Raw genomic sequence first — 113408 nt, forward strand, 5'->3', positions numbered from 1 at the left:
CGGCGCATCATTGGCCGCATCCACGTTGACGGTCAGGGTGTAGCTGCTATCGCTGTACACCGTGCCGTCACTGACCTTGAAGCCAATCTCGCTGTAGTCGTTGCCGCTCTCGTTCTCACCCGGCACGAAGCGCAGGTAACCGGCATCCAGGTCGGCCTTGCTGATCGCCTGGTTCAGCGTCACCGCCACCCAGTCACTGCCGTCGAAGTACTCCAGGCTGCCGGCGGTTTCCAGACTGGTGATCTGCACACCGGCCAGGCTGTCGCCATCCACATCGGCGAAGCTGCCGAAATCATCGGCGCCCAGCACCTTGGTGGTGTCTTCGACGGTGGTCACGCTGTCGTTGGTACTGCTCGGCACACTGTTCACCGAATCATTATCGGTAATGGTGGCGGTGCCGGTAACGCCGGCTTCGTTGGTGACGGTGCCGAGGCCGGCAATGGCGCCGGAAATGGTGCCGGTGACCAGGGTAAAGGTTTCGGCGGGTTCGGCATCGCTGTCATCTGTGGTGGCGACACGCAATTTGACCGAGGTCTCGCCGGCGGCGATGGTGACGTAGCCGGATACCGTACTCCAGCTGCTGCCGCCATCGGTCGAGATCTCCAGTGAACTGGCCGCTGCCGTGTCGCCATCGGTGCCGGTACCGATGGTGGCGGTGCCGCTATTCAGGGTCGGCGTGAAGCTGATGTCCGAAGGGCTGGCCTTGTTCAGGCTGACGGTAAACTCGGCGTAGCCTCCTTCGGTGACCGTGGGGCTGGAAATGCTCAGCGTCGGGCGATCATCATCCAACGTCGGATAGTCACCGTCCGTCGGATCTTTAGCGGTGCCGGTGGTATTGCTCTCCAGGTATACATCGCCATCGCCTTCATCGTTGATGGTACCGATTCCGGTGCTGACACTGCCGTCTGTCGTGGCGACCAGGGTGAAGGATTCGTTACCCTCGTGCACCGCATCCTGGTTGACCGCTACCCGCACCAAAAATGCACCACTAGCCGACATCGTGACGGCACCGCCGTAAGGCTGCCAGCTGCTGCCGTCGAAATATTCGAGGGTACTGCCGATATCGGCACTCAGGCCGGTAAGGTCGGCCTTGGTGTCTCCCGCAGACAGGCCGGTGGTGTCGCTGAGCGTCAGTGACACCGATACCCCTTCAACACCGCTAACTGTAAACACCGCATAGGGGGAGGCTTCGTTGACGAAGACATTGCTCACCGCCACCACATCTCTGGCGCCCTGCACGGTAATGGTGAGCACGGCGGTATCGGACAGACCGGCTCCAGCCTGATCGGTGACGGTAAAGTTAAAGCTTTCGGTCAGGGTCTGGCCCGGCGCCAGGGCATTAACGGCGGCATTGTCCTGGTCGACCTCGTAGCTCCAGCTGCCGTCGGCATTGAGCGTCAAGGAGCCATAACTGCCGGCCAGCGCCGAGCCCAAAGAGCCGGCGGTGCCTTCGCCTTCGGTATTACCTATTCGAACCGCAGTCACCCTCAGATCCGCCGCCGCATCGTCGACATCAGTGTCGTTGGCCAGTACGTTGCCGCTGGGGTTGTAGCCGGGCGCGGTGTTGTTATTGCCACCGGCCTCGATGGCGGTTGCGCTGTCATCATTGGCCACCGGCGCGTCGTTGGCGCCATTGATGGTGATGGTCAGGGTGGCGCTGTCGGTGCCGGGACTAGAGCCGTTGGCAATGGTGTAGATAAAGGTTTCGGTCAGAGAATCGCCGCTGTTCAGCGCCTGAACGGCAGCAAGACTATTGTTCAGTACATAGCTGTAGCTGCCGTCGTCACTCAGGGTCAGAGTGCCGTACTGGCCGGTAATGACAGTATCGGTGGCCACAGCGGTTTCGCCAGCATCACCGGCAGAGCGGGCGAAGGTGACCGTATTACTGCCAACCGGTGTGGTATCGCCCGTTACCGAATCGGTCAGCACATTACCGGTGGGGTTGATGCCATCAGTGGCATTGGCCACTCCTCCGGCCTCGGTGGCGGTGGCGATATCGGCTACGGCGTTGGGGTCATTGCTGCCGGAACCGTAGACGATGATATTGAGAGTCGCGGAGCTGGTAGCACCGGCGGCGTCGCGCGCCGTGTAGGCGAAGGACTCGGTGGCGGACTGTCCCTCGCTTAACGCCGAGTTATCTGCGAAGGGCGTATATACATAGCTGCCATCGGCATTGAGTACCAGGGTACCGTATTGGCCGGTAAGGGTGTCACCCAGAGCGGCGGAAAAGCTCAGGCTGTCGCCGTTGCTGCCAGTGATCACCTGGCTCAGTTCAATGGCGGTGATATTGCCGCTGTTGTCATAGCTCACGCTACTGACGGTGGTGCCGTCCGGTACACCACAGCCTGTTACCGACATACCTGCGGCAACCAAACCTGTGGTGATGGTCGGAGTCACGGTCGAGGTACCCGTGGCTTGGGAGCTGGTCACGGTGGCAGTTTTCATACTGCCCGTGACTTTACTAATCGCCTCATCATTGCCGGACGCAAAACCAACCATCTCGGCATCCAGCGAATCAATACTTACCTTTGAATTGGGATCGGATGGATTGGAAAGATAGTAGGCCGCAGTAGAAGACAAAGACACATAATAAGTGCCGGAAACACTGGGATCCTCGCTCGGATTTTCTGTCACCGTGATTAACGAGCCATCCGCTGCATGCAACGCACGGTAAGTACCGCCCACATTCAGATACAGGCTATGTCCAGACTTAACCGCATTAAACCCGTTCTCTCCGGCAAACGTCAACTGCGACGCTGCCACATTATCGGTGACCGAACCGACGACCACATTGCCAGCCGGGGCATCGATGGTCAGGTTGTCGCCGTTGGCATCGGTATCGTTATCCAGCACGTTGCCGATGGCCTTTGAGCCGAGCGGATCGTCACTGGCATAGGCGTTAGTGGTGCGCAGTGATTCCTTGGCGCTGTTGTAGTCATCGGCGGCCACCGGCGCATCGTTGGCGCCGTTGATGGTAATGGTCAGGGTAGTGGTGGCGGCCAGACCTTCCTTGTCGTTAATGGTATAGATAAAGGTATCGGTCAGGCTGTCGCCGCTGCCCAGAGCCTGCACCTCGGCGCTGTTGCCGACTGTGTAGCTGTAGCTGCCGTCGGCTCCTATCACCAGGCTGCCATACTGGCCGAGTACACTGGTGCCATTGGCAGATGTGGTGCCCGAGGTCACCGTCTGGTTGGCGGCTGAGGTGCCCACCTGCACCAGTGTGATATCGTCGCCGCTGTCGGTATCAATGTCGTTGCCCAGCACATTGCCTGTAATGGCCGAGCCGCCCTCGGTGACGGTATCGCTGTCTACTACCGCCACCGGAGCGCTGTTGCTACCTACCAGCGCATTCAGCGCCGAATCGACCCGGTCTGATGAAGAGCCGATATTGATCAGAGCACCGTCACTGGCACCGCTGGTCAAGGTATTGAAATAGGCCTGATCCACCACCAGCACAAAGGCGCGGTTGTCGGTCACATCCCGATCGTTGTCCCGGTTGCCATCGGCCTGGGCCTTGGCCAGATCGGTAAAGTCGGCATCGGTCCAGAAATAGAACCCCTTGACCTCTCCCTGCACCTTGATCGGCCGGCTGACCCAGCCGTAATAATCGGTACCGTTGATGTTGATCGCCGTGGCCGACACATCGTTGCCGCTGAACAGCCGGCTGTCGAAGTTGTTGTCGTCAATAGTAACGGAGACCTGACCAGACTTGTAAATAAAGTCATGGGTGTTCGACTCCTTGCCCGCTGGGGTGGTTGCGGTGTTGACCTCATAAGCATTAACGAAGCTGTAGGTTGCGAACTCCACTTCTACACTGACGCCGTCAATATCCAGCACCCCCCGACCATCGGAGGTGGTATCCGTCACAGCAGACCCGGTCACCGCCGCCGCAAAGCGTTCGCCCTCGTCGCCGGCGGTGTCGGCACCGTCATTGACCCGGGCGTCGATGCTGTGGCCGAACTCCTCGGCCAGTACCCGTGCCACCTCTGCGGTGTCTGCCCCCGCCTCAATCCAGTCCCGGTTCAGGTAGATCACCGCCGTGCCGTCCGGGCCCGCCGCGGCAAAGGCACCCAGCGCCCCCTGCATGGCGGCGTTGTCGAGCAGCTCTACCGTCACCTGCACCTGGCCGGACAGAATGGCCTGCCGCTCAGCTTCCATTGCCTGCAGCCAGGCCATGTCGATGTCGGTCTTGCCGCCATTGAACAGCGCAAACAGCTGCTCGGCGCTGGCCTCGGACAGATAATCCTTAATTTGCTGCTGGGCCTGCTCTGCCGCCGGCTGGCTCTGGCCATGAGCCACGGCCAGTGCAAAGAGCCCGTCTGCCGCTTCCGTTACCGCCAGATCCGCGCCGCTGTCCACCAGCGCATCGACCGTGGTATCCACCGCCGCACCGTCGAACATCAGCCGGGGTTCGAGTTGCCATAACTGGGGGCCACTCGCCTGCAATTGGTTGTTTTTATCGGTAGACATCTATCTGCTCCTTGATCTGTTTACCGGATGACGGCACGACGCGTGATTCACTGTGTCGGTACTTCCGATGCGGATTCGGGTGTAAGTTCGGGTGGCGCAATTTGAATCTGACCGCTCATGCCGGCCAGCAATTCCTCGAATTGTCCGTCAATCACCGCCACGGCCTTGACCGACTGGCTCAGGGGATCGACCCGGGCGGCAGTATATCTGAGCTTGACCGGATAGGTTTTGCCGGTGTCCTCTATCTGTACCGCGAAGTTATGGCCGGGTTTGAACCAGCCAAGCCAGCGCGAGGGCACGATAAACTCCAGCTCCAGTGCGCTGTCATCGAGAATGTCCAGCAACGGTTGCCCGGCCTGCACAAACTCCTGCTCCCGCGCCCGCTGCTCGCCGATGGAACCGGCATAGGGGGCATCGATGGTGCAGCTCTTGATGGTGGCATCGAGATAGGCAATATCGGCCTGCGCCTTGGCCACCTCTATCAAGCTGTTGTTGAGCTCGACGCTGCCGATGGCGTTAAGGTCTGCCATGCGCTGGTTGCCGGTATGGGTATTCTTGGCGCCGGCAAGCTGGGCCCGGGCTTTCTGCAACTGGGCCGCCTGCAGCGCACAGTCGAATTCCACCAGCCGCTGGCCCTTTTCTACCCGCTGACCTTCACGCACCGAAATGCGCTTGATCTTGCCCCCCTGCTCGGCAGCCAGGGTGGCATAACGAACAGGACTCAACTGGGCGCGCAACTCGTTGTGCTCGAGCGAGAACTCACTCTGCGCCTGCACCGGCAGCACCAGAGAAGAGGCCAGCAACATCGAGGCCAGCCCGGCGTATCGCCGCTGAATCGTGATATTGACGAACATCAATCGGTCTTACTCCTTGCCGGGCCGGACAACCCGCACCGGTCCAATCGGTTTCAGACCGGTATCGAGCCAGCCCTGCACCCGGGTCCGCAGCTCGGCCAGGCTGAGGCCGTCGACACTGGCGTTCAGCTCCGGCTCCATTCCCAGGCTGGACTGCAGCCGGCCGATGGACTCCTGCACCTTGGCCATGGACTGGTAACGCCTTAACTCGCTCAGAATGGAGGTGACGTTGGCCGCAATCAGGGTCTGTTCCCCGATCAGGTTGCTCTGCGCCTTGCTGCTGGTAATGGCCTCGAGCTGCGCATCCACCTGATAGAGCTGATCGGCGCGGGTAAACTGGCGCAGAGAGTCGTTGTATTGATGCCGCGCCAGATGCACCTGGGTCAGCACCGACATCTGCAGCGCCATGCGCCGGGCTTCGGCCAGGGCTTCGTTTTTCTCTGCGGCCCGCATCCGGCTGGGGGCCGAGATCAGGTTGAAGAGGTTGGCGCTGACCCGCATGCCGGCGGTGCGCCACTGCTCGTCGAGCAGGAAGCGGTCGTCGTCATAATTCAGGCCGTACTCGAAGCTGATCCCCGGCAGCAAACTCAGCAACGCCTTGCGGGTGTCCTGGGCGGCGATGCGCACGTTGTAGAACTGCTCGCGCAAATCGGCATTCTGCACCAGGGCCTGGGCTTCCAGTACCGCCATGTCGACCTCGAGCGGCTGTACCTCGACCTCGGGTTCCTGCAGTTTGAAGCGGGTACCGGGCAACAGCCCGATCAGGCTGCTCAGCTCGATACGGGCGCTGGCCATCTCGCGCTCCACGCTTTCAAGCAGGCGAAGGCTTTCCAGCAGGTTGCGCTGAAATCGCAGAGATTCATCGGGGGTGCTCACCCGTTCCTTGCTCAGTCGGTAAGAGTCCTGCAAGGCCTGCTCGGCGGTGCCGATGGTGTGTCGGACCCGCTCATTCAACTTTTCTGCCGCCACCGCCCGCCAGTAGGCGGTGCGTACGTTCTGGATCAGGGTGTGCATCGCCTTGCGGCGACGTTCGTTGGCGATCAGCAGCTTGTCACCGTTCTGCTTGGCGGTGTAGTAACTGGCACCGAAGTCGAGCAGGTTCCACGACAGGGTCAGGTCGGCCGTGGTATGGGACTTTTCGGAAGACACATCCAGCTCGGAGCTGTTGCTTTCCTGGAACTCGGAAGGATTATCGAGCAGGGCGGAATAGCGCGCGCTGTAGTCATCCCGCGAGCTGTAACCGGCATTGGCCAGCAACTTGGGCAGCATGTCGTAGTTGCCCGCCTCCAGCTGCTTCGATGCCAGCGATTGCTCCATCAGCCGGACCCGCTGATCCAGGTTGTATTTCAGGGCCCGGGCAATGGCTTCATCCAGGGTGATAATGTCGCCGTGCGGCTCCATATCTGCAAAGGCGGCGCTGCGATCGGCCTCGTTGATGCGGGAAATGTCGGCCTGGCTGAAGTCCTGGGGTGCAACGGTACAACCGGTCAGGGTAGCGACGATGATCAGAGTAAGCGGCTTGATACGGGAAACGGTTTTAGGCATAGAGATGGTTTCTTCCTGAATTGTGATAATCCTGACGCGGGTATGGTGTTGATACGCGGTCACATACCACACCCGGTTCTGTCGCCGATACCGCCATCAGGACCAACCCGATAGGATACCTTCTTTAGTGACGGCCGCCGTCGTATAACGAAGACCAATATGAGTACAAAGCATTATACAGCAAGAACAGAAATGTCCCATTATTGAGACAGCATTAATCCTTGTGGTTATTAATGACTTTGTAAATAGACCATTTCGAATTATGGGATCGCCGGCGGCAAATTCATTCAGCGCGAAAACTGCGCGTAGATGGGATTGTGGTCCGACACCGTGGGGGTATTGATGGCGGTGGCGGAGTGCAGGGTCAGATCCCGGTAGAAGATAAAGTCCAGCGGCTGACGCAGGTAGCTCTTGATGTGATGGGCGTCTTCCATCACCGCCTGCTGCAACCCCATGGCCCGGCAGAAGTCGGCTAGATAACGGCGCCGTGACCGGCTCCAGACGTTGAAGTCGCCGGCCACAATCAGCGGCCCCCGGTGTTGCAGCAGGGCCTGCCGGAGCGCGGCAATTTCGTGGTAAAAATGGCCGTGGCGCACGAAGTTGATGGCGTGAATATTGGCCACCAGCAGGGTCTCGCCGCCACTCAGTGGGTGATGGGTAAGGATCTGGCTTTTGTGGGTGGCGAACCGCAGCTCCCGGCGGTAACTGAGCAAGGCCGTAATGTCGTTGAAGGCGCACTGGCCGGCGGTGAGCACCCCGAACAGATGCGACGGCGTCTGGATATTGGGCGAGACCGCATAAGACCAGCCGTCCAGCTGCAGCCGATGGCTCAGGGCCAGCTTGGCCTCCTGCAACAGCAGCAGCCGGGTAGGAAATTTCGCCAGCAGCTGGGTCAGGCACAGCTGAAATTCGGAACTCAGGGTCAGTTTCTGGGTATTCCAGCACATCACGCCCAGCCGGTCGCCATCCAGCGGCTGATGCTGATGAACAAGCTGATGCGGCATGACGCGGGGGCGAAGCATAATCGAACATCCTGCCTTGTCGGGAATCTCGTTCCATCTTAGCAGAAGGGCCCGCAAATCTTCCCTCTGCTTTATTCCAGATCTACGCCATTTATTGCCAAATTTCGGCCAAACTTCACTTTTTAGTGCTGTTTATGTATCATTGGCGCGTTCATACATTGAACAAAGTGAATTGATGAAACCTCCCGAATCTCGTGTTTCCGAACGACGCCTCGTCGCCAGCCTCAGCGGCGGCTTCCTGCTCCTCTTCGTCGCGCTCGCCCTTTTCGACCTGCAACAAATGACTCACTGGATCAACCTCAGCTTCGCCTGGGTCGTCGATCTGTTTGGTCCTCTGTGGCAGGTCTGGATGCTGGCCAACCTGCTGGTGGCCCTGGTGCTGGGCTTTACCCGCTATGGCGATGTCCGCCTGGGGGGCAATGTGCGCCCCGACAGCTCGACCTTTCGCTGGCTGGCGGTGATCATGTGCACCCTGCTGGCCGGTGGCGGCGTGTTCTGGTCGGCAGCCGAGCCCATGTACCATTACATGACCACGCCGCCGAACTTCGCGGATGCCGAGTCCGGCGTCTCGCCGGTGTCGGCGGCGCTGGCCCAGACCTTTCTGCACTGGGGCTTTCTGGCATGGGCTTCGCTCGGCACCTTGTCGGCGGTGGTGGTGGTCTATGCCCACTATCACAAGGGCCTGGCCATGCGGCCGCGTACCCTGCTCTACCCGCTGATGGGTGAACGTATCGAAACCCACTGGCTGGGCACCCTGGCCGATGTGGTGTCCATTATCGCGGTGGCCGCGGGCACCATAGGCCCCATCGGTTTCCTCGCCACCCAGCTGGGCTTCAGCTTCGAGTCGCTGCTGGGCTGGGACAACGACTACGGCCTGCAGCTGGCGGTACTCGGCGGCCTGGTGGCCATTTACACCCTGTCGGCTTCAACGGGGATTGAAAAGGGCATCCAGTGGCTGTCCAGCGCCAATGTGGTGCTGGCGGTAATCTTGCTGGCCACCATCCTGCTGGCAGGGCCCGGCAACTTCATTGTCGACTCCTTCCTCAACGGCATGGGTGTTTATCTGCAGGACTTCATGCCGATGGCGCTCAACCGGCAGGACGATGCCTGGCTGGGCTGGTGGACGGTGTTCTTCTGGGGCTGGTTTATCGGTTATGGCCCCATGATGGCGCTCTTTATCGCCCGTATCTCCCGCGGCCGCACCCTGCGCGAGCTGGTGATGGCGGTGGCGGTCATGGCCCCGCTGGTGACCAACTTCTGGTTTGCCAGCCTCGGTGGGGCCGGCATCTTCTACGAGCAGGCCGTACCGGGTGTGGTGTCCCAGCCGCTGCAGGATGGCGGCTTGCCGGCGGCCCTGCTGGCGGTAACCCAGCAGCTGCCGCTGGCGGAGCTGATGGTGCCGGCTTTCCTGCTGCTGACGGTGATCTTCGTCGCCACCACCGGTGACTCCATGGCCTATTCCATCGCCATGGCCATCAGCGGCAGTCATACGCCTCGCACCCGGGATCGTATTTTCTGGGCGCTGACCATGGGCCTGGTGGCGGCGGTCTTGCTGAGAATGGGCGAAGGCGGCATCAACGCCCTGCAGTCCTTCATCGTGATCACGGCGGCACCGGTATCGCTGCTGCTGTTGCCGGTGATCTGGACCGGCCCCAAGGTGGCCCACGCCATGGCCTATGAGCAGGGCATCGTCACCCACCGGGTGCGCAGCGAAGAGCTGACCAACCCCGCGTCCTGACCACGACGCTGCTCCAAAAGGTAACGACAACAAGGGCCTCCATGGCCCTTGTTTTCATTCCCCGCCCGGCGTTTCAGTCGACGATGGTCGCCGCTATCCGAGTGCCGTCGGCCAGCTCGGGCCCGGGATACAGCACCAGCTGCTGTCCTTCGCTCAGCCCCGCCAGTATCTGCGCCTGCAGGCCGTTGTCGTGGCCGATCCTGACCGGAGTCCATCGGGCCCGGTTGCCCTCCGCCACCAGCACCGCCCATTGTTCCCCTTCCCGGAACAGCGCACTCGATGGCGCCATCAGCACATTCTCGTCTTCCCACACCACAATGCGCACCTCCACCCGATAGCCGTGGCCCAGGCCACGCCGCGCGTCGGGCTCGCCGTCGAAACGGATCAGCACATTGACCCGCTGCTCTTCCACCCCCAGGGCGGAAAACTTGGTAAAGCCGCGCGGTTCAATTCGTTCCACCACCCCGGCCAGCGGTTGCGGTCCGCCCCAGTGCTCAATCAGCACCCGATTGCCGGGGGTCACCCGCACCGCCTCGGCGGAGGGCAGCTCGACCAGCACCTCCAGATCCCGTTCGGGATCGCCGACTTCCATGATGGGAGTACCGGCGGCCACCACGGTTTCGCTCTGTTGCAACCGCTGCAGCACCCGCCCGGACACCGGCGCCAGCAGCGGAATACCTTCCCCCTCGCTGCCGGGCGCTCCCTGCCCCAGTTGCGCCCGGGCGGCGGCCAGTTCGGCCTGTCGCTGCACCACGGCGGCGTGGGCCGCATTCAGCGTGGCAGTGGCCGCCTGCGCCGATTGCCGCGCCTGATCCCGGGCCGAGGCAGACAGATGCCCTTGCCGATACAGCCGGTTGTTGCGCGCCCATTCGGCGTCGGCCAGTTGGCTGGCGGCCTCCGCCCGGCTCACTTCCGACCGGGTGGCCTTGAGTGCTGCCTCGGCCGCCTGCACCGCCGCCTGGGCCCTTTCACGGGCGCGGGCATCCAGCAACGAGACCGGTACCGGCACCAACCGGGCCAGTTCGGTTTTGCCCACCAACACCGGATCCCCGGCCTCCAGCCTCACCCGCAACAGCCGCCCGGCCACCGGGGCACTCACCACATAGCGCTGGCGCACCCGGGTCCGCGCCTCTTCATCGATGGTGACCATCATGGCGCCCCGGCGCACCGTGCCCGTCTCCACCGGTATCGCCCGGGGCCAGAAGGCATAAGCGAGCAGCCCCGCCAGCAACAGCGCGGCGGCGAGCAATATTCCCTTGCGTGACTGTCTCGATGCCATCTCGCTACTCTCGAATGTTGAGGGCGGCCACCAGATCCAGCCGGTGGATGTCGCGCTGTACCCCGATGCCGGAAAGCAGCGCCGCCGCCAGCACCGCCAGTGCCGCCTGACCATGACTGGCGGGCACCAGCTCCACCGGCACCTGATACAGCTCGGTGCTGAAGCCGGCCGCCACCGCCAGCGACAGGCCGTATCCCAGCAGGGAGCCCAGCGGTAACGCCAGCAGGGTGAGCAGCCCCAGTTCGCCCAGCAGCACAAAACCCACCTCGGCCCGGGTCAGCCCCAGGATCCGCAGGCCGGCCAGTTCCCACGCCCGCTCGGCAAAGGCGATGCGCGCCCCGTTATAGACGATGCCGAAAGTAATGACCCCGGCAATGGCGGCCATCAGGTAACGGGTGGCCCCGGCGCCGCTGTCCATCACCTTGCGAAAGGCCTCCCGACGCTCCTGCCGCAGGCTGACCCCGGCCACCACCGGCATCTCTTTCATCTCCCGGTACAGCGCGGCACTGCGGGCGGCGTCGATACGCAGATAGGCGCCGGATACCCATCCCGGCTCCCCCATCACGCGGTTCAGGGCGCCCAGTTGCATGAAGGCGGGCGCGCCCAGCAGGGTATCGGCCAGCCCCACCACCGGGATCTCCAGCACCGGCCGGCGCCCTTCGCGTACCTCGACGCTCAGCAGTTCGCCCGGCACTATCGACAGCTTCTTCGCCAGCGCCCGCGCCAGAATGACCCCCTCGGCGCGCAGGGCCAGGGGCTGGCGATCTTTATCCAGGGCCCGGTACAACCTGGGCTCGTCCATCAGGGCGGTAATGGCGCCACGATAGTGATACCGACCATGGCGCAGTATCACCGGCACCGAACGAAACGGCTCCAGCGCCAGTACGCCGTCCAGCTGCGCGAGGGCAAAGAGGCTGTTGCTTCCCCGGGGCTCGATGAAACTGACCGTGACGTCGCTGCGGTCGATGTGGTTGAAATTCAGCGCCAGGGCGCGGTCGAAACCACTCATCACGCTCAGCATGGCCACCGGCAGCGCCATGCCCAGGGCGATGCCCAGCACCGTCAGCAGCGCCCGCCCGGGTCGTCGCCACAGGTTGCGCAGTACCATGCGGCTGGGCTGATCCAGCCAGCGGCCGAGCCGGGGCCCGAGGCGCAGGCCATGGCTGAAATCCGGTGGCGAAGGGGGCCGCATGGCGGTGGCGGGCGCCAGCGCCAGCACCCGCCGCAGCACCAGCAGGGCACCGGCGGAGGCGGCCAGCACGCTGACCGACACCCCGATCACCAGGGCGGCAGGATCCAGCCGGAACAGCAGAAACGGAAACTTGTAATACAGCTGGTAGACGCCGCTCAGGGCTCGTCCGGCAAGCACACCCAGCACCGATCCCGCCAGGGCGCCGCCCAGGGCGATCACCAGCACAAACTTCAGGTAGTGAATCGCCACTTCGGAGCCGGTATGACCGAAGGCCTTGAGCAGGCCTATCTGCTCGCGCTCCGCCTGCACCATGCGCGACAGCACCATGTTCAGCAGAAAGGCGGCCACCCCCAGAAATACCGGCGGTACGGTGCGGCTGGATACCCGGAGCCCGGCAATCTCCTCCTCGACAAAGCGATTGGACAGCTGATCCGCCAGCCCAAAGGCCCCCAGGGCACCATAGGGCGCCAGCAGCCGGTCCAGCGCGGCGATCAGCTCCGCCTCGCGCGCGCCCCGGGTCAGGGCTATCAGCACCTCGTTGACGGCGCCGTCCAGATCGAAGGCCGCCGCCAGCACCGATTCCTGCATCCAGATCACCGCAAAGCGGCCGTCGTCGGGCACCAGCTCGCCCGGGGCCGTGGTGTACACAAACTCCGGCGCCTGCGCCAGCCCCGTTACGGTCAGGCGCTGCGCCCGCCGTTGAGCGTCGCCAGCAGGGTATCGCCCGGGGCCAGCCCCCGGGCCCGGGCAAAGCCGTCCAGCAGCAGCACCTCATGCCGCCGGCCCGGTTCGGGCTGCCGCCCCGCCGACAGCACCAGCTGGTTCAGCCGTGTCGGCAACGACAGCATCCGGGCCCGTATCGGCGCTGCCACGCCCGGCAGGTTGAGCAGGCCGCCGCCGTTGATGCGCCCCTCGGCCACCGCCACCCCGGGCAGGGCGGCCACCTCGGTCAGCAGTCGGCGCGGCGCGCGCTTGACCGGCGCGAAGATCTCCGCCAGCCGGTAACGCTGGTAATAGCTGTGCCGGGTTTCACTCAGGGAATTGACCAGGCCGTCCATCATCACCAGCAGCATGACCCCCAGGGAAATCACCAGCATGATGGCCAGCGCCTGGCCCCGCACCCGCCACAGGTCCCGTCCCAGCTTGCGATCCAGCATGCTCATGGCGTCGCCCCTACCATTCGATGGCCTCGGCGTCGAGCCGGTGGTCGTGGATCTCCACCTCGCGGATGCGACCATCGGCAAAGTGGATAACCCGGTGGGCCATGGCGGCGGTGGCCGCCGCATGGGTGACGATCAGCACAGTGGTGTCCAGCTGCCGGTTGACGTCCTGCAAGGCCCGCAGCACCACCCGGCCGGTGTGGCTGTCCAGCGCGCCGGTCGGCTCGTCGCAGAACAGCACCGTAGGCCGCTTGGCGATGGCACGGGCGATGGCCACCCGCTGCTGTTCACCACCGGACAGCTGGGCAGGAAAATGATGGCCGCGTTCGGCCAGCCCCACCAGGGCCAGCGCCGCTTCCGCCGCCATCGGCTCGGCAGCCAGCTCGGTCACCAGCTCCACGTTCTCGCGGGCGGTCAGGCTGGGCATCAGGTTGTAGGACTGAAAGACAAAGCCGACATGATGGCGCCGATAACGGGTCAATTGCGCCTCGTTCATGGCGCTCAGTTCCCGGTCGAAAAACCACAGCTGCCCGCTGCTGGCCCGATCCAGGCCGCCGAGCAGGTTCAGCAGGGTCGACTTGCCGCTGCCGGAGGGGCCCAGCAACACCACCAGTTCGCCGGCCGGGATCTCGAGGTTCACCCCGCGCAGCGCCTGCACGGCGGCCGCACCTTCGCCATAGACCCTGGTGAGATCCCGGGTACGAAAGGCGGGCAGTCGATAATCCAGTGGTTTGCTCATGGGGACACTCGTGCGTGACAGCGGCGGCGGTTTAACAAAAGCCGTGTAACACAAAGCCTAAGTGCTATCGCCCGGCGCCGCCATCACGCGCGACATCGGGTACAAGCCGCCGGGTCGGACTAAGCTTGAACTGTTCCCCGCCAACAGGTGGCCCTATCAACTAAAGGAAGCCAGTGCCATGTCCGCCTCTCATTCGCTGATTGCCATGGAAATGGGCATAGATACCCACCAGGAGCCGGTGGTGTTCATGCGCGCCGACTGCGAGGTGTGCCGGGCCGAGGGCTTCAACGCCAATACCCGGATTCAGGTCGGCCTGGAAAACCGCACCATCATCGCCACCCTCAACGTGGTCACCGAAAAGGTGCTGCCGCCCGATCATATCGGCTTCTCTCGCATCGCCTGGCAACGGATGGCGCTCGAGGGGGGTGAACGGGTGCAGATCAGTCATGCGCCCCTGCTCCATTCCATGAGCGCAGTCCGCAAGAAAATCTACGGCCATACCCTGTCGTCCCGGGAAATTCACGACATCGTGGCCGACATCGCCGCCCATCGCTATTCGGACATGCAGATTGCCAGCTTCATTACCGCCGGGGTCGACTGCCTCAACACCCAGGAAATCATCGCCCTCACCCAGGCCATGGTGGCCAGCGGCAAACGGCTGACCTGGCCCGACACCCTGCAGCTGGTCGACAAGCACTGCATCGGCGGCGTGCCCGGCAACAGAACCACCCCCATAGTGGTGGCCATCGCCAGCGCCGCCGGCCTGGTCATGCCCAAAACCTCATCCCGGGCCATCACCTCCCCCTCGGGTACCGCCGATACCATGGAGGTACTGACCACGGTGCGCCTCAGCCTGGAACAGATTCAACAGACGGTACGCAAGGTCAATGCCTGCCTGGCCTGGGGTGGCGCCGTCAACCTCAGCCCGGCCGACGACATGCTGATCCGCATCGAACATGCCCTGGACATCGACGGCGTCGGCCAGCTGGTGGCCTCGGTGCTGTCCAAGAAACTGGCCGCCGGCTCCACCCATGCGTTGATCGACATTCCCGTGGGGCCGACCGCCAAGGTACGCAGCCAGCACGAGGCCAGACACCTGGCCGGTCTGTTCGATACCGTCGGCCAGGCTCTGGGGCTCAAGATGCGTTGCCTGATCACCAATGGCGACGAGGCCATCGGCTATGGCATAGGGCCGGCTCAGGAAGCGCAGGACATCCTCGCCGTGCTCAACAACGAGCCCGGAGCTCCCGCCGACTTGCGCGAGCGGGCACTGTTTCTGGCCGCCAATCTGCTGAATCTGGCAGGCGGTGCCTCCCTGGAGGTCGCTCAGGCCCGGGCGCAGGAGCTGCTGGCGTCGGGTCAGGCCTGGGAGCAGTTCAAGCGGATTTGCGACGCCCAGGGCGGACTGAAAACAATCCCGCAGGCCGCCCACCAGCTCGAGCTGGGGGCCAGGCACAGCGGCACCCTGCTGGCCATGGACAACCGGCGCCTGTCCCGGCTGGCCAAGCTGGCCGGTGCCCCCATTTCCCCCGCCGCCGGCCTGCGCCTGCATATCAAGCTGGGTCAGGCCCTGGCGCAGGATCAACCCTTGCTGACCCTCTACGCCGACAGCCGGGGCGAGCTGGACTATGCGGCGGCCTATTACGCCAACAATCACGATATGTTCATGGTTGGAGAAGCCTCATGATGCCCCTGCTGTTTTCCCTGGATGACGCGCATTCGCTGCGCACCCCCCTGTGCCGAGGCCTGAACGCCGACGCCGGCCGGCTGGAACGGCGCCGCTTTCCGGATGGCGAAAGCTACCTGCGCATCCACAACGAGGTAACGGGCCGCCCGGTGCTGGTGCTGGCGGATCTGTCCCGTCCCGACGACAAGTTTCTGCCCCTGAGCTTCCTGTGTGACACCCTGAGGGAGCTGGGCGCCAGCCAGGTAGGCCTGATTGCCCCCTATCTGTGCTATATGCGCCAGGACGACCGTTTTCACGCCGGCGAGGCGGTGACGTCACGCACCTTCGCCCGGCTGCTGTCTACGCAAATCGACTGGCTGGTCACGGTCGACCCGCACCTGCATCGTTATCACCGCCTGGATGAAATCTATCGGGTGCCAAGCACTGTGGTGCAGGCCGCGCCCTTGCTGGCGGACTGGCTGGGTGAGCGGCAGGATCCACTGCTGCTGGTGGGACCCGATGCCGAGAGTGAACAATGGGTGGCGAAGATCGCCGCCCGGAGCGGCCATGATTATGTGGTCGGCAGCAAGGTACGCAGCGGCGATCGGCAGGTCGCGGTCCAGCTGCCGGACCTGTCCGCCTGGCACCAACACACGGCGGTGATCATCGACGACGTGATCTCCAGCGGTCAGACGGTGCTGCGCTGCCTGCAGGCATTGCGCGCCCAGGGTCTGAACAGGGTGGACTGCGCCGTCATTCACGGCCTTTTTGCCGACGACATCGAGCAGCAACTGACCGACAACGGGCTGCGCCGGCTGATCACCACCAATGCCATTGCCCATCCCTCCAACGCCATCGATCTGAGCCCCCTGCTGCTGGCGCCCATTCGGAAACATCTGGCCGCCTCATAGCCGCTCATCAAGCTCCCCATCGACTGTAACCGGGCCTCACCGACACATTCGATGGGCGAATGAGGGTAGCTTTCGGAACCAACTCTGTTCTATCTTGTCTTGAGTTATTGCCAATTCACCCTCTTCCCCATCCAACTGGAGTACCTGCATGTCCTGGACCCTGGAACAACTGCACGGCCTGCTTGCCAACCACGAAGGCTGGCAGAGCAAGCTCGAAAACGACTCTCTGTTGATCACCAATGCCGAGGGGCTGGAAGCCTATCTCGCCGTGGCCGGCGAGCAGATCATCGTCGAAACCCTGCTGTTTCCCGCCACCCAGGTGACCGACAGCGCCGTGCTGAACGACACCATATTGCGTACCCATCAGCTGTTTCCGCTGACCACGGTCGGCATCAGCAACATCAGCGGTGACGACTATTACATCGCCTTCGGCTCCCTCTCTGCCGGTTCGAAGGAAGAGAGCGTGATGATCGAAGTGGAAACCCTGTTCCGCAACACCGAGGCCTTTCTCGATCTGTATCAGGACCAGCTGCAAGGAGTAACCGCATGAGCGTATGGAAAAAACTGGTGACCGCCATCAAGGGGGGCGCCAACGAAGCCGCCGAGGCCGTGGCCGACAGCCAGGCCCTGCGCATTCTGGAGCAGGAAATTCGCGAAGCCAAACAGGAGCTGCGCCGCTCCGACGAGGCCCTGACCGGCATCATGGCCAAGCGCAAGCTGGCCAAACAGAAGGTGGACGCCATCGGCGCCAGCATCGCGGAATATGAAGCCCACGCCCGCGCCGCCATGACCAAAGACAACAAGGAGCTGGCGCTGGAATGTGCCCAGCGGGTGGCCGAGCTGAAAAACGAGCAGGACGGCGAGCAGAGCTACGTCGACCAATATGCCACCTCCGAGCAGAGCCTGAAACACAACATCACCACCGCCAAGAGCCGCCTGCGCCAGCTGGAACAGCAACTGGATATGGTCAAGGCCACCGAAAGCGTGCAAAAGGCCCAGGCCGCGGTGTCGTCCCGCCACAGCGGTGCCAACACCAAGATGACAACGGCGGTGGAATCGCTGGACCGCATCAAGCAGAAGCAGACCCAGCGTCAGGCCGAGCTGGACGTGGCCGCCGAGCGCGCCGCCAGCGAGAGTGGCGACGCCCTGGAACAGAAGCTGAAGTCCGCCGGCATTACCGGCAGCCAGTCTGCCGGCGCCGAGGACGAGCTGGCCCGCATTCTGGGCAAATAAGCAGTATCCGTAACTGATGTGGATTCTGGAGCCAGTGCGCCTTTATCGTCACCCTCGCGAACGCGGGGGTCCAGTGCCTTTGCAGACAACCGGCACTCTGACCGTTCTGCGCCACAAGTCCTGGATTCCCGCCTTCGCGGGAATGACAAAAGAGGACCCACGGGAATGATAAGAGAAGCCCCGCGGGATGACGACAGAACCACATCTATTAGGCTGCATTACTTAATAGGTAAATAACATGTTCGACTGGCTGAAGAAGAAAATGCAGCCGCCGTCCGTTCAGGCCGAGCCGGCCCCGGAAGTGCTGGGGCTGCGGCTGGGCGGCGGCTTCGAGCTGGATGCGCTCAAGCTGTCGTTGCTCAACGACAAGGTGACCTTCGAGGGCGCGGCCAGCACCCAGATCATCCAGGCGGTGGGCCGGGTCATGCTCGACGAAAGCCACCAGCTGCTGCGCTTCTACACCGACGACGACGGCTTTATTCAGGTATTGCTGGACGGCGGCACCGGCGACGACTGCGTGGCCGAGGTCAAGCTCTGGTATTTCTACCAGACCCGGCCGATAGACGGCGATGCGGCCTGGAACCGGCTGCTCGACAGTGAGCTGGTGCAACCGGAGTGGAACCTGGATGGCCAGGTCTTTACCAAGGCCTGGGACAACACCCGGCCGGTGGCCATGACCGAAACCACCTGGCTCAACGACGGCAGCCGCAGCGAGACCGATCAGTTCGTGATGATCTACGAGCGACCGCTCGTAGACACGGAGGATGACGTGGAGGTGCTGATGGTGGCTGGCGAGGAAAAAATTCTGCACCAGCGCGCCGAACACAGCCTGATACTCGCTACCGGCATTGACCTCAGCCCGACCGATTTCAGGTTTGTGAGCTGATGCCGGCGCCACTTTGTCCGGCACGAAACCATCGACAACGCTGTTGTCACCGGCTTGCTGCGCAAGCCCTGCCGGCTAAAGCGGCAGCTACAGGTACCGGCATTAATCAGGCCATGCCGATGCAACCTGAAGCAGCAACAGGGATTGCCGTATTCGACCGTCAAATGCCAGGGATGGCATTTGACGAGCGCCCCATGGATGGGCTTGAAGCGTGTCGAAGGAGGCAACCCTGTTGATGCTTCGCCCGGCAGGTTCTGCCAACAATTTGCGGCTTTTCATTTTAAGAACGGAATAAAAGGATACTCATGGACGCTTTACTCACTTCACTCTCGGGCCTCGGGCCCTTCCTGTTATATTTCTCCCTGTCCATTCTGATGCTGCTGCTGTTCAAGTGGCTCTATGTACTGGTGACCCCCTGGGACGAATGGAAACTGATCAAGGAAAACCAGAACCTGGCCGCGGCCATTGCCCTGGTCGGCGCCTTCGTCGGCTTCTCGCTGGCGGTGGCCAGCGCCGCCGCCAACTCGGTATCGCTGCTGGACTTCGCGGTCTGGGGCCTCATCGCTCTGGTCGCCCAGCTGCTGGCCTTCGCCTGGTGCGGCTGGTATTTCTGCCCAGGATTGCCGAACGCATCAACGAAGGCCAGGTCTCGGCCGGCGCCGTGGTCGGCGGTCTGTCGGTCGCCGTGGGGCTGCTCAACGCCGCCTGCATCACCTACTGAGGAGGCCTTATGAAACGTTCCAAGCGTCAGCTGCTTGCTCGCATGGCGGATCGCATCGGCAAACCGGTGGGCGCGGCCATCGCCGGTTCGGTGCTGCTCAGCGCCTGCGGACAGAATGAGGCCGAGATGCAGGTCTATCAGTCACCGGATGATTGCCGCAACGACAATCCCGAACTGGCCCAGCAGTGCCAGGCTGCCTATCAACAGGCGTTGGCCGAGTCGGCGGATACCGCCCCCAAGTATGACAGCCGCCACGACTGCGAGGCCGACTTCGGCGGCAACAACTGCGTGCCCTATCAGTATCAGGGCAACAGCTGGTTCATGCCCGCCATGGCCGGCTTCATGTTCGGCCGCATGCTGGACGGCAACCGCTACGCGCACAGTCCCGTTTACACTTCCTACAACCCCTACTCGCCCTACTACGGCCAGTGGAGTACCGCCAACGGCTACCGGCTGGGCAAGGCCAGTTACGGCAAACGCATCTCGGTCGGCAAGGAGGCGCTGGCACCCAAACCCAAGGTCACCCGCACCATTTCGCGCGGCGGCTTCGGCTCGACCGCCCAGGCCAAGAGCAGCTGGAAAAGCACCAAGAGCAGCAGTTCCCGCAGCTGGGGCGGCTGATGCTGCGGGTCAGCCATAAAGAACGCCCGGACTGGCGCGCTCAGGCCGAACAACTGGGGTTTGGCTTTCATACCATGTATGGCGAGCCCTACTGGGACGAAACCGCCTACTACCAGTTCACCCTGGCGCAGATAGAGCGGGACATCGAAGACCCCACCGCCGAGCTGCACCAGATGTGCCTGGAGGTGGTGGACATGGTGGTACGTGACGAACGGTGGTTGCGACGTTTCTGCATTCCCGAGGCTCGCTGGCAAGGCATTGCCGACTCCTGGCAACGACGGGATCCCAGCCTCTATTCCCGGCTGGATCTGGCCTACGATGGCCGGGGTCCGGCCAAGCTGTATGAAAACAACGCCGACACCCCCACCAGCCTGTTCGAAACCGCCTTCTGGCAATGGCTATGGCTGGAAGACAACGTCGATGCCGGCCGCTGCGCCGGGATGCAGATCAGTTCAACCTGTTGCAGGAACGGCTGGTCACCCGCTTTGCTGAACTGGCCGCCCGATATCCCGGCCAGCGGCTGCATTTTTCCTGCTGCAAGGACACGATCGAGGACAGGGGCACGGTGCAGTATCTGGAAGACTGTGCCCGGGAGGCCGGGCTGGACACCGCCTTCGTCCATATCGAAGACATCGGTCTGGGCGAAGGCGGCTGGCTGACCGACACCGACAACCACACCATCGACTGGATGTTCAAGCTCTACCCCTGGGAATTCATGTTCCGGGAGCAATATGCCGAACATCTGGCGTCGAGCCGGGTCAACTGGCTGGAGCCGTTGTGGAAGTCGGTGCTGTCCAACAAGGCACTGTTGCCCCTGCTCTGGCAGCGTTTTCCCGACCATCCCAACCTGTTACCCGCCTATTTCGGCGACGACCCCAGGCGCGGTGCGTTGCAGGAATATGTGCAGAAGCCACTGTTCTCGCGCGAGGGCGCCAACATCAGCGTGATGCGCCACGGCGAGCTGGTGGCCGAGGTAGATGGTCCCTATGGTGAGGAAGGCCATATAGTGCAGGCCTGGCATCCGCTGCCGAAATTCGGCGCCAACCACGCCCTGATCGGCAGCTGGCTGGTGGACGATAAACCCGCCGGCATCGCGGTGCGGGAAGATACCGGCCTCATCACCCAGGATCTGTCCCGCTACCTACCCCATATCATACTGGGTTAATACCGCTCACAGGGTCGACCAGCGGAAATAGCCGCCTACAGCGTCAAAATGCGCTGATATTCGCCGATTTCTACCTGATAGGGGGTGGTGCGGCGCAGGTGATCACGCATCGCCTCCAGTGCTTCCGGCTCGCCGTGGATCAGCTGAATTTGAGTGTCGGCGGTCAGGGCCGAGGCCGCCAGCCATTGCTGCAGCTCCACATAATCGCCGTGCCCCGACAAGCCGTGCAGCGTCTCGATACGGGCACGGTTCGGCACCCAGTCGCCGTGGATTTTCACGCTCTCCACCCCCTGAGACAACTTTGCCCCCCGGGTACCGCCCGCCTGATAGCCGGTCAGCAACAGGGTGGTTCTGTGATCGGACAGCAGCCGCTTCATGTGGTGAAGAATACGCCCTCCCGTGACCATGCCGCTGCCGGCGATGATGATGTGAGGGAACACCTCGTCCGACAGCGCCTGGGACTGATCCACGGTGCGGGTAAAGGTAATGGCCTGATTCATCTGCTGAAAATCGCCGTGACTCAGCTTGTGCTGGTCGGCAAAGCGCGCATAGATACCGCTGACATCGATGGCCATGGGGCTGTCGAGAAACACCTTCATCCGGGGGATGCGCTCCTCAAGCATCAGCCTGGTCAGCAGATACTGCATGGTCTGCGCCCGGCCCACGGCGAAGCTGGGGATCAGCATGACGCCGCCTCCGGCCACAGTGTCATTGACCAGCTCTTCGAGTTGCTGGAAAGGGTCTGTGTCTTCATGACGGCGGTCGCCGTAAGTGGACTCAAGCAACAGCAAATCCAGCTCGGGCAGCGGCTGAGGCGGCCGCATGAAGAGGTCGTTCGGCCGACCCACATCGCCGGAAAACCCGATCCGCTTGCCTTCGGCTTCCAGGATCAGGCTGCCGGCCCCCAGAATATGACCGGCGGACTGCAGATGCAGTCGCATGGGGCCAATATCCAGCTTTCGGCCAAACTCGAGGGGCTTGAGCAACGCCAGGCTCTTCTCTGCCGTTTTCCGGTCATACAGGGGTTCGGGCTTGTCATGCTTGCCCAGCTTGTGGCGGCCGTAGAACTTGGCGTCTTCTTCCTGCAAATGGCCGCTGTCCGGCCACAGAATGCCGCACAGAGCCTGGGTGGCAGGATGGCAATAAACGGGCCCGCGATAACCCTGCCGGTACAGCACCGGTATATAGCCGGAGTGATCCAGATGGGCGTGGGTCAGTACGATGGCGTCGAGCTTGCGCAGATCCAGCGGCAGCTCTTGCCGGTTACGCTCCCGCAACCATTTGTAGCCCTGATACAGGCCGCAATCCACCAGAATTTGAGTATCGCCGCTGCTGACCAGAAATTTGGAGCCGGTGACCGTCTGGGTCGCGCCGAGAAAGGTAATCTTCATCCGGGTTCCCTCATATTGCTGCTGCCGATGCGGGCTGGGTCATCACGCTGTCGCCGCCGGTAAAAACCCACCCGTCACTATCTCGTTCTATCAGTATCCGTCAGTTTGACCGGCTTTGCCGTCCGGCTGGCCAGCCCGACTACCGAAACGCCACGAATGACCGAGGGATACTAAACTTGACGGGTGTCCCATCGATGAAGGAGCAGGACGATGAAAGGCAATGCCGTGGTCTGGTTTGAACTCTATGTGGCGGATATGGCACGGGCGCGTAAATTCTACGAGGCGGTGCTGGACGTGAAGCTGGAACAGCCGGAAAAGATGGAAGGAGACTGGCCGGAAATGTGGATGTTTCCGGGAGAAGACGAGGGTAACGGCGCCTGTGGCGCCTGGTGCAGATGAATGGCATGTCACCCGGCGGTGGCGGCACCCTGGTGTATTTTCGTTGTGACGACTGTGCCGAACAGGCCCACAAAGTGGTGGCCAGCGGCGGACAACTGGCCCGCGACAAGTTTGCCATCGGCCCCTACGGCTTTATCGCCCTGGCCGTCGATACCGAAGGCAACATGATCGGCCTGCACTCCATGCGTTGACAGGAATGGGAGCCGAAAGTGAAGGAGAGTGGGCAAGAAGGACCGAAGCCACGTTCGCGGCTGCGGCCAAAAGGGAGAAAAATGGTTTAACTATTCAGCACCAGCAAGGCATCCGGCACCGCCCGAAAGTCCAGCGCCATGGTGACGCTGATGGCGGTGATGGTGATAATCGACAGCACGAAGACCCGACGGGCCCAGCCCTGTTCCTCAACACCCCGGCGATAGCCGTTGAAGGCCATCACCAGCCACCACAGGCTGGTGGCACAGGACACTGCCATGAAGGTCAGCCCGGTGTAACCACCGAGCGGCAACAGGGCGGTCACCAGACAGAACACCGCGATGTAGAGCACTATCTGCCGTTTGGCCTTGGCGATACCCTCGGCCACTGGCAGTACCGGTATCTTCGCCGCCGCATAATCGTCGTAACGAAAAATGGCGATGGCGTAAGAATGGGGCATCTGCCACAGGCTGAACATCAGCAGCAAAATGGCGGCCCCGGCGTCGAACTGGCCGGATACGGCGCAATAACCCACCACCGGCGGCACGGCACCGGACAGGCTGCCGACCAGAGTGCCGTACACGGACTTGCGCTTCATCCACAGGCTGTACAGCCCCACGTAAACCGCATAACCGAAAACGGCAAAGCCGACCGCCACGCCGTTGGTGCGTACCGCCAACAGGCCGAAGCCCAGCACACCCAGCAGTAAGCCGTAGATCAGCGCCGCCCGCCCGGACAGCTCGCCGGTGACCGTTACCCGGTTGCAGGTACGGCGCATATGCACGTCGATATCACGGTCGATGCAATTGTTGATGGCGCAGCCGGAGGCGACCACCAGCGACAGAGCGAGCACGGTGGCCCACATCAGCGACCAGTCGATGTCGCCGCGAGCGGCCAGAAAAAAGCCCCCCGCCACCGAAATCAGGTTGCCCATGATAATGCCCGGCTTGGTGACCTTGAGGTAAGGCCGAATCATAAAAGCCCCTTGGGATGTCGAGATCCCGTTACATAATTCACTAATTACCTCAGTGCCTCGAACAGACAACACCAGGATCAGCAAGGAAGCCAAAGGGATCTGCTCCGTCGACCCTCCGCGCTAGGGACGGCGCGGCGGAGCCCCCATGGGGCGAGCTTGCTCGCCGTGACGAGTCGTTTCTGCCTGACCGAACATCCAGTGAATGTTCGCAGTAGGTAGAAACGACGAGTGTCATGCCCCACGGCGTGTCGGCGGAGCGGACCTTTGGCTGACGTCACTCACCTTGTCTGGTTACATCATCATCTCGTTGGCGCTGAGGATGATCCACACCGACAGGCCCACTACCATCACGATGATCAGCGCAGAGAACATGAAGGCGACCGTGTTCTCGCGGCTGCTCGGGCTGAAGTTCAGGTGCAGGAAGTACTTGAGATGCACCACTATCTGTACGATTGCCAGGCCAACCACGGTCGCCAGCGTCATACCCGGGCTCAGTTGTTCTGTCATCACCGCCCAGAACGGAATGGCGGTGAGGATCACCGACAACACAAAGCCCTGCAGATACGATGTTACGCTGCCGTGATCCTGCGCGGCACCGTCATGATTGTGACTCATGCCATTGCTCATGCCATTACTCCCATCAAATACACCACGGTAAACACACAAATCCACACCACATCCAGGAAGTGCCAGAACATGCTCAGGCAGCCCAGACGGGTCAATGTGCGGGGACCGGTACCCCGCTTCATCAGCTCGACCATCAACACCAGCATCCACACCAGGCCGGCAGTCACGTGCAAACCGTGCATACCCACCAGGGCGAAGAAGGCACTCAAGAAGGCGCTGCGGCTCGGCCCGGCACCTTCGGCGATCAGGTGCTGAAATTCGTAGACCTCCATCGCGATAAAGGTCGAGCCCAGCGCGAAGGTGACCAGCAGCCACAGCAGGGTCTGGCCCCGCTGGTGCCGGTGGCCGGCGAGCATGGCAAAGCCGTAGGTGATGCTGCTGACCAGCAGCACCGCGGTTTCGCCGAGCACGAAGTTCAGGTCGAACAGTTCGCGGCCGTTGGGGCCGCCGGCGGTGTTCATGTAAAGCACCGCATAGGTGGCAAACACCGAGGCGAACAGCAGACAGTCGGTCATCAGGTACAGCCAGAAACCGAACAGGGTATTACCCCCGATGTCGTGGTGTTCCTCATCATGGATCTGGTGCTGTTGCGCCAGTTTGAGATCTACGGATACGGCTTCCATCACGCCTCCTTCATCATGACGTTGCGCAGGTGGGCCTGCTCGATGCGCTCGACTTCGTCGGGCTGCACGTAATAGTCGGTGTCGTTGTCATAGGCACGGCACAGGAAGATCACGAAGCTGGCCACCAGACCGGCAATCACCATCCACCAGATATGCCAGATGGCACCAAAGCCCGCGGCCGTGGTGGCGGCGGCAATCAGCACACCGCAGGCGGTGTTCTTCGGCATGTGAATGGGCTGGTACTCCCCCTGCACCTTGTACGCCTTGCCCTGTTCCTTCATGTCGGTGAAGGCGTCGATGTCGTTTACCTGCGGCAGCTTGGCGAAGTTGTAGAACTGGGGCGGTGACGAGGTGGACCATTCCAGGGTATGGCCGTTCCAGGGATCGCCGGTCAGGTCGCGGTTTTGCTCACGCTCGCAGAAGGCCTTATAGAGCTGAACAAACTGCAGCACTATGCCCGCCAGAATGAATACCGCTCCCACGGCAGCCAGATAGAGCCAGAAGTTCCAGGCCGGATTGTCGGTCTGATTCAGACGACGAGTCATGCCCAGGAAGCCCAGTACGTACAACGGCATGAAGGCCACGTAGAAGCCAATCTGCCAGCACCAGAACGAGGCCTTGCCCAGTTTTTCGTCCAGATGGAAACCCATGGCTTTCGGGAACCAGAAGGCGAAGCCGGCCAGGTAGCCGAACACGGCACCACCGATGATGGTGTTGTGGAAGTGGGCGATCAGGAACAGGCTGTTGTGCAGCACAAAGTCGGCACCCGGCAGGGCCAGCAGTACCCCGGTCATGCCGCCGATGGTGAAGGTCACCATAAAGCCCAGCGTCCACAGCACCGGTACCGTCAGCCGCAGACGACCGCGATAGATGGTGAACAGCCAGTTGAACAGCTTCACTCCCGTCGGCACCGCGATGACCATGGTCATCACCCCGAAGAAGGCGTTGACGTTGGCACTGGATCCCATGGTGAAGAAATGATGCAGCCAGACGATGAATCCCAGCACCGAAATGGCGCCGCTGGCATACACCATGGAGTTGTAGCCGAACAACCGCTTGGAGGTGAAGGTGGAAATCACCTCGGAGAAAATGCCGAACGCCGGCAAAATCAGTATGTATACCTCGGGGTGACCCCAGGCCCAGAACAGGTTGATGTACATCATGGCGTTACCACCCGCTTCATTGGTGAAGAAGTGGAAGTCCAGGTAACGGTCCAGGGTCAGCAGGGCCAGCACGGCGGTCAGAATGGGGAACGACGCCACGATCAGGATATTGGCCCAGGTACAGGTCCAGGTGAAGATCGGCATCTGCATCAGCTTCATGCCGGGAGTACGCATCTTGAACACGGTCACCAGGAAATTGACGCCGGTGAGCAGGGTGCCGATACCGGAAATCTGCAAGGCCCAAATGTAGTAATCCACCCCCACACCCGGGCTGAAATCCAGCTCCGACAAGGTGGATAGGCCACCCAGCCGGTCTTGGCGAATTCACCCAGCCCCAATGAAATGTTGACCAGTACCGCCCCCGACACCGCCAGCCAGAAGCTGAGATTGTTGAGGAAGGGGAAGGCGACATCACGGGCACCAATCTGCAGCGGCAGCACTATGTTCATCAGGCCGATCATGAAGGGCATGGCCATGAAGATGATCATGATGACACCGTGGGCGGTGAAGATCTGGTCGTAGTGTTCCGGCGGCAGGTAGCCATCGGCCCCGTTGGTCGACAGCGCCAGCTGGGCTCGCATCATGATAGCGTCGGCAAAGCCGCGGATCAGCATCACGAAGGCCAGGATGATATACATGATGCCGAGGCGCTTGTGGTCCACCGAGGTGATCCAGTCGCGCCAGAGCACGCCCCACTTGTTGTAACGGGTAACGAGAATGGCAATGGCCACGGCGGCTGCCGCCACCACGGCCAGCGTGATCATGATAATAGGCTCATGATACGGCACGGCATCCAGTGTGAGTTTTCCTAGAAACGACATTTTATTTCTCAGCCTCCATATTCATCTTGGCTGCCAGTTTGTGTTCGGTGCCGTGGTGGGACTCATGCATGAACTGCATCAGAATGTGCTGGAACATGCCCGGTTCAACCTGACCGTAATATGCCACCGGGTTGTTTTCACTCGGCTCGGCCAGGGCCTGATAGCTTGCCGGATTCAGGGTCCGGGGCTGCTGCTTGAGCTTGTTCACCCAGGCGTCGAAGTCCGCTTCGTCTTCGGTGGCAATGGCCTTGAACTGCATGCCGGTAAAGCCTTCACCGCTGTAATTGGCAGAGAAGCCGTCGTAGGTACCCGGCTTGTTGGCAATCAGGTGCAGCTTGGTTTCCATGCCGGCCATGGAGTAGATCTGGCCGCCCAGCTGCGGAATGAAGAACGAGTTCATGGTGGTATCGGAGGTGATCTTGAATTCAACCGGCACATCGGTCGGGAACGCCAGCTCGTTAACCGAGGCCACGCCCTGTTCCGGGTAGATGAACAGCCATTTCCAGTTGAGCGACACCACTTCAACGGTGATGTGATCTTTCTCGTGAACCAGCGGTTTGTACGGGTCCAGATCGTGAGTTGAGCGCCAGGTAATGACCCCCAGAATGACGATGATGATGATCGGCACCAGCCAGACGGTCAGCTCGATTTTGGTGGAGTGCGACCACTTGGGTGCGTAGATCTCGTGATCCCGTCCTTCCCGGTATTTCCAGGCAAAGAACAGCGTCATCACGATCACCGGCACCACCACCAGCAGCATCAGGCAGGTGGCGACGATGATCAGATATTTTTCATCGGCGCCGACCTGCCCCTTGGGATCAAGCACGCCACCCTCGCAGCCGGCCAGCATGACTGACGCCACCCCGGCCAGAAGTGCGTTAATTAGCTTTCGAATAAACAAAAGGAACCCTTCCCCTATCCCTTAAGGAATTACCTTGCCGCCCGAGCGACAAGACCATCATGGGTATCCGCTATCGAGGTGATATCACAGATACCCGGGAACGGGATCAGACTGCGTACAGAGGCCAGGAGCGACAGCGCCTGAATGGCGAGCCGACAACACAAACACTGTATGCGTAATTCAGATCCCGGAAAGGGAAACAGGCGGGGCGCGACAGCCGTGGGCGGTGCGCAGCACACAGTAGTTGTGTGCAGGGGCGGAAAAAACCGGCTTGGGTTGATGCAGGCGAGGCCAGCTCAACGACTGCAGCAACAGGTGCAGCAGCAGCAACAACCATTGCAGCAACAGGGGGACAAACACCAGCAGGCTGGTAAGCACCAGCGACTTGATAAACTCCAGCGGCAACAGATCGGCCAGCTGGGCCTGGTATTCCATGACGTCGCCGGACAGTCCGGTCCAGGACAGCAGCCATTCGCTGACCAGCTCCAGCATCATGATGGCACCGAGAACCCCAAACCCACTCATGCCGGATTTTGACAGCGACGCAAGGTCGTGCCATCTATCGGTAAAGGCAAGATGTAAGATAGGATTCACCAGCTGGGTCCCGCCGTGACAATAACCATGAAATGAGTCGACTCTGAACGGGCCGATTTTTAGCCGCAAAAGGCTACCAAACTTTGATCCAGCACACAACCTCGATCGCGCGCCCGGGTTATGCCGGCCTGGAGTAAAGACCGGCTAACGCAACATCGGCTCAAAGTACCACCTTCACCGCCAGTGCCAGCAGCACCAGACCGCTCAGCTTGTCGATCAGCCCCGCCCTGGTCTTGAGCCAGGCCAGTACCGGCCCACGCGATAGTGCCAGGGCCACCAGCACATACCAGAGCGCATCGATACCGCCGGCGGTAAGCATCATGATCCCACCCTGCTGCCAGCCGGTATCGGCGCGCACAAACTGGCTGAACAGGGCCACGAAGAAGATCGCCAGCTGAGGGTTGAGAAAGGCTACCATAAAGCCCTCGAAGGCGCCCTGGCGACCACGTACCGAATGCTCTGCTGTGACTTCGGCACCCGTTGGCCTGGCCAGCAACGCCTTGATGCCCAGCCAGGCCAGGAAGGCGGCACCGCCGTAGCGGATAACATCGAACAGCATGGGGGTGCTGGTGATCAGCAGCGCCAGTCCCAGGGCGGTGATCAGCGCATACAACCCCACTCCCAGGCCATGGCCCAGGGCGGTGAGCACCCCATGCCCCTGCCCCCCTCTGACCGTATTACGCATCACCACCGCCAGGCTGGGCCCGGGGCTGATGGCGCCCATCACGCAAATGGCGGCCAATGCCAGCCAGCTGGACAATTCCATCGCTTACTTATTCCTCGTTATGCCACTTATTCGATGATGAGCAGCTTAAGCTGGCCATCACCGTGCATAAAGTGAAAGTTGTGAATACAAGACATGCATGCACAAACAAGGGCGGCCCGGAGGCCGCCCTTGTTATGGCTGTTGCCTTGCTTAGCGTCGGTTGCCGCGATAGGCAGGTGACGCATTCAGCACCATGTGACGGTTGACGTCTTTGTATAGCAGGTAGCGGAAACGGGTCGGGCCACCGGCATAGCAGGCCTGCGGACAGAAGGCGCGCAACCACATGTAGTCGCCGGCTTCCACTTCTACCCAGTCCTGATTCAGGTGGTAAACCGCCTTGCCTTCCAGTACGTACAGGCCGTGTTCCATGACGTGAGTTTCGTCGAACGGGATCACGCCGCCAGACTGGAAGGTCACGATGTTCACGTGCATGTCGTGACGAATGTCGGTCGGATCGGTGAAGCGAGTGGTGGCCCAGGCATCGTTGGTGTCCGGCATGGCGGTCGGTGCGATGTCGTTTTCGTTGGTGACGAAGGCTTCCGGCACTTCGATGCCGTCAACAAATTCGTAGGCCTTGCGCAGCCAGTGGAAGCGTACCGGCGCATCGCTGTCGTTCCTGACGGTCCAGTTGGCACCGGGCGGCAGGTAGGCGTATCCACCCAGTTCCATGTGGTGCTCTTTGCCTTCCAGCGTCAGGGTCATTTCACCTTCTACGATGAAAATAACGCCTTCGGCACCGGCGTCCAGCTCGGGCTTGTTACTGCCCCCCTGCGGAGACACTTCCATGATGTAATGAGAGAAGGTCTCGGAGAAACCACTCATCGGCCGGGCGATAACCCACAGGCGGGTTAGATCCCAGAACGGCAGGAAGCTGGTCACGATGTCGCTCATGACCCCCTTGGGAATAATGGCATAGGCTTCGGTGAACACGGCACGATCGTGGATCAGCTGAGTCTGCGGCGGCAGGCCGCCCTTGGGGGCATAATAGGTATTACGGGCCATGGTATCTGTCCTTTAATACGAGAGTGTCGGCGGCACGCCGACAAAAGCCACGCCATCTGGCATGACTGTATAAATGGTGAACACTCGCCATTGTAGGACAATGCCAATTGATTTATAAATTAAATAACTGAATGGCAACCAGTGGAATTTCCACTGATGGAAGTCTAATGAATCTGAATGTCACCCTGGATCCGGTGTTGCTACGCAGCTTTATTGCCGTGGCCGACACCGGCAGTTTTACCCGCGCCGCCGACAGCACTCACCTCACCCAGTCGACGGTCAGCCAGCAGATCCGCAAGCTGGAGGCCCAGCTCGGGTGCGAACTGCTGCATCGCAAGGGCCGCTACATTACCGCCACTCTGGAAGGGGAGCGGGTACTGAGCTACGCCCGCCGCATTCTGCTGTTGATGAACGAGGCGGTAGCCCAGACCAGCCTCAGTGCCGAACAGCAGAAAATTCGTTTGGGCGTGCCCGAAGACTTTGCCACTCACGCCATCATGCCGACTCTCTCTGCGTTTTCCAGCGAGTATCCGGGTATCCGGCTGGAGGTAAAAAGCGGTCTGTGCAGCGATATCTGGCGCGAGTTTCAACGAGGGGATATGGATCTGGCGCTGGTCAAACAACGCCAGGGCAGCGCGCCCGGTCTGGCCAGCTGGCCCGAGCCGCTGTGCTGGATTGACAGCCTGCACGGCAATAATCTGGAGAGCCATCCCGTTCCGCTAGTCACCTTTCCCATCGGTGGCCTCTATCGCAGCGAGATGGCCCACACCTTCGACCGACTGGGCCGCAGCTGGCGCCTGTCTTATGTCAGTACCAGCCTGTCGGGAGTATGCTGCGCGGTAGAAGCAGGCCTGGGCATCTCTCTGCTGCCCCGGAGACTGGTCACCCCCCGGCACCGCATTCTCGACCAACGAAACGGCCTGCCACCGGTACCGGATCTGGAGCTGACCCTGCACGCCCAGGACAAACTGTCGACCCACTGCAAAATACTGGCCGACCGGCTGATCGGCGCCTGTGACGACACCTGCCGGCAATAGCGGAGGTCACCGTCCATCAACCTGAAAAAACCTCACGGGGAGGTTTTTCATTCACCGGTATACGCAAGCCTCGGCCATGTGCCAGCTCAGAGTTCGGCAAAAATGTGCTTCAGGTTGACGTCTTCCTCGGCCGCAGGCTCCAGCTGTAGCTGGGCTTCGATTTCATTGAGGTGGTCAATCATCAGCTGCACCGCCTGATCTACATGATGGCCGGCAATGGCGTCCAGCAGCGCGTTATGCTCGCTGCATGACAGGCCGGAATGATTTGCCCTTCCCTTGCGTGATCCCGAGCCCTGATAGAGGGCCACGATCAGCGAAGAGCGGGGGATAATCTCGTGCAGAAAGGAGGTCAGCACCGGCTTGTCGGCCAGTTTGCCAATCAACAGATGAAATTCGCCGGACAAGCGAATACGCAGGCTCTGATCGCCCTGCTCAATGGCCTGATGTTCCCGCTCCAGATGTTCCAGCAGCAGCTTCTTTTCGCGTACCGTGCATTTGCTGGCCAGCTCCCGCACCAGTTCCGCCTCGATCAGGCGACGAGCCTGAAAAATGTCCCGCGCCTCTTCCGGCGAGGGTTCGGCCACGAAGGCGCCGCTGTTGGGCACCAGGTTGACCAGCTTGTGGTAAGACAATTGCAACAACAGCTTGCGCACGAAGCCCCGGCTCAGGCCAAAGGTTTCGCTCAGGTCTTCTTCTTTCAAACGGGTGCCGGGCAGCAACTTGTGCGCCACTATCGCTTCCCAGATGCGCTGATAGACGGTATCCAGATTGTTGGTTTTATTATTCATGCTCTTGGCCCTGTTTCGTCCGGCAAGGCGGCGCGCTGATCGCCCTACCGGTATCCCGCTACCGGATACACAATGCACCGGCACATGACGCACAGAGTAACACAGGGCAATATCGTCAACAATAAAGCAACATGTCGTTAAAGAGAGGGCGAAGCCATCTCGAACCAGGGCTGCAATTTCAGCGCTGCGGCCGATAGCGGGCCGACCACCGCGAGCCGCCTCATGAACCACAGCCTCGCCGATGCCGAATACCGGAATCGATACCCGGGCACGCAATGCCTCAAGCCTCGAGTCGCTAAACGTCGGCCACAGCAGGACCGGACTGGCTTGACACCCATACGACACTGGCTGACGTGAAGCATGTGCAAGGCTTGCCATCATGACGGGGCCGGCCACAGGATCAATGTCGCCGGCTGTCATGGGAACACGCCGCCAGACAGCGGCCGGCAAGGCTGCGACCGACCCGAGTGAAACTGGCAGGGGCAGGTCCACCCCGCTAGTATTCTACAAAAGTCAGCCCCAACATGGCCCATACGGCGCCACCCTGCGGGTTCGACGGCTGCGGCCTGCCAGCCACAGCCAGAAAATGCCAATTTGTTCATGCCGTTTGTGGATTCGTTTTTAACGGTCGCTCCATGATTTAACGATGTTGTCGTTATTCGACAACCGGGAAGAACATGAAGCCGGATTGCATGATAACAGCGCTCTCGCCACTCGATGGTCGGGCGAATAAGGAAACCTCAGGATGAACTTCAAACCGAACACACCCCTTGCCGGGTGTCTGATGTCACTGCTGGTGATATTTGCCGCCCAGGCCGCGCCCAGATTTGACGGCAACCCCGACAATCTGCCCCCCGGCCGGTTGAAAACCCAGATCGAAAAATTACCCTACCCCGCCCAGAAGCGGGCCCTGGAGTGGCTTGAACGATTCGATATTCCGGCCCAGGACTTCGAGTTTCTGCGGGCCGATCAGGACGGTGCCATCTTTTATGAAGATACCGTACTGCCGGAACAAACCGACGACGACACCACAGACGAGGTGGGTGAGCCGCTGGCGGTCGCGCCGGAAGACACCTTCTTTCTGCACAGCCGTCCCGGCGCCGGCAAGGTCGTGTTCCTCGACTTCGACGGCCATGTGATCAGCGGAACGGCCTGGAGTAATGGTGCCACTCTCCATGCCCGACCTTACGATACCGATGGCAGCCCGGACAATTTCAGCGACACCGAACGCGGCCGCATCGCCGAGATCTGGCACCGTATCGCCGAGGATATGGCGCCGTTTGATATCGATGTCACCACCGAAGATCCCGGTGCGTTCGGACCAAACGTCGGTCATGTACTGATCACCGAAGATACCGACGAGTTCGGCACGGCCATGCCGGCACAGGGTGCCGGCGGGGTCGCCTATGTGGGCGTCTGGGGTATCAGCAACTACGAGTACTACTCACCGGCGCTGGTTTACGCCAACAATCTAGGGCCCTACGTGGCTCCCTGGGTAGCCGAGGCGGCAACACACGAGTTCGGGCACAACCTCGGGCTCAGCCATGACGGCACCTCCACTCAGGGTTACTACGGTGGCCACGGCTCCGGCTTTGTTTCCTGGGGCCCGATCATGGGCCTGGGCTACTACAGCCAGGTCACCCAGTGGAGCAAGGGCGAATACGCCGACGCCAACAACAGTCAGGACGATGTTCAGATCATTGGCAATAAGCTGGGCATTCGCGCCGATGACCACGGCAACGATATGGCCGGTGCCACCCCGCTGGTGGCCGATGCCACCGGCAACATCCATTCAACCTCACCGGAAATCGACCCCGGTAATCTGGTACCGGCCAACAAGGGGGTGATCGAAACCCGCAACGATCGCGATCTGTTCTGGTTCGACACCGCCGCAGGCAATGTGTCCCTGACCATCAACCCGGCCTGGGAAAGCTTTTATAACGACAACCGGCGCGGCGCCAACCTCGACATTCAAGCCAGCCTGTACGATGCCCAGGGTAATCTGGTGATCAGCGTCGATCCGCTGAATGAGACCATGGCGCAAATCGATCAATCCCTGGCGGCCGGTCGTTATTACCTCGAAGTCACCGGTGCCGGTAACAGCATGACGCCTTACAGCGACTACGGCAGCCTGGGCATGTATTTCATCTCCGGTACCATACTGCCGACACAGGGAGATACCACGGCGCCGACCCCGAACCCGGCCGGCTGGTGGGCCACCCCGCCCACGGCGCAAGGTACTGACCAAATCGACATGGCGGTGAATCCGGCCAGCGACGACTCCGGTACTGTGCAATACAACTTCCTGTGTGCAGCTGGCGGCACGGGCTGTAGCAACAGCGGCTGGCAGGATGACACCGGCTACAGCGCTACCGGGCTGCAAGCCGGCACCAGCTACAGCTTTCAGGTGAAAGCGAGAGACTCGGCCGGCAACGAAACAGCCCTGTCGGCGATTCGCTCGGCCACCACCCTGAACAACCAGTCGCCGGTCGCGGTAAATGATAGCGCCGTGACTAACCAGGGCCAGTCCGTTGCCATCGACGTGCTGGCCAACGACACCGACCCCGAGAACGATACTCTGTCAATCAACGGCTTCCAGCAAGCAGGCAACGGCAGCGTCGGCCAGAGCGGCAACAGCCTGGTATATACGCCGGCCAACGGCTTCGTGGGCAGCGACAGCTTCACCTACACCGTGACCGACGGTACCAGCACCTCGGCCCCGGCGACGGTAACCGTCACCGTGAATGAGGCAAACCAGCCGCCGGTGGCCGTAGACGACAGCGCCAGCGTCAAGCTGAGCAGCTCACTGACGATTGACGTGCTCGGCAACGACAGCGATCCCGACAACGATGCGCTGACCATCAGCAGTTTCAGTCAGGGCAGCAAGGGTACGGTCACGCTGTCGGCGGCCGGTGATCAACTCGTGTATAACAGTGGCAACAAGCGTGGGGGCGATACCGTGAACTACACCATCAGTGATGGTCATGGCCATACTGCGACCGCCACGCTCAGCATCAACATCAGCCCCAAGGGCCAGAGTGACGGCGGCGACAGTGGCGATGGTGGCGACACTAGTGGCGGCAGCGGAAAATGCCACCCGAAACGGGGCTGCTGACAAGTAGCACACAGCCCCGATACGACCGCTCCCCGCCCCCCTGACGGACGGCATCGAGCACTGGCGGAGCAGGTCATGCCTGTTCCGCCTTTTTTATGCTTGACGCAAAAAGCCCTGCCTGTAGCAGGGCTTGCCGGTTCAAGCTCCCGCCCCGCACCAAGGGTGCGGGGCGGCGTGATTACTGACGGAAGCGTTGGCAGGGCTGCCAGTGCTGCATCAGCAGATAGTAGATGATGCCGGCAGGCAACAGGCTGGCGTACCAGGACACCGAGGAGAAGGTCAGGGCCACTATGGCTCCGGACAGAGCCGCTATGATGGCACCGTAATTGACGCCTTTGTAGGGACCCTGCTCATCGTAGAGCTTGTCCAGATCCAGCTTGCGGCGACGCAGAATGAAGTAGTCCACCACCATGACCGCGAAGATGGGGCCGAGGAAGGCCGAATAGGTCTGCACGAATAGCTGCAGGCCGGCGGAAGATTCTTCCTTGACCAGCTCCCAGGGGAAGGTACAGAAGGCCAGCAGACCCACCAGTATGGTGGAGGTACGGAACTTCAGCTTGAACACGTCCATCAGGATATAGGTCGGCGGCACCACGTTGTTGAGCACGTTGGTGGTGACCTGAGCGAAGGCAATGAACAGCAGGGTAATGACCAGCAGCGGTGTATTGTCGACGGCACTGGAGAAGACCTGAATCGGGTCGGACACCCCGGTGGCACCGGACACCATCAGGCCAATCAGTCCCATGAACAGGGTGCAGGGCAGGATGGACATGGCGTAAATCACCGTCAGCAGACCCGGCCTGGTGCCTTCTTTCAGCTCGCGGGAATAATCGCTGACATTCAGCATCATGGTGCTGTAGATTCCGAGGAACAACATGGTGGCGCCCCAGAACGGTAAGCCCCAGGTGCCTTCGACGTTCACCAGATTGGTGGTGATCTCTTCACCGTAGCGGTTGATAACGCTCCAGAACATGTAGACCAGCGCCAGCAGAATAAAGCCGCTGCCCACGTTTTCCAGCCACTTGATGCCCTGGAAACCGAAGATGGACAGGCCAATCTGCAAAAACTGGAACAGCACGAAGTACAGCACCAGGTTGTCGTAACCGAACAGGGTGGCAGACACCGCATTGATGGCGCCGGCGCCGATCCAGCTCTGAAAGCCGTACCAGACGATGGCCGGTATCGCCCGCACCAGCCCCGGGAAACGGGTACCGGCAAAGCCGAAGGCGCTCCGCGCCTGTACCATGAAGGGAATGCCGTATTTGTAACCGGCGGCGCCGTTCAACGCCAGGGCGATGCCGATCACGAAACAGCCAATGGCAATCGCCACGCAGGTTTGCAGCAGGTTGAGGGTGCCGACGATACTGGAACCCATGGTAAAGGTACCGATGGATACGCAGCCACCGAACCAGGCCAGCAGGTAGGAAAATCGCCCCATGATCCTGTGCTTTTGCGGTGCCAGTGATTCTTCGCCGGCTTTCTTGTCGTTCGGGTTGGCCGCTACGGCAGGCCGGGAGGTGCCATTGTTCGTGGAGATGGCGCTTTCGCTGTTTACATGTTGCATTGCCATTGGTGTGTCCTCGGTATTCCATCACTATAGTGGCAGCTTGTCACCGCTACCGCCTTCCTCTGCCGGCTGCCCTGAGCCGTGCATATGTTGTAACAGGCAGGCGCCCTGCCTGTTACGGTATCGGTCTCGCTCCTCAGGCGATATTGCGTCGTTGCCCCGGGTGAGCCATTTCCGGACGGGGCCAGTTGAAGGTCAGTACCTTGCTGGTACCCAGTTTCATGTCCACCATGGCCTCACAGAGCTTGACCGCGGCCACGGTTCCATCGATCACCGGAATGCCGATTTCCTGCTCGATATATTCCCGATACTGGGACATCCCGGCGCAGCCAGTACGATGGCTTCTGCATAATCGTCTTCCCGCGCCCGCAGGCATTCGGCAACCACCTTGGCGATGGCGGCATCCGGCGAATTGGCCAGATCCAGCACCTTCATCGGTGTGGTGCGAATCTTCTTGCACTGCTCACGGAAGCCGTAGCGGCTGACCAGATGCTCGGTCATGAAACGTACCCGGGGCGCCGTGGTCACCACGCTGAAACAGGCACCGCTCATCACCGCCATGTGAAAGGCCGCCTCGGCAATGCCCAGCACCGGCTTGTCGGTCAGTTCCCGGGCAGCATAGAGGCCGGGGTCGCCGAAGCAGGCCAGCACATAGGCGTCGATACCTTCTTCCCGATCGCCTTTTGCTATTTCCTCCAGCACGCCGGGTACCGACAGCGATTCGTCGTAGAAGCTTTCGATGGAAGCCGGACCACTGGCCGGACTGACCGCCAGAATCTCGGTATCGGGACGGGCCACCTTGTCGGCCAGCCGCTGTAACGCATCGGTAAAGGACTGAGTGGTATTGGGGTTGATGATCTTGATTCTCACGGCGACCTCCTTGTTTACGAAACATCGATATTATCGTTAACAATAGATCGATCGTTAACGGTCTGTAAACATATTTACGAGATCCGTTTTTTGTAAATCAGGAACACCATGGTCGTCATCTGGGGAGCGAACAAAAAAGGAGAGAAACAAAGCACTGATTAAAAAGGAAAATAAATTAATCGATGTATTCAGTCACCCCGAGTGGAGCCAAGAAGACCGAATTTTGGTGCATCATACTTATCTAGATTGTTATCAATTATGTGATTCAGCGCATAAAAATGACGTATAAAAAAACCCTCCGGGGTGGAGGGTTCTCTCGATTATTGTTTGCGCTGATGTGGATTCGGCCGGCTCAGTACTCGGCGTTATGGTAGACGTTCTGTACGTCGTCCACATCGTCCAGCATATCGAGGAAACGCTCCAGCTGGGCCACATCGTCGCCGGTCACTTCAACCGTGGTCTGGGGTACGAACTGGATGGCATCCACGTCGAAGTCGATGCCTTCAAAGGCTTCCATCAGTGCCTGCTTGGCCTTGAAGTACTCGGTATGAGGGGCAAAAACGGTGATCTTGCCGTCTTCGAGCTCGATGTCGGTCACGTCCACATCGGCCATCATCAGCGCTTCAAGCACGGCGTCTTCATCGTCGCCGTCAAAGACCAGAATGGCACAGTGATCGAACATGTGGCCGACGCTGCCGGAGGTGCCGAGCTTGGCCTTGACCTTGTTGAAGCACTGGCGCACATCGCCGATGGTGCGGTTGGGGTTGTCGGTCAGACAGTCGACAATCACCAGGCAGTTGCCGGGGCCGAAGCCTTCGTAGCGGGCCGGCGAAAAGTCTTCACCGGCACCACTGGTGGCTTTTTGCAGTGCTTTTTCGATGACATGGGCAGGTACCTGATCTTTCTTGGCGCGTTCTATCAGGCCACGCAAGCTCAGGTTGCCGTCCGGGTCGGCGCCACCGGATTTGGCTACAACGTAGATTTCACGGCCGTACTTGCTGTAGACCTTGCTCTTGGCATTCGCCGTCTTGGCGATGGATTCTTTGCGGTTTTGATAGGCTCTGCCCATGGGATGGTCTCGTTGTTCATCGGAAGAGGCCGAATTTTACACACAGAAAAGCGGCAGATCTATTTTCCTGTCTCCTGCCGCCTCGTTTTCCTGCCCCTCATCGTCAATAACCGGCGAATTCTTCGGTACGCAGCTGCGCTTCGGCGACCCCGGCATCAACCAGCATGGTTTTCATCGCCGCCACCAGGCCGGGAGGCCCGTCCAGATAATAAAGGGGCCTGGCCAGGTCCGTCAGATGCCGGTTCAGCATGGCCTTATCCACATGGCCGCGCTCGCCTTGCCAGTGCTGTGCCGACTGCCCGGCCTGGGTCATGGTGGCCACCAGCATGCAATGAGAGCTGATGGCACAAGCCTGGGTCAGTTCATCGAGAAAAGCCGCATCTTCCGGCCGGCGGTTGGCGTAAAACAGCGTCATCTGCCGGCCCTGGCTCTCCGCCATGGCCTGCAACAGCATGCTTCTCACCGGCGTGATGCCGATACCGCCGGTAATGAACACCAGCTCCCGGGCCGGGTCGGCGGGAAGGGTAAAATCACCATAGGGGCCCTTGAGGGTGAACTCGGCCCCCGGCGTCAGGGCGCTCAGCACCCGCTTGAAGGCGCTGTCTCTGATGCGGGTCGCGAACATCAGTTCGGACTCGGCAGGGGCGGAAGCCAGGGACAGGATACGACCGTTACCCTCGTCGTCGGTTTCGGGCGGATCGACCAGCACCAGACGAGCGCACTGGCCGGCCTGGAAGCTGAAATCATCGGGCTTGTCGAAATACAGTGCCAGGGTGCCTTCGGCAACCTGCTGCTTGCGTTTGAGTTTGAGCTGATAACCGGCCATGGCCGACACTCCTTCTGCCCGGCTCAGGCCTCGATATCCAGCTCGATGCCGGCGCTGTCCTCCGGGCTACGGTAACGCCGGTTGATAACATCGAGCCGCCGGCTCATGGCAGGGTTGGCACCAATCGGACAGAATCCCCCCCGATGCAGCCCCAGCCAGGCTTCGAAGGCGGCCTGTCGCCGATCCCGCTCGCGATCCTGATGACGTGACCGAATGGCCGCATAGGGCTGTACCGCCGTGATCACCGGTATTACCGGACGGCGCGCCTGGTCGGCCTTGGCCGCTTCGGTACCGGGCTGGACCAGGTTGGGTAACATCGTGGGCAAGATTACCGGTATTGCCATTGCAGCCAGCCTCCCTGTATGAGTCACCTGAGTATGGCCAAGATCGGTGGGTTTGGCCTGTTTGTCGCCGCCCCTGCGTCCGCGGGTTGATCAAGCCCGATGATTCAACAGGAAAGCCCTGATCCTTTCGGCGGTCGCATCCGGGTGCGAGATAAAAGCCGCATGCGATGCCTTGGGCTCGACGTGGCTCTGACTGTGCGGCGCCAGCTCATCCACCAGGGTGATGGTTTTTTTCGGCACCAGACCATCGAGCCGACCATAGAGGCGCAGCATGGGTAACTGCAACGATGCCAGCCGGGCCCTCAGGTCCACTTCGCCCAGCAGGGTCAGGCCGGCAGCCAGCGCTGCCGGGTCCGGCGCCGGCTTCTCGGACAGGCTGTCGCGCAGCTGACGGATATCCTCCCGGGCGTGCTCGCTGCCCATGGCCTGCAAGGCCAGAAAGCGATTGACCACCTGCCGGTGATCCTCTGCCAGTTGCTGCTCAAAGGTCGCCAGCACCTGTGGTTTGATGCCGGGCCAGCCGTCCTCGGCCACAAACCGGGGTGAGCTGGCCAGGGTAATCAGGCTGCTCACCCGCTCCGGCGCCTGCAACGCGGCATGGGTGGCGACCAGCCCGCCCAGCGACCAGCCCAGCCAGGCCGCCTGAGCGGGCACCGCCTCCAGCACGGCACTGCCCCAGTCATCGAGGCCGGCATGCTTCGGCAATGCCGGGCTGTGGCCGAACCCCGGCAGGTCGACCAGGTGCAGCCGAAAGTCGGCCTCCAGTCGCTGCGCCAGTCCCTGCCAGACGGCGCCATTCATGCCCCAGCCGTGCAACAACACCAGATCCGGCCCCCGGCCACGCCGCTCTACATATACACTCATTTTCAAACCCCGTTATCTTGATACCGCCATGATAAGACGGCTGACCGCTCGCTTACAATCCGGCACCCTCAGGTGGGGTCAGTGCCTGCTGTGCCGGCACGACTGCGAACAGCAGCCACTGATCTGCCGCCAGTGTCGGGACGAACTGCCGCAACTGGAACGGCCCTGCCCGCTATGCGCCTTTCCACTGGCGGTGGCAGATGCTCATTGCGGCCATTGTCAGCGCCGGCCGCCACCCTGGCAGCGGATGCAGGTGCTGGCCGACTTCGAGCCGCCTTATCCTCGCCTGATCCACGCCCTCAAATATCACCGGCAAGCGCTGAACGGCCGTCTGCTCGGTCAACTGCTGGCCCGGCGACTGGAGCCCCCCTACCCGGAGGTCATTCTGCCGGTGCCCCTGCACTGGTGGCGGCAACTGCGCCGGGGCTATAACCAGGCCACCGAAATGGCCCGGGGTCTGCAGGAGGTACTGGATATTCCGGTGAATCACCGGTGCTTGCGTCGCCATCGAATGACCGCTTCCCAGACTCACCTCAACCGCCGCCAACGGCGACAGAATCTGCGCGGCGCCTTCAGCGCCCGCCCCATGGCGTACCGTCATGTGGCGCTACTTGACGATGTGATCACCACCGGCACCACCATGGCCGAGCTGACCCGGCTATTGCACCGTCAGGGCGTCACCCGGGTGGAAGTGTGGGCTGCCTGCCGGACTCTTGAACACTGACGGCTATTCAAGCGCCAGCAACAAGAGTATGATAAAAGTTGAGTTGTTTAGTCAGGTTTACGAGGATAGCGATGATTACGATTTCCGAAACCGCCCAGGCACACTTCCGCAAGCTGTTGTCGCAACAGCCGGAAGGCACCAATATCCGGGTGTTTGTGGTTAACCCGGGCACTCCCAACGCCGAATGCGGCGTTTCCTACTGCCCGCCCGATGCCGTCGATCATGACGATATGCATCTGCCGTTCGAGGGCTTTGAGGCGGTCGTGGATCAGCAGAGCGTCTCTTTTCTGGACGCCGCCGAAATCGATTTTGTCAGTGACCAGATGGGCTCTCAGCTCACGCTGAAAGCACCCAACGCCAAGATGGCCAAGGTGCCGGATAACGCGCCGCTGGCGGATCGGGTCGAGTATGTGCTGCAGTCCCAGATCAACCCGGGGCTGGCCAGTCACGGCGGCAAGGTGGTACTGACCGAAATCACGCCGGATGGCCTGGCCATTCTGCAGTTCGGCGGTGGCTGTAACGGCTGCTCCATGGTCGATGTCACCCTGAAGGAAGGTATCGAGAAGCAGATGCTCGAACTGTTCCCGGGTGAACTGACCGGCGTACGTGATGCCACCGAGCATGAGCGCGGCGAGCATTCCTACTACTGAGTTCACCACTCGGAGAGTAAAAAGGGAGCCAACATGGCTCCCTTTTTTGTGTGCCGCCTCTGCGGCTGCCCGCTGTCAGCGAGTTACTCCGCCTTGCGATCCCGGCTCAGCAGGGCCATGGCCGCTTCTTTGGCGTTCTTGCCCTGATACAGCACCTGATAGACCTGCTCGCAGATGGGCATTTCCACGCCGTGGCGCGCCGCCAGTTGGTGCACTTCGGCGGCATTGCGGTAGCCTTCCACCACCTGGCCGATTTCGGTCATCGCAGCCTGCACGTCCTGTCCCCGGCCCAGAGCCAGACCAAAACGGCGGTTACGCGACTGATTGTCGGTGCAGGTCAGCACCAGGTCACCCAGTCCGGCCATACCCATGAAGGTTTCCTGTCTGGCACCCAGCGCCACACCCAGGCGCTGCAGCTCCACCAGGCCACGGGTGATGAGCGCCGTGCGGGCATTGGCGCCGAAGCCCAGGCCATCGGCCAGGCCGGCGCCGATGGCAATGACGTTTTTCACCGCTCCGCCCAACTGCAATCCCACCATGTCGTCATTGAGATAAACCCGGAACGAACGGTCACAATGCACCAGGTCAGCCAGATCTCTGGCAAAGTCACTGTCGGTGGAAGCCAGTGAAATGGCGGTTGGCAGCCCCATGGCCAGCTCTTTGGCGAAGGTCGGCCCCGACAGCGCCGCCAGCGGGATCTCGGGCCCGAGAATCTCCCGGGCCACATCCTGAAGCAGGCTGCCGGTCGCCGGATCCAGCCCCTTGGTGGCCCAGGCAATACGACTGTCGGTACGCAGGAACGGCTTTATCTGTTTCAGCACATCGGCAAATACATGGCTCGGCACCACAATCAGCAAATCACGACTGGCCTGCACCACCTGCTGCAGGCTGGCCCGGGGGCTCAGGCTGTCGGGAAAGGCGGCGTCGGGCAGAAACACCTTGTTGCAGCGCTCGGCGGCCAGGGTCGCCACCTGCTCGGGCCTGTGACTCCACAGCAGGGTTGGGTGACCATTGCGCGAGATGGCAATGGCCAGTGCCGTACCATAGGAGCCGGCACCCAGAACCGAGATGGCGGCATCCTTGTTCATCAGGCATCCGCCTGCTGTTGCTGGGCACGCTGTACGTGGGCGGCAAACAGGGCATCGAAGTTCACCGGCGCCAGGTTCAGCTGCGGGAAGGAGCCCTTGCCCACCAGGCTACTCACGGTTTCGCGGGCGTAGGGGAACAGGATATTGGGACAGAAGGAGCCCAGGCAGTGAGCCAGTTGCGGCTCGGCCATGTTGCCGATGGTAAAGATACCGGCCTGCTGAATTTCGCACAGATAGACGGTTTCACCTTCGCCCATCTGGCAGGTAACGGTCAGGGTCAGCACCACTTCGAATACGTTGTCATTCAGACGGGCACTCTTGGTGTCCAGATCCAGCTTGACCTCGGGCTTCCATTCTTTCTGGAATACCAGCGGGGTGGAGGGCGCCTCGAAAGATACGTCCTTCAGGTAGACACGCTGGATCTGAAATTCAACCTGTTGCTGGGCGTCGGTGTTAGCGCCGTTTGCTGCTTCAGCCATGATGATATCCTTATAGTATGAATTGAGAGATTAACGTTTGGTCACCGGCAGGTTCTGGCTGCGCCAGTCTGCCATGCCGCCACGCAGGGCGTGAACCTGTTTGAAGCCAGCCTTGGTCAATACACGACCCACACCACCGGTGGTCATGCCGGCTTCGCATACCAGCACCAACGGCTTGTCCTGATATTTTTCGATCAGGTTCAGGTTGTTGGCCTTGAGCTGAGCGGCGGGTACATTGATGGCGCCGGCGATATGGCCCTTGCGAAATTCCTCGGCAGACCGCACATCCACTACCACTGCATCCTGCTTGTTGATGAGCAGAACCGCTTGCTGGGAGGCGACTATCTGCACCTTGGTCAGTTTGGACATCAGGGTCATGTAAATGACCGCAGCAACCAGGCCCAGCCAGACCGCACTCAACATGGGATGACTGGCGGCAAAATCGAGATACTCTTGCATGATGTTACTTCTTTAGAGTCAAAATACGGAAAAGCCCGAGTATACATGGGGTATCGGCAAATAACAGCCGCCCGATCCCGATCGCCACCCTCCGCCAGCGGCTGCGGGAATGGCCGCCAGTCTGCGGCTGGAGACAAAATCGACAACTGTAGTAATATAACGAGAGTTTCAGTCTCTTCGACCTCAACTTTCACATCACAACATATAGGGTTACATGATATGAACGCGACCAAAAAGCCCCTGGTGCTCATCATTATGGATGGCTGGGGATATAGTGAAAAAACGGAACACAACGCCATTCACACCGCGCGTACCCCGGTACTCGACGGCCTGATGAAGCATCGCCCCTCGATGCTGATTTCCACCTCCGGCCACGATGTGGGTCTGCCCGACGGTCAGATGGGTAACTCCGAAGTCGGCCACGTCAACATCGGTGCCGGTCGTATCGTCTATCAGGAACTGACCCGCATCGACAAAGCCATTGCAGACGGAGACTTCTTCACCAATCCGGTGCTGACGGCCACCGTCGACGGCGCTGTCACCAAGGGCAAGGCGGTACATATCATGGGCCTGCTGTCCCCGGGTGGCGTGCACAGCCATGAAGACCAGATCGCCGCCATGGTCCAGTTGGCCGCCGACCGCGGTGCCGAACACATTTACCTGCACGGTTTTCTCGATGGCCGGGATGTGGCCCCCCGCTCCGCCCAGGCGTCCATCGAACGGTTCGATACCCTGTTTGCCAAACTGGGCAAGGGCCGGCTGGCCTCCATCGTCGGTCGCTACTTCGCCATGGACAGGGATAATCGCTGGGATCGGGTGCAAAGCGCCTATGATCTGCTGACCCAGGGTCAGGCCGAGTATCACTTTGCCAGCGGTGTCGACGCGCTGCAGGCCGCCTATGCCCGGGAAGAAAACGACGAATTCGTCAAAGCCACCACGGTCGGTGAGCCGGTAGCGATGCAGGACGGCGATGCGGTCATCTTCATGAACTTCCGCGCCGACCGGGCCCGGGAACTGACTCGCGCCTTCGTGCAGGACGACTTTACCGGCTTTCAACGCAGCAAGCGTCCGGCCCTGAGCGACTTCGTGATGCTCACCGAATATGCCGACGATATTCACACCACCTGCGCCTATCCGCCTGAGTCGCTGCCCAATACCCTCGGCGAATGGCTGGCGGCGCATGGCAAGACTCAGCTGCGTATTTCCGAGACCGAAAAATACGCTCACGTCACCTTCTTCTTCAACGGCGGCCGGGAAGCATGCTTCGACGGCGAGCAGCGCGAGCTGATCCCCAGCCCCCAGGTGGCCACCTACGATCTGCAGCCGGAAATGAATGCCGAACTGCTCACCGACAAGCTGGTTGCCGCCATCAAGAGCCAGGAATTCGACGTCATCATCTGTAACTACCCCAACGGCGACATGGTTGGCCACACCGGGGTGTTCGAGGCGGCGGTCAGAGCCTGTGAAGCCGTGGATACCTCCATCGGACGAGTGGTGAGCGCGCTGGAAGAAGTCGGCGGCGAAGCACTGATCACCGCCGATCACGGCAATGCCGAACAGATGATCAACCCGGAAACGGGCGAGGTGCAGACCTCTCATACCAACCTGCCGGTGCCGCTGATCTACGTGGGTCGCGAGGCCACTCCGGCGGCCAAGGGACGACTGTCGGATCTGGCGCCGACCATGCTGAGTCTGCTGGGTATGGAAATCCCCGAGCAAATGACTGGCCAGCCTCTGATGGTTCTGAAATAATCAGGCCCATATGGGCAAACAACGACTGATCGTTTCATTATTGCTGCTAAGCACCGGCCTGATGGCCGGTGCTTTCGCTTGGGCGAATGACAGCAAGGACCTCAAGAACGTTCAGGGCCAGATCGCCAGCCAGAAGCAGGAACTGCAACAGCAGAAAAAGCAGCTGAGCGAGTTACAGCAACAACTCGCCAAAGATGAACAAGCCATTTCCAACCTGGCCCGGGAGCTGAACCAGACCCAGAAAAAGCTGACAGAAAACGAAACCGCCCTCGCCCGTCTGGACAAAGAGCACCAGGCCCTGAACCAACAGGCCGAACAACAGCAGCAGTTGCTCGCAGAACAGCTCAGAGCCGCCTATCAGAATGGCCGCCACGACTACGTGAAATTACTGCTCAACGGCCAGGACAGCACCGAAATAGACCGGCTGCTGCATTACTATGCCCATATCAACCAGGCCCGGGCCGACGCGCTGCAACAGCTGACTCGCACCCGTGAGCAGTTGGCAGACAACCGCCGCCAGGCCGAACAAAGCCGCAACCAGCTCAACCAGCTGCTGACCCGGCAACAGACCGAGCGGCAAAAATTGAGTGAGCAACAGGCCAAACGCAGCCAGACCGCCAAGCAATTCAATGCCGCGCTCGACCAGAGCAATCAGCGCCTGAACAACCTGCAACAGGCCGCCAACCATCTGGAACAACAGATCAAGGCCGCCCAGCAAAGAGCCGCCAGGGAACAGGCGGCGCGAGAGCGTGCCGCCCGGGAACAGGCCGAGCGGGAACGACTGGCCCAACCGCAAGGTGGCACCGGCAGAACACCGGTGGTGGCCAAAACCAGTGGCAACCTCGCCGGTCTGGCCAAGGGCACCCTGCCCTGGCCGCTCAAGGGATCACTGATCCATCGCTTCGGCGCCGCCCGCACCAGCCAGCTGAACTGGAAAGGCCTGTTGATCGGTGCCCCTGTCGGCAAGGAAGTCAGCGCCATCGCCAACGGCCAGGTCGTCTACGCCGACTGGCTCAGTGGTTTCGGCATGGTGATGGTGATCGATCACGGCAAGGGCTACATGAGCCTCTATGGCCATAATCAGTCCCTGCTGCGCAACCCCGGTGACAGGGTCAAGGCCGGTCAGGCCATCGCCCTGAGTGGTGAAAGCGGAGGCCAGGACAAATCCGGCCTTTACTTCGAAATCCGCTATCAGGGCCAGGCCATCGATCCCTTGCCCTGGCTGACACGAGGCTGACGTCAGCGCGTCGCCGACTCCAGCTCCTCTATCAGCCACAGCGCCTCGGCCTGACTGTCGCCGCACACATCCGGCATGGCCTTGAAGGCGGCGCACACCGCCGGTCGTTCCGGCTTGCCGAACAGCGCACAGCGCATATCCTCCAATAAATGAAGGCAGGACTCACCGGCGGCCTTGCCATTCGGCATGCCCGGCAGCGGGCCACTGATACTGGGGGCGATACAGCAGGCACCACAACGACTACGACATTCCATCAAATCACCTCTCGACTGAGCGGCCAGTATACACCCTGTGATACCGTCAGGATCAGTCCGGCTGCGTCAGCAGTGCCGCCAATGCCGATACATGGCCATCTTTCACACCCTGCCGGGCCAGCGCCTCGGCCAGATTGAGCAGGTACTCTCTATTACTGCCGCTGGGGCCATGAGCGCCGGCAATTTGCGCCGCCATGTCCAGCAGCGGAGCCTCGCCCAGAAAGGCGGCATTTTCCTCTGTGGCCAGATAAATCAATCCTTCCACCGTTGGCTGTGCATCGAAATGTACCGGCACCCGTTCGCGCAGATAGCCGTTTTTCTCCCGTATATCCAGCTGGGATAATACCTCGGGCCGAATGCGATAGGCCATGCCGTCACAGCAGGCACCGGGAGCGCGGACAAGGGTCACCACCCGCCCGGGAGCATCCGGGGTACCGCGATGGTCATGCGAGCCCTGCCAGAAGCGACGGCACCAGTCGTGGATCCGGGCCGGCCGGCGCTCCAGAAAGGGAAAGTCCGCCTTCCAGATCAGGGACCCGTAGCCGAACAGCCAGAAGGAGTCGTGATCGTCGAAGTGGGTCATGCGGCGATTGTGCAGGGTGGTGTCGAATGTCATGGTCAGCTTCTGTGCTCCTTTCCTGATACCGGACCCTCATGATGCTACGCCCGGCGTACGGTGTCGAATCCCGATCAAGCCGGGTCCGGCTTCATGATAAACTGGCGTTTTTTACGATACGGGATCGTTATCATGCGTCTGACCATACACTGCCTGGACCAGGTGCCGGCACTTCATCGTCACCACGCCGACATCATTTTGCAGGGCCGCCCCCTGCCCGAACAGGCGATATTTTATCTCGCCACCTTCAACGACAAGGCCGTGGCCCTGGCCTGGCGCCAGCAAGAACGCCTCGAGTTTATCGCGGTACGCGACATTACCCGCCGCCGTGGCATAGGCCGGGAGCTGCTGCGCCAGATCATGCTGGAAGCCAGCGCCGCCGGCCTGAGTCGCCTCGACTGCAACCCCGCTCAGGCACCGGCAGAACAACGCGCCGGGCTTGCCGACTTTTTGACCAGTCAGGGCTTCAACACCCGGGCAGGACTGCTAAGCTGTTGCCTAGACAAATAAAGGCCGGTGACCTTGTCCAACGCCTTCCGGTAAGGCGTAATCTGTTGATGGTGTAGCTTGCCAGCCGTCGACCTCGGTCACATGGCGACAACAGAGGAAACGGCGATGAAGACGAGAACCGAACGGGACTCCATGGGCGAAGTACAGGTACCTGCCAACGCCCTCTATGGTGCCCAGACCCAGCGAGCCATCAACAACTTTCCTATCTCCGGCCAGCCTCTGCCCCCGGCCTTCATCGCCGCCCTCGCCCAGCTAAAGGCGGCCTGTGCCCATGCCAACGGCCAGCTCAAGCGGCTGGAGCAGGACAAGGCCGACGCCATCATCCAGGCCGCCGGCGAGATCATCGAGGGTCGGTACCCGAATGCCTTTCCCATCGATGTGTATCAGACCGGCTCCGGCACCAGCACCAATATGAACGTCAACGAAGTACTGGCGCATCTGGCAACCCAACGCCTGGGCAAGGCAGTAGGCGCCAATGACGACGTCAACATGGGCCAGAGTTCCAATGATGTCATCCCTTCCGCCATTCACGTCAGCGCTGCTCTCGCCCTGAACCGTGAGCTGCTACCGGCTCTGCATCGGCTGGAACAGGCCATTCTCACCAAGGCTGAACAGCTGCAGAACCAGGTGAAAACCGGCCGTACCCACCTGATGGATGCCATGCCGCTGCGCTTCGATCAGGAACTGGGCGGCTGGGCCACCCAGGTACGCTATGGCCGCGAACGACTGGAAGGGCTGCAAAGCCGGCTGCAACAGCTGGCCCTGGGCGGTACCGCCATCGGCACCGGCATCAATGCCGATCCGCGCCAGTCCCAGCTGGCCTGCGACTATCTCAATCGCCACACCGGACTCGACTTTTGTCCGGCCGAAGACCATTTCTACAGCCTGAGCAGCCAGGACACGGCCGTAGAGCTGTCGGGTCAGCTCAAGACCCTGGCGGTGGCACTGATGAAAATCGCCAACGATCTGCGCTGGATGAACTCGGGCCCGCTCACCGGCCTGGCCGAAATTCAGCTGACCGCCCTGCAGCCCGGCTCGTCCATCATGCCCGGCAAGGTCAACCCGGTGATCCCGGAGGCGGTGGCCATGGTGGCAGCCCAGATCATCGGTCTGGACGGCGCCATCACCGTGGCCGGCCAGTCCGGCAACTTCCAGCTCAACGTCATGCTGCCGCTGGTGGCCAACAACCTGCTGACCATGACCCAACTGCTGACCAACAGCGCCCCGCTGCTGGCCGACGCCATCACCGGTTTTACCGTCAATCAGGCGCACATCGACCAGAGCCTGGCCAGGAACCCCATACTGGTCACCGCCCTCAATCCGGTGATCGGCTACGACCGGGCGGCCAGGATCGCCAAGCAGGCCTATGCGGAAAACAGGCCGATACTGGAGGTGGCGCAGGAAGAAACCGAGTTATCGGAACAGGAATTACGCCGTCTGCTGGATCCGGCGGCACTGACCAGAGGCAGCCAGCAGGAGTAACCCGGTAGATGACTCAATAACTTCGTGAAACGTTCGCACATCGGCCAAAGGGCCCGCTCCGCCGACACGCTATGAATACCTCCATGTACGCTCTCTGTTTCATCCCTGAAACAGAAGGTCGGCGGAGCAGATCCCTTTGTCCTCCCTGATGCCCGGGAGTCGCCTGTTGGCAAACAAAAAGGGATGCCTGAGCATCCCTTGTTTCGATCATCGATCCGCAGTACCCGGCAGGTTACAGAATGATATCCAGCAGTGCCTTGTCTTTGCGTGACAGGATATGGGTCGAGCGGATACGGCGCACGGTACGGGACTTACCGCGGATCACCAGGGTTTCGGTGTGGGCATAGTGGCCGTCGCTGCTGATGCCTTCCAGCAGATCGCCCTTGGTGATGCCGGTGGCGGAGAACATCACATTGTCAGTACGAGCCATATCTTCGAGTTTCAGCACCTTGCCGACTTCGATGCCCATCTGCTTGCAGCGTGCGATTTCCTCCTGGCCCAGCGCCAGATTCTCCTCGCTCGGCCCCTTGACCTCGTAGCGCGGTACCAGCCGGGCCTGCATGTCGCCGTCCAGCGAGCGTACCACGGCGGCGGAAATCACCCCTTCGGGCGCGCCACCGATGCCGTAGAGCATGTCTACTTCACTCTCGGGAATACAGGCCTGAATGGAGGCAGCGACGTCGCCATCGGGAATCGCGAACACCCGCACGCCCAGGGCCTGCATGGTCTTGATCGCCTTGTCGTGACGCGGCTTGGCCAGGGTAATCACGGTAAAACGGGACAGCGGCTTGTTCAGAGCCCGGGCCACCGACTTGATATTCTGCTCCAGAGACTTGTCCAGATCGATGGCGCCTTTGGCACCGGCACCGACAATCAGCTTTTCCATGTACATGTCGGGAGCGCGCAGAAAAGCGCCTTTCTCGCCCACCGCCATGACTGCCAGGGCGTTGGACTGGCCCATGGCGGTCATGCGGGTGCCTTCGATGGGATCCACGGCGATATCCACCTCGTCACCGCCCAGACCGACCTTCTCGCCGATATAAAGCATGGGGGCATCGTCGATTTCACCTTCGCCGATCACGACTTCACCGCTGATCTCGATTTCATTCAGCACATGACGCATGGCCGCCACGGCTGCGCCGTCGGCGATATTCTTGTCGCCTCGTCCCAGCCACTTGTAGCCGGCCAGGGCGGCGGCTTCGGTCACTCGGGAAAATTCAATGGCCAATTCACGTCTCATGGAGATTTCCTATCCGTTCAAATTATCGCTATTTACCTAGCTGTTTTTGCCCAATATACGCTTCTGGAAGATACGGTATACATCGGGGATCTGTTCGACATCACTCACGCACACATCCAGGTCGTGCAACTTGCCGTCCTTGATGCCGTATACCCAGCCGTGTACCGACAGCGGCTGGCCCTGTTTCCAGGCATTCTGCACTATGGTGGTGTGACACAGATTCGCTACCTGCTCCACTACGTTCAGCTCGCACATGGCATCGCCTCGCTCGTGCTCATCCTCGATGGCCTGCAGGGCTTCCTGATGCTTGTAGTAGAGATCCTTGATATTGCGCAGCCAGTTGTCGATAAGGCCCAGTTCCTGGTTCTTCATCGCCGCCAGCACCCCGCCGCAGCCGTAGTGGCCGCAGATGATGATATGTTTCACCTTGAGCACTTCAACGGCGTATTGTACCACCGACAGACAATTGAAGTCCGTATGCACCACCAGATTGGCCACATTCCGATGCACAAACACATCGCCGGGCAGCAGACCGGTCAGCTGGTTGGCGGGAACCCGGCTATCGGAGCAACCAATCCACAGATATTCCGGCGCCTGCTGCAACGCCAGCTTCTCGAAAAAAGCCGGATCTTCGGCCTTGATTTGTTCGGACCATTCCTGGTTGTTGTGAAACAGATGCTCCAGTATTTTCATGGGTTCTTCCTGCGTATTTCTGTTTAAAAATAAATTTTCGACGGAAAAAAGGCCCCTGCGGGGCCTTTCACCATGAAGGTACTATTATTCAGGCATCCATCGCCGACTTCAGCTTTTTCAGCGCACTTTTTTCAAGCTGACGAATCCGCTCGGCAGACACGCCGTATTCGTCGGCCAGTGTCTGCAGCGTGGTCTTGTCGTCTTCATCCAGCCATCGGGCCTGAATGATATGCTGGCTGCGCTCGTCCAGGGTTGACAGCGCGGCACGCAAACGGCGGTTGGCGGTTTGTTCCCAGTTGGCTTCTTCCACCTGGTAAGCCACATCCGAACTCTTGTCTTCCAGGTAATGTACCGGCGAGAAACTGGTGTCCTTGTCATCGTCATCGGATGCCAGATCGAAAGCCTGATCCTGGCCGCTCATGCGCGACTCCATTTCCAGCACCTCGGCTGTCGAGACTCCCAAATCCTGGGCCACCGTCTCCACTTCCTGCTGGTTGAACCAGCCCAGACGCTTCTTGGACTTGCGCAGGTTGAAGAACAGCTTGCGCTGGGCCTTGGTGGTGGCCACCTTGACCACGCGCCAGTTGCGCAGCACGTATTCGTGAATTTCGGCCTTGATCCAGTGCACCGCAAAAGAGACCAGGCGTACACCCACGGTCGGATCGAAACGTTTTACCGCCTTCATCAGACCGATGTTGCCTTCCTGAATCAGGTCGGCCTGCGGCAGGCCGTAACCGGAATAGCTTTTGGCGATGTGCACCACGAAACGCAGGTGCGACATGATCAGCTGCCGGGCAGACGCCAGCTCGCCATCATTCTGCAGCCGCTCGGCCAATGATTTCTCTTCTTCCGCACTGAGCACGGGAATCGTGTTCACCGCCTGGATATAGGCCTCCAGGCTACCCTGAGGAACCAGGGCAAAATGGCGCTGAAAATCTGTCGTCATTAAACTCGCATTCATTACATGACTCCGTATCAAAACAGCCGCAATCTGCACCCTGCTATGACGCTGGTGGTCTGGCTGCGCCCACATCGCATGGATGTGGGCGCAGCGGAAAATGTATTTATCTGAGGCTAAATGTCAAGTGGTTCGCCTTTCGCTGCCCCATGAGACCACAGTCCGGGGCCTAAGTTCAACTAGGCTCTATCGCCCTGATATGGCGCCGCACCGAAAATCCCGAGGCCAGCAGGCTGAGCAGGGTACCGGTCAGGATAAGCATCAGGCTTTCCTGAGCCCCGAGCCCGAGCAGATCAAAGTCGCTTTGATACAGTGCCGCCAGTGCATTTACCTTGTGACTGAGCCAGAACACCATCACCAGTGTCAGCCACCAGGCCAGCAAGCCACCGATGATGCCGTACCACAGGCCCACATACAAAAAGGGTCGCTGAATGAAGCTATCGGTCGCCCCCACCAGCTTCATCACCTCGATTTCATAACGACAGTTGAGGATATTGAGTCGCAGGGTGTTGCTGACCACCAGCAAGACACCGGCCAGCAACAGGGTAGCCATCCCCACCACCGCCTGCCGCAGCAAATCGACAATGCCCGACAGCCGGGCCAGCCAGGCCATGTCCAGCCGGGCCGTGGCCACAATCGACTCGGCACTCATGTCCGCCAGCAGCAACTCGGCCGCGTCCGGCGCCCGGCCGCTCTCGGACAGATTCAGGATCAGCACCGCCGGCAGCGGGTTGTCTTCCAGCAGTTCCAGCGCCTCGGCAAAACCGGCGGCGCCCTTGAAATCGGCCAGGCCCTGGGCGGCGCTGATATAGGTGATCTTTTCTATTTCGGGCAGGGTTGCCAGCCGCTGCTGTAACTCGGTGACCTGAGCCTCGGTCGCATTTTGTTGCAGGTAGAGGCTGATCTGCGCCTTGCTCTGCCAGAATGCGCTGACCGACTCGGCGTTTTTCAGCAACACGTAAAAACTCGCCGGCAACGCCAGGCTGACGCCCAGCACGGCGATGGTCATCAGCGAACTCAGCGGTGTGCGCCACAACTCACCCAGACTGGCAAACAACTGCCGCAGGTGATCCACGCCATACATCGCCAGCCGCTGCGGCCAGGAAAGCTTGTGCCCACTCATGCAACGTCCTCCGTCTGCATACGGCCGCTGTTCAGGGCCAGGGTGCGATAACGCTGCGAGTTGATAAGACCGGTATCGTGGGTGGCAATCAGCACGCTGACGCCGACCCGGTTGAAGGCTTCAAACAAGCGCAGTATTTCCATCGACAGTTCGGGGTCCAGGTTGCCGGTCGGCTCATCTGCCAGCAGCAGCGATGGCTTGTTGACGATGGCCCGGGCGATGCCCACCCGCTGTTGCTCGCCGCCGGACAGCATGGGGGGAAAATAACGGTCCTTGCCGAGCAGGCCCACCTTGTCGAGCGCCGCCGATACCCGGCGGCGAATGTCCTGATGACTGTAACCTTCGATCACCAGCGGCAACGCCACGTTATCAAACACGGTACGGGCATTGATCAGGTGATGATCCTGAAAAATCATGCCGATACGGCGCCGCACGTAGGGAATATGGCCCCGACCGATCCGGCTCACATCCTGGCCATTGAAGAACACCTGGCCGTCGGTGGGCCTTTCCATCACGCTGATCAGCTTGAGCAGGGTGCTCTTGCCGGCCCCGGAATGGCCGGTAAGATACGCCATCTCCGCCTTTTCCAGGTGGAAGCTGACCTTTTGCAGGGCCTGAAAGCCCCCGCTGTATACCTTGCTAACCTGCTCGAAGCGGATCATTTATTCTTCCTGAGTAAAGAGAGCGTCGATAAATTCCCGGGAATTGAAGGGCCGCAGATCGTCGATTTTCTCCCCCACCCCGATATAGCGGATGGGAATGCCGAACTTGTCGGCTACCGCGAAAATCACCCCGCCCTTGGCGGTGCCGTCCAGCTTGCTCAGGGTAATGCCGGTAATCGGCACGGCCTCGTTGAACACCTTGGCCTGGCTCAGTGCATTCTGACCGGTACCCGCATCCAGCGTCAGCATGATTTCGTGCGGTGCCGCTCCATCTGCCTTCTGCATCACCCGCACGATTTTTTTCAGCTCATCCATCAGATGCGCCTTGTTCTGCAGACGACCGGCGGTATCGGCAATCAACACATCGACCTTGCGCGCCCTGGCGGCCTCGACCGCATCGAAGATAACCGAAGCCGCATCGGCGCCGGTATGCTGGGCGATCACCGGAATATCGTTCCGCTCACCCCACACCTGCAACTGCTCGACCGCCGCTGCGCGGAAGGTATCGCCCGCTGCCAGCATCACCGACTTGCCCTCGGCCTGGAACTGGCGCGCCAGCTTGCCGATGGTGGTGGTCTTGCCCACACCGTTCACGCCCACCATCAGGATCACATAAGGCTTGTGCTCGCTGTCGATCACCAGCGGCTTGTCTACCTTGTCCAGAATCTGTCCCATTTCTTCTTTCAGCAGCTCGTAGAGCGCTTCGCCGTCTTTCAGCTGACGACGACTGGCCTGACGGGTCAGGTTGTCGATGATGGACAGGGTGGTTTCCACTCCCAGATCCGCGGTCAGCAACTGGGTTTCCAGCTCCTCGAACAATTCATCGTCGATCTTCTTGCCGCTGAACAGCCCGAAGAAGCCGGAGCCCAGGTTTTGCCGGGTTTTCAGCAGGCCCTGTTTGAGCCGGGCAAACAAGCCCTTCTTGGGCGCTTTTTCGGCCTTTCTGTCGGCTTCTTCTTTGGTAGCTTCTTCCGCCAGCCGGGCCTGCTCCGCCGCTTCCTCTTCGGCCGCGAGACGTGCTTCTTCTTCCGCTCGGGCCAGCGCCTCGGCTTCCGCCGCCAGTCGGGCCTGCTCCGCCGCTTCGGCTTCTGCCGCCAGTCGAGCCTGTTCCACCGCTTCGGCTTCTGCCGCCAACCGGGCCTGTTCCGCCGCTTCGGCTTCTGCCGCCAGTCGGGCCTGCTCCGCCGCCTCGGCTTCTGCCGCCAGTCGGGCCTGTTCCGCCGCTTCCCGGGCTTGCTGCTCCTGCAGAGCCTCTTCTATTTCTGCGGCACCGGCTTCCACTTCCGATTCAATCGCCGGCTGTTCGGCCTGTTTCTGCTCTTCTGCTACATCCTGCTGATCTTTGTTCTTGCCAAAGCCCAGCCAGGAGAAAAAACCTTTTTTCGCCATCCTGCTATTACTCGCTTGTGTCGGGGGAGATTAAGGCTGGCCGTGACTCGACCCCTTCATTAGAATACCCACCCCTTATGGGTGCAAAACCGCCTTATACTAGCACTTTATTGAAAGACGGCGAAACGAGATGGCAAAAGCAAAACCGGCAAAAAAAACCTCGGCAGGCAGCGGGCAAATCCGCCTTATCGGTGGCCAGTGGCGTGGGCGAAAATTGCCGGTGCTCGACAGCGAAGGACTCAGACCGACCACCGATAGAGTAAAAGAAACCCTGTTTAACTGGCTGATGTTCGACGTGAGAGGCGGCCGTTGTCTGGATCTGTTTGCCGGCAGCGGTAGTCTGGGGTTCGAAGCCCTGTCGCGCGGCGCCGCCGAAGTGGTACTGGTAGAAAAAGATGCCCGGGTGGCGCAGCAACTGCAGCGCAATCTGGCCAGCCTGCCCGCGGCATCGGGTCGGGTGGTTAATACCGATGCCCTCGGTTTTCTGCAAGGCACGGCGACGCCCTTCGATCTGGTGTTTCTGGATCCGCCGTTTCACCGGGAATTGCTGCCTGCCGCCTGCCAGCAACTGGAGCAGGGCGGCTGGTTGAGCGAAGACGCCAAAATCTATATCGAACGGGAACAGAATGCAGAGACCTTGCCGCTACCGCCGACCTGGCGGCTGTTGAAAGACAAACAGGCGGGTCAGGTCAGTTATCAACTTTATACGAGGACACAAGTGGAATGAAGGTGTTGAATCTGGTGATGCGGCTGGTCATGCTGGTGTTCTGGGCCGGTATTATTTATGCGCTGGTAGGTCCGGAAATAGCAGAAGTCGGCTCCATGCCGCTTATCCTGGGTGCCGTGGTGTTGTTCATGCATCTGCTGCAGATGCTGATGCTCAAGCAGGTCGCCAGCGTGCTGCATCCAACCCCGAAGGATTACCTGGCGGTGCTGGTGTTCGGCTCCTTTGCCATGCACCATCACCGGGCCCGTCTGAAAGAGATGATGGAACAGAAGCGTTAAGCTCAAGACCTACAACTCGGTCATGTCAGACTCATGGCCGCACTGCCAGCAGGTTTCAAAGCTGCCGGCATTGTGTTCGCCACAGTGCCGGCAATACCAGGCCGGGCCGGCACCACGCCGATAAGACTCCAGTATCTTTCGCGCCTGCTCCAGATCCTGCGCACGTACCAGCAGGGTCACTTCCACGGCGTTGGCGGGTAACTCACCCAAAGCGCCGGACAGCGCTTCGCCCTGCAACTGCACGGTGACTCCCGACACCTCCAGAGAGCCTTTCAGGGTATGTGCCTCCAGGCTGTTGGTCGCCTGATAAACCGGGATCCACTCGTTCATGCTGCCCCTGTGCCGGAATGGCAGATAGAAAAAGGGGGTGACGTCATGTCACCCCCTTTTGGGTTGTCGTATGGTTAATCCTTAAACCAAGTTGCTCCCTGCATTCCCTGACAAATTACCTTATCCTTAAGGTGTTCCTCTTCCCGATCCATCGGTGCGTCCTGGTCATCCTGACCGCGATTCATCCTGATTCGCTCGACTATCTCCGTCCTGGGAGGTGTCCTTGACCGCATCCTGCGGGGTTCCTTTCGCCGTTCCTGGCAGCCTGTCTTCCTGACCGACTTCCTTGCTCCTTGCCCTTCTAACTATAGATAACTTTGCCAAAGCCTCAAGACAAAAAAACAGAAAAAGGGTTCACTCCCGATCACACAAATAATTTATAACTTTGTTTTAAAAGGATAAAACATTTTATTCGTCTTAAAATCCGCATATTAAAACGTCTTATCCGCCCGCTTATTGAGAGATCTCTTACAAGATAAAAGGGCAAAGTCTCAACCAGAATCCATGGTATAAAACGGTGGCCGGGAACATGAACGGCGCTTAGGATAAAGCCGTCTGACATTAAAGGAGTGATTTTAATGAGCTCGTTGCATTTACCATCGGCACTGGTGGACTCAAACTGGCTGGCCACCCATTTACAACATCCGGATCTGATGGTGCTGGATGCCAGCTGGTACATGCCGGCCGCCCAGCGCTCCGGAGAACAGGAATGGCGCCAACAGCGCATTCCCGGTGCTCGCTTCTTCGATTTCGACAGTAAAATCAAGGATCATGGCAGCTCACTGCCCCATATGCTGCCATCGGAAACCCAGTTTGCACGGCAGGTATCCGAGCTGGGCCTGAGCAACCATCATCGCATCGTGATTTACGACAGCAGCGGTATCTTTGCCGCACCGCGGGCCTGGTGGATGTTCAGAGCCATGGGACACCAGCAGGTTGCGGTACTGGATGGTGGCCTGCCGGACTGGATACAACAAGGGCACCCCCTGGAGCAGGGAGAACCCGCCAGCGTCGCCCCCGGCCACTTTGTTGCCCACCGCCAGGCCGACTGGATAGCCGATGCGGCCCAGGTGCAAGCAGCCCTGCCACAGCCAGATACCCGGGTACTGGATGCGAGAAGCCTCGAACGGTTCAGTGGTCAGGCGGCGGACCCTCGCCCCGGCGTTCGTCCCGGCCACATGCCCGGCGCCTATTGTCTGCCCTTTGGCGAGCTACTGGTACAAGGCCGTTTCCTGCCTCGGGAACAGCTGGCGCTGAAGCTGGCATCGCTGCTGGCGCCCGAACAACGCCTGATCTGCAGCTGCGGCTCCGGCGTGACCGCCGCCATTCTGGCGCTGGCCGCCACACTCACCGGGCATGAAAAAGTAGCCGTTTACGACGGTTCCTGGACGGAATGGGGAAGCTCGGAGCAACTGCCGGTGGTGACTGACCACTAAACTAAAAATGCCCGCCATAAGGCGGGCATTCGCATTGTTGTTGCCGACTGCTTTATTCGGCGGCAGGTCGGGCCGCAACACCCATCTTCAGCGCCAGCCAGATCACCAGCACCAGGCTGATCATCACCGACAGGTAGTTGGTACCCATTTCCGGGAACTGGGTACGTAAAAACGCCGAGTAGCCGAATACCCCTATCAAGAAACCGAGCAGGGTACAGAGGGGGGTGTCACCTTCCATCGGTACGCTCAGATATTCCTGATAAAGCATGTGCGCAGCCAACGCCAGTGCAACGATGGGGAAAATGGAAAATGCCAGCTGACTGACGCTCAGGGTCGCCAGAGTGGCATTCCCGCAGAGACCAACCAACAGCGCCAACAAAATAGGTTTGCGACGAATTTGCTTACTTCCAGACATGGTCATCCTTCCTAATGTAGGGCCTAAAGCCTCTTTGCCTTGTGATATGCATCTGCGCCTTTGGCAATGATGCGCAGTTGCAGAATCATGCGTTCGGCCAATACCGTCCGCTCTTTTTCATTCATATCCAGCGCCTCGGCCCCGGCACTGAAAACGATGGTGACCATCGCCTGAGCCTGGGTTTCGGCATAGCTTCGGCTGGTTTCCTGTTTTTCTTCCAGATAATCGGTGAGTTCGGCGGTAAAGTGCTGAATCTCCCGTGCGACCGCCTGGCGAAACGCAGCCGAGGTCCCGGAACGCTCTCGCAGTAACAACCGAAAAACATCCGGACTTCGCTCGATAAACTCCATGAAGGTTTCTACCGAAATCTGGATAACACTACCACCATCGGCAATGCGCTGACGAGCCTGACGCATCAATTGTCTGAGGGTGAGACCACCTTCATCCACCAGCGTCAGCCCCAGCTCTTCCATATCCTTGAAGTGACGGTAGAAAGAAGTCGGAGCCAACCCCGCCTCCCGAGCCACTTCGCGCAGACTCAAACTGGAAAAGCTACGTTCGGCACTCAATTGGCGAAAAGCCGCATCAATCAGAGAACGTCGGGTCTTTTCTTTTTGTTCTGCGCGAATGCCCACGGCACACCAGAGTCTAATTTGTTAATATACGGATCATACCTTTTTGTCAGAACGCGGTCAGCCCCGGTTGGTCAATTTCTGATTGACGATAACTGTTATTAAATACGAGAATGGTGTACAGCTGTTCGCTCAATGGATATAGACATGCGTAAACCCCCTCTGCTCTGGACCAACCTTCTGCTGTTTTCAGGCTCCGGCCTGGCGGCCATGGTGCTGGTCCCCTGGTATGGCCTGACTCAGGGCTATGATGGCTGGCAATGGCTCGCCATGCTGACGCTGTTCAGTTACAGCTGCCTGTCGATCACCGCCGGTTATCACCGCCTCTGGGCACACAAGGCCTACGATGCTCACCCGTTGCTGCAGTGGCTGTTCGCCCTGGGCGGCGCCCTGTCGTTGCAGAACTCGGCATATCACTGGTGTGCCGATCATCGCCGCCATCATCGCCATGTGGATGATCTGGACAAGGATCCCTATTCCGCCAGCCGCGGACTCTGGTTCTCGCACATGGGCTGGATGCTGCGCCATTACCACACCCCCGATGACAGCAATATCCCGGATCTCAAACGCAACCCCATTCTGCAGTTCCAACATAAACACTATCTGCCGCTGACCCTGGTGATGAATATCGCTCTGCCGCTGCTGCTGGGATTCTGGCACGGCGATATCTGGGGCATGCTGCTGATGGCGGGTGTATTGCGCCTGTTCCTCGGCCACCATGTGACCTTCTTCATCAACTCCCTGGCCCATTACTGGGGCCGTCAGCCGTACACCAGCAAGAACTCGGCGCGTGACAACGATCTGCTGGCGGTACTGACCTTCGGTGAGGGCTACCATAACTTTCACCATCTGTTCGAATTCGATTATCGCAACGGTATCCGCTGGTGGCATTACGACCCCACCAAGTGGCTAATCCGTTCCATGAGCTGGCTGGGTCTGGCTTCGCGGCTGCGGACCTGCCCGCAGGAGCGTATCGAGCAGGCCCAGCTGGAACGCCGGCTGGAAATCGCTCGCCAGAAAATACTGCGTCAGCAGCAGAATGCCGATACCGAGCAGTGGCTGGCCCTGCTGCATAGCGAATACGAACGCTTGCTGGAGCAGCTCAAGAGCTACTATCAGGTACGCAAGAGCCTGCTGGAACTGAAGAAAAAGGCGGCTCGCTGCAAATACGAAGAGCTGCGGCTCAAGCTGAATTGCGATGAACTGAAGGCCTCCTTTACCACCCAGCGGCGCAACTGGCTCAAGCTCACCACCCAGTTTGCATAACGGCACTGATCGCACAACCACACCGGTTGCATCATCAAACAGGCGGGACTTCCCGCCTTATTTTTTGCTGGAAATACGAGCAAGCTCACCCTTATCCTCTACCCTGAATACTTCTCTTTGACAAAAACTCTGCAAAACACCATAGTCTGCGCCATTTTTATTCGACCGTAATTGTACGGTTAACTTTACAGTCAGCAGGAGCAAGCACGACGTGGAAAAAAGGGCACAATTCAGCAGCAAACTGGGATTCGTGATGGCCGCCGCCGGTTCGGCCATTGGCGTAGGCAACATCTGGGGTTTTCCCACTCAGGCGGCGAGTAACGGTGGTGGCGCCTTTCTGCTGGTCTATCTGCTGTTTATCTTCCTGCTCGGCTACCCCATGCTGGTGGCGGAAATCACCATAGGGCGTCACGGCCAGGCCAGCCCGTTCCGGGCGCTGCAGACCCTGACCGCCAATCCGCTGGGCAAGGCCATCGCCGGCCTGGTAGGGCTGGCCGCCGTACTCACCGTCAGCCTGATCTTCACCTTTTACGCCATCGTCTCCGGCTGGTTTGTCGCCTACGCCCTGGAGCCGCTGGCCAGCATGGCGGGCGCCCATGATGCCGCCGGCTGGCTGACCGGCTTTTCCACCTCCCGCAACCTGGTGTTCACCCTGCTGTTCGCCCTGCTGAGCCTCTATGTGGTCAGCCGGGGGCTGGAACAGGGCATCGAAAAATGGTCGACCCGACTGATGCCACTGCTGCTGATCATGCTGGTACTGCTGACCGGTTACATGCTGCTGCAACCGGGCGCCGGCGAAGGCCTCAGGGCCTATCTGGTCCCGGACTTTTCGCGGGTACTGAACGGGAAGGTGCTGATCGGTGCCCTGGGGCAGAGCTTTTTCTCGCTGTCGCTGGGCGCGGCGGTGATGATGCTGTATGGCTCCTACCTGAGCCGCCAGACCCGCATTCCGGCCCTGGCTGCCCAGGTGACCCTGCTGGATACCGGCGTGGCCTTTCTGGCCGGTCTGCTGATCCTGCCCGCCATGTACGTGGCCCAGCACAACGGCGTGCCCATCTTTGCCGAAGATGGCAGTCTGCTCAGCTCCGATACCCTGGTGTTCTCGGTCCTGCCCGCGCTGTTTGAAACCATGGGCCAGGCTCAGTACCCGGTGGCCTTCGCCTTCTTCCTGCTGATGATGGTAGCGGCACTGACGTCATCCATTTCCATGCTGGAGGCGCCGGTGTCGCTGGCAATGGAGTCCACCGGCCTGTCGCGCATCAAGGCCACCTGGCTGATGACCACGCTCTGTACCCTGGTAAGCCTGATCATCGTGTTCAACTTCGGCGCCCTGTTCGGCTGGTAATCACCCTCACCACCCAGTATGCCCAGCCGTTGGTGAGCCTGTGCATCACGATCTATGCCGGTTGGGTCTGGCAGCGCAACAAGGTATTGGCCGAGCTGAAGTCGGGCTGCCCCGAACTGGAACAGGGTCTGTTCTGGAAGGTCTGGCCCTGGTATGTGCGTTTCGTGTGCCCGGTACTGGTGCTGGTGGTGATTATTCAGTCAATCGCCGGCTAAAAGGCAAAGCATCGTCTGTATTGGCGTACGAGGAAAGAGGCAACAGGGTGTACAGGGAGGACACAGGGATCTGCTCCACCGACCTTCCGTTTCAGGGACGAAACGGAGAGCGTACAGGAAGTATTCACAGCGAGTCTGGGGAGCAGGCCCTTTGGCCTATTACATTAGGGTCGCGGCAAGAAACCGCATGACCCCGGCCAACTGCAAAAAATCGGCCAGGGGTCATGCCAGCATCAGAAAGCGGATCAGTTAACCAGCCCGATGTGCTCCCTGAAGCCTGCCAGTTTGGTGCCGGCGCCTTCATCGGCCAGTGCCAGCAGAAAGGCATATTCCCGCGCCAGCTCATGATAAGACTCGAAGCGACCGGACTTGCCCCCATGGCCGGCCTCCATGTCGCAATGCAGTAGCAACAGGTTATCGTCGGTCTTCATCTCGCGCAGCTTGGCCACCCACTTGGCAGGCTCCCAGTACTGCACCTGAGAGTCGTGCAGGCCGGTGGTGACCAGCATATGCGGATAAGACTGCACCTGCACCTGATCGTAGGGGCTGTAGGACTTCATGTAGTGGTAATACTCGGGATCCGCCGGATTGCCCCACTCGTCGTACTCACCGGTGGTCAGCGGAATGGAGTCGTCCAGCATGGTGGTCACCACGTCCACGAAAGGCACCGCCGCCACCACTCCCTTGAACAGCTTGGGCGCCATGTTGACCACCGAGGCCACCAGCAGTCCACCGGCGCTGCCGCCGGAAGCAAAAACCCGCTCCGAGTCGCCATAACCCTGCACTAACAGCTCGCGGGTAACATCGATAAAGTCGTGAAAGGTGTTCTCCTTGCTGAGCAGACGCCCCTGTTCATACCAGTCCCGCCCCAGTTCCTCGCCGCCGCGCACATGGGCGATGGCATAGACAAAGCCACGGTCGAGCAGGCTCAGGCGCGAGCTGCTGAAGTCCGGATCCATGCTGGCACCGTAAGAACCGTAGGCATACACCAGCAGCGGATTGCTGCCATCGCGCTTGAACTTGTCGGCCCGGTATACCAGCGACACCGGCACCCTGGCGCCGTCCCGTGCGGTGACCCACAGTCGTTCGCTGCGGTAGTCGTCGGCATTGAACTGCTCGCCCACATACTGCTGCTTGAGTTCGCGCCGCTCCTGGGTGTCCATGTTCACTTCATAGATGGTGGTCGGACGGGTCATGGAGGAATAGCCGTAGCGCAACCAGGGGCTGTCGTCCTCGGCGTTTACCCCCAGCCAGGTCACATAGGCGGGATCATCGAAGCGGATGTCGTGTTCACGGCCATCCTTGCGGTGGATCTGGCGCAGATGCACCAACCCCTCGCTGCGCTCTTCCAGCACCAGCCAGTCGCGGAACAGGGTAAAGCCTTCCAGCAACACGTCTTCCCGGGCCGGGATCAGTGGCTGCCATTGCTCCGTGCTGCCGTTTTCCGCCAGATAGAGGCCGAAGTTGGTGCCGTCCTTGTTGGAACGGACATAAAACTGGCCCTGATAGTGTTCGAGGTCGTACTCGTGGCCACGCTGGCGGGGCAAAAATACCTGCGCCGGTGCTGCAGGGTCATTGGCCGGAATCAGGTTGATCTCGCTGGATACCGTATTCCAGGAACCGATGACGATGTAATCTTCCGAGCGGCTCTTGTAGATGCTGGTATAAAAACTGGGATCCTGTTCTTCATGCACCAGCACGTCTTCGCTCTGGGGCGTACCCAGGGTATGACGGTACACCTGGTAGGGCAGCAGGGTATTTTCGTCCTGCCTGACGTAGAACAGGGTCTTGCCGTCGTTGGCCCATTCAATATTGCCGGAGGTGTTTTCCAGCACTTCATCAAACAGCTCGCCGGTCTGCAGCGACTTGAAACGGACCTGATACTGACGACGGGAGACAAAATCTTCGGCAAAGGCCAGGGTCTGTTGATCGGGGCTGACCGCAACCTGACCCAGGCCATAGTAGGCCTGATCCCGGGCACGTTCGTTGCCGTCCAGCAGCAATTCAATCTGCTCGGGTTGTCCTTCGGGATGGCGTTCGATAATGCCGTATTCCTGACCCTTCTGGTAACGGGTCTGGTAGCGGTAACCGTTTTTCAGATAGGGAACCGAGCTGTCGTCCTGACGGATACGGGCGATCATCTCCTGGTACAGCTCTTCCTGCAGCGTATTCAGCGGTGTGAGCACCTGCTCACTGTACCGGTTTTCCTGCTCCAGATAGGTAAGCACCTGCGGATCGTCGCGTTCGTCATCCCGCATCCAGTGATAATTGTCGATCCGGGTATCGTCGTGGTTGATCAGAACATGAGGAATTTTCTTGGCGACAGGAGGCTTTACTTCCACATCAGCACCTTTAGCGTGGGGTTTGGCACAAGCCACCCATGCTAACATCAAGCAAAGCGTAACCCTATTGCGCATCAAATTGCTCCTTGTCTTCGACAATCCAGAATTGGTTTAATTTTAACCAGATCGGCACCCGCGCACCAACGTATTTACTGAAAAATGCGAAGAGAAGCAGCATAAAAACTCGTGTGGAACCTTATTTTACCGGCTCCACCATCGAAGTGATTACTTACGCCGCCAACTACCATCGGCCAGCTGGATATAGTGTCCGCTGGCAGTACGCTCGATATTCAGCTGGCCGGCGCGAGCTTGCACCACGGTCAGGCTGGTACCGGTTTTCCGGGCGATATCCTGATAATTTTCCAGCCGTTTGCGATTGATATCGCTGGCGATGGCGTTCACCTCACCACTGCCGCGCACCACGCCCACCAGGCCATTCAGCTGCTCGCCAATCAGGCCCTGCTGCTTGGCTTGCTGCAGGTCCAGCGCCCAGGCCGACCAGCTCAGACAGGCCGCCAATATCACTGCCAACCACCGCATAGAGACTCCTCAGAACAATTCCTGTTCCTGTTCAAACAATTTTTCCAGCTCCCGATCCACCCGGACCCGGATTTCGTGATCCACCTTGACGTTCAGGTTGACGGTAATGGGCTTGTCCGGCACCACCACTTCCACCCTGGGCGTGCAGGCGCTCAGTAACAAACCCAATAACACGCCCTGTAACAAGGGGCCAATCATGGCCGCACGTTTATGCATTTACTCACTCTCCCCCTGTAGCCTGGCCGGCAATCGCTCACTCAATTCCTGGGCGAAGCGCAGACTGGCCAGCAACTGTAGCAGGTTTTCCTGGTGGCGATAATTGAAGTTGACCGGGTGCATTTTACCCATCACCGGCGCCTGCCCCCGCAATCGGCTGTCGATCACCGCCTCGCCACCGGGCGCCATCGAAATGTCCGCTTCCAGCCGGCGATAACGCAGGTCGCTGAGCAACCCCAGAGTCAGCCCGAGCGACAGATTGCTCTCGCCAGTGGCCAATAACTGTGCACCGGCCTGATAGGATATCCAGCCATTATCACTATAGGCCTTGCCGGCGGTAACGCTAAAACCCTGCTCGAACGAAAACGGCAGTCGTCCGTTCAGCCTGCCGTTACCGGTCAGCCCGTCGACACGGGCGTAACTCAGCACCTGCGCCAGCGAAATATCGCTCAGGTGCACCTCGCCATGGGGCGCCGCGGTGAGCGCCATGGGAGCCAGCGCCAGCTGGCCGCCAAAGGCCTTGGCGGTCAGCCCGGACAGCCAGGGGCCGCGCTGACGCCAGTCCAGCGCGGCGTGAATATCGGTAATGGGTATCCCCACCTCAAGCTTCGCCGCAGAGACAGCCTGGGGACCGATGCCCTGCAGCCTTTGCTGCTCCCAGCGCAGCCTGAACCTGGCCGCCAGCTGTTCGGCGTGCATATCCCGGTAACTCAGCCGCCCCTCGCTGAGTTCGGCCTCCAGATCTATCGGTTGCCCGGTGTCGAGTAAATTCGGCGCCTGCAGCGACAACCGCAATCGGCCAGCCTCGGGCTCCAGCCCCACCGGCAGCGCCAGCCAGCCGTTCAGCCATTGCCACAATCCGGTAACGGGCAATGACTGGGCCGGTACGACCAGTGCCAGACCCCGGTCGTAACGCCAGTCGCCCTTCAACTGCAAATCAGCGCCCAGATCCAGTGCCACCGAGCCCCGCCGCCGATCCAGCCCCGTACCGCTCAGCAGCAGTGCCGCACCGGGAAAGACCTGTTGCTGCCAGCGCCCCCGTTGCCAGTGCAAGCGCATACGCCAGTCACCTTCCAGCGACGACGCCCCCACCGGCCTCAGCTCCAGCTGATTGAGCTCCAGATGCTTCCAGTTTAACCGTGCCACCTTGAGTCGCGACTCCGGCAGCAACTGCCAGCCCTGGGGTCCTTGCTCGGCGGTCAGCTGTAATTGCCAGCCGCCGGCCAATGGCGCCGGCAGCTCGCCTTCGGCCAGCCACTGCAAGGGCTGCCCCGGCTGCCAGTCACCACTGAGGGTCACAGGCTGGTTCAAGGTCGACGCGAGCAGGGCTCCCGGCAACTCCCCCTGCCAGCGCCATCCCTGCCGTTCCGGTGCCAGGGTAAACTGCGCCGCGCCCGCATCCGTTTGCCAGACAATCTCGAGATGCTGCCGATGATGGCGCAGCTCGGCGGCGCCGGTGAGCATCACCTTGGGCAGATACAGGGTCAGACGGTCGACGCGAAAATCGATGGGCGGCAAGGTCAGCAGCAACGACAGCGCGTCACGTTCCCCTTTGGCTCCGCCACCGCCACTGCGAGAGCAGCCCAGATCCAGGCTCAACTGCTCCAGCCCTCCCTCCAGGCGACCTTCGTTCAGCGTCAGCGTCAGGCCATGGGCCTGCTCTCTGGGGCAGGCCGGTACCTGTGCCCGGGCCAGCGTCGCCTGGGCGTGCAGCCACTCCGGCAACGGCAATGCCGATACCATCGCGGGCAGCAGCAGCCCCGTCCAGCACAACAGCCGTAATACCATATTCCTCTTCAAGCAGTTCAAGGCTCACCTTCATCAAATCGGCTTGCATCGTTGCACACAGCCATTAAGCTGAACAAAACAGGGAGTGAATTCCATGGGCAAGATCGTGTTCTGGGGCATTATTGCCATCGCCGCCGTGGTGATCGGCCGGCGACTCTATCGCTACTTTTATAATAGCCGCCAGCCGCAACACAGCCTGGCGGTACTGGTAGCGAACAAGCACACCCGGGAATTCATGGGCCGGACCCGCAAAGACCAGACCGAGATGCCACCGCCGCGCGTTCAGTATTACGTGACCTTCAGGCCACTGGAGGGCAGCGAGGAACGGGAGTTCCGGGTCAGTCAGCATTTATACGAACAGCTGAACAAGGAAGAAACCGGCACCCTGGTCTTTCAGGGCAGCCGGTTTATCGCCTTCGAGCCGGACGAGACAATTCTGGATAACGACTGAAGACAGCGCCATTATCCCCGTATTCGGGGCGGCAGCCGGGTGGTATCCTGCTATCATTGCGCCATCTTATTGTCTTCTCTGGAGTTATTATGTCTTATCTGGCCGTTAAACACGCCCATATGATGTTTGCCCTGATCAGCATCACCCTGTTCATGCTGCGCGCCTGGCTGGCCGTGCCCTCTCCTGACCGCATCAACAGCAAGCTGCTGAAGATACTGCCCCATGTCAACGATACCCTGCTGCTGGCCCTGGGAGTCTGGCTGGCGGTACAGAGCCAGCAAATCCCCTTCGGCAACAGCCCCTGGCTCACCGCCAAGGTCATCGGTCTGGTGCTGTATATCGTGATCGGCACCATCGCCATCAAGCGCGGCAAGACCCGTGGCCAGCGCCTGGGCGCCGCCCTGGCTTCCATCGCTATCTTCGCCTACATCTACGGCGCCGCCGTCAGCAAGTCTCCGCTGTCCTGGCTGGCGTTGTAATACCAATTCCATTAAGTATCTGAGTCACACCGAGGCCTCCGGTACCAGAGCCAACAGGCAACGCCGGAGCATCGAAGAAGACGAAGGGATCTGCTTCGCCGACCATCACAGGGAATGTGCTTGAGCGGGTCGAAGAAGCGGGCCCTTTGGCCGCGGTGTGATCGTTTAACCGAAGCTCAGTATTCCACCACCGGGAAGACCGGAAAGGCACCCGGCTGCAACCAGCTCCAGCCCTCTTCCTGATACAGAGCATTGGCCGAACGCGGGTCCAGCATCAGAGCCGCCAGCGGCGCCAGGGGCTGGCCCATCGGCACCAGCAAATCCCCCCGTTGCAGGGTAACGCTTTGCCGGTTCACCCGTACCTCGGGCTTCACCTTCTCCCGCACCCCGGGCCTTGCCTCGGATTGCTTTCGCACCGCTGTTATTTCCAGCCTATCCACCAGCAGCTGGCGAGGTTCGGACACCGTTTCGAAGGTAATATGATGATGCGCCAGCCAGCGGGCCATTCGCTCCCGCTCCCGGGTCACGGCATAGGCCGCCGCCAGCGGCACCGGCTCCCGGGTGACGATGGCTTCCCGATTGCGAAAACGGTGCAGCTGCTTATGGCCATCGGCCATGCGCACCAGCGGCAGCGTGATTTCGGGTTGCTCTCGATTGGTGCCAAAGCTCACTCCCATCCACAGGGTCCGGTCGGCGTCGGCCGATTGCCACCGTTGTCGGGCTCGATGTGACAGGGCCAGCAGCGGCTCGGCTTCATCCGCCACCAGCTGCAGCATCGCCAGCATGCTCAGGTGTTGCTTGCGCACCCGCTCGGCAATATTGCGCGGCGTGGCATACACACCGGCTTTATTGTCGAGCCGGTTCTCTACCAGAATCGACACCCGCCCCTGCATGGCCGCATAGTTGCGCAGGTTGGTAATCCCCAGGCCTCCACGAGACACGGCCTGGTCGAGGCTGGTGATCTCGCCCCGGTAGCGCACCGCCGCCAGCCCCGCCGACGACACTCGCTCGATCAAGGCCGGCAACAGCGTGTGCTCGGTATATTCACGCAGCCGGCCGTCGATATTGGGATTGTTGCCCATATCAAACTGGGCCTCCACATCGGTCATCCAGCCCTGCTCCCGGGTCAGTACCCGTTTCCAGATACCGGACTCGTGGGCATCAAACACCACATCCGGATCGAAACGATGCAGGGCATCGACCAGCAAGCGGGTTTCACCCGCCTGCAGGGCCACGTAGTCGATATTGGTGTTGTCGTTATTGGCATTGTGACGCGAAGACAGATCGCGTCCGTCGGGATTAGCCATGGCCACCAGCACCAGATTGAGTCGACGCAACAGCTCCGGGTGCTCGCCGGCCACCAGTTCCCGGGCCAGCTGCTGCATGGCTTCGGCGCCAGAGGGCTCGTTACCGTGCTGAGAGCCGAACATCATCACCGTCGGCTTGTGTTGCTCACCAACAGCGCCCTGCAAAAACGACGGCGATTCAGAAAGCAGCAATGCCGGTATCGGCCGGCCACCGGCCGAGGTACCCAGTGCCACCCGCCGCGCCCGCGGCGACAGGGTGTCCAGTGTCATGAGGTAGTCATCGATGGTCCGGCTGTCGGGCAAAGACTGCTTTTTTGTCTGTTCGAAGGGGGTAGGCGGTATGGATTGCGCCCAGACCAGGCTGCTGCACAGCAGCAGAAAAACCGCTGAAATTCTCACAACAACCTCAATAAATTAATTCATTTCAATTGGTTATATACGAAAGTGCAGAAAAAAGACAATAGCCCTCCAGCGTCAGGATCAGACCATCAACAAGCAGTTGTAGAAAAATGGCGACAGTCTCCCTTCAAAACATTGCGACAAAACTTGTCACAACCTGCACCTAGGATAGAATCATCCCAAGCAAGAGGGCATCACCATGAGTAAGAAACTGCTGAGACAATTGACTCTGGCGCGCTGTGTTCCCTATCGTCCGTACAAGCTGACCGCACGCCAGCTGCAAGACAAACTGGAAGAAGAAGGCATTCAGGTCAGCCTGCGTACCGTACAGCGGGATCTGGAAGAAATGTCCGGCATGGGACTGTTCGATCTCACCTCGGATGATCGCAGCAAACCCCATGGGTGGTGTTTTGAACGCAATGGTTTGAATGACTTCGCCAACTTCATGCCCCTCAGCCTGGCCATGGCACTGAAGACCTGGAACGATCAGGCTGCCGATCTGCTGCCGGCCAGCGTACTGACCGAACTGAATCCCATTATCGACAAGGCCACCCAGGTCATCAAAGACAGCCAGAGCGAACTGGCCGGTCGCTGGATGGAAAACGTGGTGCGCCTGCCCAAACCCTTTGCCGGCAGCCCCGACATCCGCCGGGCCACCACCATCCGTGATGCCCTGTGGCGCGGACGCAAGTTCAGCGCCGAAATCAAGCGGGTGATCAAGGGTCGTACCGTCTGGCTGCGTTATGAACAGGTGAACCCGCTCGGCATCGTCGGCCGTAAAGACGGCACCATGCTGCTGTGCACCGTGTCCGACATGGACCCCAAGATTTACGGTATCCCCTTCGAACATATCAAGGATGCAGAACTGACCAGCCGTCCGGTAACGCAGCCACGGGAGTTCAGCGTCAACAAGCTGCTCCGCGAAAAAGGTTATCAGGAAGAGTCCGATACCATTCATTTCGTCGGCCGGATCACCAACCCGAGCCGGAGCATCATGGAAGACGCCATTCCGGGTAACAACCCCCGGTTGACCCGCTACGACAAGCAGAGCATGATGGTGGAAACTGACGTAAAAGACTCGCCCGAATTTCGCCGTTGGTTGACCGATATGGCGGGAAAAGTCGAGATACTGGCGCCAGAATCGCTGAAAAAAAGCTAATTTACAGCAACGATACTGAATCCGGGGGCTGACTGATTCAGCCCTTTTGTTTTTTCACGGAGTACCGGATGAGCGATCTCCTTTTTGAACCGGCCGAACTGGATTGTGATGCGATTAATATCGGCGTGATCGGTGTCGGCGGTTGCGGCGGCAACACCGTTAACCTGCTGGCCGACGGCGCTCTGCCTGAACATGTCAATATCGTGGCCATGAATACCGATGCCAAGGCACTGCAACAGAGCCGGGTCAATACCCTGCAGCTGGGCAAAATACTGACCCGCGGCCTGGGTGCCGGTGCTCAGTCCGAAATTGGCCGCCAGGCCGCCGAAGAAAGTCTGGACGAGATCCGCGCCCAGCTGAGTGGCGCGGATCTGTGCTTTATTACCGCCGGTATGGGCGGCGGCACCGGGACCGGTGCCGCCCCTGTCGTGGCCCAGATCGCCCGCGAACTGGGCATCATGACCGTTGCCATCGTCACCCGTCCGTTCGGCTTTGAAGGCAAACTGCGCGCCAGGGCCGCCGACGAGGGACTGAACACCCTGGCCGAGCACACCGACGCCTTGCTGGTGCTGCCCAACGATTACCTGCTCAAGGTACTGGGTGCCAAAACCCCCCTGCTGCAAGCCTTCACCGAAAGCAGCAGGGTCATTCAAAATGCGGTCAAGGGTCTCGCCGACATCATCGGTCAGACAGGCCTCATCAATATCGACTTTGCAGATGTACGCACCATCATGCGTCAGCAGGGCAAGGCGGTGATGGGTATCGGTCTTGGCAAGGGCGAAAACAAGGTGACCGACGCCACCCTGCAGGCGCTGAACAATCCGCTGCTGGAGAAGGTAGAGCTGGAACGCGCCCGGGGCGTGCTGCTGAATGTGGTGGCATCGATGGATATCGGCCTGGATGACTTTCAGAAAATCGGCGATCAGGTGGCGGCCTGCGTGGGCGAGTTTGCCACCGTGGTATCCGGCATCAGCCTGGATCCCAACCTGACCGACAGCATTCAGGTGACCATGATCGCCACCGGCATTCAACCTCAGCAGGAAACCATCGCGCCGTCACCAGCCCAGCAGAGTGCGTCGCCGGCTCAGGCCGAACCCACCCCGGAAGGGCTCGATATTCCCGCCTTTCTGCGCCAGCGCAAGCAACAGTAAAAAGGCCGGTGCACAGGCACCGGCCTTTTCAATCTTCAAATATCCACTTTCGTTGTTACCTTAGCCGAATACGTTCAGGCACCAGGTAATGGCGGGAATGGCCACTATGTCGATCAGCACGGCTCCGCACAGGGGCGCCACGATAAAGGCCTTGTGCGAGAACACCTTGTAGCGATCACAGACGGCGCTCATGTTGGCGACCGCATTGGGGGTCGCCCCCAGGCCGTGTCCTACAAAACCGGCGCACAGCACGGCAGAATCGTAGTTGGCACCCATCAACCGGAACATAAGGAAGACCGCCAGCAATACGATGGCCAGGGTCTGCACCACCAGGATGATCAGCAATGACCAGCCCAGATCCGCCAACTGCCACAGTTGCAGCGACATCATCGCCATGGTCAGGAAGATCCCCAGACAAAAGTCGCTGACCACGTTGATAGCGTTGTCCGGCAGCGTCAGCAGGGAAAACTTCTCGTTCAGGTTACGCAGCACGATAGCGATAAACATGGCGCCGACATAAGAAGGCAGAATGATGTCAAAATCCGCGCGCAGGTGGCCACTCAGCCACAGACCGGCAATCATGGTACAGAGCACCACCGCCAGAATCTTCAGCAACAAGGTACCGGTAATAGTGGCCGGCACAGGTCGTTCCGAGGCCGCCAGCGCTTGCAGATCATGGACCTGCTCCGCCTGAATATCGATCTTGTGCCGACTGATCAGCAGGCGAGCCACAGGCGCGCCCAGCAGACCACCGGCCACCATGCCGAAGGTGGCCGCGGCCAGGGCGGCGGTAGTAGCACCGGTCACGCCCAGCGCCTCGGCCTCGGGCCCAAAGGCAGCGGCGGCACCGAAGCCCCCTTCCAGAGAGACGGCACCGGCCATCAGGCCGAGCAAAGGGTGTTCGCCCAGCAGGGAGGCAATGCCGATACCCAGACCATTCTGCAGCAATGCCAGCATCCAGCAGGCAACCAGATAAATCCCCAGTACCTTGCCGCCTTTTTTCAACAGCGCCAGGCTGCCGCCCAGGCCGACGGTAGCAAAAAATGCGATCATCAAGGGCGTTTGCAGGGCCGTATCGAACTTGAACTCGACCCCTCCCCAGCTACGGGCGGCCCATACCACCAGAGCAAAACCGAAGCCGCCGATCACCGGGGCCGGTACACACAACTGGTGGAACAGTGGCACCTTGCGCTGCAATACCAGTCCCAGCATCAACAGCAAGGCCGCCAGGGCCGTGGTGTTCATCACGTCGAGAGTAATGAGGTTCATTTTATTTCCCTATATCTACAACTAATTACAGTGTCGGCATTGGTCAAGGAACGACCTCGACCAGCGCCGACAAACGGGGTCAGCCGGCAAGCCGGGCCAACAGGCGCGCGGCCACGCGGGCCGTGCTTGAGTGCCGATCCCGAGCCGGGTTCAGCTCGGCGATATCGGCCATTCTCATCTTGTTGCTGGACTTGATGCGCTCCAGCGCATACTCCAGCAGCCCCAGATCCATGCCTCGTCCTGCCGGGGCACTGACGCCCGGCGCCAGACTGGCCGGCAGCACATCCAGACAGACGGTGACATACAGCAGGTCGACCTCATTAATCGCCTGATCCAGGGCCGAGTTCAGCGGCTGCAGATCCCAGCCGTTCAGTTCTTCATCCAGCACGATACGGGTATTCAGCTGGCGGGCGCGCTCGAACAACGCATCGGTATTGTGGTAGCGGCTAACGCCGATACAGGTGTAATGAAACGGCAGTCCGCGTGCTTCGCACAGGGTGGCACACTGGTTGAAGGGGGTACCGGAGCTGGCGCGTGCCGAGCGACGTAAATCCAGGTGGGCGTCGAAGTTGATGATGCCGATACGCGGAGTCGCTTGCTGGCGGCACTGGTGCTCCATCAGACCGCTGAAGCTGGCATAACCAATCTCGTGACCACCGCCCAGGCCAATCACCCGATGCCCTGCGTCCATGAAGGCCGCTACCTTGTCGGCATACAGCGCCTGAGCCACTTCCAGCTCATCCCCGTGACAATGCACATCACCACCGTCGTAGAGGGGAGTATCCAGATGCCAGGCCAGGTTGGCAGTGGCAGAGCGCAGGGCAGCCGGTCCCGCCGCCGCTCCCACCTGGCCTTGATTGCGGAGCACACCGGCATCACAGCAAAAGCCCAGCAACACCAGGCCGGCCGCCTGCCCATCCTCCACAGCCTGCACCTGCTGGTGCCAGCGTCGGGCCAGATCACCTTCTTCATGATCGACCCGTCCCTGCCACAGAGACATGTCGGCGGCGCTATATGCGGTTTGCTTCATTACTACTCCTAACGCATTTCACTAATAACTCATGGCCCCTAGACGAGCCGCTGCATCACAGGCCCAGCGAATCCACTGATACTGAACATCACCTACCCGGTCTGCAGGCGCCATCAGGCTTATGGCGCCGAGCAAGTGCTCCCTACTGCCCAGCACCGGCACGCTGACACCCCAAACCCCCTTGTCGATTTCTCCCTGTGAAAGCGCGTAGCGCTGCTCGCGCACCCGGCTCAACTCTTGTTCCAGCTGAGTGCGCTCTGCCTGAGCCAGCTCGGCCAGAATCGCTTCACGTTCGGCTTTATCCATGAATGCCAGCAGGGCCTTGGCACTGGCACCATGGCGCAACGGCTGGGAGTGACCTTTCTGATAGCAACAGCGCAATGCCTGAGGGCTATCGATCATTTCGACGCACAGCGCCCGATTACCGGAAATCATCATCAGGGCAGCACTTTCACCGGTGCGACTCGCCAATTCAGCCAGCAAGGGCCGTGCCCAGGTCAGTACGCTGTTCTGCAATTCGAAACCAGCCACCAGCTGCACCGCCATAGGTCCGGGAGCATATCTTCCGCTCTGGCGTTCCTGTACCAGTGACCAACGACTCAGTACCGCCAGATAACGATAAGTGCTGGACAGCGGTAAACCGGTGCAGTCGGCAAGCTCGCGGGCGGTAATAGGCCCGGAAGAAATCGCCAATGCTGATAACAACCTGAAAACCTTGTCTTGGGAGCTACTCTTGATAGTCATGATCCTGTCCTTGCGGCGAACATCGCCCGAAAAACACATAATGTAAAACACCATTCTCAAAATATGATAATAAATGTCAAATTAAGTAATAAATTTCCAATAATGTTAAAAAAGGCACTCATTATTAACAAAGTCATCAGCTATGCTTGTCATATTTTTCATTCAGGCAAGAAGCCGCTCAACGCCTCCTATGCCAACACAGAGCGAAGCAGACGAGAGCAGATTTTGGGTCAGAGCCCCAGAGGTAACGGATAACTATGCAGCGCCAAGCAGGTCCTTTTTCCATGAGGTGAAATAGATCATCTGTTTAGCGGGATTGGTATAAAAAGAGGAATAAACGAAAGCATGCCGCCGCTATCGGTGCAGACCAAGGAGCTGTGACAAGACTGAAGAACAGGAGGAAGAAGGAAAAACAGGCAAGAAAAAGGGCAAGCCAACCGGCCTGCCCGTCATGCAGAGTACCCGTTGATTATCCGGGTCACCAATCCGGATACCCGCCCTTCGACAGCCTGAGGGATTTCACACCCGCAATGTCATATCCACCCACACCAGGCGATGATCCGAGCTGGCCCGACGCGCCGGCCACCCCCGCTTGTTCCAGAACAGCTCCGCCCCGGCCTGTCCCGGTGGCAACCAGTACACTCCACTCGCCAGGGCCTGCACACTGCACCCGGGCAGCACATAGTCGAGCCGCAACCCCTGACTGTGCGTCCAGTAACGCGGCGATCCCCGACGCACCGACATACCTTTGAGCGCAAAGCCCCCGCGAGAGGATGGCCGCAGCCGACCCAGGGCCACGCTGTGATTCAGCGCGGGATCGGCCAGCAACGCCTGGATCCCATCCCGGAAGCCGTCACCATCCAGCGGATCCGCGTTCAGATCCCCCAGGATCACAAAATCGGACCCGGCATCCAGCCCGCCCCGACCACCCGCATCATCCACCAGATAATCCCCGCGTCCGGGTCGGATATAGTCGTGCCATAGTCGCAGCTCGTCGTGATTACGGCAGCTGTTGCGACGCTCCGGGCCTTCGTCGATGGGCGGAGCCGGATGACAGCTCAGCAGATGCAGCACCCGGCCATCGGGCAGACTCACCGGCAGATCTAGGTGGTTCTTGGAAGACAACGGCAACACCTCGAGCACCTCAGCGCCGTAGTAACTGCCACCCTCCGTCATCGGCAGCCGGGCACCGGGCATGTCTCGCCAGCGGAAGCGGCGAAAGCTGCGCATCTGCTCGAACAGCAGCGGAAAACGCGACAGTACCGCAAAGCCGTACTGGCCGTGAAAGGCGCCAAACCCCAGGCCATCGCCCGGCAAGGCCGGGCTCCCCTGGCCGTTCAGCGCCAGTGGTGCCAGCAGGCCGGTATTGGTGGGTACCAGATAGCGATAGGGATACTCGATGCCCCGCTCGCCCCGGGCCAGGTAGTCTTCGCAAAACAGCCGCAGGTGGCTGTCATCCCTCCCCTCGCCATCGTGATCAAACTCGTTCAGCAGCACCACGTCGGGGCGGATGTGCTGCAGGATGCGGCCAACATGATGGGGCTGACGATGATTTCCCGCCGCCAGTTCGGCGGCCAGCTGTCCCGGCCGGGGGCGATCCAGGGCCACATTGAAGGTGGCGATACGTATTTTTAACGGTGACATCATGAGAGCCTGCTTGCCTTTATCGTTCAAACTGTCATCATCTTTTGTTCAACATCTGTGTTTCATGGAAGAAAACAATGTTCACTACCCTGATTTTCACCTCGTTGACGCTGTTCGGCCTGCTTTATGTGCTGCGCCGCCGTCAGGAAAGTTTTTTGATCACCATTGAAGGTGTCCACCTCACCATTAAACGGGGGCGCCCACCACAGGCTCTGCTGCAGCATTGCCGACAGCTGATGCTGGATGCACGCACCCTCAAGGGTACCATTCGCGGTCTCAAGAAAGGTAACGGTGTGGCACTGAGCTGTTCTCGCAGCATTCCCGCCACCTACCGCCAGGATATTCACCTGTTCTGGCAACAGCAGCCCTAGATGGTCGGGCAGGCACCGCCTGCAGAAGGCTTCTCATTACGATGAAGCCCTTGACCTGAACCCGATTTCCCGGTTTGCTGGTGATATTATTCATGATGAGGTCGAACGATGAAATTATATCCCCTGCTGCTCTGTGGCCTGCTGGCCGCCTGTTCCAGTCAGCCGCCGGCAGAGCAGGCCGAAGCACCGGCTTCCGACACCACCCCCAGCCAGACTGCTCAGGAAGTGACACCCAAGGGAGAATTCGCCCAGATTGACGTCAGCCGTTCCCAGCAGGCGATGGATGCCATTACCAGTGGCAAAGGCGACACCATCAACGAGATACTGAAAAGCCCCAACGATTATGCGCCGCCGGTGCTGTATCTGATGTCGGCCATCATGTTCGACAATGACTATCAGGATCAGGCCACCTTCTGGTATTACGCCGCCCAGCTGAGAGCCCGCAGCGATGCCAACAAATCCGGCGACAAGACCGCCCATGGCGCCGTCAATCAGCTGAACCAGCGCTTCGGTGCACGTATCGCGCCCGCTTCCCTGAGCAACCCGGACCGGTTGCAGTCCATCGTCAGCCAGGTGCTGGAATGGGACAGCGAACAAACACGCAACTACGATGCTCGCTGGATTGCACTGCAAAGCAAGGACGTGGTCACCGAAACCAAGGTCAACTTCATGCCACGTGAAAAATGGCAGGAAATCGATGCCATGACCCGCAACCAGTTCCGCCAAGGGCTGGATAAGGCGCTGACCAGGTTGCGCCAGGCGCCGGCTCAGTAAACCGCGCGCTCTGGCTGGCGGTTCACATCCCGGTATTGGCCGGGATGTTTCATTTTATGGCCCGCTCATCCGGCCTGCTCCATTTCCCGAGTAAAAACAAGACGCGAGTATTACCGCATACCGAGATCACGGAGATTACCCTCATGAACGCATCATCCCATCGCCCGGTTCACGTCTGGGACTGGTCCATCCGGGTTTTTCACTGGAGTCTGCCCGTACTGCTGTTTTTGCTGTGGCGGTCGGCCGGCGACGACATGGAGCAGCACATGCTGTTCGCCCAGACCCTGCTGGGGCTGCTGCTGTATCGTATCATCTGGGGCTTTATCGGTACCCCTTATGCCCGGTTCGGCCATTTTATCTACCATCCGGGCCGGATTATTGCTTACCTGCGCGCTACCCTGACCCCGCACAAACCGGTATACCTGAGCCATAACCCGCTCGGTGGCGTCATGGTGCTGGTGTTGCTGGGCACCCTGCTGTTTCAGGCCGGCACCGGTCTGTTTGCCACCGACGATATCTTCTACGAAGGGCCCCTGTATCACTATGTATCCGGCGCCACCACCAGCCTGATGACCGACTGGCACAAGTCCTGGTTTTACCAGGGGCTGCTGCTGACCATCGGACTGCACATCCTGGCCATACTGCTGTACCGGTTACGTGGCGAGGATCTGGTCAAGGCCATGGTCACCGGCCGCAAGGACGCGCACGCCGACCGGGTGGCGGATTTGCTGGAGCTCCCCTCCCACGCCTTTCCCTGGCTGCGCTTCGTGCTGGCCGCCTTGCTGTCGGCCGGCACCGTCTGGGCGATGTTCAACATTTTCTGATCCCCAGGAACAGACACAAAAAAAGGAGCCTTTCGGCTCCTTTTTTAGCACTCACCGCTTACTCGCGATAGTCGTCGTGGCAAGCCTTGCAGCTTTTCATCAGTTTGCCTACGGCGGGCTTGGCCATGGCCGCATCGAACCCGGGTTCACCGGAGGCGGCAATCAATTCTTCCAGCGCACCGCCAAAGGCCTTGCCCTTGGCGCTGAAACCGTCCATGTCTTCCCAGGCGGCCGGCAGAATATTGCTTTCCTCGACATCCCTGGTGGCCGGAACATAGGTTTCGCCCAACAGCTTGCCGACATTACCCATGTTCAACGCACGCTGATGCAGTGCCTCGGCATCGAAGTCGATTTCGCCTTTCACCATGGCACCCATGACCTTGGCCTGAGCGCCCATCACCTGATAGATGGACTGGCGGTACTTGACCAGATCATCCGCCTTGAAGATGTCCGACTGGGCGACAGCGGCAGTGGCGAAAACGCCCCCGATGGTCAGCAGCACGACTTTTTTCAGCATGGTTTGCTCCTTTATTAGTTATATTCCAGTGCTCGTAGCAACGCGTTACAACAACTCACGGTAAACCATCGGATCTGTCAAAGCCACCATCAAAAAGTGAAATTGCGACGCTATTGCTGATTCACCCAAATGAGGCCATCTACATCAAAACCCAGCGCTTTGGATCTGGCCACAAAACGCGCCTTCAGCTCCGGGCTCACCACCGTGTCACGCGCCAACAGCCACAGATAATCGTGGTTATAACCGGATACGAAAGCATATTGATAGTCGTCATCCAGCTCAAACACCACATAGGACCCATAGAAGGGGCCGAAGAACGAGACCTTCAGATAGCCTTGCTGGTTATCGTTGACGAAATAGGCTTTCCCTACCGCCTCCTTGATCTCCCCGCTTTCGCTATCGACGCCCCGGTTGATCACCCGGATACCCCCATCCTCGCGCGGCTGATATTCGGCACTCACCCGCTCCAGTCCCCGTTCGAAGGAGTGATCCAGCCGGGCGACTTCATACCAGGTCCCCAGATAGCGCTCGGTTTCAAAATGACGAACCGGCGTCACTCCGTCCGGCATCCCCATGCAGCCGGATAACAACAACAGCAGCAATAACGATAATCTTCGCATCCCGTCTCCTCCAGCACCGAACAAGCCGTTACAACGGTTATTGAGCCGGTTTTCCGTCCGTGCCGTCAAGCATTGCCGCCACTCACACCAGACAGGACAAAAAACCAGCAGAATTTACACCCGAATAAATAACCATAAAAACAACAACTTAACCTCAGCACCGTTCATTCCGCAACCACTGGCAGAATAAATGGGTGTTGATTATTTCAGGCTCAGCCTTTAGGATTTATTTTTATTGAACGGTCAATTAACAAAAATATGCCTATCGTCGGAATACAGGAAATACGCAAAAAACAGCTGATCGATGCCACTCTGGCGTCGGTGGCCGAGTATGGTCTGCACCATACCACCATCAACAGCATCAGCAAGCTGGCGGGGATGTCATCGGGCATCATCAGTCACTATTTCGGCGGTAAGCAGGGCTTGATTGAAGCCACAGTAAAACAACTAATGGAAGAATTGAAACAGGCGCTACTGGACAAAACCGGTGGTGTCAGCCTGGCCTCGTACACGCCGCAGCAGCGACTGATGTTGATAGTCGAAGCCAACTTCACCGACTTTCAACGCTCACAGTCCACTACCAAGTCTTGGTTGAGTTTCTGGGCCCAGGCCATGCACGACCCGGCCCTGGCCCGGCTGCAGAATATCAACAGCCGCCGCCTGTACAGCAACCTGCGCTATTCCTTCCGCCAGCTACTGGATGATGCCATGGCGACCAACGCCGCGTTACAGACCGCAGCCATGATCGACGGCTTCTGGCTGCGCAGTGCCCTGGCGCCCGATCCATCCGCCGACTTTGCCCGGGCCGAAGCCTTGTGCAAATCCTTTATCGAACATCTGATACACCAGCACGGAGTACAAGCATGTCATTGATGCGCTACCAGAATTTTGTCGACGGACGCTACCTGGCCAACGCCAGTGGTGACAGCTTCGACGTCATCAATCCGGCCACTGGCGAAGTCGCCTACCAGATGGAGGTCGCCGACCGCCAGATACAGGATGCCGCCATCGCCTCGGCCCGCCGGGGATTCGAGCAGTGGTCGGCCATGAGTGGCATGGAGCGCAGTCGTATCCTGTTGCGAGCGGTGGCGCTACTCAGAGAGCGGAATGATGAACTGGCCCGCATCGAGGTGCAGGACACCGGCAAGCCCTGGCAGGAAGCCTCGGTGGTGGATGTGGTGACCGGTGCCGACAGCATCGAGTTCTTCGCCGGCCTGGCGCCCTCCATCGAGGGTAATCAGCAGGATCTCGGCGGCGATTTCTACTACACCCGACGCGAACCGCTCGGCATCTGTGCCGGCATCGGCGCCTGGAACTATCCGCTGCAGATCGCCTGCTGGAAAGCCGCCCCGGCCCTGGCCTGTGGCAACGCCATGATTTTCAAGCCGTCGGAAGAAACCCCGCTGGGCGCGCTCAAGCTGGCCGAAATCTTTATCGAGGCCGGGGTCCCCGCCGGGGTATTCAACGTGGTACAGGGTGACGGCGCCGTCGGTGCCTGGCTCACCAACCACCCGGAGATCGCCAAGGTATCCTTCACCGGTGAGGTGGGCACCGGCAAGAAAGTGATGGCCGCCGCCGCCAGTTCGCTGAAAGACGTCACCATGGAGCTGGGTGGCAAGTCACCCCTGATCATCTTCGACGATGCAGATGTGGACGACGCGGTTTCTGCCGCCATGCTCGGCAACTTCTACACCCAGGGCGAAATCTGCACCAATGGCACCCGGGTCTTCGTCCACAAGGCTATCTACCCGGCCTTCATCGAGCAGCTGTTGGAGCGCACCCGCAACAACATCATCGCCGGCGACCCCATGGATCCGGACACCAACTTCGGCGCTCTCATTTCCCGGGAGCATCAGCAGAAGGTACTGGGCTACATCCACAAGGGCATCGAGGAAGGCGCTACCCTGGCCCATGGCGGCGAAGCGCTGCATCCGGCAGCCGCGCCCAATGGCTACTTTGTGGCGCCCACCATCTTCACCGATTGTCGTGACGACATGACCATCTGCCGGGAAGAAATCTTCGGCCCGGTGATGTCGGTGCTGACCTTCGAGCACGAGGAAGAAGTGATTGCCCGCGCCAACGACACCGATACGGGTCTGGCTGCCGGGGTATTCACCAACGACATTCGCCGCGCGCACCGGGTGATCCACCGGCTGCAGGCCGGCATCTGCTGGATTAATGCCTACGGTGCCTCCCCCGCCGAAATGCCGGTGGGCGGCTACAAGCTGTCCGGCATCGGTCGGGAAAACGGCCTGGCCACCCTCAATCACTACACCCAGATCAAGTCGGTGTACGTCGGCATGAGCAAGCTGGAAAGCCCGTTTTAAGGCATATCGGCAGGGAGCCGGTTATCGGCAAAAGGGACAATGCCGCCGGCTCCGAGCCAGGCGGCATGAAAGCCAGGGGCGGCGCATCCTCCGGGGTGATGGGCACCGAACAGAATTCGAGGTAACACCATGAACAAACAATTCGACTACATCATCGTGGGCGCCGGCTCTGCCGGTTGCGTGCTGGCCAACCGTCTCACCGAAGACGGCACCAGCAGCGTACTGCTGCTGGAAACCGGCGGCAGTGACAAGAGCATCTTCATCCAGATGCCGACCGCCCTGTCTATCCCCATGAACACCGAGAAATACGCCTGGCAGTTTCATACCGAGCCCGAGCCCTTTCTCGACAACCGGGTCATGCACTGTCCCCGCGGCAAGGTACTGGGAGGCTCCTCCTCCATCAACGGCATGGTCTATGTCCGTGGTCACGCCCGGGACTTCGACGAATGGCAGAGCAAGGGCGCCGAGGGCTGGGACTATGCCCACTGTCTGCCCTACTTCAAGAAAGCCGAAAGCTGGGCCTTTGGTGGCGACGACTACCGGGGTGACCAGGGCCCGCTCGGGGTCAACAACGGCAATAACATGAAAAACCCCCTGTATCAGGCCTTCGTCGATGCGGGACAGGAAGCCGGCTATTTCCATACCCCCGACTACAACGGTCGCCAGCAGGAAGGCTTCGGCCCCATGCACATGACGGTGAAAAACGGTCGACGCTGGTCCACCGCCAACGCCTACCTGCGTCCGGCCATGGACCGCCCCAACCTGACCGTGGTCACCCATGCTCTGGTGCACAAGGTGCTGCTGGAAGGCAAACAGGCGGTGGGCGTGCGTTACGAGCGGCAGGGTCAGGTGCAGGAGGTTCGGGCCGGAAAGGAAGTGATCCTCAGTGCCGGCTCCATCGGCTCGCCGCACCTGCTGCAGCTGTCGGGTATCGGCGCCAGAGACACGCTGGAGGCAGCCGGTATCGAGCTCAAACACGAACTGCCCGGCGTGGGCGAAAACCTGCAGGATCATCTGGAGTTCTACTTCCAGTTCCGCTGCAAGCAGCCCATCTCTCTCAACGGTCAGCTGGGGCTGTGGAGCAAATTCAAGATAGGCACCCGCTGGTTGCTGAAGAAAGACGGCCTGGGCGCCACCAACCACTTCGAGTCCTGCGGCTTCATTCGCTCCAAGGCCGGCGTGGAGTGGCCGGATCTGCAGTACCACTTTTTGCCGGCGGCGATGCGCTACGACGGCAAGGAAGCCTTTTCCGGCCACGGTTTTCAGCTGCATATCGGCCATAACAAGCCGAAAAGCCGGGGCTCGGTGAAGGTGGACAGTGCCGACCCCAGGGTGGCACCGAAGATTCGCTTCAACTACCTGGAGCACGAAGACGATCGGGAAGGCTTCCGCGCCTGTGTGCGCCTGACCCGGGAGATCATCAACCAGCCGGCGATGGACCCCTACCGGGCAGAAGAAATTCAGCCGGGCGAAAAAGTCGAATCAGACGACGAAATCGATGCCTTCGTACGCCAGGCGGTGGAAAGCGCCTATCATCCCTCCTGCACCTGCCCCATGGGCACGGACGAGTGGGCGGTAGTGAGCCCGGATACCCGGGTGCGGGGCCTGACCGGGCTGCGGGTGGTGGATTCATCCATTTTCCCCACCATCCCCAACGGCAACCTGAACGCCCCCACCATCATGGTGGCGGAACGGGCCGCGGATCTGATCCGGGGCAAGACACCGCTGACGCCTTCGGTGGCAGAAGTGGGCATGGATGAACAATGGCAGCAACGCCAGCGGGCGAAATCTCCCCTGCGCGGCGTGAGCTGAGGAATAACGAATCAGTATAGAGCGTCCCTTCAGTTTTTAACTATCGCAATCGGTGGCGGCTGCCGCCACCGACCGGGCGATACTTAAGACCTGACTTGCGCAACATGCTAGTGGTCTGGCCCGACGCCGGGTACTGAAAGACACAAGATGCCGACTCGCCATGGTGCAGGCACTAACACACCGCCCCATGGCCGTTCGACGGCGCCATCTCACCGCCATTCATGGCGGAAGGTCGAAAATGCAGGCGCATTTTTTGACCCTGGCGCCAACGAGCGGTATGGCCACGTCCTTTCATTGCCCCGGTTGCCGGAGCAGCCTTTATCATGCGCGAGTGGAAGCTCCTTGTGTTTACCAACAACAGGAGAAGTAACAGTGTCTTTGATTAATATGGAAATGAACGGAGGGGTACAATAATGACCGCTCTCTTATCTGCAGGGATCTTGTTTACCTTCGCGGCCATCGCGCTCATCCTCTACAAATGGGGCAATATCCGCTGTATCGGGGTGACCCCGGTACGCACCTTCACCTTTATCGCCATTCTCTTTACCTCGGGGCTGGATGTGGGACTGATCATGTTCCCGCTCACCGAGTTCGCCGGCTATGCAGATCTGGCCGCCAGTCCGGAATACGGCTTCAGCAATCCGCTGGCCATCGAATTTGGCTTCTGGGGCTTCCTGATCTGGGGCTTCTACTTTCTCACCTGCTTCTACTTCTGTGTGATCGAACCCAGAGTCGGTTTCTTCGAATTGCCGCTGGTCAAGCTTATCAACAACATGGTGATCATCGGCACCTGTGCCTTTACCGCCTTCCTGCTGCTGAGCAACCTGCCCTGGTACATTCCGGGCATCGGCGACGGTGAAACCGTGGTCGGCAGTTTTTACCTGATAGTGCTGCTGGTGATTGCCGCCTCTATCTATTCCAGCACCAGCCTGCGCTACGTGAAAATACTGAGTCTGGGCACCAGCTGGCTGTTTATCGGCCTGATTGCCGCCATGTGGGGCAGCGCCTTCCTCGGTACCGGCGATATCGGGGAGTTCGCCGGCAACTTCGCCCTGCTGGGCGACTATTTCGGTAACATTCACCGCTTCGTGCTGCCGATCAACGACTACCACGAGTTTTATCTGTTCTGGTGGTTTTCCTGGAGCATCATGATCGGCCAGTTTACCGCCCGCTTCGTGGGGGGTCTGCGCACCTGGCAGCTGCTGGCCGCCATGCTGGTCTTTCCGTCCTTCGCCATCGCCATCTGGTTCAGCGTGCTCTATTACTTCCACCTCAACGAGCTGAGCACCGCCGGTTTCTTCAACTGGGCCATGGTCATCGTGGGTATCACCATGGTCATCAACTCGCTCGACTCTCTGGTGCGGCTCTATACCGACAACCTCAATCTGTCGGTCTCCCGTCTGGGCAAGACACGCTATTTTGCCGGTAACCTGGCGGCGCTGTGTGGCCTGACCCTGCTGTTCAAGCTCGACTTCCTGGAAATCCAGTGGGTCGGCGCCCTGGTGATCGGCCTGTTCTTCGCCTGTGCCGGTTACATCCTGCGGTACAAACGCGCCGAGGTGTTGTCGATAGAAGGCTCACCCAAAGCCAACCGTGTCGATTACCGCAAACTCGAGTGGGTCAGCTGATAACGGCCCCCTGTCCATGAGGCAGAACATCATCACACAACAACACGGCACCCTCGGGTGCCGTGTTGTCATTCAGAGCCCAGCCGTCAGGGCTTGATGCATTGTGCCAGCAGCCGGGCAAAGAAATCGCTGCCCTTGCGGCGGGCAAAGTGGATATTGCGCTCGGGAATGGACTCGGGGTCGTCATAATCCGCCAGGGCTCTTTCCATGCTGGCTTCGCGAATGATGTGCAGCGTGGGATAGGGAGAGCGGTTGGTGTAGTTGGCGGCGTCATCCTGAGGCTCGCCGTCGAAGCAATAGTCGGGATGAAAGCTGGCCAGCTGGTATTTGCCCTCGAAGCCCTGCTCGAACAGCCGCTCGTTGGCCAGGTCGACCAGGTCCAGATAGGCATAGAAACCTTCGAAACCACGGGGAAGGATCATCAGGGTGGTTTCCACCTCCGGCTGCTCATCCAGCAGACGACACTCGGCCAGCAGCGCCTGCAGTACCGCCGCCGGCTTGTGCGCCTCGAGCGCCACATAGCGAATGCTGGCACGCTCCACTTCCCGCCGGGCGAAGGGGCAGAGGTTGTATTTCATGATCACCTGCTTCACCCAGTTTGCGGTGTGCTCTATGTACTGCGCTTGTTCTGACTGTTCTGACATGACTCATTTCTCTTCTGTTTCTACTCACCGCCGGAAGGCTCATCCGCCTGACCGCGGCCATGGTAAGCCATCTTCGGGGCCGGGAGATATTACTGATAAAGCCGGCCATTGTGTTTCAGCCAGCCGCCCGGGTGACGCCCCCTGGGATCGTGATGGGTCCAGTGCACCACGCCACCCTTGTCGTTCCATTCATACTCGCCGTAAAACGCCACCGTATCGCCCACTTTCAGGCCATCGATGCGCGGCGCCAGATCGATGTTATGGGCAATCAGCAGGGTCTGGCCGCTCGGCAATGCCAGCAGAAAACGCTGATGGCGAGAGCCCTTGTTGTCATCCGCCAGCAGGCGGCTCACCCGGCCACGGCCCTCCACCTGCACGTCGCTCTGCCGGTTTTGATAGGCCAGCGCGAGCGGGTCTGCGGCAGCCTGCTCGGTCGACAGCAAAGAAAAAAACGATGGATTCTGGGTCAGGGTGCCGGCAAGGCCGAGGCCGACCAGCAGGGCAATAAGCAGTTTTTTCATCGGTGTTTCAACCTCGTCACTTTCAATCTCGTCACAGGGGTCATGTTATTCGCGGGTAAAGACCAGATCCGCATAATAACCGACCGCGCGGCTGTTGCTGTTATCCGCGTCGGTCATGATGGCCACGGCGTCGATATAACGGAAATCCTTGCCGAACAGCCGCCGCAAATCCGCCTTCAGGTTGCGTTTTTCCGTTACCCAGCCACCGTCGCCCTGCCCGTTGCGCAGCGCCAGCATCATCGCCTTGTCGCCGGTAAACGGGTTGTCCCAGCTGCGATCGGTCGCTATCTGCTGCGACCACACATAGCTGACCGCCCGGGTACTGAGAAAGGTCCAGCCGTCACGCACCACTATGTAGACCCGCACCGCGAAATCATCGCCCGCCTTGGCCTGCTCGTCCTCTACCGTCGGAAACTGCTCCACCCGCCACCTCCAGCTCAGCCAGGGGGTGCGGTTCAGATCTATCTTCTGCTCATAGAACAGACCGGAGGCCGCCCCCTTGCTGGCGGCCTTCAGCACCTGCCGCTGCAGTTGCGGGTCGAACACCAGCCGGTAATCGGTATGGCCGGCAAAGCTTTTTTGCTCCCAGCCGAGTATGTCGGCCGGAGTAAAGGTGAGCGCCCGGACCGGCCCGGCGGACAGCCAGGCCCCCAGTAATACCATGATAAGCAGACGAGGTGACATTATGGCTCCCGGTAGTGGTGTATTCAGCCAGTATAGATGCAGCGGGCTAACCCCAGCGCCCCCACCACAGGGCGACCGGCAGGGTCAGGTTTGCCAGCACCGTGAGCCAGAACACCAGCCGGAACGACGGCTTGCGCGACTTGTGCCGCAGCCAGTGCCTGGCCAACCAGGCGCCGGGCCAGCCGCCGAGCAGGGCCAGCAGATGCAGGTTGCGCTCGCGTACCCGCCAGTGGCCGTGAATGGCGGCCCGCTTGTCCCACCAGTACACGCCAAAGGTGATCAGGCTGAGCACCAGGTACCACAGCGCCAGCCCCATATAGACCCGGATCATGCCTCTTGTTCCTGCACCCGTTGCTGCTGTTGCAGCCGCCACAGCTGGGCATAACGCCCCTCTTTTGCCAATAGCTGCTCGTGGCTGCCCTGCTCGACGATACGGCCCTGATCCATCACCAGAATATGGTCCGCATCCACTATGGTCGACAACCGGTGGGCGATGACCAGGCTGGTCTGGCCACGGGACACCTCGCGAATGGTCTGCAGTATGTGCCGCTCCGCGCGGCTGTCGAGGGAGGAAGTCGCCTCGTCGAACACCAGAATGGGCGGTCGCTTGAGAATGGTACGGGCGATGGCCACCCGCTGCTTTTCGCCACCGCTGAGCTTGAGGCCACGCTCGCCCACCAGGGTATTGTGCCCGTCCGGCAGTTGGGCGATGAAGTCATCCAGGTGCGCCAGCCGGATGGCCTCCTGCACTTCCTCTTCGCTGGCCTCGATACGCCCGTAGCGGATGTTGTCGTGGATGGAAGCGTTAAACAGCACCGTGTCTTGCGGCACTATGCCGATGGCCCGGCGCAACGAGTCCTGAGTGACGGTGCGAATATCCTGGCCGTCGATCAGTACCGCGCCCTCACCCACCTCGTAAAAGCGGAACAGCAGCTTGACCAGGGTCGACTTGCCCGAACCGCTGGCGCCCACCACCGCCACCTTTTGCCGGGGCCGCACCTGAAAGCTGACTCCTTCCAGAATGTGCCTGTCCGGACCGTAGCCGAAGCTCACCTCGCGAAACTCGATCTCGCCCCGGCTGATGACCAACGCCTGGGCATCGGGGGCATCGCTGATGGCCGGCGTCCGGCGCAGCAGATCGAACATCCGCTCCACATTGGCCATGGAGCCCTTCATTTCCCGATAGACGAAACCGAGAAAGTTGAGCGGCATGAACAGCTGCATCATGAAGGCGTTGATCAGCACGAAGTCACCCAGGGTCATGGTGCCGGCCACCACGTTGCGTCCGGCCAGTACCATCATTACCGTCATCGCCAGGGCGATGATCAGCGCCTGGCCGCCGTTGAGCGCAAACAGCGTCAACCGGTTCTTGCGCCGCGCCTGCTCCCATTGGGCCAGATCCTGGTCGTAGCGCTCGGCTTCAAAACCTTCGTTGGTGAAGTATTTCACCGTCTCGAAGTTGAGCAGGCTGTCCACCGCCCGGGAGTTGCTCTGGGAGTCCGCCTGATTGGCGGCCCGCACGTAGCCGGTGCGCCAGTCGGTGGCCACCACCGACCAGGCCACATACAACACCACCGCCGTCAGGGTGATGAGCGCAAACCACACCGAATAGTTGACCAGCAACACCCCCACCACCAGGGCAATCTCGAACAGGGTCGGCACTATGTTGAACACCATGAAACGCAGCAAAAAGCTGACCCCCGACACGCCCCGCTCGATGTCCCGCGACAAGCCGCCGGTGCTGCGATTGAGATGAAAGCCCAACTCCAGCCGGTGCAGATGGTTGAACACCGCCAGCCCGATGCGGCGCATGGCCCGCTCTGTGACCCGGCCAAACAGGGTGTCGCGGATCTCGCCGAACAGAACGTTGGCAAAACGCACCGTGCCATAGGCCAGCAGCAGCCCCAGCGGCAGAGTCAGCACCGGGTTGCTGCCGGTGTCCATGGCATCGACGATATGCTTGAGTACGAAGGGCAGGCCCACACTGGCGAGCTTGGCCGCCACCAGACAGCACAGGGCCAGAAACACCCGGCCACGATATTCGAGCAGATAGGGCAGCAGGGTGCGCAGCGTCTGCCAGTTGAAGGAGGCGTCTTCCACCTCGGGATGATAGGAACCGTGTCGCATGAACCAGCCTGTTAGAACGGAACGAGAATAAACTCATCATACTCCGTCCGGCGGAGTGTGGCCGAATGCTTCAGTTGAAACCGCTTTGGTGTAAGCTGGGTCAGAGTCATCATCGGGAGAAAAACCATGGAACGGGTGCCAAAAAACAGCATCTACAGCCTGCAACTGGATGGCGAGGGTGGCATGCTGCCGCTACCGGCGGGCTCCCCGCTGCCGGCAGCGGAACCGGCCTGGGTGCACCTGGATTACGGTCAGCCGGATACGGAGCTGTGGCTGCTGAATACCACACTGCTGAACGACAGCGCCCGCGAGGCACTGCTCGGTCAGAGCAGCAGGCCCAAACTGGTGCGCAATGGTGAAAACCTGCTGCTGATACTGCGCGGTATCAACCACAACACCAACGACCGGCCGGAAGAAATGGTGGCGCTGCGTATTTTCATCAGCCCCCGGCTGATCCTCAGTAGTCGCCGCCGCCCGCTGCTGTCGGAGCAGGATGTCTATCAGCAACTGGCAGGCCAGGGTGGCCCCGTGAATCCTGCCGACTGGCTGGTGGAAATCTGCGATGCGCTCACCGACAGAGCCGGCGAATTTGTGGAAGCGCTGCACGATCAAATCCTGGAGCTGGAAGAAGCGGTACTGGAAGGCGACATGCCCGCCAGCGGTCAGCTGGGCCGTATTCGCAAGCAGCTGATCATGATCCGTCGTTATCTGTCACCCCAGCGGGATCTGGTGGCGCGGCTGGCCAGCGAGAAAATCGGCTGGCTGGACGACGACGATCGCCGCCGGTTGCTGGACATTGCCGACCGGCTACGCCGCTGGCTGGACGATCTGGACGCAGGCGTGGCCCGTACCGCCGTGCTGGCGGACGAAATCAACAACATCATGACCGAAGCCACCAACCGCCGCGCCTATCAGATGTCGATCATGGCGCTGCTGTTTTTGCCCGCCAGCTTTCTCACCGGTCTGTTTGGCATCAACCTGGGCGGCATGCCCGGTGCCGACAACCCGCTCGCCTTCTGGACTTTCTGTCTGCTCCTTACCGGGCTGGGTGTGGGGCTGGGCATCTGGCTCAGGCTGCGCCGCTGGTGGTAGCCGTGGACTCCCCCAGGGTGAGCACTCTGTCCGCCACCTTGTTCACCAGCGCCGCCTCGTGGCTCACCAGCAGCAGGGCGCAGCCCCGCTCCCGGGCCAGATCGGTCAGCAATTTAATGGTCTGCTGCTGGGTCACCAGATCCAGCCGCGAAGTGGGCTCGTCGGCAAACAGCAACACCGGCTCCAGCAGCAGAATGCGCAAAATCGCCAGCCGTTGCAGCTCACCCCCCGATACCTCCCGGGGCAGGCGCTCCAGCAGATCCGCCGACAACCCCAGGCGGGGCAGCAGCCGCTGCACCTCGGCCCAGTCCTTCTTGTGCAGCCGCACGAGATCCCGCAGGCTCTGACCCAGACTGCAGTAAGGGGCAAAGGCGGCGGGCGGATCCTGATAGAGCTTCTGGTAGCGGGTACGGGGCAGGCTGGCATCGCGCCATACAGTGCCGGCATCGGGCTCCAGCACGCCCAGGCAAATGCTGCCCAGGGTGCTCTTGCCGCAGCCGCTCGGGCCCACCACGCCCATGATCTCGCCGGCGTTCAGCTCAAAGGAAACATCACTGAACAGGCTGAGACCGCCCCGGGACTTGGCCAACCCTGCCACTTTCAGCACACGGGCACCGGGGCCGGCCGGCGCCAGGGCCGGCCAGGCATCGGGCTCCGCCGCCAGCAGGGCCCGGCCATAGTCGCTCACCGGCGCCTTGAGCACCTCTTCTGCCGGGCCGGATTCCAACACCTCGCCATTGCGTACTATCATCACCTCTCCGCCAAGCTGGCGGGCCACGGCAATGTCATGGGTAATGGTCAACAAGCCGCCACCCGCCTCGGCCACCTGCCTGAGCAGGCCGGTCACCTGATCCCGGCTGCCGGCATCCAGGCCCTTGGTGGGCTCGTCGGCAATCACGATATCGGCGCCGCCTGTACTGGCGGCGGCAAAGGCCAGCCGCTGCATCATGCCGCCCGAGAGCTGGCCCGGCAGCCGATCCAGGGCATGGCCCAGGCCAAGCCGGTTCAGATCCTCTCCGGCCAGCTGCCGGGCTTGAGGCCAGTCCTTGTTTGCCAGATAGCGATAGCCCTCGGCCACCTGTTCCACCGCCTTCATGGTGGGATCCAGCGCCAGCCAGGGCTCTTGCGGCAGCATGGCGAGCTTCCGGCCCCACAGCCGACGACGGGCGGCTGGAGCCAGGCCGCTGAGTTCCTCACCCCGCAGCCAGAGCCGCCCCCGGGCCTGCAGCCCTGCCGGCAGGTTGCCCATGATTGCCTGGGCAATCAGGCTCTTGCCGGAGCCGGTTTCTCCCAGCAGGGTCAGCGGCCGTCCGGCGGTGAGGGTAAACGACAGCGGCCGCACTATGCCGGGCACCGCCAGTTGCTGTGCTTTCAGCAATTCGGTCATGGTTTGCGGCCTCCCGCCAGCAGGTTAAGGGCCAGCACCAGCAGGAACACCGCCGCTATGGGTTGCAGCAGGATCCAGGGGGCCTCGTGGTAATAGGGCAACAGCTCGGTCATCATCAGGCCCAGCTCGGCGGTGGGCGGCCGCAGCCCCACACTGACAAAACCCAGGGCGGCAATGGCCAGAATGGCGGTGGCGGCGCCAAAGGCACCCAGGGTCAGCACCACCGGCGCCAGCGCCGGCCACAGGTGACGCCGCACTATATAGCCGGGGCCAAAGCCCAGCAGGCGTGAGGCCTCGATTTGCGGCGACGCCATCAGGGTGCGGGTGGTCAGGCGCACCACGCGAAAATATTCAATCCACAGCACCAGGGAAATGCCCACATACAGGGTCCAGAAGTTGCCCGGCGCCAGCGCCACCAGCAGCAGCACCAGCAAGAGCCCGGGCAGGGCCAGCAGGGTGTCGGCCAGCACGCCCAGCGCCCGGTCCACCCAGCCGCCACGCCAGCCGGCGAGCACGCCCAGCAGCACGCCGGGCACGGCGGCGGTGACCACGCCCAGCAACGACAGGCCCAGAGACAACTGCACCGCCGAGCTCATGCGGGCCAGCATACTGCGGCCCAGGTGATCGGTGCCCAACAGTTCGGTTGCTCCCGGTGCGGCCAGAATGCGGCTGTAATTCTGCTTTACCGGATCCAGTTCCATCACCAGCGGCAACACAAAGCCAAACAGGGCCAGGGCCAGCAACAGGCCCGTACCCCAGCGCTGACGGGTGTTCAGCCACCGGCGGCCACCGGCTTGAGCCGCCGGGGCAGTCAGGGTCGTAGCCTGGGTCATGCTTCTCTCCTTCTCGGATCGATACGGTGGCACAACAGGTCCACCAGGGCGTTCAACAGCACAAACATCAGCCCCAGCACCAGGGCGGTACCCTGGATCATGGGCACGTCCCGCGCCACGATGGCGTGCACCAGAGCATGGCCGATGCCGGGCCAGGCAAACAGGGTTTCCACCACCACTACGCCTTCAATCAGATACACCAGTTGCATGGCCTGATGGGCCAGCACCGGCACCGCCACGTTACGCAGGCCATGGCGCATAAACACCCGGCCCCCGCTCAACCCCTTGGTGCGGCCAAAGGCGTAATAGGCGGAGCCGGCCACGCCCTGCATGGCGTTGCGACTCACCCGGCAGGCCACCGCCGCCAGCCCCAGGGCCAGGGTCAGCGCCGGCAGCAGGGTGTGGGCGGCGGTGCCATGGCCGGCGGCGGGCAGCCAGCCCAGCTGTACCGCCAGCAACATCACCAGCAAAATGCCGATCACAAACTGGGGCAGGGCCCGCAGCACGGTAGCCAGCACCAGAGTCAGCCGGTCGAGCCGGCCGCCAGGCCTGAGCCCGGCCAGGATGCCGAGCGGCGGCCCCAGCAACAGCGACAGGCCCACCGCGGCCGCGGCCAGTTTGAAGGAGTGGCCCAGTTGGTGACGCAATTCCTCAATGACAGGGTCGCCGCTCACCAGGGAGTTGCCCAGATCGAGTCGCAGCAGATCCCACAGCCACTGGCCCAGGGCCTGCCAGGCGGGCAGGCCCAGTCCCAGCTCGGCCTGCACCGCGGCGGCAGCGGCCGCGTTCACATGGTCATAACCATAACGGCCGGCGGCAATGCGAAAGGCCATGTCGCCGGGCAACGCCTGGGTGAGCACAAAGGTCAACACGCCCACCATCAGCGCCACCAGCACCGCCTGCATCAGCCGATAGCTTAATACCGGTATCACTGGGCCCACCTCATGTCGCTCACCCGATAGCTGCGCTCGAAGGGATCCATGCTGAAGCCCTCAACCTGTTTGGATACGGCGGCGGTTTGCTGATACCAGGCCACGGGGATCACCGGCAGCTGCTCCTGCAAAATGGTGGCGGCCTCACGGCGCAATTCGGCGGTATCCTGTTCCTGAGTGGCGGTCAGCAGTTGCTGCAAAATCTCGCCCAGACGCTCGGAATGCCAGTTCATCGCGCCCCAGTCGCCGCCCTTCGGCCCAAAGTCCTGCAGCAGGGTGCCCAGAGGGTCAGGCACCAGGGCAAAATTGCGGGCCATCAGCCCCAGCTCCAGGGTGCCGTCTCTGTGGCCGGCGGGAATTTCACTGGAGTTGGCCACGTTCACCGCCAACTCCACCCCCAGCTCCCGCCACTGATCCTGAATGGCGGTGGCCAGCAGGGGCAGCTCGGGCCGGTCTGAGAAGGTGGTCAGGGTCAGTTTAAAGGGCGTGCCGTTGCGGCTGAGCATGCCCTCGCCGTCTGCTTGCCAGCCCAGCCCCGCCAGCAGGGCCCTGGCCTGTTCCAGATCCCGCTCGGCCCCGCTCACCTGGCTCAGGTGCCAGTCGGTCATGGACGGCGGAAACAACTGGCCGGCGCCGGCCTCGGGGGTGCGCAGCAGGGCTGCGGCCATGCCGGTGCGTTCCAGCGCCAGGCTCAGGGCACGCCGTGCCTCGGGCTCGGCCAGAAAGGGATGTCCGGCGTTCACCTTGAGGGTCACGGTGCGGGGAATGGCCACGGCCTGCACCGCGAGTTTGGGATTGCGCTGCAACCGGGCCTTGCTTGCCGGATCCAGGGTGAAGACGACGTCGGCATCGCCGCTTTCCGCCATCAGCGCCCGGGTCTCGCCCCGACCGGCGGCGAGGTAGCTGAGTCGCTCGATGGCGGGCGCCTCGCCCCAATAGTCTTTAAAGACGGTGGCAGTGAGTTTCTGCGGCATCTGCAGTTGATCGATGCGATAGGGGCCGGTACCGATCACCTGGGTGGCTTCGCCTGCCTCGTTGTAGGAAGCCGGTGCCAGTATCTGGGCCGAACTGTGCGCCAGCAGCGCCGGCAACGGCGCAAAGGGACTGTTCAGGCGGATCAGCACGGCATCACCCTCGGCGGTCATGCTTGCTATCGGCGCCTCGCTCAACATGCCGGGCTTGGCCAGGGCCAGTTGCAGCGCCTGTACCGCGGCCTCGGCACCGAACAGGCTGCCATCGTGAAAACGCACGCCCTGGCGCAGGGAAAAGCGCCAGCTCAGCCGATCGTCGGAGACGATCCAACTCTCGGCAAGGCCGGCCCTGGCTGGCCCTGATCATCCACTTCGATCAGGGTTTCGCCGATTTGCAGCCGGGTGTAAACATAACCGGCCTTGGCGGGGTCGGTACTGCCGATCTCCCAGGGCGCGACAATATCGAGCACACCTTCGGTAGCATAAGAACACCCGGCGGCGGCCAGCAGGCCGACACCGAGCAGGGAATGGCGCAATTGCTTCATGAGGAAATAGCCTGGATCAAGAATGGGAAAAACCGAAAGGTTATAATATAACATAACAATTGGTGTCAACGGGTTTCCTGGCCACAAGCCCCATCCAGAGTGTGCTGTTCAGATATTGAAAAACGGCGCCCGAAGGCGCCGTCTTGACGATGACAAGGCAGAACCGAGCGCGGTGCTGCCTCTGGGTGGCTGGCGGTGCCAGCCTGCTATCAGGCGGCCAGCGGTGTGATCCGCACCTGGGCGATACGGAAGTCGGCCACTTCGATCACCTCGAAACGCAAGTCTTCACGCTCGAACACGGCGCCGGATTCCGGCAGCTGACCGCTCCAGGCCAGCAGCATGCCGGCCAGGGTGGCATATTCGTCATCCGGATCCACCAGCCCCCGGCGCGACAGCACCTGCTCCAGATAATGCAGATCGGTGCTGCCCTTGACCAGCCAGCCGTTCTCTTCAATCAGCACTTCCGGATCTTCATCTTCATCCAGAAACTCGCCGACAATGGCTTCCAGCACATCGTGGGGCGTGACCAGGCCCTGCACGGTGCCGAATTCATCGTTGACCAGCACCACGTTGCCACGGGCATCGCGCAAGATGTTGAGCAGACGGATCACGCTGATACTGTCCGGCACTATCATGGGCTCGTTGCCTTCCGCCAGCTCGGTCAGGGTCTTGCCTTCTTTCAGACCGGCCATCAGGTCCTTGGCGCGCACCACCCCCAGCAGGTTGTCCAGCTCGCCATCGCACACCGGAAACTGGCTGTGGGACGATGCCATCAGCTCGGCCACCAGCTCTTCCCGGCTGTCGGATATATCCAGCCAGGCAATGTCGGCACGCGGTGTCATCACGGTACGGATGGAACGCTCGGCCAGCGACAACACGCCGCTGATCATGTTGCGTTCTTCCTCTGCAAAACCCTGCTCCCGGGTTTTTTCCTGGGTCTGTTCCGGTTCATCCTGATCGTGGTCTTTACCCCCCATCAGCCGGAAAATGGCGGCCGTGGTGCGCTCGCGCAGGGGCTGACGAGCTTCTTCCTTGGCTGAATTTCGCTGGGCCAGCTGGTTCAGGAACTCGATCAGAATCGAGAAACCAATGGCCGCATACAGATAGCCCTTGGGAATATGGAAGCCGAAGCCTTCCGCCACCAGGCTGAAACCGATCATCAGCAGGAAGCTCAGACACAGCACCACCACGGTGGGGTGGGCGTTGACGAAGTCGGTCAGGGATTTGGAAGCCGCCAGCATCACTATCATCGCCACCACCACGGCGATCATCATCACCGGCAGGCTGTCCACCATGCCCACGGCGGTAATGATAGAGTCAAGTGAGAACACCGCATCCAGCACCAGGATCTGGGCAATCACCACGCCGAAGCCGGCATAAACGGTGCTGGTTTCTTCCTCTCCCATCTTGCCTTCCAGCCGCTCGTGCAGCTCGGTGGTGGCTTTGAACAACAGGAAGAGACCACCGGCCATCAGGATCAGATCCCGTCCCGAAAAGCTCAGTTCACCCAGGGAGATCAGCGGCGTGGTCAGGGTCACCAGCCAGGACACCACACTCAGCAGACCCAGACGCATGAACAAGGCCAGCGACAGGCCGATGATCCGCGCCTTGTCGCGCTGGTGAGGCGGCAGTTTCTTGACCAGAATGGCGATAAAGACCAGGTTGTCGATACCCAGCACGATTTCCAGAATCACCAGCGTCAGCAAGCCCGCCCAAATAGACGGATCCATCAGGAATTCCATGATTTACCTCTTAATAGGATGTCGATGAATGCAGATCAGCGAATAGCACGGGCCAGGCCGGCAAAATCAGTATAGCCGGGGCAGCAGACAAATCCGGATGGGGTGGCGAACGCCGGGGACAGCAAAAAACAGGGGGGAAGTGAAGATTCAGAACTCTGTTGCAAGCAACTTCGCGAGCAATCCATATGATACACCGGCGATTGACCGGACCTCTTGGTTAAAATGAGCTCATATCATAATCATTACGTCGCTTTTGACCAATAAAAATAACGACGGCGAACCATTTGCGACTCATACGGATACAAAATTTGGGCCCAAGGATGTCGCCCAGGCGGATGCGCAGGACGTTTGTGCCCTTGGGCATGATCGATTGAGCAACCACCGAGTTTACGCTGCCCGGCGTTCGATGTTCTCTGTTTGGCTTTGACCTCCGGCGTATCCGTTGACGGCGAACAGGACGAGTTGCGGTATCATGCTTTTTTTGCCCATTACCTTGTCATGAAGGCGCTACCGGCTTGCTCCGTCGGCAATAGCGCAACTCTATGCCTATCGCTCACCACACAGGCTACACCCTGCAGAGAACCTTTCTGCCCAGAATCAAGTAAGCTTTCCACCTGTGGCCTGCACATTGACTCAAACTGGTTTTTAACATTTCGAACCTGAAAAAATGCCATACTCGACGGCCAGAAATACAGGGGATTCTGACGTTCGGTATGACATTGATTGTTCTATTAATGCAGATTTTCCATATCCTCCGGGCGGTAAACCCGGCCGTGGAACGCAATGTAAACACCCGGGTTCAAGCACTGGGCGGCCATTATCGCAGAACCTAAATTGAATCCTGCGTCATTCGGAGAAAAACCTTCTAACGGAATCATAGAGCCAGTAAAAACAACAACTTGATTATGGTTATCCGGTAACAGCTCCTGTAAATGACGGGCACTTGAAAACATGGTGAAGGTACCGTGCGTCACAACATGCTGCTGATACGGGCTTTGCATTATTGTTTCCGACACACTCTTTATATCTTCCGGTGTTATTTCACGACTGTCCTTCATACAAAGCTCTGTGAATGCAATTTTTTCCTTTTCGATCCCAATGTATCTGTCGAGGAATTGATCGAGCACGCTCTTTTCGTGAGGTACAGTCGTGCACTTGTCTGTATCATAACGAGAATCAATGGTGCCACCAGTAATAACCAGTTGTATTTTGCAGTTTCCTGTCGGGTTCATAATTCAACCTTGATATAATTCGGTCTATTTCTAGATATCAACTTTGTTTATATATTGCCCCTGAAACAGGGGCAATCATCATTCAACGACTCTATTAACTCGCCTTTTCTTCCATCAACAGATTTGTTTCATTGTCACTTGTATTTTTATTGTTGTATTCGCAACCCCATCCAGTAACAATCGAAAACACCATTACTGTCAACAGGAACCATGCATAGAGCACATAGGGTGTTAGTTCAAGGGGAGAAATGCTAGGCACACCCTCAAAGCTTTCTGCCGCTTGCTGTGACAGGCTTGCAGCCAACAGCAAGGCAGCCGACCAGGGAAGGGAATAAACCAAAGTACATGCCAGGTTACCAATGACATTGGCTCGACGGTGTGGATGAACGCCAAACTTCTCACCCATGGGCTTCGCAAAGGAAAGGCCAACCGCCAGAATGGCGGGTGCATTGATACTCATCAGGGCAGAAAGAATCAAAGCCAGCATACCAGAAATCATTTCGTATACTCGAGCCGTCTTCACATTTTTGAAGGTTTCCAGCAGTCGCTGACTGCCACCACCATCCAGCATCATCTGGATACCGGCAGATAAAAGCAAGACCAGTATACACAAGTCCGCCATCCAGCCAGATACACCTCGAAGGAGCAAACCATTTTCGACCGAGATGATGTTACCAACCGTATTTAAACCCGTAACAACAGAAACAAAAGAACCAAGTAGAATTCCAACGATTGTTGCAAAGACAATATCGCCTTTCTTAATCGCCGTATAGATGGTGGCAATCGCAGGGATCAGCATCCATAACCCACGAGGATCCATCATTTCAGCTATTTTTTCCATAGGGACCGCTGTGGAACTGACATTACCAGAACTTGCCAGAACCCACATGGTTATGACTGTTAAAACCGAAGCCGGAATAACGTATCTGACCCTGTGTTTAACGACTCCACCAATATCGGTATTCTGGGATGTTGCTGCAGAAATAGTTGTGTCTGAAATCGGTGCCAAGTTATCACCAAAAGCCCCGCCGCCCACAATGGCACCTGCCAATATCAGAGGGTCGGCCCCTAATAGCACACCTGCAGGATACAACATCCCCATTCCCGCCGTTATCGTACCAAATCCTGTACCGGCAGCCGTTGCAAACAACGCACTGGCAAAGAAGGTGATAATTATAAAGCTGGTCCCTGTGGTGCCAGTGTGATAGGCAGCCCACAATATGCCGTCAACCAGACCAGAATCTCTGAGTACAGTCGCGAAAATGCCGGCAAATATCCAACATGCCACAGGTGCAATTGCGGTTTCAGAACTCATACCTTTAAAAAAGGTTTTACCGAAAATGGCTTTATCTTTAGCAACCAGAAAGCTCAAGAGCAAACCTATTATTGCACCCACCCACATACCCTGGATAGTTGCGACTCCAAACTCGTAGCCACATGAATCGCAACGACAACAAATACCATTATTGGCAGGAAGGAAACCCAAGGGCCTCCATAAAACTCTAATTTTTTATTTTCAATCATCTTCGTCTCCTTCTCCTTAAGGAATGTTTAGGGTCAGACTTAGTTGACCATATTTTCAGATGTGGATAAATTTCGTAGGTTAACTCACATCCGTCATAACCTTCACAGAAAGTGCTTCACTTTACGAAGGGCAGAAGGTAACATCGATATGCATCGGTATTTTTAGGAGAAGTCAGACATGGGGTTAGGTCAAAATTTAAAGTATCTTTGCTCTTTTCAGCATTCAATCGCGAGTGTATGCAGAGAAATATCCATTAACCGTCAACAGTTTAATCGTTACTTACGGGGAGAGAACCACCCTCGCGGGTATAACTTAAGACGAATTTGTGACTACTTTAATGTAACGGAAGCTCAGCTAAAGCTTTCTCATAAAGAGTTCAAGGAAAGCTACAACTCTGACTCCCCTTCCGGCATTGAATATAACCCTGTAGACTCCGCATTAAAAACTTTAAATCAAAAAAGTGTTAGCCATCTTGAGAAATACCTTGGGTATTACTACGAGTATTATTACTCAATGTCCTCTCCATCACATATATTACGCGGACTGATTTGCCTTAAAAGAACAGGTGACTCCGTATACTACGAACGCTTTGAACGACTGATCGACAATAAAGAAAAAGGACAGACGAGTTATTGCCACTATAAGGGCTTAGCACTGTTTTTAAACGAACGAATATTCATGGTGGACTACGAAAGCATCACCAATAATGAAATTGTAGAAATCATTCTCTTCCCTAGTTTCAAGCAGAGAGTGTCATTACTTGAAGGTACACTGATGGGTGTATCCGCCAATCCCTCCCGCCAACCACTCACGCGTCATATAGTATTGGAATACATTGGTTCGGATGTCAGCCTGAAAAGCAAGTTAAAAAGCTGCTATCTATATTCACCAGATTCCGATCTTATTCCAGAAAGCATAAAGTCTCGATTGCCAGCGCCACTTGAATGAAAATAGAGTAGAAACACACGCATGACCAGTACTAAAAACCTCTGGGCGCTTTCTGGAGTAGCAGGTAAAAGGTCCCATTGCCGGCTCATTCAGCCGTCGACAATATTATGAGCAGGCAGACCACGCTCGAAGCTGGCCGTGAAGTAATGGTTGGCCGCGGCCACAAAATAACATACGGACCAGCTGTTGTTTATGTCCCCATCCAGCGGGATCTCTATGCTCATCAGTTCGAAATCATCCCGCCACCTCCCGGTGAACTTTTTCCCGGTCCACTGCTCGAAATCCGGCTCGAAGATCGGCCAGCACTGCCGAAACAGTTCGTCCAGGTCGGCCATTCTCTCTCGATAAAACTCGACCTGCCGCGAACCCGGGCCAGCCAACCCCGCATGGATCAGTACCGATATCGGCTCCTTGACCCCATCCACCGACTGCTCACATTCCCAGTAGTCATCAGGCTCAGGTGTAGCACCGCCCATAAACACCATTCTGCCGAAGAATGCATGATGCCGTTCAACCGGCGGCTGGCCGAACAGCCACTCCTTTAGCTTGCTCAACATCGTTGGACAATCCTTGTCTGTTTACGAATGAAAAATATAAGGCCTGACTTCTTTATTCACCAACCAAACAAAAGGCCCGTAACAACGGGCCCTTTGTTCAAACGGATCTGCAGTGACAAACATCAGCCGAAGCGGCGTGATTTACGGTTAACTTCGTCAATCTGGTCGTTAAGAGTCCAGTAGTCGTACAGATAACCGATCAGGAAGAGGCCGCCGGTAAAGAACCAGATGATGGCGGTGACCCACTTGCCCATGTACAGGCGGTGAATGCCGAAGATGCCGAGAAAGGTCATCAGGATCCAGGTCAGGTTATAGTCGGTGGGGCCGTTGGTATAGCGTTGATCCGCGCCCCGGTCCATGGACGGGATCAGGAACAGATCCACTATCCAGCCGATGAAAAACAGGCCCAGGGTAAAGAAGTAGATGGTGCCGCTGATGGGACGACCGTAATAAAACCGGTGTGCGCCCATAAAGCCGAAAATCCACAGGATGTAACCGATTACCTTACTGTGTGTGTTGTTCACCGTCGCCTAGCCCCCAGAGCCATGATCACCAAAGTCACAATGTTAGCCGTTGCCAACCGTGATCGCCATGCCCCTATGGCCGCAGGCGACCCGGCTCGTCGTTTTGTACATCATACCTGCCCGCATCCAGCATCAGTTGTACATGGCCCCCCGCCTGCGCGGGGGTGACGGCATTAACACTGAGATGGTGCAGAAGATAAGCACAGGAATAACAGAGCATTAGCAGACAACGGTTTGGTGGTCGCCCCTGCGAAGGCAGGGGCCCATGTTGCCAGCCGTCGGGTCAGGCTTCTTACCGGCTGGCGGAGTAGCTGTTGTCCCAGTCTTTCCATACCGGTTGCAGGCCGGTGGCGGCAATGGCTTTGGCCACCTCGGCCGGGCTGCGATCGTCGTCGATTTCGAACTGCTCCAGCTCTTCCTTCACGTTGTCCACATAGCCACCGGGCTGGGTCTTGGAGCCGGCGCTGATGCTGGTTACCCCCAGCGGGATCACCTTGTCGCGGAACTCCCGGGCCTCGCGAGTCGACAGACTCAGCTCCAGCTCGCCGTCGAACAGCCGGTAGGCGCAGATCAGCTGCACCAGCTGGCGGTCGGTCATCACCGACTTGGGCTGCAGGCCGCCGGTACAGGGCCGCAGCCGCGGGAACGACACCGAGTAGCGGGTCTGCCAGTAATGCTTTTGCAGATAGCGCAGGTGCGCCGCCACATAGAAGCTGTCGGCGCGCCAGTCCTCCAGCCCGAACAGGGCGCCCAGGCCAATCTTGTCGATGCCGGCCTTGCCCAGCCGATCCGGGGTTTCCAGCCGCCAGCGAAAGTCCTTCTTCTTGCCGCGGATATGGTGCTCGTCGTAGGTCAGGTGCTGATAGGTCTCCTGATAGACCATGACGCTGTCCAGGCCAAATGTGCGCAGCTCGGCGTATTCGGCTTCCGACAGCGGCTGCACTTCCATCATCACATAGCTGAAGTGGCGCTTGATGATCGGCAGCATCTGCTTGAAGTAGTCCAACCCCACCTTGCCCTCGTGCTCGCCGGTCACCAGCAGCACGGTATCGAAGCCCATGGCCTTGATCGCCAGGCATTCCTGCTCGATCTCTTCGGCACTCAGGGTCTTGCGCTTGAGCCGGTTGCTCATCGAAAAACCGCAATAGGTGCAGTCGTTGGCACACAGATTGGACAGATACAGCGGGATATAGAAGCCGACCGTATTGCCGAAACGCTGCCGGGTCAGCCGGTATGACTGCTGGGCCATCTGCTCCAGATAGGGCTCGGCGGCGGGTGAAATCAGCGCCATGAAGTCCTGCAGATCCCGCTTCGGTTTGGCCAGCGCCCGCTCCACATCCCGCGCCTGCTTGCCGTAGATGCTCATCTTGATGTCATCCCAGTCCATGGATGACCAGACCTCGAAGAAACTCATAGGGTCTCCAGAAAGGCTGTCAGCGGGCTCGATGCCTGGGCCTGCCGGCTCTGACCGGCCAGTCCGGCTTCATAGGCCATACGACCGGCGATCACCGCCTGGCGGAAGGCGTCGCCCATGGCCACCGGATCGCCGGCCACGGCGATGGCGGTGTTCACCAGCACGGCGTCGGCACCCAGCTCCATGGCGTAGGCGGCGTGGCTGGGGGCACCGATACCCGCGTCCACCACCACCGGCACATTGGACTGTTCGATGATGATCTCGAGGAAGTCATGGGTCACCAGACCCTTGTTGGATCCGATGGGGGCGCCCAGCGGCATCACCGCCGCACAACCCGCCTCTTCCAGCCGTTTGCACAGCACCGGATCGGCACCGCAGTAGGGCAGCACGATGAAGCCGTCCTTCACCAGCAGCTCGGCGGCCTTGAGGGTTTCGATGGGATCGGGCAGCAGATACTTGGGGTCCGGGTGAATTTCCAGCTTCAGCCAGCGGGTGCCCAGTGCCTCCCGCGCCAGCCGCGCAGCAAACAGTGCCTCTTCGGCGTTTCTGGCGCCCGAGGTGTTGGGCAGCAGGTTCACGCCCAGCTCCAGCAACGGCGGCAGTATGTCGTCGCTGTGGTTTTTCAGATCCACCCGTTTCAGCGCCATGGTCACCAGCTCGGTGCCGCTGGACACAAAGGCGTCTTTCATCTGCCGGCCGTTGGCAAACTTGCCGGTGCCGGTAAAGAGACGGGAATGAAAGGTCTTGTCGGCGATGGTCAAACTCATGTCAGCCTCCGGCTATGGCGTGGAACAGGGTGATGTTGTCGTTGGGGGTCAGTTGTTGCTCGCCCCACTGACTGCGGGCCACCACCTGCTGGTTGAGGGCCACCGCCACACCGGGTTTGTCTTGCTCAAGCTCAACCAGCAACTGGCCCAGGGTAGTGCCCTCGGCCAGATCCAGTGCTTCGTCGTTCAGTACTACTCGCATTCTTTCTCTCTCCCCTTGGGTCCACATACCGGACAGGCCGGATCTTTCGGCACCTTGAGGCCGTGCCAGCGATGCACCCTGGCGTCGAACAGCTTGAGTTCACCCCAGGGCACGGTGCCGGTGCCGGTAAAAAACTTGATGGCTTCCAGCGCCTGCAGCATGCCGATGGTGCCCACCACGGGCCCGATGACCCCGGAGTTGCTGCAGTTGAGGCGTTCGCCGATGTCGGGCTCATAAAGACAGCGGTAACAGCCATGGTCACGGGCCGGGTCCAGCGCCAGCAACTGGCCCTCGAAGCGAATGGCGGCGCCCACCAGCAACGGCTTGCCCCAGGCGTAACAGGCGGCGTTGATGGCCTGGCGGACCGACATGTTGTCGGTGCAGTCCAGCACCAGATCCACCTCGGCCACAAAGTCGCCCAGACTCTGTTCGTCCAGCTGCTGGTTGATAGCGATTACTTCGATGTCGGGATTCAGCGCCAATAACTTTTCCCGCGCCGTTTCCGCCTTGCTGTGCTGTAGGCTGTTCATGTCGTACAGGGTCTGGCGCTGCAGGTTGCTGACCTCGATTTGATCGAAGTCGGCCAGCCACAGGGTGCCGACCCCGGCCGCCGCCAGGTACTGCACGGCGGGTGAGCCCAGGCCACCCAGGCCGACCACCAGCACAGAGGCGTGCTTCAGCTTCAGCTGGCCTTCTTCACCTACCTCTTCCAGCAACAGGTGCCGGCTGTAACGCATGAATTCGCTGTCGCTGAGCATCCTACCCCTCCACCATGTTCAGCAGCTCGCGGATGGCGGCGTCCGGATCGGCCGCCTCGGTAATGGCGGTCACCAGGGCAATGCTGCCGACCCCGGTCTGGGCCACCAGCGGCACCCGCTCCTTGCTGATGCCACCGATGGCCACCAGCGGAAACTCCGCCTTCATCAGCGCCACATAGCGGTGCAGTCGCGCCAGCCCCTGGGGACGGGACGGCATGTCCTTGGTCCTGGTGGGGAAGATATGCCCCAGTGCCAGATAGGAGGGCTTGAGCTCCCGGGCGCGCAGCATTTCGTAATAACCGTGGGTCGACAGCCCCAGCTTGAGGCCGGCGGCGCGAATGGCCTCCAGATCCGCCACTTCGATGTCTTCCTGACCCAGGTGCACGCCATAGGCGCCATGCCGGATGGCCAGCCGCCAGTAGTCGTTGATGAACAGGCGGGCGTTGAAACGCCGACCCAGCTCGACTGCGGCCTTGATGTCGGCTTCCACCTCGGCGTCGGTCTTGTCCTTGATGCGCAGCTGCAGGGTGCGCACGCCCTTATCCAGCAGGCGCTCCAGCCAGGCGACCGACGTCACTACCGGATAAAGCCCCAGCTTGAAGGTGTCCATGGGCGCAAACTCGCCCTGGATGCTGGGGCCGCTAATACCCAGCTGTTCGGCCAGGGCGCTGCCCGGCATCACCACGGTAGGGAAGTCATCCAGATTGGTCGGCCAGCCCAGATGGGCCACCGGGCCGGCGCCGGCACCGATGGCCTCGGCGCCCTTCAGCCCCTGATTGACGTAGGCCTTGGCCAGCACCAGCGCATCTTCTATCGGGTAGTCCTGCGCCACCGCGGTGGCGATGGCGGAAGACAGGGTACAACCGGTGCCGTGACCGTGGCGGGTTTCAATCCGCGGACTGGCCAGCCAGATTTCGCGCTCGCCGTCGGTATAGAAGTCGATGGCCTGCTCGCCGGCCCAGTCCAGGTGGCCGCCCTTCACCAGCACGGCACGCGCGCCCATTTCCAGCAGGGCGGCAGCACCGGCACGCACATTGGAGGCGGAGTCGGGCGCGATGCCCGACAGCGCTTCCAGCTCCAGCGCGTTGGGGGTGATCAGGTCCACCTCGGGCAACAGGTGCTGCTTCAGTGCCGGCAGCAGGTTGGCTTCGGCCATGGCCTGGCCGGTGCTGGCAATAGCCACCGGGTCCAGCACCACGAAGGGCTGCCACTGGCGGCGATATTCACGCAGATAACGCGCCAGCACCTCGGCCCGCAGGCCGCCGGGCAGCAGACCTATCTTGATGGCGTTGGCCTGCATGTCGGTCGCCAGTGACACCAGCTGACTGGTGAAGGCCTGCATCAGCACCGGCTCCACCATCGACACCGCCACCGAGTTCTGGGCGGTAATGGCAGAGATCACCGAGCAGCCGTGGCCGCCCAGTCCCTGAATGGTGTGCAAATCCGCCTGAATACCGGCACCGCCGCCCGAGTCGGAACCGGCTATGGTCCAGACGATGGGTCTTGTCATAGACATTATTGCTCCAGCTTGTCGGCCTGGTGATAGAGCTCACCGCCGCGTTTCTTGAATTCTTCCGACATCTGCGCCATGCCGGCGACCACGGTTTCGCTGTTGCCGTCCATGTCGACCAGCTGCACCGCAATGGCTTCCTGAGCGGCGGCGTAGTCCCGCACTTCCTGGGTGATCTTCATGGAGCAGAACTTGGGGCCGCACATGGAACAGAAGTGAGCCACCTTGCCGGACTCCTGCGGCAGGGTTTCGTCGTGATAGGCACGGGCCGTCTGCGGGTCCAGCGCCAGGTTGAACTGGTCTTCCCAACGGAACTCGAAACGCGCCTTGGACATGGCGTTGTCGCGGATCTGGGCGCCGGGATGGCCCTTGGCCAGGTCGGCGGCATGGGCGGCAATCTTGTAGGTGATCAGGCCCTGCTTGACGTCTTCCTTGTTGGGCAGACCCAGGTGCTCCTTGGGCGTCACGTAACACAGCATGGCGCAACCGAACCAGCCGATCATGGCGGCGCCGATGCCGGAGGTAAAGTGGTCGTAGCCGGGGGCAATGTCGGTGGTCAGCGGACCCAGGGTGTAGAAGGGCGCCTCGTGGCAATGCTCCAGCTGCTCTTCCATATTGCGCTTGATCATGTGCATCGGCACATGGCCGGGGCCTTCGATCATCACCTGCACATCGTATTCCCAGGCCACCTTGGTCAGCTCGCCCAGGGTGTGCAGCTCGGCAAACTGGGCCTCGTCGTTGGCGTCGGCCACGGAGCCGGGGCGCATGCCGTCACCCAGCGACAGGGACACATCGTAGGCGGCACAGATTTCACAGATTTCGCGGAAGTGCTCGTAGAGGAAGCTTTCCTTGTGATGCGACAGACACCACTTGGCCATGATGGAGCCACCGCGAGACACGATGCCGGTGACCCGCTTGGCAGTCATCGGCACGTAGCGCAGCAGCACGCCGGCGTGGATGGTGAAGTAGTCCACGCCCTGCTCGGCCTGTTCGATCAGGGTGTCGCGGAACACTTCCCAGGTCAGGTCTTCGGCCACGCCGTTCACCTTTTCCAGCGCCTGATAGATGGGCACGGTACCGATGGGCACCGGGCTGTTGCGCAGTATCCATTCACGGGTCTCGTGAATGTACCGACCGGTGGACAGGTCCATCACGTTGTCGGCGCCCCAGCGGGTGGCCCACACCAGCTTCTCCACTTCTTCCTCGATGGACGAGGTCACCGCCGAGTTGCCGATGTTGGCGTTGATCTTCACCAGGAAGTTGCGGCCGATGATCATCGGCTCGGACTCGGCGTGGTTGATGTTGGCCGGGATGATGGCACGGCCTTCGGCCACTTCCTTGCGCACGAATTCGGGGGTGATGCTCTCCGGCAGGTTGGCGCCGAAGTTTTCGCCCGGATGCTGACGCAGCAGCATTTCATCCCGCACCCGCTCGCGCCCCATGTTTTCACGGATGGCGATGTACTCCATCTCGGGGGTGATGATGCCTTTGCGGGCATAGTGCAGCTGGGTGACACAGCGCCCGCCTTGGCCTTGCGCGGCTTGGGCATGTGCTCGAAACGCAGATGATCCAGGCCGTCGTCGGCCATGCGCTGCTGGGTGAACTCGGAAGTCACGCCGTCCAGTTCGACGGTGTCGTTACGCTCCAGGATCCACTGCCGACGGAGCTGGGGCAGGCCCTTGCGCACATCCAGTTCGGCTTCGGGGTCGCCGTAGGGGCCGGCGGTATCGTAGATAGGCACCGGCGCATTGGGCTCGAGAATGGGGTTTTCTTCGGTGCCGCCCTTGAAGCTGGCCGCCAGATGAATCTCGCGCATGCCCACTTTCAGGTCCGGGCGCGAGCCTTCGATGTAAATGCGGCGCGAGTTGGGGAAATGTTCGCCCTTGAGGTTATCGATAAATTCCTGGGCCTGGCTGCGCACTTCACGACGGTTTACTTTTTTTGAGGTAGTACTGTTTGACATAGCAATCTCACTTTGAATCCATTAAGGGTGAAAATGCTTGTCAGGAGTGTTTTTAAGAAAGAACCGGGCAGAAAGAAGAGGGATTGGCGCCAGGTTCTCACTTGTTTCCCTTCGCAGGTATTAGCCTGATCAGGTTCAACGGATCCCGCTTTCGCGGTCTCAGCTCATACAGAGCACTCCGACAAGATGGGGGCCAGTATACCCAGAGCCAACTCGCAAAAGCAAAGCCATTGCTCAGCATTCAGGCTATAAAAAATTAACCGTTTGGATACATTTCGGCATTGGACTCACTGGCTGTTTTGCCCGAGCGCAAAAAAGGGAAAGGGACGGCGGGTCTGAAGGGCCAGACTCACGCTACTCCACAGGCATGGCTGGTACCAAGGTTTCCTTGGCATACGGGGGGTAAATCCGTATAGTCAGGCGCATATTTCGACAGGTCTTTACTTATGTTTCAAAACAACCCCCTGCTGGCCCAGCTCAAGCAACAGATCCGCGAGACCCTTCCCATCAAGGAAGGGGTAGTCAAAGGCACCTCCAAAGGTTTTGGCTTTCTTGAAGTAAGCGAAAAAGAAAGCTTCTTCATTCCGCCGCCGCACATGAAAAAAGTGATGCATGGCGACCGCATTACCGCGGTGTTGCGCTCCGAAAACGAGAAAGAGCTGGTTGAGCCCGAGACCCTGCTCGAAGCCGGTGTGACCCGCTTTGTCGCCCGGGTGAAGTGGTTCCGCGATCGGCTCAATATCGTGCCCGATCATCCGTTGATGAAGGATGCCATCAAGGCACGCGCCATCAAGGGGTTGGATGAAAAAAGCCTGAAAGAAGGTGACTGGGTGCTGGGCGAACTGACCCACCACGCCCTGAAAGACAACAAGGGTTTTTTCGCAAGCGTGGTGGAAGTGATCGCCGGCGTCGACGATCCCATCGCCCCCTGGTGGGTGGTGCTGGCCCGCAACAAACTGGCCAACCAGGCACCGGAAGACCGGGAAGAGTGGCAGACGCTGGAAGAGCCTCTGCCGCGCCAGGATCTTACCGAAGTGCCCTTCTTCACCATCGACGGCGAGTCCACCCTGGATATGGATGATGCCTGAGCGTGAAGAAGCTGGATAACGGCTGGGAACTGACCGTGGCCATCGCCGATCCGACCGCCTATGTGGCCCACGACAGCGAAATGGATCGGGTCGCCGCCGAGCGTGCCTTTACCGTGTATCTGCCCGGCCGCAACATCCCCATGCTGCCCCGCACCCTGGCCGACGAACTCTGTTCGCTGCAGGAAGGGGTAGAGCGTCCGGCCCTGTGCGCCCGCCTGCTGATCGACTTCGACGGCAAGGTCAACGGCAAGGCCGAATTCTTCGCCGCCCGCATTCGCTCCCAGGCCCGCTTAAGCTACGATCAGGTCTCCGACTGGGTCGAAGGCACTGGCGACTGGCAGCCCGGCAGCGACGTCATTGCCGAGCAGCTGCGTGAGCTGACCGCCCTGACCCATGCCCGCAGCGCCTGGCGCAGCGAGCATGCCATCGTGTTCAAGGACAGACCCGATTATCGCTTTGCCCTGGACGACGACAGCAACGTGGTGGCCATTCTGCTCGATCACCGTCGCATCGCCAACCAGATGGTGGAAGAGGCGATGATCGCCGCCAACCTGGCCTGTGGTAACTGGCTGACCGAGCATGCCGGCACCGGTATCTTCAACGTCCATGCCGGCTTTGACAGCGAAAAAATGGAACAACTGGTCGAGCTGCTGCAGGCTCACGACGCTCCCATTGATCCGGAAAACCTGTCCAGCCTGGAGGGCTTCTGTGCCCTGCGCCGCTGGCTCGACGCCCGCGACACCACCTATCTGGACAGCCGCACCCGGCGTTATCAGTCGTTCGCCGCCATGAGCGCCACCCCGGGCGAACACTTTGGCCTGGGCCTGACCGCCTACGCCACCTGGACTTCGCCCATTCGTAAATACGGCGACATCATCAACCACCGTCTGATCAAGGCCATCCTCGCCGAGCAGGCGCATGAAGTTCATGCGCCGACGCCAGAGCTGGCTCAGCATCTGTCCGAGCAGCGCCGCATGCACCGCCGGGCCGAGCGCGATATCGCCGACTGGCTGTATGTGCGTTACCTGCAGCCGGCCGTGGCCGAAGGCAAGGTATTCGATGCCGAAGTGATCGATATCGGTCGCGGTGGCGTCAAGCTGCGCCTGCAGGAAAACGGCGCCGTGGCCTTCATGCCCTCTTCCCTGATCCTCGCCAACCGGGATCGGCTGGAGTGCAGCTGGGACGACGGCCGGGTCTACCTGGACAAGGCCCCGCTGTACGAACTGGGTCAGGCGGTACAGGTGATCCTGACCGAGGCCGTTGAAGACACCCGCTCCCTGATCGCCAAACCGGCACAGCCGATTTCACCGGCCGCCCCGCAATAAGCCGGTTGAAGTAAACAAGCCGACGTAAAAGGGCCTGCAAATGCAGGCCCTTTTTGTTGGCTTTGGTTTCAGTCATCAGCCAAGGTGTTTCAGCAGCAGCTCGGCAAGCCGCACCGGCGCTTCCACCGAGGGCACATGGCCCACTTTATCCAGGATCACCGGCTCGCCGGCATCGGCGCAGCATGCCAGGTGTTCCAGCGACTCGGGCGGAGTGGCCACGTCGTCACTGCCGCCCAGCAGCAGCAGGGGCACATCGTGATCCTGCAATTGATCGCTGAAGTTGGCATCGCCCAGCATTTCGCACAACAGGGCGTAACTGTTGGCATCACCCCGGCCCATGATGGTGTTCCAGCCCTTGAGCAGAGCCGGCTGGGCCAGGCAGGCGGCCGGGCCAAACCAGCGCGGCACTATGTCTATCGCCATGGTGGCCAGGCCTCGCTCCCGCACTGCGGCGGCACGGGTTTGCCAGGCATCACGAGTGCCGATGACGGCGCCGGTGTTGGTCAGGGTGGCGGACAGCAGGCGGTCGGCGTGCTGGATCAGCAATTGCTGACCGATGACGCCACCAATGGAGGTGCCGGCAAAGTGGAAACGCCCGGCACCGGCCACCTCGGCCAGAGCCAGGACTTCCGCCGCCAGGTCGGCGGGGGTAATGCGCTCGCCGTTCCAGGCGGCACTGCTGCCATGGCCGGGCAGGTCCCAGGTCAACACCCGATAACGGGGCAACAGGGCAGGCAGCAGGTCATCCCACACCGCCTGACTCATGCCCAGCGGATGGGCCAGCACCACCAGCGGCAACGCCGGATCGCCCTGCAGCCGGTAGCCAACGGCGCGACCGTTAATTTCCAGAAAAGACATTCAGCCTCCGCATAGTTAGGGCTCTGGCTCTTAAACTCGCTCGATCAGGGTAGCAATACCCTGGCCGACACCCACACACATGGTACACAAGGCCAGGCGTTTATTCTGCCGGTGCAGCTCGTGAGCCGCAGTTTGCAGCAGACGAGCACCAGACATGCCCAGTGGGTGGCCCAGGGCGATGGCGCCGCCGTTGGGGTTGACCCGAGCATCATCATCTTTCAGGCCCAGTTCGCGCATGCAGGCCAGCGCCTGGGCGGCGAAGGCCTCGTTGAACTCGAACAGATCGATATCATCGATGGTCAGCTCGTGGCGTTCCAGCAGCTTCTGTACCGCCGGTACCGGGCCTATGCCCATGATACGCGGCTCAACCCCGGCGGTGGCCATGCCCAGAATACGGGCCATCGGCTTGAGGCCATGACGCTGCACAGCAGCTTCACTGGCGATCAGCATGGCGGCAGCGCCGTCGTTCACGCCCGAGGCGTTGCCGGCGGTAATGCTGCCACCCTCGCGGAACGGCGTCAGTAGCCCGGCCAGTTTCTCGAGGCTGGTGCCCGGGCGCAGGTGTTCGTCATCGGCGAACAGCAGCGGCTCCTGCTTGCGACGAGGAATTTCCACCGCCACGATTTCTTCGGCAAAGCGGCCGGCGCTTTGAGCCTCGGCCGCCTTCTGCTGGGAACGGACCGCGAAGGCATCCTGATCTTCCCGCGAGATAGCGAACTGTTCGGCAACGTTTTCCGCCGTTTCCGGCATCGAGTCCACACCGTATTGCGCCT

General features: G+C 60.1%; 107 protein-coding genes, 6 pseudogenes and 1 riboswitch (1 of these 114 running past the window's edge). Of the genes and pseudogenes, 40 read left to right on the forward strand and 73 right to left on the reverse strand.

What is annotated here, in order from left to right:
• The 4 genes from BFR47_RS15075 to BFR47_RS15090 form a co-directional block, all read right to left on the reverse strand.
• Positions 1-4470 (reverse strand): beta strand repeat-containing protein (locus BFR47_RS15075; protein WP_175514120.1); only part of this gene is annotated, 4470 nt, incomplete at its 3' end.
• Positions 4471-4517: 47 nt separating this feature from the next.
• A complete protein-coding gene (locus tag BFR47_RS15080) occupies positions 4518-5324 on the reverse strand; it encodes an efflux RND transporter periplasmic adaptor subunit (protein ID WP_217645571.1) in 807 nt (268 codons plus the stop codon).
• A gap of 9 nt (positions 5325-5333) precedes the next feature.
• Complete coding sequence (locus BFR47_RS15085) at positions 5334-6869, reverse strand: TolC family protein (protein WP_071473834.1); 1536 nt, start codon at positions 6867-6869, stop codon at positions 5334-5336.
• Between the two features lie 287 nt (positions 6870-7156).
• Positions 7157-7891, reverse strand: a complete 735-nt coding sequence (locus tag BFR47_RS15090) for an endonuclease/exonuclease/phosphatase family protein (RefSeq protein WP_071473835.1) — start codon at positions 7889-7891, stop codon at positions 7157-7159.
• 175 nt (positions 7892-8066) lie between these two features.
• Between BFR47_RS15090 and BFR47_RS15095 the strand changes: the two genes are divergently transcribed.
• Complete coding sequence (locus BFR47_RS15095; RefSeq protein WP_071473836.1) at positions 8067-9629, forward strand: BCCT family transporter; 1563 nt, start codon at positions 8067-8069, stop codon at positions 9627-9629.
• Positions 9630-9702: 73 nt separating this feature from the next.
• Here BFR47_RS15095 and BFR47_RS15100 read toward each other — a convergent pair whose 3' ends face one another.
• Genes BFR47_RS15100 through BFR47_RS15110 form a run of 4 tightly spaced genes read right to left on the reverse strand, consistent with a single transcriptional unit; the run spans position 9703 to position 13999 of the window.
• Entirely contained in the window at positions 9703-10908 is a 1206-nt protein-coding gene (locus BFR47_RS15100) for an efflux RND transporter periplasmic adaptor subunit (protein ID WP_071473837.1), read from the reverse strand.
• A 4-nt stretch (positions 10909-10912) separates the two neighbouring features.
• Positions 10913-12748, reverse strand: a complete 1836-nt coding sequence (locus tag BFR47_RS15105) for an ABC transporter permease (protein WP_217645572.1) — start codon at positions 12746-12748, stop codon at positions 10913-10915.
• A 32-nt stretch (positions 12749-12780) separates the two neighbouring features.
• Complete coding sequence (locus BFR47_RS18285; RefSeq protein ID WP_217645573.1) at positions 12781-13263, reverse strand: hypothetical protein; 483 nt, start codon at positions 13261-13263, stop codon at positions 12781-12783.
• Between the two features lie 10 nt (positions 13264-13273).
• Positions 13274-13999 (reverse strand): ABC transporter ATP-binding protein, encoded by a 726-nt coding sequence (locus tag BFR47_RS15110; protein ID WP_071473838.1) that lies wholly within the window; start codon positions 13997-13999, stop codon positions 13274-13276.
• 178 nt (positions 14000-14177) lie between these two features.
• Here BFR47_RS15110 and BFR47_RS15115 point away from each other — a divergent pair, with 178 nt between their 5' ends.
• The 9 genes and pseudogenes from BFR47_RS15115 (at position 14178) to BFR47_RS15150 (ending at position 21202) form a co-directional block, all read left to right on the forward strand.
• A complete protein-coding gene (locus tag BFR47_RS15115; protein ID WP_071473839.1) occupies positions 14178-15686 on the forward strand; it encodes a thymidine phosphorylase family protein in 1509 nt (502 codons plus the stop codon).
• Positions 15683-16576 (forward strand): ribose-phosphate pyrophosphokinase, encoded by an 894-nt coding sequence (locus tag BFR47_RS15120; RefSeq protein WP_071473840.1) that lies wholly within the window; start codon positions 15683-15685, stop codon positions 16574-16576. The genes BFR47_RS15115 and BFR47_RS15120 overlap by 4 nt, the downstream gene beginning before the upstream one ends.
• Positions 16577-16724: 148 nt before the next feature.
• Positions 16725-17126, forward strand: a complete 402-nt coding sequence (locus tag BFR47_RS15125) for a DUF2170 family protein (RefSeq protein ID WP_071473841.1) — start codon at positions 16725-16727, stop codon at positions 17124-17126.
• Positions 17123-17809, forward strand: a complete 687-nt coding sequence (locus BFR47_RS15130; RefSeq protein ID WP_071473842.1) for a PspA/IM30 family protein — start codon at positions 17123-17125, stop codon at positions 17807-17809. The genes BFR47_RS15125 and BFR47_RS15130 overlap by 4 nt, the downstream gene beginning before the upstream one ends.
• Positions 17810-18047: 238 nt before the next feature.
• Positions 18048-18695 (forward strand): YjfK family protein, encoded by a 648-nt coding sequence (locus BFR47_RS15135; protein ID WP_071473843.1) that lies wholly within the window; start codon positions 18048-18050, stop codon positions 18693-18695.
• Between the two features lie 374 nt (positions 18696-19069).
• Positions 19070-19416, forward strand: a pseudogene (locus tag BFR47_RS15140) (DUF350 domain-containing protein).
• 9 nt (positions 19417-19425) lie between these two features.
• A complete protein-coding gene (locus tag BFR47_RS15145) occupies positions 19426-20037 on the forward strand; it encodes a DUF1190 domain-containing protein (protein ID WP_071473844.1) in 612 nt (203 codons plus the stop codon).
• A 74-nt stretch (positions 20038-20111) separates the two neighbouring features.
• Positions 20112-20393: pseudogene (locus BFR47_RS19230) on the forward strand (glutathionylspermidine synthase family protein); the annotation flags it as partial.
• Positions 20394-20437: 44 nt separating this feature from the next.
• Positions 20438-21202 (forward strand): glutathionylspermidine synthase family protein, encoded by a 765-nt coding sequence (locus BFR47_RS15150; RefSeq protein ID WP_281245981.1) that lies wholly within the window; start codon positions 20438-20440, stop codon positions 21200-21202.
• Between the two features lie 35 nt (positions 21203-21237).
• On the opposite strand, the gene BFR47_RS15155 is transcribed toward BFR47_RS15150, so the two are convergent.
• Positions 21238-22593, reverse strand: coding sequence for an MBL fold metallo-hydrolase (locus BFR47_RS15155; protein ID WP_071473845.1), 1356 nt, complete (start codon positions 22591-22593; stop codon positions 21238-21240).
• 210 nt (positions 22594-22803) lie between these two features.
• Between BFR47_RS15155 and BFR47_RS18290 the strand changes: the two genes are divergently transcribed.
• Together BFR47_RS18290 and BFR47_RS18295 are read left to right on the forward strand one after the other, a co-directional pair.
• A complete protein-coding gene (locus BFR47_RS18290; RefSeq protein WP_217645575.1) occupies positions 22804-22992 on the forward strand; it encodes a VOC family protein in 189 nt (62 codons plus the stop codon).
• 5 nt (positions 22993-22997) lie between these two features.
• Positions 22998-23183: a VOC family protein gene (locus BFR47_RS18295; RefSeq protein ID WP_217645576.1), complete on the forward strand. Its 186-nt coding sequence runs from the start codon at positions 22998-23000 to the stop codon at positions 23181-23183.
• Positions 23184-23269: 86 nt separating this feature from the next.
• Here BFR47_RS18295 and cyoE read toward each other — a convergent pair whose 3' ends face one another.
• The 8 genes and pseudogenes from cyoE to BFR47_RS15200 form a co-directional block, all read right to left on the reverse strand.
• Positions 23270-24157, reverse strand: a complete 888-nt coding sequence (cyoE, locus tag BFR47_RS15165; protein ID WP_071473846.1) for a heme o synthase — start codon at positions 24155-24157, stop codon at positions 23270-23272.
• 291 nt (positions 24158-24448) lie between these two features.
• Positions 24449-24772: a cytochrome o ubiquinol oxidase subunit IV gene (cyoD, locus tag BFR47_RS15170; RefSeq protein ID WP_071473936.1), complete on the reverse strand. Its 324-nt coding sequence runs from the start codon at positions 24770-24772 to the stop codon at positions 24449-24451.
• A gap of 8 nt (positions 24773-24780) precedes the next feature.
• Positions 24781-25407, reverse strand: a complete 627-nt coding sequence (cyoC, locus tag BFR47_RS15175; RefSeq protein WP_071473847.1) for a cytochrome o ubiquinol oxidase subunit III — start codon at positions 25405-25407, stop codon at positions 24781-24783.
• A pseudogene (cyoB, locus tag BFR47_RS15180) lies at positions 25407-27391 on the reverse strand (cytochrome o ubiquinol oxidase subunit I). The gene cyoC and the pseudogene cyoB overlap by 1 nt, the downstream one beginning before the upstream one ends.
• 1 nt (position 27392) lies before the next feature.
• Positions 27393-28241, reverse strand: a complete 849-nt coding sequence (gene cyoA, locus BFR47_RS15185) for a ubiquinol oxidase subunit II (protein ID WP_245748950.1) — start codon at positions 28239-28241, stop codon at positions 27393-27395.
• Positions 28242-28472: 231 nt separating this feature from the next.
• The gene (locus tag BFR47_RS15190) at positions 28473-28886 is read right to left on the reverse strand and encodes a hypothetical protein (RefSeq protein ID WP_245748951.1); all 414 of its coding nucleotides are present in this window, start codon (positions 28884-28886) and stop codon (positions 28473-28475) included.
• A 160-nt stretch (positions 28887-29046) separates the two neighbouring features.
• Positions 29047-29652, reverse strand: a complete 606-nt coding sequence (locus BFR47_RS15195) for a LysE family translocator (protein WP_071473850.1) — start codon at positions 29650-29652, stop codon at positions 29047-29049.
• A 150-nt stretch (positions 29653-29802) separates the two neighbouring features.
• The gene (locus tag BFR47_RS15200; RefSeq protein ID WP_071473851.1) at positions 29803-30654 is read right to left on the reverse strand and encodes a bifunctional allantoicase/(S)-ureidoglycine aminohydrolase; all 852 of its coding nucleotides are present in this window, start codon (positions 30652-30654) and stop codon (positions 29803-29805) included.
• 167 nt (positions 30655-30821) lie between these two features.
• Between BFR47_RS15200 and BFR47_RS15205 the strand changes: the two genes are divergently transcribed.
• On the forward strand, positions 30822-31691 hold the full coding sequence (locus BFR47_RS15205) for a LysR substrate-binding domain-containing protein (RefSeq protein ID WP_071473852.1): 870 nt from the start codon (positions 30822-30824) through the stop codon (positions 31689-31691).
• A gap of 86 nt (positions 31692-31777) precedes the next feature.
• Here the strand turns inward: BFR47_RS15205 and BFR47_RS15210 are convergent, their stop codons facing one another.
• The gene (locus tag BFR47_RS15210; RefSeq protein WP_071473853.1) at positions 31778-32479 is read right to left on the reverse strand and encodes a GntR family transcriptional regulator; all 702 of its coding nucleotides are present in this window, start codon (positions 32477-32479) and stop codon (positions 31778-31780) included.
• 745 nt (positions 32480-33224) lie between these two features.
• On the opposite strand from BFR47_RS15210, the gene BFR47_RS15215 reads away from it, so the two are divergent.
• Positions 33225-35594: an Ig-like domain-containing protein gene (locus BFR47_RS15215; RefSeq protein WP_071473854.1), complete on the forward strand. Its 2370-nt coding sequence runs from the start codon at positions 33225-33227 to the stop codon at positions 35592-35594.
• Positions 35595-35772: 178 nt separating this feature from the next.
• Here BFR47_RS15215 and BFR47_RS15220 read toward each other — a convergent pair whose 3' ends face one another.
• The 7 genes from BFR47_RS15220 to bioH form a co-directional block, all read right to left on the reverse strand.
• Positions 35773-37164, reverse strand: a complete 1392-nt coding sequence (locus BFR47_RS15220) for an NCS1 family transporter (protein ID WP_083399179.1) — start codon at positions 37162-37164, stop codon at positions 35773-35775.
• 133 nt (positions 37165-37297) lie between these two features.
• The gene (locus BFR47_RS18840) at positions 37298-37480 is read right to left on the reverse strand and encodes a hypothetical protein (RefSeq protein ID WP_245748952.1); all 183 of its coding nucleotides are present in this window, start codon (positions 37478-37480) and stop codon (positions 37298-37300) included.
• Positions 37432-38031, reverse strand: a complete 600-nt coding sequence (locus BFR47_RS15225; protein ID WP_245748953.1) for an aspartate/glutamate racemase family protein — start codon at positions 38029-38031, stop codon at positions 37432-37434. The genes BFR47_RS18840 and BFR47_RS15225 overlap by 49 nt, the downstream gene beginning before the upstream one ends.
• Positions 38032-38383: 352 nt before the next feature.
• On the reverse strand, positions 38384-39100 hold the full coding sequence (locus BFR47_RS15230; RefSeq protein ID WP_071473855.1) for a YebC/PmpR family DNA-binding transcriptional regulator: 717 nt from the start codon (positions 39098-39100) through the stop codon (positions 38384-38386).
• A 103-nt stretch (positions 39101-39203) separates the two neighbouring features.
• Positions 39204-39926, reverse strand: a complete 723-nt coding sequence (locus BFR47_RS15235; RefSeq protein ID WP_071473856.1) for a ferredoxin--NADP reductase — start codon at positions 39924-39926, stop codon at positions 39204-39206.
• Between the two features lie 23 nt (positions 39927-39949).
• Positions 39950-40270, reverse strand: coding sequence for a hypothetical protein (locus BFR47_RS15240; RefSeq protein ID WP_071473857.1), 321 nt, complete (start codon positions 40268-40270; stop codon positions 39950-39952).
• A gap of 90 nt (positions 40271-40360) precedes the next feature.
• On the reverse strand, positions 40361-41134 hold the full coding sequence (gene bioH / locus BFR47_RS15245; protein ID WP_071473858.1) for a pimeloyl-ACP methyl ester esterase BioH: 774 nt from the start codon (positions 41132-41134) through the stop codon (positions 40361-40363).
• Positions 41135-41162: 28 nt separating this feature from the next.
• Here bioH and BFR47_RS15250 point away from each other — a divergent pair, with 28 nt between their 5' ends.
• Together BFR47_RS15250 and nfuA are read left to right on the forward strand one after the other, a co-directional pair.
• Complete coding sequence (locus tag BFR47_RS15250; RefSeq protein ID WP_071473859.1) at positions 41163-41858, forward strand: ComF family protein; 696 nt, start codon at positions 41163-41165, stop codon at positions 41856-41858.
• Between the two features lie 71 nt (positions 41859-41929).
• Positions 41930-42508 (forward strand): Fe-S biogenesis protein NfuA, encoded by a 579-nt coding sequence (nfuA, locus tag BFR47_RS15255; protein ID WP_071473860.1) that lies wholly within the window; start codon positions 41930-41932, stop codon positions 42506-42508.
• 83 nt (positions 42509-42591) lie between these two features.
• Here nfuA and gpsA read toward each other — a convergent pair whose 3' ends face one another.
• Genes gpsA through BFR47_RS15270 form a run of 3 tightly spaced genes read right to left on the reverse strand, consistent with a single transcriptional unit; the run spans position 42592 to position 44534 of the window.
• Positions 42592-43596 (reverse strand): NAD(P)H-dependent glycerol-3-phosphate dehydrogenase, encoded by a 1005-nt coding sequence (gene gpsA / locus BFR47_RS15260; RefSeq protein WP_071473861.1) that lies wholly within the window; start codon positions 43594-43596, stop codon positions 42592-42594.
• Positions 43596-44075: a protein-export chaperone SecB gene (gene secB, locus BFR47_RS15265; RefSeq protein WP_071473862.1), complete on the reverse strand. Its 480-nt coding sequence runs from the start codon at positions 44073-44075 to the stop codon at positions 43596-43598. Before secB ends, gpsA begins: the two co-directional genes overlap by 1 nt.
• A gap of 30 nt (positions 44076-44105) precedes the next feature.
• Positions 44106-44534, reverse strand: coding sequence for a rhodanese-like domain-containing protein (locus tag BFR47_RS15270; protein ID WP_071473863.1), 429 nt, complete (start codon positions 44532-44534; stop codon positions 44106-44108).
• A gap of 219 nt (positions 44535-44753) precedes the next feature.
• On the opposite strand from BFR47_RS15270, the gene gpmM reads away from it, so the two are divergent.
• Positions 44754-46286 carry a 2,3-bisphosphoglycerate-independent phosphoglycerate mutase gene (gene gpmM / locus BFR47_RS15275; RefSeq protein WP_071473864.1) on the forward strand — a complete coding sequence of 511 codons (1533 nt, stop codon included), beginning with the start codon at positions 44754-44756 and terminating at the stop codon, positions 46284-46286.
• Positions 46287-46296: 10 nt separating this feature from the next.
• Entirely contained in the window at positions 46297-47523 is a 1227-nt protein-coding gene (envC, locus tag BFR47_RS15280; RefSeq protein ID WP_071473865.1) for a murein hydrolase activator EnvC, read from the forward strand.
• Between the two features lie 2 nt (positions 47524-47525).
• Here envC and BFR47_RS15285 read toward each other — a convergent pair whose 3' ends face one another.
• Complete coding sequence (locus BFR47_RS15285) at positions 47526-47777, reverse strand: YkgJ family cysteine cluster protein (RefSeq protein ID WP_071473866.1); 252 nt, start codon at positions 47775-47777, stop codon at positions 47526-47528.
• Positions 47778-47829: 52 nt separating this feature from the next.
• Positions 47830-48393, reverse strand: a complete 564-nt coding sequence (locus tag BFR47_RS15290) for a gamma-glutamylcyclotransferase (protein ID WP_071473867.1) — start codon at positions 48391-48393, stop codon at positions 47830-47832.
• Positions 48394-48525: 132 nt separating this feature from the next.
• On the opposite strand from BFR47_RS15290, the gene BFR47_RS15295 reads away from it, so the two are divergent.
• Both BFR47_RS15295 and BFR47_RS15300 read left to right on the forward strand, forming a co-directional pair.
• Entirely contained in the window at positions 48526-48903 is a 378-nt protein-coding gene (locus BFR47_RS15295) for an acetyl-CoA sensor PanZ family protein (RefSeq protein WP_071473868.1), read from the forward strand.
• Between the two features lie 105 nt (positions 48904-49008).
• Complete coding sequence (locus BFR47_RS15300; RefSeq protein ID WP_071473869.1) at positions 49009-50385, forward strand: class II fumarate hydratase; 1377 nt, start codon at positions 49009-49011, stop codon at positions 50383-50385.
• Positions 50386-50617: 232 nt separating this feature from the next.
• On the opposite strand, the gene glpX is transcribed toward BFR47_RS15300, so the two are convergent.
• From glpX to ftsY, 6 genes are all read right to left on the reverse strand, one after another.
• A complete protein-coding gene (gene glpX / locus BFR47_RS15305; RefSeq protein WP_071473870.1) occupies positions 50618-51625 on the reverse strand; it encodes a class II fructose-bisphosphatase in 1008 nt (335 codons plus the stop codon).
• Positions 51626-51661: 36 nt separating this feature from the next.
• The gene (gene can, locus BFR47_RS15310) at positions 51662-52318 is read right to left on the reverse strand and encodes a carbonate dehydratase (RefSeq protein ID WP_071473871.1); all 657 of its coding nucleotides are present in this window, start codon (positions 52316-52318) and stop codon (positions 51662-51664) included.
• A gap of 88 nt (positions 52319-52406) precedes the next feature.
• On the reverse strand, positions 52407-53264 hold the full coding sequence (gene rpoH / locus BFR47_RS15315; RefSeq protein WP_071473872.1) for an RNA polymerase sigma factor RpoH: 858 nt from the start codon (positions 53262-53264) through the stop codon (positions 52407-52409).
• Between the two features lie 187 nt (positions 53265-53451).
• Positions 53452-54399 (reverse strand): permease-like cell division protein FtsX, encoded by a 948-nt coding sequence (gene ftsX, locus BFR47_RS15320; RefSeq protein ID WP_071473873.1) that lies wholly within the window; start codon positions 54397-54399, stop codon positions 53452-53454.
• A complete protein-coding gene (gene ftsE, locus BFR47_RS15325) occupies positions 54396-55061 on the reverse strand; it encodes a cell division ATP-binding protein FtsE (RefSeq protein WP_071473874.1) in 666 nt (221 codons plus the stop codon). Before ftsE ends, ftsX begins: the two co-directional genes overlap by 4 nt.
• Complete coding sequence (gene ftsY, locus BFR47_RS15330; protein WP_071473875.1) at positions 55062-56450, reverse strand: signal recognition particle-docking protein FtsY; 1389 nt, start codon at positions 56448-56450, stop codon at positions 55062-55064.
• A gap of 130 nt (positions 56451-56580) precedes the next feature.
• Between ftsY and rsmD the strand changes: the two genes are divergently transcribed.
• Positions 56581-57177, forward strand: coding sequence for a 16S rRNA (guanine(966)-N(2))-methyltransferase RsmD (gene rsmD / locus BFR47_RS15335; RefSeq protein ID WP_071473876.1), 597 nt, complete (start codon positions 56581-56583; stop codon positions 57175-57177).
• A complete protein-coding gene (locus tag BFR47_RS15340; RefSeq protein WP_071473877.1) occupies positions 57174-57455 on the forward strand; it encodes a DUF1145 domain-containing protein in 282 nt (93 codons plus the stop codon). The genes rsmD and BFR47_RS15340 overlap by 4 nt, the downstream gene beginning before the upstream one ends.
• 9 nt (positions 57456-57464) lie before the next feature.
• On the opposite strand, the gene BFR47_RS15345 is transcribed toward BFR47_RS15340, so the two are convergent.
• Positions 57465-57785: a putative signal transducing protein gene (locus BFR47_RS15345; RefSeq protein WP_071473878.1), complete on the reverse strand. Its 321-nt coding sequence runs from the start codon at positions 57783-57785 to the stop codon at positions 57465-57467.
• A gap of 578 nt (positions 57786-58363) precedes the next feature.
• Between BFR47_RS15345 and sseA the strand changes: the two genes are divergently transcribed.
• Positions 58364-59221, forward strand: coding sequence for a 3-mercaptopyruvate sulfurtransferase (sseA, locus tag BFR47_RS15350; RefSeq protein ID WP_071473879.1), 858 nt, complete (start codon positions 58364-58366; stop codon positions 59219-59221).
• Between the two features lie 52 nt (positions 59222-59273).
• Here the strand turns inward: sseA and BFR47_RS15355 are convergent, their stop codons facing one another.
• Positions 59274-59636, reverse strand: coding sequence for a YijD family membrane protein (locus tag BFR47_RS15355; protein ID WP_071473880.1), 363 nt, complete (start codon positions 59634-59636; stop codon positions 59274-59276).
• Positions 59637-59659: 23 nt separating this feature from the next.
• The gene (gene fabR / locus BFR47_RS15360) at positions 59660-60271 is read right to left on the reverse strand and encodes an HTH-type transcriptional repressor FabR (RefSeq protein ID WP_071473881.1); all 612 of its coding nucleotides are present in this window, start codon (positions 60269-60271) and stop codon (positions 59660-59662) included.
• Positions 60272-60415: 144 nt separating this feature from the next.
• Here fabR and BFR47_RS15365 point away from each other — a divergent pair, with 144 nt between their 5' ends.
• The 3 genes from BFR47_RS15365 to BFR47_RS18845 all read left to right on the forward strand — a co-directional run bounded on the left by BFR47_RS15365 (position 60416) and on the right by BFR47_RS18845 (position 63094).
• Entirely contained in the window at positions 60416-61534 is a 1119-nt protein-coding gene (locus BFR47_RS15365; protein ID WP_071473882.1) for an acyl-CoA desaturase, read from the forward strand.
• 211 nt (positions 61535-61745) lie between these two features.
• The gene (locus BFR47_RS15370; RefSeq protein ID WP_245748954.1) at positions 61746-62879 is read left to right on the forward strand and encodes a sodium-dependent transporter; all 1134 of its coding nucleotides are present in this window, start codon (positions 61746-61748) and stop codon (positions 62877-62879) included.
• A 32-nt stretch (positions 62880-62911) separates the two neighbouring features.
• Positions 62912-63094: a hypothetical protein gene (locus tag BFR47_RS18845; protein WP_245748955.1), complete on the forward strand. Its 183-nt coding sequence runs from the start codon at positions 62912-62914 to the stop codon at positions 63092-63094.
• A 245-nt stretch (positions 63095-63339) separates the two neighbouring features.
• On the opposite strand, the gene BFR47_RS15375 is transcribed toward BFR47_RS18845, so the two are convergent.
• The 4 genes from BFR47_RS15375 to BFR47_RS15390 form a co-directional block, all read right to left on the reverse strand.
• A complete protein-coding gene (locus BFR47_RS15375; protein ID WP_071473883.1) occupies positions 63340-65484 on the reverse strand; it encodes a S9 family peptidase in 2145 nt (714 codons plus the stop codon).
• Positions 65485-65661: 177 nt separating this feature from the next.
• Positions 65662-65976 carry a YdbL family probable chaperone protein gene (locus tag BFR47_RS15380; protein ID WP_071473884.1) on the reverse strand — a complete coding sequence of 105 codons (315 nt, stop codon included), beginning with the start codon at positions 65974-65976 and terminating at the stop codon, positions 65662-65664.
• A 9-nt stretch (positions 65977-65985) separates the two neighbouring features.
• Complete coding sequence (locus BFR47_RS15385; RefSeq protein ID WP_245748956.1) at positions 65986-66192, reverse strand: YnbE family lipoprotein; 207 nt, start codon at positions 66190-66192, stop codon at positions 65986-65988.
• Entirely contained in the window at positions 66193-67980 is a 1788-nt protein-coding gene (locus tag BFR47_RS15390; RefSeq protein WP_071473885.1) for an intermembrane phospholipid transport protein YdbH family protein, read from the reverse strand.
• 94 nt (positions 67981-68074) lie between these two features.
• Here BFR47_RS15390 and BFR47_RS15395 point away from each other — a divergent pair, with 94 nt between their 5' ends.
• Complete coding sequence (locus tag BFR47_RS15395; RefSeq protein ID WP_071473886.1) at positions 68075-68431, forward strand: DUF2500 domain-containing protein; 357 nt, start codon at positions 68075-68077, stop codon at positions 68429-68431.
• Between the two features lie 89 nt (positions 68432-68520).
• Positions 68521-68910, forward strand: a complete 390-nt coding sequence (locus BFR47_RS15400) for a SirB2 family protein (RefSeq protein WP_071473887.1) — start codon at positions 68521-68523, stop codon at positions 68908-68910.
• A 176-nt stretch (positions 68911-69086) separates the two neighbouring features.
• On the opposite strand, the gene BFR47_RS15405 is transcribed toward BFR47_RS15400, so the two are convergent.
• Positions 69087-70616, reverse strand: coding sequence for a M14 family zinc carboxypeptidase (locus BFR47_RS15405; RefSeq protein WP_245748957.1), 1530 nt, complete (start codon positions 70614-70616; stop codon positions 69087-69089).
• Positions 70617-70815: 199 nt separating this feature from the next.
• On the opposite strand from BFR47_RS15405, the gene BFR47_RS15410 reads away from it, so the two are divergent.
• Both BFR47_RS15410 and ftsZ read left to right on the forward strand, forming a co-directional pair.
• A complete protein-coding gene (locus tag BFR47_RS15410) occupies positions 70816-71775 on the forward strand; it encodes a helix-turn-helix transcriptional regulator (RefSeq protein WP_071473888.1) in 960 nt (319 codons plus the stop codon).
• Positions 71776-71843: 68 nt separating this feature from the next.
• Entirely contained in the window at positions 71844-72926 is a 1083-nt protein-coding gene (ftsZ, locus tag BFR47_RS15415; protein WP_071473889.1) for a cell division protein FtsZ, read from the forward strand.
• Positions 72927-72986: 60 nt separating this feature from the next.
• On the opposite strand, the gene gltS is transcribed toward ftsZ, so the two are convergent.
• The 4 genes from gltS to BFR47_RS15435 all read right to left on the reverse strand — a co-directional run bounded on the left by gltS (position 72987) and on the right by BFR47_RS15435 (position 77616).
• Positions 72987-74195 (reverse strand): sodium/glutamate symporter, encoded by a 1209-nt coding sequence (gene gltS, locus BFR47_RS15420; RefSeq protein WP_071473890.1) that lies wholly within the window; start codon positions 74193-74195, stop codon positions 72987-72989.
• A 79-nt stretch (positions 74196-74274) separates the two neighbouring features.
• The gene (gene hutG, locus BFR47_RS15425; RefSeq protein ID WP_071473891.1) at positions 74275-75225 is read right to left on the reverse strand and encodes a formimidoylglutamase; all 951 of its coding nucleotides are present in this window, start codon (positions 75223-75225) and stop codon (positions 74275-74277) included.
• Between the two features lie 21 nt (positions 75226-75246).
• On the reverse strand, positions 75247-75969 hold the full coding sequence (locus BFR47_RS15430) for an IclR family transcriptional regulator (RefSeq protein WP_071473892.1): 723 nt from the start codon (positions 75967-75969) through the stop codon (positions 75247-75249).
• 519 nt (positions 75970-76488) lie between these two features.
• Positions 76489-77616 carry an endonuclease/exonuclease/phosphatase family protein gene (locus tag BFR47_RS15435; RefSeq protein ID WP_245748958.1) on the reverse strand — a complete coding sequence of 376 codons (1128 nt, stop codon included), beginning with the start codon at positions 77614-77616 and terminating at the stop codon, positions 76489-76491.
• 74 nt (positions 77617-77690) lie between these two features.
• On the opposite strand from BFR47_RS15435, the gene BFR47_RS15440 reads away from it, so the two are divergent.
• The 3 genes from BFR47_RS15440 (at position 77691) to BFR47_RS15450 (ending at position 79582) form a co-directional block, all read left to right on the forward strand.
• A complete protein-coding gene (locus tag BFR47_RS15440; RefSeq protein WP_071473893.1) occupies positions 77691-77984 on the forward strand; it encodes a DUF3634 family protein in 294 nt (97 codons plus the stop codon).
• A 108-nt stretch (positions 77985-78092) separates the two neighbouring features.
• The gene (locus BFR47_RS15445) at positions 78093-78758 is read left to right on the forward strand and encodes a hypothetical protein (RefSeq protein ID WP_071473894.1); all 666 of its coding nucleotides are present in this window, start codon (positions 78093-78095) and stop codon (positions 78756-78758) included.
• A 143-nt stretch (positions 78759-78901) separates the two neighbouring features.
• Entirely contained in the window at positions 78902-79582 is a 681-nt protein-coding gene (locus BFR47_RS15450) for a cytochrome b/b6 domain-containing protein (RefSeq protein WP_071473895.1), read from the forward strand.
• Between the two features lie 58 nt (positions 79583-79640).
• On the opposite strand, the gene BFR47_RS15455 is transcribed toward BFR47_RS15450, so the two are convergent.
• Together BFR47_RS15455 and BFR47_RS15460 are read right to left on the reverse strand one after the other, a co-directional pair.
• Positions 79641-80099 carry a c-type cytochrome gene (locus BFR47_RS15455; protein WP_071473896.1) on the reverse strand — a complete coding sequence of 153 codons (459 nt, stop codon included), beginning with the start codon at positions 80097-80099 and terminating at the stop codon, positions 79641-79643.
• 110 nt (positions 80100-80209) lie between these two features.
• Positions 80210-80719, reverse strand: coding sequence for a lipocalin family protein (locus tag BFR47_RS15460; protein WP_071473897.1), 510 nt, complete (start codon positions 80717-80719; stop codon positions 80210-80212).
• A gap of 258 nt (positions 80720-80977) precedes the next feature.
• Between BFR47_RS15460 and betI the strand changes: the two genes are divergently transcribed.
• The 4 genes from betI to BFR47_RS15480 all read left to right on the forward strand — a co-directional run bounded on the left by betI (position 80978) and on the right by BFR47_RS15480 (position 86486).
• The gene (gene betI, locus BFR47_RS15465) at positions 80978-81592 is read left to right on the forward strand and encodes a transcriptional regulator BetI (RefSeq protein WP_071473898.1); all 615 of its coding nucleotides are present in this window, start codon (positions 80978-80980) and stop codon (positions 81590-81592) included.
• Positions 81583-83046, forward strand: coding sequence for a betaine-aldehyde dehydrogenase (gene betB, locus BFR47_RS15470; RefSeq protein WP_071473899.1), 1464 nt, complete (start codon positions 81583-81585; stop codon positions 83044-83046). Before betI ends, betB begins: the two co-directional genes overlap by 10 nt.
• Before the next feature lie 129 nt (positions 83047-83175).
• Positions 83176-84858, forward strand: a complete 1683-nt coding sequence (betA, locus tag BFR47_RS15475; protein ID WP_071473900.1) for a choline dehydrogenase — start codon at positions 83176-83178, stop codon at positions 84856-84858.
• A gap of 413 nt (positions 84859-85271) precedes the next feature.
• Positions 85272-86486: a choline transporter gene (locus BFR47_RS15480; protein WP_071473901.1), complete on the forward strand. Its 1215-nt coding sequence runs from the start codon at positions 85272-85274 to the stop codon at positions 86484-86486.
• 86 nt (positions 86487-86572) lie between these two features.
• Here BFR47_RS15480 and BFR47_RS15485 read toward each other — a convergent pair whose 3' ends face one another.
• From BFR47_RS15485 to BFR47_RS15505, 5 genes are all read right to left on the reverse strand, one after another.
• Positions 86573-87130, reverse strand: a complete 558-nt coding sequence (locus BFR47_RS15485; protein WP_071473902.1) for a DUF1415 domain-containing protein — start codon at positions 87128-87130, stop codon at positions 86573-86575.
• 89 nt (positions 87131-87219) lie between these two features.
• Complete coding sequence (locus BFR47_RS15490) at positions 87220-87651, reverse strand: DUF3465 domain-containing protein (RefSeq protein WP_083399181.1); 432 nt, start codon at positions 87649-87651, stop codon at positions 87220-87222.
• Between the two features lie 45 nt (positions 87652-87696).
• Positions 87697-88335, reverse strand: a complete 639-nt coding sequence (locus tag BFR47_RS15495; RefSeq protein ID WP_071473903.1) for a DUF3047 domain-containing protein — start codon at positions 88333-88335, stop codon at positions 87697-87699.
• Between the two features lie 46 nt (positions 88336-88381).
• Entirely contained in the window at positions 88382-88666 is a 285-nt protein-coding gene (locus BFR47_RS15500) for a DUF1294 domain-containing protein (RefSeq protein ID WP_071473904.1), read from the reverse strand.
• Entirely contained in the window at positions 88663-90462 is a 1800-nt protein-coding gene (locus BFR47_RS15505) for an ABCB family ABC transporter ATP-binding protein/permease (RefSeq protein ID WP_071473905.1), read from the reverse strand. Before BFR47_RS15505 ends, BFR47_RS15500 begins: the two co-directional genes overlap by 4 nt.
• A gap of 126 nt (positions 90463-90588) precedes the next feature.
• Here BFR47_RS15505 and zntB point away from each other — a divergent pair, with 126 nt between their 5' ends.
• Positions 90589-91554 carry a zinc transporter ZntB gene (zntB, locus tag BFR47_RS15510; protein ID WP_071473906.1) on the forward strand — a complete coding sequence of 322 codons (966 nt, stop codon included), beginning with the start codon at positions 90589-90591 and terminating at the stop codon, positions 91552-91554.
• On the opposite strand, the gene BFR47_RS15515 is transcribed toward zntB, so the two are convergent.
• From BFR47_RS15515 to BFR47_RS15545, 8 genes are all read right to left on the reverse strand, one after another.
• Entirely contained in the window at positions 91532-92941 is a 1410-nt protein-coding gene (locus BFR47_RS15515; RefSeq protein WP_071473907.1) for an ABC transporter ATP-binding protein, read from the reverse strand. The genes zntB and BFR47_RS15515 overlap by 23 nt on opposite strands.
• Positions 92938-93774: an ABC transporter permease gene (locus BFR47_RS15520; protein WP_071473908.1), complete on the reverse strand. Its 837-nt coding sequence runs from the start codon at positions 93772-93774 to the stop codon at positions 92938-92940. The genes BFR47_RS15515 and BFR47_RS15520 overlap by 4 nt, the downstream gene beginning before the upstream one ends.
• Entirely contained in the window at positions 93771-94706 is a 936-nt protein-coding gene (locus BFR47_RS15525; protein ID WP_071473909.1) for an ABC transporter permease, read from the reverse strand. The genes BFR47_RS15520 and BFR47_RS15525 overlap by 4 nt, the downstream gene beginning before the upstream one ends.
• Positions 94703-96004, reverse strand: a complete 1302-nt coding sequence (locus BFR47_RS15530) for an ABC transporter substrate-binding protein (protein ID WP_342713642.1) — start codon at positions 96002-96004, stop codon at positions 94703-94705. Before BFR47_RS15530 ends, BFR47_RS15525 begins: the two co-directional genes overlap by 4 nt.
• Positions 95983-96222: a hypothetical protein gene (locus BFR47_RS18850; RefSeq protein ID WP_245748959.1), complete on the reverse strand. Its 240-nt coding sequence runs from the start codon at positions 96220-96222 to the stop codon at positions 95983-95985. Before BFR47_RS18850 ends, BFR47_RS15530 begins: the two co-directional genes overlap by 22 nt.
• Positions 96223-96431: 209 nt before the next feature.
• Complete coding sequence (locus BFR47_RS15535) at positions 96432-97964, reverse strand: TerC family protein (protein WP_071473910.1); 1533 nt, start codon at positions 97962-97964, stop codon at positions 96432-96434.
• Between the two features lie 731 nt (positions 97965-98695).
• On the reverse strand, positions 98696-99196 hold the full coding sequence (locus BFR47_RS15540; protein WP_071473911.1) for an asparaginase domain-containing protein: 501 nt from the start codon (positions 99194-99196) through the stop codon (positions 98696-98698).
• A 94-nt stretch (positions 99197-99290) separates the two neighbouring features.
• Positions 99291-100598, reverse strand: coding sequence for a Na+/H+ antiporter NhaC family protein (locus BFR47_RS15545; protein WP_071473912.1), 1308 nt, complete (start codon positions 100596-100598; stop codon positions 99291-99293).
• A gap of 300 nt (positions 100599-100898) precedes the next feature.
• Here BFR47_RS15545 and BFR47_RS17865 point away from each other — a divergent pair, with 300 nt between their 5' ends.
• Positions 100899-101669 (forward strand): helix-turn-helix domain-containing protein, encoded by a 771-nt coding sequence (locus BFR47_RS17865; protein WP_139215206.1) that lies wholly within the window; start codon positions 100899-100901, stop codon positions 101667-101669.
• Between the two features lie 89 nt (positions 101670-101758).
• Here BFR47_RS17865 and BFR47_RS15550 read toward each other — a convergent pair whose 3' ends face one another.
• The 8 genes and pseudogenes from BFR47_RS15550 to thiC all read right to left on the reverse strand — a co-directional run bounded on the left by BFR47_RS15550 (position 101759) and on the right by thiC (position 109364).
• On the reverse strand, positions 101759-102226 hold the full coding sequence (locus tag BFR47_RS15550) for a hypothetical protein (RefSeq protein ID WP_071473913.1): 468 nt from the start codon (positions 102224-102226) through the stop codon (positions 101759-101761).
• 122 nt (positions 102227-102348) lie between these two features.
• Entirely contained in the window at positions 102349-102750 is a 402-nt protein-coding gene (locus BFR47_RS15555; protein ID WP_083399182.1) for an NINE protein, read from the reverse strand.
• Positions 102751-103042: 292 nt separating this feature from the next.
• Positions 103043-104164 carry a 2-iminoacetate synthase ThiH gene (thiH, locus tag BFR47_RS15560; protein ID WP_071473914.1) on the reverse strand — a complete coding sequence of 374 codons (1122 nt, stop codon included), beginning with the start codon at positions 104162-104164 and terminating at the stop codon, positions 103043-103045.
• A complete protein-coding gene (locus BFR47_RS15565) occupies positions 104161-104931 on the reverse strand; it encodes a thiazole synthase (protein ID WP_071473915.1) in 771 nt (256 codons plus the stop codon). Before BFR47_RS15565 ends, thiH begins: the two co-directional genes overlap by 4 nt.
• A gap of 1 nt (position 104932) precedes the next feature.
• Complete coding sequence (thiS, locus tag BFR47_RS15570) at positions 104933-105133, reverse strand: sulfur carrier protein ThiS (protein ID WP_071473916.1); 201 nt, start codon at positions 105131-105133, stop codon at positions 104933-104935.
• Positions 105124-105891 carry a HesA/MoeB/ThiF family protein gene (locus BFR47_RS15575; RefSeq protein ID WP_071473917.1) on the reverse strand — a complete coding sequence of 256 codons (768 nt, stop codon included), beginning with the start codon at positions 105889-105891 and terminating at the stop codon, positions 105124-105126. The genes thiS and BFR47_RS15575 overlap by 10 nt, the downstream gene beginning before the upstream one ends.
• A gap of 1 nt (position 105892) precedes the next feature.
• Positions 105893-107401, reverse strand: coding sequence for a thiamine phosphate synthase (thiE, locus tag BFR47_RS15580; RefSeq protein WP_071473943.1), 1509 nt, complete (start codon positions 107399-107401; stop codon positions 105893-105895).
• A gap of 5 nt (positions 107402-107406) precedes the next feature.
• Positions 107407-109364 (reverse strand): annotated as a pseudogene (gene thiC, locus BFR47_RS15585) (phosphomethylpyrimidine synthase ThiC).
• An 88-nt stretch (positions 109365-109452) separates the two neighbouring features.
• A riboswitch (TPP riboswitch) is annotated at positions 109453-109555 on the reverse strand.
• A 255-nt stretch (positions 109556-109810) separates the two neighbouring features.
• Between thiC and BFR47_RS15590 the strand changes: the two are divergent.
• A pseudogene (locus BFR47_RS15590) lies at positions 109811-111777 on the forward strand (exoribonuclease II).
• Between the two features lie 75 nt (positions 111778-111852).
• On the opposite strand, the gene BFR47_RS15595 reads toward BFR47_RS15590, so the two are convergent.
• On the reverse strand, positions 111853-112635 hold the full coding sequence (locus tag BFR47_RS15595; protein ID WP_071473918.1) for an alpha/beta fold hydrolase: 783 nt from the start codon (positions 112633-112635) through the stop codon (positions 111853-111855).
• A gap of 30 nt (positions 112636-112665) precedes the next feature.
• A pseudogene (pcaF, locus tag BFR47_RS15600) lies at positions 112666-113408 on the reverse strand (3-oxoadipyl-CoA thiolase); it runs 462 nt beyond the window's last position.

Source organism: Oceanisphaera psychrotolerans, from assembly GCF_001870485.1.
GTDB lineage: Bacteria > Pseudomonadota > Gammaproteobacteria > Enterobacterales > Aeromonadaceae > Oceanimonas > Oceanimonas psychrotolerans.

Bases quoted from the DNA above. Each gene is read 5' to 3' on its own strand.
- BFR47_RS15495 (WP_071473903.1), bottom strand. From the start codon at position 88,335: ATGTCACCTCGTCTGCTTATCATGGTATTACTGGGGGCCTGGCTGTCC.
- cyoC (WP_071473847.1), bottom strand. From the start codon at position 25,407: ATGGAAGCCGTATCCGTAGATCTCAAACTGGCGCAACAGCACCAGATC.
- BFR47_RS15300 (WP_071473869.1), top strand. From the start codon at position 49,009: ATGAAGACGAGAACCGAACGGGACTCCATGGGCGAAGTACAGGTACCT.
- BFR47_RS15355 (WP_071473880.1), bottom strand. From the start codon at position 59,636: ATGTCTGGAAGTAAGCAAATTCGTCGCAAACCTATTTTGTTGGCGCTG.
- cyoE (WP_071473846.1), bottom strand. From the start codon at position 24,157: ATGATTCGGCCTTACCTCAAGGTCACCAAGCCGGGCATTATCATGGGC.
- BFR47_RS15375 (WP_071473883.1), bottom strand. From the start codon at position 65,484: ATGTTAGCATGGGTGGCTTGTGCCAAACCCCACGCTAAAGGTGCTGAT.
- gpsA (WP_071473861.1), bottom strand. From the start codon at position 43,596: ATGAACAAGGATGCCGCCATCTCGGTTCTGGGTGCCGGCTCCTATGGT.
- BFR47_RS15430 (WP_071473892.1), bottom strand. From the start codon at position 75,969: ATGACTATCAAGAGTAGCTCCCAAGACAAGGTTTTCAGGTTGTTATCA.
- BFR47_RS15220 (WP_083399179.1), bottom strand. From the start codon at position 37,164: ATGGCAATGCAACATGTAAACAGCGAAAGCGCCATCTCCACGAACAAT.
- ftsZ (WP_071473889.1), top strand. From the start codon at position 71,844: ATGAGCGATCTCCTTTTTGAACCGGCCGAACTGGATTGTGATGCGATT.
- BFR47_RS15545 (WP_071473912.1), bottom strand. From the start codon at position 100,598: ATGTGGGTGGGTGCAATAATAGGTTTGCTCTTGAGCTTTCTGGTTGCT.
- BFR47_RS15210 (WP_071473853.1), bottom strand. From the start codon at position 32,479: ATGAATAATAAAACCAACAATCTGGATACCGTCTATCAGCGCATCTGG.
- BFR47_RS15380 (WP_071473884.1), bottom strand. From the start codon at position 65,976: ATGCGGTGGTTGGCAGTGATATTGGCGGCCTGTCTGAGCTGGTCGGCC.
- BFR47_RS15435 (WP_245748958.1), bottom strand. From the start codon at position 77,616: ATGATGTCACCGTTAAAAATACGTATCGCCACCTTCAATGTGGCCCTG.
- BFR47_RS15270 (WP_071473863.1), bottom strand. From the start codon at position 44,534: ATGCAAGAGTATCTCGATTTTGCCGCCAGTCATCCCATGTTGAGTGCG.
- BFR47_RS15340 (WP_071473877.1), top strand. From the start codon at position 57,174: ATGAAGGTGTTGAATCTGGTGATGCGGCTGGTCATGCTGGTGTTCTGG.
- BFR47_RS15450 (WP_071473895.1), top strand. From the start codon at position 78,902: ATGAACGCATCATCCCATCGCCCGGTTCACGTCTGGGACTGGTCCATC.
- BFR47_RS15500 (WP_071473904.1), bottom strand. From the start codon at position 88,666: ATGATCCGGGTCTATATGGGGCTGGCGCTGTGGTACCTGGTGCTCAGC.
- BFR47_RS18290 (WP_217645575.1), top strand. From the start codon at position 22,804: ATGAAAGGCAATGCCGTGGTCTGGTTTGAACTCTATGTGGCGGATATG.
- BFR47_RS15235 (WP_071473856.1), bottom strand. From the start codon at position 39,926: ATGGCCGGTTATCAGCTCAAACTCAAACGCAAGCAGCAGGTTGCCGAA.
- sseA (WP_071473879.1), top strand. From the start codon at position 58,364: ATGAGCTCGTTGCATTTACCATCGGCACTGGTGGACTCAAACTGGCTG.
- thiH (WP_071473914.1), bottom strand. From the start codon at position 104,164: ATGAGTTTCTTCGAGGTCTGGTCATCCATGGACTGGGATGACATCAAG.
- BFR47_RS18840 (WP_245748952.1), bottom strand. From the start codon at position 37,480: ATGTCCCAGTATCGGGAATATATCGAGCAGGAAATCGGCATTCCGGTG.
- BFR47_RS17865 (WP_139215206.1), top strand. From the start codon at position 100,899: ATGGGGTTAGGTCAAAATTTAAAGTATCTTTGCTCTTTTCAGCATTCA.
- BFR47_RS15290 (WP_071473867.1), bottom strand. From the start codon at position 48,393: ATGACATTCGACACCACCCTGCACAATCGCCGCATGACCCACTTCGAC.
- gltS (WP_071473890.1), bottom strand. From the start codon at position 74,195: ATGAACCTCATTACTCTCGACGTGATGAACACCACGGCCCTGGCGGCC.
- BFR47_RS15345 (WP_071473878.1), bottom strand. From the start codon at position 57,785: ATGAACGAGTGGATCCCGGTTTATCAGGCGACCAACAGCCTGGAGGCA.
- BFR47_RS15085 (WP_071473834.1), bottom strand. From the start codon at position 6,869: ATGCCTAAAACCGTTTCCCGTATCAAGCCGCTTACTCTGATCATCGTC.
- BFR47_RS15535 (WP_071473910.1), bottom strand. From the start codon at position 97,964: ATGGAATTCCTGATGGATCCGTCTATTTGGGCGGGCTTGCTGACGCTG.
- BFR47_RS15550 (WP_071473913.1), bottom strand. From the start codon at position 102,226: ATGTTGAGCAAGCTAAAGGAGTGGCTGTTCGGCCAGCCGCCGGTTGAA.
- BFR47_RS15195 (WP_071473850.1), bottom strand. From the start codon at position 29,652: ATGGAATTGTCCAGCTGGCTGGCATTGGCCGCCATTTGCGTGATGGGC.
- BFR47_RS15515 (WP_071473907.1), bottom strand. From the start codon at position 92,941: ATGACCGAATTGCTGAAAGCACAGCAACTGGCGGTGCCCGGCATAGTG.
- BFR47_RS15285 (WP_071473866.1), bottom strand. From the start codon at position 47,777: ATGGAATGTCGTAGTCGTTGTGGTGCCTGCTGTATCGCCCCCAGTATC.
- BFR47_RS15295 (WP_071473868.1), top strand. From the start codon at position 48,526: ATGCGTCTGACCATACACTGCCTGGACCAGGTGCCGGCACTTCATCGT.
- ftsX (WP_071473873.1), bottom strand. From the start codon at position 54,399: ATGAGTGGGCACAAGCTTTCCTGGCCGCAGCGGCTGGCGATGTATGGC.
- BFR47_RS15230 (WP_071473855.1), bottom strand. From the start codon at position 39,100: ATGGGCAGAGCCTATCAAAACCGCAAAGAATCCATCGCCAAGACGGCG.
- betI (WP_071473898.1), top strand. From the start codon at position 80,978: ATGCCTATCGTCGGAATACAGGAAATACGCAAAAAACAGCTGATCGAT.
- hutG (WP_071473891.1), bottom strand. From the start codon at position 75,225: ATGAAGCAAACCGCATATAGCGCCGCCGACATGTCTCTGTGGCAGGGA.
- zntB (WP_071473906.1), top strand. From the start codon at position 90,589: ATGGAACGGGTGCCAAAAAACAGCATCTACAGCCTGCAACTGGATGGC.
- BFR47_RS15385 (WP_245748956.1), bottom strand. From the start codon at position 66,192: ATGCATAAACGTGCGGCCATGATTGGCCCCTTGTTACAGGGCGTGTTA.
- BFR47_RS15520 (WP_071473908.1), bottom strand. From the start codon at position 93,774: ATGACCCAGGCTACGACCCTGACTGCCCCGGCGGCTCAAGCCGGTGGC.
- bioH (WP_071473858.1), bottom strand. From the start codon at position 41,134: ATGAGTGTATATGTAGAGCGGCGTGGCCGGGGGCCGGATCTGGTGTTG.
- BFR47_RS15460 (WP_071473897.1), bottom strand. From the start codon at position 80,719: ATGCGAAGATTATCGTTATTGCTGCTGTTGTTGTTATCCGGCTGCATG.
- BFR47_RS15240 (WP_071473857.1), bottom strand. From the start codon at position 40,270: ATGGCAATACCGGTAATCTTGCCCACGATGTTACCCAACCTGGTCCAG.
- BFR47_RS15395 (WP_071473886.1), top strand. From the start codon at position 68,075: ATGGGCAAGATCGTGTTCTGGGGCATTATTGCCATCGCCGCCGTGGTG.
- glpX (WP_071473870.1), bottom strand. From the start codon at position 51,625: ATGAGACGTGAATTGGCCATTGAATTTTCCCGAGTGACCGAAGCCGCC.
- BFR47_RS15400 (WP_071473887.1), top strand. From the start codon at position 68,521: ATGTCTTATCTGGCCGTTAAACACGCCCATATGATGTTTGCCCTGATC.
- BFR47_RS15390 (WP_071473885.1), bottom strand. From the start codon at position 67,980: ATGGTATTACGGCTGTTGTGCTGGACGGGGCTGCTGCTGCCCGCGATG.
- rsmD (WP_071473876.1), top strand. From the start codon at position 56,581: ATGGCAAAAGCAAAACCGGCAAAAAAAACCTCGGCAGGCAGCGGGCAA.
- BFR47_RS18295 (WP_217645576.1), top strand. From the start codon at position 22,998: ATGTCACCCGGCGGTGGCGGCACCCTGGTGTATTTTCGTTGTGACGAC.
- BFR47_RS15150 (WP_281245981.1), top strand. From the start codon at position 20,438: ATGGCTGGAAGACAACGTCGATGCCGGCCGCTGCGCCGGGATGCAGAT.
- BFR47_RS15490 (WP_083399181.1), bottom strand. From the start codon at position 87,651: ATGAAAAAACTGCTTATTGCCCTGCTGGTCGGCCTCGGCCTTGCCGGC.
- BFR47_RS15125 (WP_071473841.1), top strand. From the start codon at position 16,725: ATGTCCTGGACCCTGGAACAACTGCACGGCCTGCTTGCCAACCACGAA.
- nfuA (WP_071473860.1), top strand. From the start codon at position 41,930: ATGATTACGATTTCCGAAACCGCCCAGGCACACTTCCGCAAGCTGTTG.
- can (WP_071473871.1), bottom strand. From the start codon at position 52,318: ATGAAAATACTGGAGCATCTGTTTCACAACAACCAGGAATGGTCCGAA.
- BFR47_RS15565 (WP_071473915.1), bottom strand. From the start codon at position 104,931: ATGAGTTTGACCATCGCCGACAAGACCTTTCATTCCCGTCTCTTTACC.
- BFR47_RS15155 (WP_071473845.1), bottom strand. From the start codon at position 22,593: ATGAAGATTACCTTTCTCGGCGCGACCCAGACGGTCACCGGCTCCAAA.
- cyoA (WP_245748950.1), bottom strand. From the start codon at position 28,241: ATGCTGGCCGGCTGCGAGGGTGGCGTGCTTGATCCCAAGGGGCAGGTC.
- BFR47_RS15200 (WP_071473851.1), bottom strand. From the start codon at position 30,654: ATGGCCCGTAATACCTATTATGCCCCCAAGGGCGGCCTGCCGCCGCAG.
- BFR47_RS15575 (WP_071473917.1), bottom strand. From the start codon at position 105,891: ATGCTCAGCGACAGCGAATTCATGCGTTACAGCCGGCACCTGTTGCTG.
- BFR47_RS15205 (WP_071473852.1), top strand. From the start codon at position 30,822: ATGAATCTGAATGTCACCCTGGATCCGGTGTTGCTACGCAGCTTTATT.
- BFR47_RS15445 (WP_071473894.1), top strand. From the start codon at position 78,093: ATGAAATTATATCCCCTGCTGCTCTGTGGCCTGCTGGCCGCCTGTTCC.
- betA (WP_071473900.1), top strand. From the start codon at position 83,176: ATGAACAAACAATTCGACTACATCATCGTGGGCGCCGGCTCTGCCGGT.
- BFR47_RS15540 (WP_071473911.1), bottom strand. From the start codon at position 99,196: ATGAACCCGACAGGAAACTGCAAAATACAACTGGTTATTACTGGTGGC.
- BFR47_RS15250 (WP_071473859.1), top strand. From the start codon at position 41,163: ATGATAAGACGGCTGACCGCTCGCTTACAATCCGGCACCCTCAGGTGG.
- BFR47_RS18850 (WP_245748959.1), bottom strand. From the start codon at position 96,222: ATGAAGCAATTGCGCCATTCCCTGCTCGGTGTCGGCCTGCTGGCCGCC.
- BFR47_RS15100 (WP_071473837.1), bottom strand. From the start codon at position 10,908: ATGGCATCGAGACAGTCACGCAAGGGAATATTGCTCGCCGCCGCGCTG.
- BFR47_RS15135 (WP_071473843.1), top strand. From the start codon at position 18,048: ATGTTCGACTGGCTGAAGAAGAAAATGCAGCCGCCGTCCGTTCAGGCC.
- BFR47_RS15595 (WP_071473918.1), bottom strand. From the start codon at position 112,635: ATGTCTTTTCTGGAAATTAACGGTCGCGCCGTTGGCTACCGGCTGCAG.
- BFR47_RS15480 (WP_071473901.1), top strand. From the start codon at position 85,272: ATGACCGCTCTCTTATCTGCAGGGATCTTGTTTACCTTCGCGGCCATC.
- ftsE (WP_071473874.1), bottom strand. From the start codon at position 55,061: ATGATCCGCTTCGAGCAGGTTAGCAAGGTATACAGCGGGGGCTTTCAG.
- envC (WP_071473865.1), top strand. From the start codon at position 46,297: ATGGGCAAACAACGACTGATCGTTTCATTATTGCTGCTAAGCACCGGC.
- betB (WP_071473899.1), top strand. From the start codon at position 81,583: ATGTCATTGATGCGCTACCAGAATTTTGTCGACGGACGCTACCTGGCC.
- BFR47_RS15080 (WP_217645571.1), bottom strand. From the start codon at position 5,324: ATGTTCGTCAATATCACGATTCAGCGGCGATACGCCGGGCTGGCCTCG.
- rpoH (WP_071473872.1), bottom strand. From the start codon at position 53,264: ATGACGACAGATTTTCAGCGCCATTTTGCCCTGGTTCCTCAGGGTAGC.
- BFR47_RS15410 (WP_071473888.1), top strand. From the start codon at position 70,816: ATGAGTAAGAAACTGCTGAGACAATTGACTCTGGCGCGCTGTGTTCCC.
- BFR47_RS15110 (WP_071473838.1), bottom strand. From the start codon at position 13,999: ATGAGCAAACCACTGGATTATCGACTGCCCGCCTTTCGTACCCGGGAT.
- gpmM (WP_071473864.1), top strand. From the start codon at position 44,754: ATGAACGCGACCAAAAAGCCCCTGGTGCTCATCATTATGGATGGCTGG.
- secB (WP_071473862.1), bottom strand. From the start codon at position 44,075: ATGGCTGAAGCAGCAAACGGCGCTAACACCGACGCCCAGCAACAGGTT.
- BFR47_RS15455 (WP_071473896.1), bottom strand. From the start codon at position 80,099: ATGCTGAAAAAAGTCGTGCTGCTGACCATCGGGGGCGTTTTCGCCACT.
- thiS (WP_071473916.1), bottom strand. From the start codon at position 105,133: ATGCGAGTAGTACTGAACGACGAAGCACTGGATCTGGCCGAGGGCACT.
- BFR47_RS15090 (WP_071473835.1), bottom strand. From the start codon at position 7,891: ATGCTTCGCCCCCGCGTCATGCCGCATCAGCTTGTTCATCAGCATCAG.
- BFR47_RS15215 (WP_071473854.1), top strand. From the start codon at position 33,225: ATGAACTTCAAACCGAACACACCCCTTGCCGGGTGTCTGATGTCACTG.
- BFR47_RS15095 (WP_071473836.1), top strand. From the start codon at position 8,067: ATGAAACCTCCCGAATCTCGTGTTTCCGAACGACGCCTCGTCGCCAGC.
- cyoD (WP_071473936.1), bottom strand. From the start codon at position 24,772: ATGAGTCACAATCATGACGGTGCCGCGCAGGATCACGGCAGCGTAACA.
- BFR47_RS15115 (WP_071473839.1), top strand. From the start codon at position 14,178: ATGTCCGCCTCTCATTCGCTGATTGCCATGGAAATGGGCATAGATACC.
- ftsY (WP_071473875.1), bottom strand. From the start codon at position 56,450: ATGGCGAAAAAAGGTTTTTTCTCCTGGCTGGGCTTTGGCAAGAACAAA.
- BFR47_RS15365 (WP_071473882.1), top strand. From the start codon at position 60,416: ATGCGTAAACCCCCTCTGCTCTGGACCAACCTTCTGCTGTTTTCAGGC.
- BFR47_RS15145 (WP_071473844.1), top strand. From the start codon at position 19,426: ATGAAACGTTCCAAGCGTCAGCTGCTTGCTCGCATGGCGGATCGCATC.
- BFR47_RS15440 (WP_071473893.1), top strand. From the start codon at position 77,691: ATGTTCACTACCCTGATTTTCACCTCGTTGACGCTGTTCGGCCTGCTT.
- BFR47_RS15120 (WP_071473840.1), top strand. From the start codon at position 15,683: ATGATGCCCCTGCTGTTTTCCCTGGATGACGCGCATTCGCTGCGCACC.
- BFR47_RS15485 (WP_071473902.1), bottom strand. From the start codon at position 87,130: ATGTCAGAACAGTCAGAACAAGCGCAGTACATAGAGCACACCGCAAAC.
- thiE (WP_071473943.1), bottom strand. From the start codon at position 107,401: ATGACAAGACCCATCGTCTGGACCATAGCCGGTTCCGACTCGGGCGGC.
- BFR47_RS15505 (WP_071473905.1), bottom strand. From the start codon at position 90,462: ATGCGACACGGTTCCTATCATCCCGAGGTGGAAGACGCCTCCTTCAAC.
- BFR47_RS15130 (WP_071473842.1), top strand. From the start codon at position 17,123: ATGAGCGTATGGAAAAAACTGGTGACCGCCATCAAGGGGGGCGCCAAC.
- BFR47_RS18285 (WP_217645573.1), bottom strand. From the start codon at position 13,263: ATGAGCATGCTGGATCGCAAGCTGGGACGGGACCTGTGGCGGGTGCGG.